Raw genomic sequence first — 114,723 nt, 5'->3', positions numbered from 1 at the left:
AGGGCAAGTGGCTGGCGAACGTTCCCCAGTCCAGCCGCAAGGACGCCCGTGACGCGGTCGTCGCCGCGCGCAAGGCGTTCGGCGGCTGGTCCGGCGCCACGGCGTACAACCGCGGCCAGATCCTCTACCGCGTCGCCGAGATGCTGGAGGGCCGCAAGGAGCAGTTCGTCCGCGAAGTGGCCGAAGCGGAGGGCCTGTCCAAGGCGAAGGCGGCGGCCGTCGTCGACGCGGCGATCGACCGCTGGGTCTGGTACGCGGGCTGGACCGACAAGATCGCCCAGGTCGTGGGAGGCGGCAACCCGGTGGCGGGCCCGTTCTTCAACCTGTCCTCCCCGGAGCCGACCGGTGTCGTCACCGTGCTCGCGCCGCAGGAGTCGTCGTTCCTCGGCCTGGTGTCGGTGATCGCCCCGGTGATCGCCACCGGCAACACGGTGATCGTGATCGCCAGCGAGAAGTCCCCGCTGCCGGCCCTGTCGCTGGGCGAGGTGCTGGCCACCTCCGACCTGCCGGGCGGCGTGGTCAACGTCCTGTCCGGACGGACCGCGGAGATCGCGGCCCCGCTGGCCGCGCACCAGGACGTCAACGCGATCGACCTCGTCGGCGCGGACGACGTACTGGCGAAGGAGCTGGAGATCGCGGCCGCGGACAACCTGAAGCGCGTTCTTCGTCCACAGCCTGTGGATTACGCGCGCACTCCCGGCACCGAGCGCCTCACCGCCTTCCTGGAGACGAAGACGGTCTGGCACCCGACGGGCTCCCTGGGCGCCTCGGGCTCCTCCTACTGAGCCGTGCCGGCCGCCCCGCCGCGGCGATGACGCCCTGAGATGTCGGGGCCCCGATCCGTGTCCCCGGGGCCCCGCACACGGGAGAGCCGCGCGTCCCCTCCGAACGGGGGGACGCGCGGCTCTCTCATGTCCAGGGGCTCTCAGGAGCGCCCAGGGGCTGTCGTGGGCTGCCGACACTCACGGACCGCGGACAGCGAGCCCGTGCGGGTGTGTCAGTGCAGCAGCCCGGTCACCTGCCCCAGCACCGGAATGCTGCCCACCGACGGGGCCTGCGCCAGCGGTCCCGTCAGGGCCCGCGAGGACAGCGGTTTGAAGTCGGCGAGCTGGGTGCCCACGCCGTTGTCGAGCGGGTCCACGCCGGTACCGGCCAGCGGGTTGGGCTTGAGGCCCTCGACGGGGCCCGTGACATACCCCACGGTGCCGGTCAGTGCCTGCAGGCCCGCCTGCGGGTCGACGTTGCCGAGCGAGGTGGGCCGGGTGCGCACGGCGTCCACGACGGGGGCCGTGTCCGCGACGGCCGGGGAGGCCGCGGCCGCACCGGCAGCGACCACGCCGACCGCCGCGGCGATCCGCGCGGTCGTGCGGGCCAGGGTGTTCTGCTGGGCTGCGTGTCGCGCCATCAGGTTTTCCTCTTTGACTAGCGGGGAGCGGAGAGCAACGGACGTGACACGCAGAGTAGTTGACCGGGGTCGCGTTCAGGGCGGTCCGGGCGGCGGATTCGCCCCTGCGGGTCAACAGGCATATCACCGCCAGTCGGCCCGAACGCCGGAGCCGGGGATAATGTCCGGGAGCCGCGCCGACGCGCGGCGCCGCCGGACCCGTCAGAGAAGGTACAGACCATTGGGTTCCCATCCCCCGATACCCACCCGCGTGGTGCTGCTCTGCGGCCCCTCCGGCTCCGGTAAGTCCCTTCTCGCGGCCGACTCCGGGCTCCCCGTGCTCCGTCTCGACGACTTCTACAAGGAGGGCACGGACCCGACGCTGCCCCAGGTCGAGGGCAGCGAGGACATCGACTGGGACCACCCGCTGTCCTGGGACGCGGACACCGCCGTCGCCGCGATCGAGGAACTGTGCCGTACGGGACGTACGACCATCCCCGTCTACGACATCTCGCTGAGCGCCCGCACCGGGACCGAGGCCCTGCGCATCGAGCGGACACCGGTGTTCATCGCGGAGGGGATCTTCGCCGCCGAGATCGTCGAGCGCTGCCGCGAACTCGGGTTGCTCGCCGACGCGCTCTGCCTGTCGCGCGGCGCCGTCACCACGTTCCGGCGGCGCTTCGTGCGTGATCTGAAGGAGGGCCGCAAGTCGGTGCCCTTCCTGCTGCGCCGCGGCTGGCGGCTGATGCGCGCCGAGCGCTCCATCGTGGCCCGCCAGGCGGCTCTGGGCGCTCACCCCTGCGACCGGGACGAGGCGCTCGGCCGGCTGACGGCCGCGGCGGCCGGACGCCACGCGTCCACCCGCGCGACCGTCGCGTAGCCGAAAGCCCGCGGCAAGGAGCCGCCGCCCCGGCGGGCGAACCCGCGGGTACGGCCACCGGTGGACCCGACTCCGGTCGGGGCCGGCCCGTCGGACCCCGGGCAACGAAAAGAGGTCCAGGCGAACCCCCGTCCGCCTGGACCTTCTCCCGTATCCCCCGTGCTTTCCCCCGTGGTCCCCCGTGACACGGTTGTCTCCCCGTGACCCGTTTCCCCGTGACCCCGTTGCCTGTTGGCTCCCCCCGGAACCAGCAGTCCCCCGTCGCCGGCTCCCCCCGGAACCGGCTCCCCCGTGTTACTTGTTACCGCTCCCCCCACACCTTCAGGCGACAAGCTCCCCGAAGGACTCCTCCTCGTCACGGCCGAAGCTGAGGACCTCGTCCTCGCGCATCCGGCGGAGCGAGCGCCAGATGCTGGACTTCACCGTGCCGACACTGATGCCGAGGATCTCCGCGATCTCCGGGTCGGTGCGGCCCTCGTAGTAACGGAGGACCAGCATCGTGCGCTGGAGTTCGGGCAGCCGGGCCAGCGCCTGCCACAGGACCGCGCGCAGTTCGGTGCCGCGCATCGCGTCCGTGTCACCGGGCGTCTCCGGCAGTTCCTCGGTCGGGTACTCGTTCAGCTTGCGGCGGCGCCACGCGCTGATGTGCAGATTGGTCATGGTGCGGCGGAGATAACCCCCGACCGCGGCCTTGTCACTGATCCGGTCCCACGCCCGGTACGTCGAGAACAGCGCGCTCTGCAGCAGGTCCTCGGCCTCGAAGCGGTCACCGGTCAGGTGATAGGCGGTTGCGTACAGGGAGGCGCGACGCTCCTGGACGTAGGCGGTGAAGGCCGCTTCCGCATCCACCGTCCCCGCCCCGGAGTGACGCTCCCCCGTGACCTCCCCGTACGCGGCTCCCCCGTGAGCCTTCCCCCCGGTCGTACCCACGGCGGCCGGCGCCGTGGCGCTCTCCCCCGTGAAAGCGTCAACCACCGTCATGTACGCGGTGTGCTGACGCCCGGCGCCGCGAGCGCACCCCCGCCCGCTCACAGCACCGGACTTCTCCGTTGCCCGGGTGACATCGTGGAGCCGCGTGACTACTGCGCCAGTGCTGGTGCTGTGCAGCGTGTTCATCTCGCGCCCCCCGTCGTGAAGTCCCGGTTGTTCGGTTCGTTCCGTCGTGCGTCCTGCCTTGTGTCCAAAAGCTTGCCCGGGCCACTTCATGGCCGTGTCCGCCGACTGTCACAGACCTGTCACAGGGCCCGTTCCCAGGCGCGCCACAGCGCGATCACAGAGGAGAGCGGTACGACTACGCAGATGACCACTTGAGACCTCCCGGCCGTCCGCGAGGACACTCGATGCGCGCGGGAGACGAGTGGGAGCGCTCCAACGGTCGATACCCGGCCATGACATGGGCCAGAATGACGTCTGTGCCTTCCCTGTTGCTGATCGAGGACGACGACGCCATCCGTACGGCCCTGGAGCTCTCTTTGACGCGCCAGGGACACCGCGTGGCCACCGCTGCCACCGGCGAGGACGGTCTGAAGCTGTTGCGCGAGCAGCGGCCGGACCTGATCGTGCTGGATGTGATGCTGCCCGGCATCGACGGATTCGAGGTGTGCCGGCGCATCCGGCGCACCGACCAGCTGCCGATCATTCTGCTGACCGCGCGCAGCGACGACATCGACGTCGTGGTCGGACTGGAGTCCGGCGCCGACGACTATGTCGTCAAGCCGGTGCAGGGCCGGGTGCTCGACGCCCGGATCCGTGCCGTGCTGCGCCGCGGCGAGCGGGAGGCGAACGACTCCGCGTCGTTCGGCTCGCTGGTCATCGACCGTGCCGCGATGACGGTGACCAAGAACGGCGAGGATCTGCAACTGACGCCCACCGAGCTGCGGTTGCTCCTGGAGCTGAGCCGCCGGCCCGGACAGGCCCTGTCCCGCCAGCAGTTGCTGCGTCTGGTGTGGGAGCACGACTACCTGGGCGACTCACGTCTGGTCGACGCCTGTGTGCAGCGGCTGCGCGCCAAGGTGGAGGACGTGCCGTCCTCGCCCACCCTGATCCGTACCGTGCGCGGCGTCGGCTATCGGCTGGACAACCCTCAGTGACCAAACCGCAGGACAAGCTCCGCGGCTGGGCCGCGGCGCGCAAGGCGTTGCTGTCCGGTCTGCGCTTCACCAGCCTGCGGCTGCGCCTGGTCGTGGTGTTCGGGCTCGTCGCGCTCACCGCAGCCGTCTCGGCGTCGGGCATCGCGTACTGGCTCAACCGCGAGGCGGTGCTGACGCGTACGCAGGACGCGGTGCTGCGTGACTTCCAGCAGGAGATGCGCAACCACGCGAGCATGCTGCCGGTTCACCCGGCGCAGGACGAACTCCGGCGCACGGCACGGCAGATGGCGGACAGCAGCCAGCGTTTCAGCGTGCTGCTGGTCGCCGAGGACGTGAACGGCAAAACCATCGCCGGCAACTCCGAGCTGGACACCTTCACGCTGGAGGACGTGCCCAAGTCCCTCCAGAAGGCGGTGAACAAGCAGCAGCCGCTCTCCTCGAACAACACGTCCGCGTACCACTTGTACTGGCAGCGGATCACCGACCACGACAAGCCGTACCTGGTGGGCGGCGCGCGGGTGATCGACGGCTCCACGACCGGCTACATGCTCAAGTCGCTTGAGCCGGAGGCCAAGGACCTCAACTCGCTGGCCTGGTCGCTGGGGATCGCGACGGGGCTCGCGCTGATCGGTTCGGCGCTGCTCGCCCAGGCCGCCGCGACGACGGTCCTCAAGCCGGTCCACCGGCTGGGCATCGCGGCCCGCCGGCTCGGCGAGGGCAAGCTGGACACCCGGCTGCGGGTCTCCGGCACGGACGAACTCGCCGATCTGTCACGGACGTTCAACCGGACGGCGGAGGCCCTGGAGAAACGGGTCGCGGACATGAGCGCGCGGGACGAGGCCTCCCGTCGCTTCGTCGCCGACATGTCCCACGAACTCCGTACGCCGCTGACCGCGATCACCGCCGTCACCGAGATCCTCGAGGAGGAGCTGGACGCGGAGACCGGCAGCGTCGACCCGATGATCGAGCCGGCCGTACGGCTGGTCGTCAGTGAGACCCGGCGCCTGGGCGACCTCGTCGAGAACCTGATGGAGGTGACCCGCTTCGACGCGGGCACCGCCCGGCTCATCCTCGACGACGTGGACATCGCCGACCAGATCACCGCGTGCATCGACGCGCGCGCCTGGCTGGACGCCGTCGACCTGGACGCCGAGCGCGGCATCATGGTCCGCCTCGACCCGCGCCGCCTCGACGTGATCCTCGCGAACCTGATCGGCAACGCGCTCAAGCACGGCGGTTCGCCGGTCCGGGTGTCGGTGCGGGTGGAGGGTGAGGAACTGGTCATCGAGGTGCAGGACCACGGCCCCGGCATCCCCGAGGACGTCCTGCCGCATGTCTTCGACCGCTTCTACAAGGCCAGCGCGTCCCGCCCGCGCTCCGAGGGCAGCGGCCTCGGCCTCTCCATCGCCCTGGAGAACGCGCACATCCACGGCGGCGAGATCACAGCGGCGAATGCGGCCAAGGGCGGGGCTGTCTTCACCCTGCGCCTGCCCCAGGAGGACGCGTCGGAACTGCTCGCCGACGACCCGCAGGGCCGTAACGGTTCCGCGCACGGGAACGGCACGGAAGGCACCGCCGGATGACAACCGCACGCTCCACCGGCCCGCGGGCCTCCGGCTCCCCGGAGACCACCGGCCCGCAGGCCACCCGCTCCCCGGAGACCACCGGCCCGCGCGCCGCCCACTCCCCGGAGAGCACCCGCCCGCGCGCCGCCCACTCCCCGGAGACCACCGGCCCGCGCGCCGCCCACTCCTCGCGGACCGCCCGTCCGCAGGCTGCCCACTCCCCGGAGACCACCGACTCACCGGCGGCCCACTCCCCGCGGTCCAGCCACCCGCAGCCTGCCGGCTTCCCGGACGCCGCCCGCCCGGGGGCGACGGGCTCCCCGCGGACCGGCCGCCCGTCCCGGCGGGCGCGGCTGGGCGGGGTGCGGCCCTGGCTGGCCGTCCCGTTGCTCGCCGTGTTGCTCACGGGGTGCGGTATCCGCTCCACGCAGGTGCCCACCGACTTCGGTCCGGCGCCCTCCCGGGTGCCCTGCGCCCTCTCCGGCCCCGACATCTCGACCCAGTCCTCGCGCGGAGTGCCGGTCCAGGTCTTCCTGCTGTGCTCGGCGCAGCTGGTGACCGTCGACCGGTCGGTGCGCATCCCGGACGGTACGGCGGAGTCGGCACGGCGGGTCCTGGTCGCCCAGGCGCTGCTCGACGAACTCGCACAGACACCGTCGACGCCCGAGGAGCAGGCCGGGTACACGACGGACGTACGCGGTGGCATGACGGTCGGCGGACCCCGCGGCCGGGACCCCGAGGACACCCTCCGGTTGAGCACCCCGCCGGAGAACCTCACCTCGATGGCCCTCGCCCAGATCGTCTGCACCTTCTCCGACTCGGCCGCGGCACGGGACGACGGCACCGTCGTCCTGGGCGGTCCCGTCCCCGCCCCGCTGCGCAGTTACGCGTGCACCCCCGAGGTGCGCGCCGCCCCCGCCGACGAGTCCCCGGCGTCGACGGCGGTCGAGGGCTCGTGATGTGACGTGACGGGGCGAAAACCCCCGCCACGGAACCGATCGTGCCGGACCCCGCGTCTTGGGGGGCGTGCAGCGTCATGGTTCAGACGGCGGCAGCGCCGTCACCCGCGTCCGTGTGGCAGGAGGTGTCCTCCTCGTCGCACACCTGGCGCTCGTCGCCTGGATCACGCTGCGACCGCTGGACGTCCCCTGGGTGAGCGCCGCCAACCTGAGGCCCTTCGCGGGCATCAGAGCCGACCTCGCGCTGGACCCCGAGACGGCGATCCGCCGCATCGCCGCGGGCCTCGGCCTGCTCGCCCCGCTGGGTGTCCTGCTCCCGATGGCGGCAGGCCGGCTCGCCGTCTCCCCCCTCGGCTCCCTCCTGCGGACGATCACGGCCGGCGCTCTGCTCTCGCTGGGCATAGAGCTGCTGCAGACCGGCGTCCCGGGCCAGGTCGTGGACATCGACTCGATCACGCTGAACACCCTCGGCGTGGCCCTCGCGCACCTCGCGATCGTGCCCGCCGCCCGGGTCCGTCTCCGTCGCCGGGCCGAGACACGGCGCCGCGCGGCCGTCCTTCGGGAGGACCCCGCTCAGGGTCGGACCCCGACGATTCCCAGGGTCGGGATCGCTCCGTAGAGCGACGCTTCGTCCGCTTCGTCCTCGTAACGTTGAAGACATCGGTGAAGGCACCGATGAGAACGACGAAGCCGGTCCCACCGGCACTCGACGACGGTTCGCGAAGGAGCCACCATGACCGCCCTTGCCCGCCCCACGAACGGCCGCATGATCGGCGGAGTCTGTGCTGCGCTGGCACGGCGCTTCGGCACCTCCGCGACCACGATGCGCGTCATCTTCGTCCTGTCCTGCCTGCTCCCCGGCCCGCAGTTCGTGCTCTACATAGCGCTGTGGATCCTCTTCCCCTCCGAGGGCAAGGCCTCCCGCACCGCCTGGTGACCCGGGCGGACGGCGACTGTGGACACACGGCGAACGCCGGTGGGGCGCACCCTGGTCGGGTGCGCCCCACCGGCGTTCGTACGGCCCAGAAGGCCCCGCGCTCGGACAGGCAGGGGGCCTCGGTCCGACGGAGAGCCTCAGCCCAGCGGAATCCCGTTCACGGGCAGGCCGTGCGTGGGCAGCCCCTGCAGCGGCAGCCCCCCGAGCAGTCCGGCCACGGGCGCGGCGGGCCCTTCGGCGAGCAGACGCGCGGCGGCGGGCTGCGCGGCGTCCACGCCCGTGCCGAGCGCGCTCTGGCCCTGGGCGAGGGCCTCCCCGGCACCGGGCAGCGCCTTGGTGACGTTCTCGGCGGGCAGCGTCCTGGTGGCGGTGTCCAGGGCCGAGGAGGCGTCGGGCACGGCCGGGGCCGCACTCGCGGCGCCCGCGCCGACAGCGGCGAAAGCGGCACCGAGAGCGGCGACACCGAGGGTCTTGGCAGCAGACTGCTTCATGGTGAATGCGTCCTTGGATGGGTGAGGCGGGGATGTGAGCGGTCCAAGACCGTAAACACGCAAACCCGCCCTCCGCAAACATCGAAAAGCGGCCGAGTCATGGAGAACAAGTGAAGACCCGGCCGCTTTCCACTCGCTCCGATCAGGCCTGATCTCCCACAGAACCGCTGGTCGAGACGGTCTGCTGGAACAGCCATTCGGACTTCAGTTCTGCATATCCGGGCTTGATCACGTCATTGATCATGGCCAGTCGTTCATCGAAAGGAATGAATGCTGACTTCATAGCATTGACCGAGAACCATTGCAGATCATCGAGCGAATAACCGAACGCTTCGACAAGGTGCTCGAATTCCTGACTCATGCTCGTTCCCGACATGAGCCGATTATCCGTGTTCACGGTCGCACGGAAATGCAGCCGCCGCAGCAACCCGATGGGGTGAGCCGCGTACGAGTCGGCGGCGCCGGTCTGGAGATTGGAACTGGGGCACAGCTCCAGCGGGATGCGCTTGTCGCGGACGTACGACGCGAGCCGCCCGAGCTCCACCGAACCGTCCTCGCGCACCTGGATGTCGTCGATGATGCGTACGCCGTGCCCGAGCCGGTCGGCGCCGCACCACTGGAGGGCCTGCCAGATGGACGGCAGGCCGAACGCCTCACCCGCGTGGATCGTGAAGTGGTTGTTCTCGCGCTTGAGGTACTCGAAGGCGTCGAGGTGCCGGGTGGGCGGGAACCCGGCCTCGGCGCCCGCGATGTCGAAGCCGACGACGCCCAGGTCGCGGTAGCGGTTCGCGAGTTCCGCGATCTCCAGGGCGCGGGCCGCGTGCCGCATCGCGGTCAGCAGGGCGCCGACCCGGATGCGGTGACCGTTCTCCCGGGCCAGCCGTTCCCCTTCCCGGAAGCCCTCGTTGACCGCCTCGACGACCTCTTCGAGGCTGAGCCCGCCTTCCAGGTGCTGCTCGGGCGCGTACCGCACCTCGGCGTAGACCACCCCGTCCTCGGCGAGGTCCTCGGCGCACTCGGCGGCAACCCGCACCAGCGCCTCGCGGGTCTGCATGACGGCGCAGGTGTGGGCGAAGGTCTCCAGGTACCGCTCCAGCGAACCGGAGTCGGCGGCCTCACGGAACCAGAGCCCGAGCTTGCCGGGATCGGTCTCGGGGAGGTTGGAGTAGCCCGTGTCGCGGGCGAGTTCGACGATCGTGCCGGGGCGCAGTCCCCCGTCGAGATGATCGTGCAGCAGGACCTTGGGCGCCCGGCGGATCTGTTCCGAGCTCGGGGTGTTCCGGATCTGGCTCGTCATTTTCGCACTCTAGCCCCTACGCGCGTAGATCTCCTGTTGTACGAATCCGTCGATACGTAACGGTGACCGTGCGGACGGGTGGCGTACACCCTTGCTTCTGACACTGTTCTGTCATGGCACAGCAAGCGACGCCGGTTCGCAGGGCCCGGCTGGGGAGGGCGCTCGGCCCGGAACCGACGGCAGTCAGCGGAGTTGTTCTGCTGCTGCCGGGCGGCGAGGAGAGCTCGGCCCGCAGACCCTCCCCCATGATGGCGACCGCCTCCGTACGCGCGTTGGGGCGCCGCCTGACCCGCGCCGGACGCGCGGAAGGCCTGGTCACGCACGTGGTGCACTACCGGGTCCGCGGCTGGAACGGCAGCGAGGCGCATCTGGCGGCCGACGCGTCCTGGGCCGCGGACGAGGTGGTCCGCCGCTACGGCGACGTCCCCGTGTGTCTGGTCGGTATGGACATGGGCGGCCGGGCGGCGCTGCGCGCGGGCGGGCACTCGGCCGTCAACTCCGTGCTGGCGCTGGCACCGTGGCTGCCCGAGGACGATGTCGCCGCGCCACCCGAACCGGTGAAACAGCTGGCCGGCCGGCGCGTGCTGATCGTGCACGGGACCAACGACGAGCGCACCGACCCGGAGTTGTCGTTCCGGCTCGCGGCACGCGCGAAGAAGGCCAACCGCGACATCTGCCGCTTCGAGGTCCACTCGGACGGGCACGCGCTGCACCAGCACCGGCACGAAGTCCTCGCCCTCGCGGAAGACTTCGTGCTGGGCACGCTGTTCGGGCACGCCTTCTCCCGCCCGGTCGAGGACGCCTTCGCCGCGCCGCCGCCGCTGGGCCTGCGGATGCCGCTGGCGGCGGGCTTCGGGCAGTCGCTGCGCCGGTAGCGGGCGGCGCGCTGCGCTGCGGACGGGGGTCGACGGGCGGCGAGCAGCGAACAGCGGGCGACGGACGGCGGGCTGCGGTCAGTCGGGCAGTAGATGGCCGCGCCGGGACAGCAGGAACTTCTTGAAGGCTGCCACCGGTGGCGTGTCCGGGTGGCCGTCCAGCCAGGCGACGCCGATCTCGCGCACGGCGCGCGGGGCGGTGACCGTGAGTTCGACAACTCCCGGACGGGCGACGGCCGGTGGCGGCAGCAGGGCGACCCCGAGTCCGGCGGCGACGAGGCCCCGGAGCGTCTCCGCCTCCTCGCCCTCGAAGGCGATGCGCGGTCGGAACCCCGCCTCCTGGCAGAGGTCGTCGGTGATACGGCGCATCCCGTAGCCGGGTTCCAGGGTCACGAAGGTCTCGTCGGCCGCCTCGGCGAGGCGGATGCGCTTGCGGGCGGCGAGCGGGTGGTCGGCGGGCACGACCAGGCGGAGTTTCTGCTCGTCGAGCCGGCGTCCCACCAGATCGGGCGCGTCGGGCACCGGCGAGGTGAGGCACAGGTCCAGCTCGCCCGAGCGCAGCCGCTCCAGCATCGCCTCCCCGTAGTTCTGCACGAGGCTGAAGCGGACCCGTGGATGGTCGGCGCGGAAGGCGCGGATGAGTCCCGGCACCGTCTCCGAGCCCATGGTGTGCAGAAACCCGAAGGCGACCTTGCCGGTGGCCGGGTCGGCGTCCGCGCGCACCTCGTCGGCGGCGCGCTCGATCTCGGCGAGGGCGCGCTCCACGGAGGACAGGAAGGTACGGCCCGCGGGAGTCAGCGACAGCGTGCGGCCGCGTCGCGCGAACAGGTCGACGCCCAGGTCCTGTTCGAGCCGGACCAGGGACCGGGAGAGCGTCGACTGCGGGATCTGCATCTCCTGCGCGGCACGGGTGACGTGCTCGGTGCGGGCCACACCGGCGAAGTGCGCGAGGCGCGGGGCGAGCAACCTCGACATGTGCGTGCTGTCTTCTGTGTCACTGAACGGTGACAGGTGAGCTTCTGACCTCTGCTGATGCACCATGGGAACGATTATGGCGATTCCATGCATTGGACGGATGAACGACGGGTCTTTAGGTTCGAAGCATGCCTTCCGCCAGTACCGGGGCGTCCACCACCGTGGGCGCCGCCTCCTCCGCCCATGTCACCGACTCCCTCCCTGTCACCGACTCCGTCCCTGCCACCGACTCCCGTATGGCCCCCGGCGGGCCCGGCTACCGCCGGATGAGCTTCGCTCTCTTCCTCGCGGGCGTCGCGACCTTCGCGCTCCTCTACTCCACCCAGGCCCTGCTCCCGCTGGTCTCCGCGGACTTCGGGGTGAGCGCGAGCGCGGCGAGCTGGACGGTGTCGGCCGCGACGGGCGGTCTTGCGCTCTTCGTCCTCCCGATGAGCGCCCTGTCGGAGCGTTTCGGACGGCGTACGGTCATGACGGCGTCCCTGGCGGTGGCGGTCAGCGTCGGTCTCCTGGTCCCCTTCGCGCCGTCGATCGGCGCGCTGGTGGCGCTGCGGGCGGTGCAGGGCGCGGCGCTGGCGGGTCTCCCGGCGTCGGCGACGGCGTATCTGGCCGAGGAGGTCCGTCCCAAGGCGCTGATCACCGCGATCGGTCTGTTCGTCGCGGGCAACAGCGTGGGCGGGATGAGCGGGCGGGTCATCACGGGCTGGGTCGCGCAGGAGTGGGGCTGGCGGGTGGCCGTCGGCGCTGTCGGGCTGATCGCCGTGGGCTGCGCGGTGGCCTTCCGGCTGCTGCTTCCGGCGCCGCGGCACTTCGCGCGGGGTTCGCTGCGGCCGCGGGTACTGGCCCGCACGGTGCGCGACCATCTCGCGAACCCGCTGCTGTGCCGGCTGTACGCCATCGGCGCGCTGTTCATGATGGTGTTCGGCGGGGTCTACACGGTCATCGGCTACCGCCTCAGCGAGGCGCCCTTCTCCCTCCCCCAGGGCATCGTCGGCTCGATCTTCCTGGTCTACCTGGTCGGTACGGTGTCGGCGTCGACGGCGGGCCGTCTGGTCGGCCGCGCCGGACGCCGCGGCTCCCTCTATCTGGCGGGCGGCACCACGACCGCCGGTCTGCTCCTGTCCCTCGGGGACTCCGTCGCGCTGGTCCTGCTCGGCCTCGTCCTGATCACCGCGGGCTTCTTCGCGGGCCACGCGGTGGCGTCGTCGTCGGTGAGCCACACCGCGCGGGAGGGGCGGGCGCAGGCGTCGGCCCTCTACCAGTCCGCGTACTACATCGGTTCGAGCGCCGGCAGCACGCTCGGCGCGGTCGCCTTCCACGCGGGGGGCTGGGCGGGCACGGTGACCATGGGGCTGCTCGCGGTGCTGGGCGTCGTCTCGATCACCCTGTTCGGCTCCCACGCGGCCCGCACCGCCTCCCGCCGCGCGCCTGCCCTGGCCCACTGAGCCCGGAACCCTCTCCGACACACCCCCTGTGACCTGCTCTTTTCCCCGCTCCGCACGCCATTGTCAGTGGGCTGCGGTAGCTTCCGAAGTGCTGGCGCAACGACGCGCGGAACGGAACAGCCACAGGGGTGGGTTGGCTATGAGCGACGGTACGGCGACGACGGCAGACCTGGACGTCCGGCTGGAGAAGCACCGGGTCGAGCTGACCGGGTACTGCTACCGGATGCTCGGCTCGTCCTTCGAGGCCGAGGACGCGGTGCAGGACACGATGGTCCGCGCCTGGCGCAGCTTCGACAAGTTCGAGGGCCGCTCCTCGATGCGGTCCTGGCTGTACCGGATCGCGACGAACGTGTGCCTGGACATGCTCAACGCGGGAAACCGGAGGGCTCGTCCGATGGATCTCACGGCTCCCTCACCGCTCGCCCAGGCGGCGCTCACCCCCCGCCCGGACAACACCTGGCTGGAGCCGATGCCCGACGGCCGCGTGCTGCCGACGGCCGGTGATCCGGCGGAGGCGGCGGTCGCCAAGGAGTCGGTGCGCCTCGCCTTCATGGCGGCGCTGCAGCAGCTGCCGCCCAAGCAGCGCGCGGTCCTCATCCTGCGCGAGGTCCTCGCGTGGAAGGCGAGCGAGGTCGCCGAGCTGCTCGGCACCACGGTCGCGTCGGTCAACAGCGCGCTCCAGCGGGCCCGCGCCACCCTCGCGGAGAGCGACACGGCGGGCGCCGACGCCGCCACCTCCGACCCACTGGACGAGGAGCAGCAGAAGCTTCTGGAGCGCTATGTGGCGGCGTTCGAGGGGTACGACATGACGGCTCTGACGGCGCTCCTGCACGAGGACGCGATCATGACGATGCCGCCGTTCGACCTGTGGCTGCGCGGCACGGACGACATCACCGGTTTCATGACGACGCTGGGCGCCGCCTGCGCCGGCTCACGTCTGATTCCGGTCGAGGTCAACGGCCTGCCGGGCTTCGCCCAGTACAAGCCGGACGAGGAAGCGGGCGGCTACACCCCCTGGGCGGTGCAGGCGCTGGAGATCTCAAAGGGCCGCCTCACCGGGTTCCACTTCTTCCTGGACACGGCCCGCTGGTTCCCGCTCTTCGGGCTCCCCCTCCACCTCGACGCATCCGGCGCGGCCGAAGGGCAGGAAGCCGTCGGAGCGCAGGGAGGCGGAGGAGCCGGAGCTGTCGGTGCTGTCGGTGCTGTCGGTGCTGTCGGCGGTCTCGAAGCGGAGACCGACCAGGTCGAGTAGCGCGCGCAGGGCCGGGTCCGGGCCGTGCAGGCGTATGCGCCCGCCGGCCCGTCGGGCGGCCAGCTCCATCCTCGCCAGCGCGTCGACGGCGGCGAGGCCGGGCGGCCCGAGGCCCGCGACATCGCAGACCACGATCCCGCCGCCGCTCGCCCCGAGGAGTGCGCGGACGTCGTCACAGAGCCGGGGCACGTCGTCCCGGGTGACGAGTCCTGGCAGCACGAGTACGGCGGGTGTCGCGGAATCCACAGTCAGTAGACCGTGCGGGGCCCCGGAACTCATCGCGGGCGGCGCGGAAGATCACATTGACCCGCGCCCGCTCCTCCCCGTTGGGTTGGATGCATGCCCCATGAACCGGTTCCGCCCGCGATACCCGACGGCCTCCTCCCCGCCGAGGAGGCTCCGTGCAAGGGGTGTTGACGGGCTTCGCGGTCATCGCCGTCGTCATCGGCGTCGGGTATGTCATCGGACGGCGCGGCCATCTCGGGGACAACGGGCGGGAGGTGCTGACGAAGCTCGCCTTCCATGTGGCGTCGCCCGCGCTGCTGTTCACGACGCTCGCGCAGGCCGACCTGTCGGTCATCTTCTCCAGCCGGCTGCTGGTCACGGCGATGAGCACGGCCGCGGCGGCCGGGGTGTTCGTCACGGTGGGGGTCGTACGCCGCTGGGGACTCGGCCGGACGACGATCGGCGCGCTCTGCTCCAGTTACGTCAACTCCGGCAACCTCGGGATCCCGATCGCCGTGTACGTGCTGGGCGATGCCTCGCTGGTGGCGCCCGTGCTGCTGTTCCAGCAGATCATGGTCACGCCGATCGCCCTGACCGTCCTCGACCTGTCCGGGACGGGCGAGAAGGGTCCGCTGTGGCAGCGGCTGATCACACCGCTGCGCAATCCCATCGCGGTCGGTTCGCTGAGCGGCGTCGCGTTGTCGGCGGCCGGTCTGACCGTGCCCGGCCCGGTCCTCGATCCGCTCCGGCTCATCGGCGGCATGTCGGTGCCCGCGGTGCTGCTGGCGTTCGGGATCTCGCTGTGCGGCAGCAGCCTGCCGGGCCGCGGCTCGGACCGGGGTCCGGTGCTGCTGTCGGTCGTGCTGAAGGCGGTGGGCCAGCCGCTGGCCGCCTGGGCACTGGCCGTCGGCGTGTTCGGGCTGCGCGGCGCCCCGCTGCTCGACGTGGTGGTCACCTCGGCCCTGCCCGCCGCGCAGAACCTGTTCACGTACGCCTCGCGCTACCGGGTCGGCGAGACCCTGGCGCGCGAGTCGATCCTGCTCTCCACGATCCTGGCCGTTCCGGTGCTCGTGGTGATCGCGGCCGTGCTCGGGTGAGACACGAGGGGGACCGGCGCGCGTGCGCCGGTCCCCCCTCGTGGAGCGGAGTGGACGCGCCGATCAGGCGATCCGGTCCAGCACGATCGGCGTGGCCTTGAAGTCCGTGCCCGCGGGCGCGATGTCGTACGAGCCCTCGACCCCTTCGAGCGCGTACGCGAAGCGCTCCGGGGTGTCCGTGTGCAGGGTGAACAGGGGCTGGCCCGCCGTCACCGTGTCGCCCGGCTTGGCGTGCAGCTCGACACCCGCGCCGGCCTGCACCGGGTCCTCCTTGCGGGCGCGTCCGGCGCCCAGGCGCCAGGCGGCGATGCCGATGTCGTACGCGTCGAGACGGGTCAGCACACCGGAGGCCGGGGCGCTGACGACGTGCCGCTCGCGTGCCGTGGGCAGCTCGGCGTCCGGGTCGCCGCCCTGCGCGGCGATCATGCGGCGCCACACGTCCATGGCGGAGCCGTCGGCGAGCGCCTTCGCCGGGTCGGCGTCCTTCACTCCGGCCGCGTCGAGCATCTCGCGTGCCAGGGCGATGGTGAGCTCGACGACGTCGGCGGGGCCGCCGCCCGCGAGGACCTCGACGGACTCGCGGACCTCCAGCGCGTTGCCCGCGGTCAGGCCGAGCGGCGTCGACATGTCGGTGAGGAGCGCGACCGTCTTCACACCGTGGTCCGTGCCCAGGCCCACCATCGTGGAGGCCAGTTCGCGGGCGTCCTCGATGGTCTTCATGAAGGCGCCGGAGCCGACCTTCACGTCCAGGACCAGCGAGCCGGTGCCCTCGGCGATCTTCTTGGACATGATGGAGGAGGCGATGAGCGGGATGGCCTCGACCGTGCCGGTGACGTCGCGGAGCGCGTAGAGCTTCTTGTCTGCGGGGGCGAGGCCGTCGCCGGCCGCGCAGATGACCGCGCCCGTGGTGTCGAGGACGTGCAGCATCTCCTCGTTGGACAGCAGCGCACGCCAGCCCGGGATCGACTCCAGCTTGTCCAGGGTGCCGCCGGTGTGGCCGAGGCCGCGCCCGGACAGCTGCGGCACCGCGGCGCCGCAGGCGGCGACCAGCGGGGCCAGCGGGAGGGTGATCTTGTCGCCGACGCCGCCCGTGGAGTGCTTGTCGGCGGTCGGGCGGGACAGGGACGAGAAGTCCATGCGCTCGCCCGAGGCGATCATCGCGGCCGTCCAGCGGGCGATCTCACGGCGGTTCATGCCGTTGAGCAGGATCGCCATGTTGAGGGCGGCCATCTGGTAGTCGGCGACCTCGCCGCGGGTGTACGCGTCGATGACCCAGTCGATCTGCGGATCGCTGAGTTCGGCGCGGTCCCGCTTGGTGCGGATGACGGAGACGGCGTCCATGGCCATGGCGTTCCTTCCGAAAGAGAAGCGGCCCCTCCCAGGGATCGGTCGATCAGGAGGGGCCGCGGGGCATTACTTGGTGAGATGGCCCGGCCCGAAGGCCTGCGGCAGCATCTCGGAGAGGGGCACGAGCCCGTCCGGCGTCTCCAGGACCAGTTCGTCCCCGCCGAACTCGAACAGCAGCTGACGGCAGCGTCCGCACGGGACGAGGATCTCGCCCTGCCCGTCGACACACGTGAAGTGCGTCAGCCGGCCGCCGCCGGTGGTGTGCAGCTCGGAGACCAGACCGCACTCGGCGCACAGGGAGAGCCCGTAGGAGGCGTTCTCGACGTTGCAGCCGGAGATGATCCGGCCGTCGTCGACGCGGGCGGCGGCGCCGACCGGGTAGCCCGAGTAGGGGGCGTACGCGCGGGACATCGCCGTACGGGCCACCTTCCGCAGCTCCTCCCAGTCGACGCCCGCGGACTCCGCGCCGGAGATCACTTGCCCTGCCCCTTCCGGTACGGCAGACCGTCCGCCTTCGGCATGCGCAGGCGCTGCGCCGACAGCGAGAGGACGAGCAGGGTGATGACGTACGGCGTGGCGGAGACGATCTGGTTGGGCACCTCGTTGGTCATGGAGTACCAGAGGAACACGAGGACGCCGATGACCAGGGTGATGACGGCGGACACGTACTTCTTCTTGACCGCGAGCCAGATCGCGCCGATACCGAGCAGGATGGCGCCGAGCAGCAGCAGGGCGTGGACGTTCTCCGAGCCGCCGCGCAGGTTGAGGCTGTCGGTGTAGCCGAAGAGAACCGCGCCCAGGGCGAGCCCGCCGGGCATCCAGTTGCCGAAGATCATCGCGGCGAGACCGATGTAGCCGCGGCCGGCGGTCTGCCCCTCCAGGTAGAAGGGGTTGGCGACGATGGAGAGGAAGACACCGCCGAGGCCGGCCAGACCACCGGAGATGATCACGGCGATGTACTTGTACTTGTAGACGTTTACGCCGAGCGACTCGGCCGCGATCGGGTTCTCACCGCAGGACCGCAGGCGCAGACCGAACGGGGTGCGCCACAGGATCCACCAGGTGGCGGGGATCAGTGCGACGGCGATCAGGGTCAGCCAGGAGACGTCGGTGACCAGGCCGCCGAGCAGACCCGCGATGTCCGAGACGAAGAACCAGCCCTTGGAGTTCAGGGTGCTGAGCCAGTCGGAGAGCCCTGGCACGGTGAACTGGCCGAGCGATTCGACCGGCGGGGACTGCTTGGCCGAGCCGCCCGGGACGCCCTCGAAGGCGAGCGGGGAGAGATAGCGGGTGGCACCGAGCGCCAGGATGTTGATGGCCACACCGGAGACGATGTGGTTGACGTTGAAGGTGACCGTCATGATCGCGTGCAGCAGACCGCCGACGGCGCCGCCGATCACGCCGATCAGGATGCCGGTCCACGGGCCCCACTGGTAACCGGCCCAGGCGCCGAACCAGGTGCCGAGGATCATCATGCCTTCGAGGCCGATGTTGACGACGCCCGAGCGCTCGGCCCACAGACCGCCGAGACCGGCCAGGCCGATCGGGACGGCCAGCTCCAGTGCGGTGGACATCTGGCTGACGTTGGTGATGCCGTCGGCGCCGGTGATGATGCGGACGATCGAGGTCAGCGCCAGGCCGCCCGCGATCACCAGCAGGAGCACGGGAAGCGACATCCGGCGGCTGCCGGGAGCCGCGGGCTGCAGCGTGGGCTGGTTGACGTCGGTTGCGGTGGTCACTGGCCAGCCACCTCCTTCTGGGTGTTGTTGGAAGCGCCGAGGACCTTGCCCGCGGCGAGTTCCTCGCCGACACGGCGCTGCTGGCGGCGCAGACCCCACTCGCGCACGGCCTCGTACGAGACCACGACCGCGATCACGATCAGGCCCTGCATGATGACCGCGATCTCCTTGTCGTACCCGTGGAAGTCGAGCTCGGGCGAGGCCTTGTCCAGCCAGGCCCACAGCAGGGCCGCGAAGGCGATGCCCACGGGGCTGTTGCGGCCCAGCAGCGCGATACCGATACCGAGGAAGCCGATGCCGGTCGGGAAGTTCAGGCTGTAGGTGTGGGTGTCGCCGAGCAGGATCGGCAGGCCCGCGAGACCGGCGATGCCGCCGGAGAGCAGCATCGCGGTGAGCACCATGCGCTTGGAGTTCACACCGCTGGCCGCGGCGGCGGACTCGGAGGCGCCGGAGGCGCGCAGGTCGAAGCCGAAGCGGGTGCGGTTGAGGACGATCCAGTAGGCGATGCCGAGGACCACCGCGAGGACGACCAGACCGTAGATCTCGCCCGAATCGCCCATGTCGAAGCCGGGAACCCAGCCCGACTTGTGCATCTCGCCGGTGGTGTTGTTGTTGCCGAGCTTGACGCCGAAGACGTCGGGCAGCCACAGGTAGGAGATGACGGAGACGGCGATCGCGTTCAGCATGATCGTCGCGACGACCTCGCTGACCCCGCGGGTGACCTTGAGGACACCGGCGATACCGGCCCAGAGGGCGCCGGTGCAGATGGCGGTCACCATGAGCAGCGGGACCTGGAGCGCGGCCGGCAGCGCGACGTGCGCGCCGACGATCGCGGCCATCATGGCGGCGAGCTGGTACTGGCCGTCCACACCGATGTTGAACAGGTTCATCCGGAAGCCGATGGCCACCGCCAGCGCCGCGATGTAGTACAGCGAGGCCTGGTTGATGATCAGGACCTGGATGTCGGAGTACGTCGCCTGCTGGAACATCAGCGTGTACGGCTCGAACGGGTTCTGGCCCGAGGCGAGCAGCACGACCGAGGTCAGTGCCACGGCGACGACGAGCGCGATGACCGGTCCGGCCACCCCGAGGAGCAGGCGCTCCTTGTCGAACTTCTTCATCAGCGGGCCTCGTCTTCCGGGGAGTCTGCCGGGGTCTCGGCGGGCTCTTCGAGCTCGGCCTGTTCGGCGAGCTCCTCGTTCTCCAGGTGTCCGGAGGCGGCGCCGGTCATGGCCGAGCCGAGTTCCTCCGGAGTGATGGTGGCCGGGTCCGCGTCCGCGACCAGCTTGCCGTTGTAGATCACCCGGAGCGTGTCGGACAGGCCGATCAGCTCGTCCAGGTCCGCGGAGATCAGCAGGACGGCGAGTCCTTCGCGGCGCGCCGCGCGGATCTGGTCCCAGATCTGCGCCTGCGCGCCGACGTCCACACCACGGGTGGGGTGGGCGGCGATCAGGAACCTCGGCTTGTGGCTCATCTCGCGGCCGACGATCAGCTTCTGCTGGTTGCCGCCGGACAGGGAGGCCGCGGTGACGTCGATGCCGGGGGTGCGCACGTCGTACTCCTCGACGATGCGGCGGGTGTCCTGCTGGGCGCCCTTGATGTCGATCCAGATGCCCTTGGCGTTGGGCTTCTCGGTGACATGGCCGAGGATGCGGTTCTCCCAGAGGGGGGCTTCCAGGAGGAGGCCGTGGCGGTGCCGGTCCTCGGGGATGTAGCCGATGCCGCCCTCGCGGCGCTTGCGCGTGGACAGGCCGGTGATGTCGTCGCCGTCGAAGCGGATGACACCGGAGTCGGCGCCCTTGAGGCCGATCAGCGCGTCGATGAGTTCCGTCTGGCCGTTGCCCTCGACACCGGCGATACCCATCACCTCACCGGCGTGGATGGTGAAGGAGACATGGTCGAGCACGAGCCGCACGGTGCCGCGCTCCACCTCGTCCATGAGCAGGCTCGCCGAGCTCTTGCCCATCGAGACCGAGCCCTTGGCGAAGACCGTCAGGTCCTCGACCTCGATCACGGCCCGGTCGGTGACCGTCGACTCGGACGTCTCCGGCGTCGGCAGCTCGCTGCCGACCATCAGCTCGGCGAGCTGACGCGGGGTCGTCTCGGACGGAACGGCGGTACCGACCGTCGTGCCGCGCCGGATGACCGTGATGTCGTCGGCGACCGAGAGGACCTCGCCCAGCTTGTGCGAGATGAAGATGACCGACAGGCCCTCGGCCTTGAGTTCGCGCAGGTTGTCGAAGAGCGCGTCGACCTCCTGCGGCACGAGGACGGCGGTGGGCTCGTCCAGGATCAGGATCTGGGCGCCGCGGTAGAGGACCTTGAGGATCTCCACGCGCTGCCGGTCGGCGACGCCGAGCTCCTCGACCAGGACGTCGGGGCGGACCCCGAGGCCGTAGCGCTCGGAGAGCTCCACGATCTTGCGGCGGGCCTTGCCTCCGATGCCGTACAGCTTCTCGCTGCCCAGGACGACGTTCTCCAGGACGGTGAGGTTGTCGGCCAGCATGAAGTGCTGGTGGACCATGCCGATGCCGCGGGCGATGGCGTCACCGGGGGACGAGAAGGTGACCTGCCGACCGTCGACGGCGATGGTGCCCTCGTCCGGCTTCTGCATGCCGTAGAGGATCTTCATCAGCGTCGACTTGCCGGCGCCGTTCTCGCCGACGAGGGCGTGCACGGTGCCCTTGCGGACGCTGAGGTGGATGTCGTGGTTGGCCACGACGCCAGGGAATCGCTTCGTGATCCCGGCGAGTTCGACAGCGGTCGCCTGACCGTTGACCGCGCCGGCCGGAGGGCTGCTGGACGCGTTGATGGCGCACTCTCCTGAGGGAAAGGGGGTCGTCTACGCGCGTAGCGCCCCTACGGCAACGAAAGGGGCCACGCGCCGCGAGAACGGGATACGGGGAGCCAGACTCCTCGTATCCCGTTGAGCGGACGTAACCCCGCGGTTACCAAGCGACTCCGGGGCAGAACGAGCACCTTCCCGTGCCGGACGGCACAGGGACGTACCCGAACTTCCCCGGGATCGCATTGGCTGCTCCTGAGGTACTGCTCGTCAGCTGGTCTTGACCTTGATCGCACCGCTGATGATCTTCTCCTGGGCGGCCTTGACGGCGTCCTGGATCGCGGTGTTGCTCTTGAACTCCGGGTTGGAGTCGGCCAGGCCGACCTCACCGGACTTCAGATCGCCCCGAACGATACCGCTCTCGGGCTTGCCGTCCTCGACCGACTTCGCCAGGTTGTAGACCGCCTTGGCGACATCCTTGGTGGCGGAGGTCAGGATCGAGGTCTTGTACTTGGCCAGCGCTTCCTGCTGGTACTGGTCGGAGTCGACACCGATGGCCAGGACCTTCTCGGCGGCGGCGGCCTCGATGACACCCTGACCGGACAGACCGGCCGCGGCGTAGACGACGTCGGCCTTCTTCTCGATCTGGCCCTCGGCGGCCGTCTTGCCCTTGTCGGGGCTGGAGAAGCCACCCTCCTGGGCGGTCTGGGTCAGGTACTGCGAGAGGACCTTGACGCCGGGCTTGGTGTCCTTGACACCCTGCTCGAAGCCCGCCTCGAACTTGTGGATCAGCGGAACGTCCACGCCGCCCACGAAGCCGACGACATCGGTCTTGGTGGCCTTGGCGGCCGTGACGCCGGCGAGGTAGGAGGCCTCCTGCTCGGAGAAGACCAGGTCCGCGACGTTCTTCGCCTCGACGGTGGAGTCGTCGACGATGCCGAAGGTCGTGTTCGGGAACTTCGCCGCGGCGGCCTTGACGGCCGGGCCGTAGGCGTAACCGATGCCGATGACCGGGTTGAAGCCCTGCTTGGCCAGCGAGACCAGGCGCTGCTCCTTGTCCGCGTCCGTCTCACCATCGGTGGGCTCGACGTCGGCGGTGTCGTACTTGAACTCGCCCTTGGCCTTCTTCAGACCCTCGAACGCCGCGTCGTTGAACGACTGGTCGCCCTTGCCGCCGACGTCGTACGCGATGGCGAGGCCCTTGTGACCCTTGGCGTCCGTCGAGGACGAGCCGGAGGTCGAGGTGCCGCCACAGGCGGACAGAGCGAGGGCGAGAGAGGCGGTCGCAGTGCCTGCGAGCGCGATGCGGGTAACCCGGCGCATTTGTTGTGCTCCTGTCTTACAGCGCCTGACGGTTCAGCTTCGGCGCTGGCTTCGCCGCAGATTAACGCGCGTAGACCAACTAGAAAACCCCTTCTGTCCACCTTGTTATCCGGCTGTGCCCGAGGCCACGTTTCGGCGGGCCCGGGAGGTGCCGATCGCAAAGGAACCGGGGCGGTCGGCGACCCCGGAAACGGACAGCGGAACGGGCGGGCACCCCAGGTGCCCGCCCGTTCCGCTGTACTTCGATCTTTTTCGTCCGATCGCCCGGTCGACGGGGGTGGCGGCGGATCGGCCCGGCGCCCGTCACCCGCCGTTCGCGGCGACTACGGCGACTACTCGGTCTTGACCTTGATGCTGCCGTCGACGATGGCCGCCTTGGCCTTGGCCACGGCGTCGGTCAGACCGGCGATCTCGCCCATCTTCGGGTTGCTGTCGGCGAGGCCGACACCGTTCACCTTGAGGTCGAAGGTCTGCGTGCCGGTCAGCGGCTTGCCGTCGTGGACCGACTTGGACAGCGTGTAGACCGCGCCGCCGACGTCCTTGAGCGCGGAGGTCAGGATCTTGTCCTTGTACGCCGCCAGCGCTTCCTGCTTGTACTGGTCGGAGTCGACACCGATCGCCCACACGCCCGCCTTGGAGGCGGCCTCGATGACACCCTGGCCGGAGAGACCGGCGGCGGCGTACAGGACGTCGGCGCCCTTCTCGATCTGGCCCTCGGCGGCGGCCTTGCCCTTGTCGGGGCTGGAGAAGCCACCCTCCGCGGCGGTCTGCGTCAGGTACTGCGAGAGGACCTTCACGCCGGGCTTGGTGTCCTTGACGCCCTGCGTGTAGCCGGCCTCGAACTTGTGGATCAGCGGAACGTCCACACCGCCGATGAAGCCGACCGTGTTGCTCTTGGTGGCCTTGGCGGCGGCGACGCCGGCGAGGTAGGAGGACTCCTGCTCGGCGAAGACCAGGGAGGCCACGTTCTTGCCGGGCACGACCGAGTCCACGATGCCGAAGCTGGTCTTCGGGAACTTCGCGGCGGCCTTCTCCAGCGCGGGACCGTAGGCGAAGCCGATGCCGATGACCGGGTTGTAGCCCTGCTTGGCCAGCGACTCCAGGCGCTGCTGCTTGTCAGCGTCCGTCTCGTTGTCGGTGGGCTCGATGTCGGCCGTCTTGTAGCCGAACTCCTTCTGCGCCTTCTCCAGGCCGGAGAACGCGGCGTCGTTGAAGGACTGGTCGCCCTTGCCGCCGACGTCGTAGGCGATGGCGAGGCCCTTGGCACCGCTGCTCTCGCTGCTGTTGCTGCTGCTGTTGCTGTCGCTGCTGGTGCCGCCGCACGCCGTGGCGGCGAGTGCGAGTGACGCGACCCCCACCGCGACGCGGGTCAGGCTGGCTATCCGACGCATCTGAAGCTCCCCATTCTCCAAAGCCCCGCAGTGGGTGCTGAGTTCGGCGCACATTAACGCGCGTAGACCGTCCAGGGAACGGGATTCCGCCTGGCCGTTATCCATTCGTGCCGATGGCCGGTTACGTCCTTGTGAACCACGGGACCGAAAGGTGCTTTTGGGGATGCAGCACCCACCACGACCATCACGCAGCGTGTCCGGAAGGTGGAGCCCGCGTGACGGAGCGGGTGGTTCCTGCTCCACGGAGTGACTGTTGACGAATGACTGCGCACCACGCTACTGCGCGGGGTCGGGGGGCGCGACCTGAGTCACCGGCCGCGCCGCTCGCCGTCAGACGCGCTCGTCCAGGAGGGCCGCCGCGGTGAACATCTCGACGCCGACCGTGATCGCGTACTCGTCCGCGTCGAAGTCGCCCCGGTGCAGGTCACGGATGGTGCGGTCACCCGGCGGGCGCACGCCCAGGCGGGCCATCGCGCCGGGCACGTGCTCCAGGTACCAGGAGAAGTCCTCGCCGCCGAGGCTCTGCTCCGTGTCCTCGATGGAGTGCGCCCCGCGCCGGGCGGTCATCGCGTCGCGGAGGAGTTCGGTGACGGCCGCGTCGTTGACGACCGGCGGGACACCCCGGATGTAGTTGATCTCGGACTTGGCGCGGTAGAGGTTCGCGATCTCGTCGATGGCCGCGTGGACGAGGTCGGGCGCGGCCCGCCAGGCGTCGAGGTCCAGGCAGCGGATGGTCCCGGACAACTCGGCGTGCTGCGGGATCACGTTGCAGGCGTGCCCCGACTCGATGCGTCCCCAGGTCACCGCGAGCCCGCTGCGGGCGTCCACGCGCCGGGCGACGAGCGCCGGCACGTCGGTCACCACCCGCGCGGCGGCGGTGACGAGGTCGGTGGTGAGGTGGGGGCGCGCGGTGTGTCCGCCCGCGCCGTCCAGCGACACCTCCAGCCGGTCGCACGCCGAGGTGATGGCGCCGTGCCGCAGTCCGATGCGCCCCGCGTCGACCCTCGGGTCGCAGTGCACGCCGACGATCCGCCCGACACCCTCCAGCACGCCCGACTCGATCGCGTCCGGGGCGCCGCCGGGCAGCACCTCCTCCGCGGGCTGGAAGATCAGCCGCACACGCCGGGGCAGCAGCCCCTGGGCGTGCAGGTCCGCGAGCACGAGACCGGCGCCGAGCACGACCGCCGTGTGGACGTCGTGTCCGCAGGCGTGGGCGCGGTCGGGCACGGTCGAGCGGTACGCGCAGTCACTCTTCGTGTCCGGGATGGGCAGCGCGTCGATGTCGGCGCGCAGCGCCAGCATCGGGCGTACGTCGTCCGCGTCTCCGATATCACAGATGAGGCCGGTCCCGATGGCGAGCACCCGCGGCTTCAGGCCCGCACGCTCCAGGCGCGCCTTGATCGCCGCGGTGGTGCGGAACTCCTGGTTGCCGAGCTCCGGGTGCATGTGCAAGTCGCGGCGGAACGCCACGAGTTCGGCGCGCAGCGCCTCGGGCAGCGCGCCGGGGAGCAGCGGCTCCCCGGGGAGATCGGCCTCGGACTCTCGGGACATCAGTTGGTTCACCCTTTGAAGGGTAGGACGATCGGGCGGCCAACTGACCCACGATCAACAAAAGTTCAGCCCGTTAGGGGAAGAAAATCTGACCGCACGGCGCATGGCTGGCTACGAGGATGGGTAAACTCGCCCGGCTCTTCGGGCGTTTGGATCTTGAACAGGCCCTGGGTGACCGGCTGTGATCCGACTCGGCCGGGGATCGCCCGCCGATGTGCACCAGGGAACGCCCGGCATGCCCGAGCCCATTCCCCCGTGTGGTCTCCACAGTCTCACAACACCGCAACCGAATTCCGGAACCGTCACCGCCGCGCGACGACGGTGTCACGTTCCGTGATCTGCGCGGTGCGCGCGGGGCGGCCGGGGTGCGCGCGGGGCGGCCGGGGTGCGCGCGGGGCGCGGAGGGGTGGGACGCGGCGGGGCACGGAGGGGTAGGGCGCGGGCAGGGGGCAGGGCGCGGGCGGTCGGGGCACGGGCAGGGGGGCGGGCAGGCGGGCAAGGGGGCGGGGGGCGGGGCGGCGGCTCAGCCGAAGCGGCCCGCCACGTAGTCCGCCGTGCGCTGGTCCTCGGGGGTGCCGAAGATGTGGCCGGTGGGGCCGTGCTCGACGATGCCGCCCGGAGTGCCCTGCTCGGCGAGGAAGAAGGCGCACTGCTGGGAGACGCGCGCCGCCTGCTGCATGTTGTGGGTGACGATGACGACGGTCACCTCGCCGGCGAGTTCGTGGATGGTCTCCTCGACGCGGCGGGTGGAGGTCGGGTCGAGCGCCGAGCACGGCTCGTCCATCAGCAGCACCCGGGGCCGTACGGCGAGAGCGCGGGCGATGCACAGACGCTGCTGCTGGCCGCCGGAGAGCGCGCCGCCGGGCTGCCGCAGCCGGTCCCGGACCTCCTTCCACAGGCCGGCTCGGGTCAGGCTCTCCTCGACCAGTTCGTCCTTCTCCCGGCGGCCCACGCGCGTGCCGGTCAGGCGCAGGCCCGCGACCACGTTGTCGTAGATCGACATGGCCGGGAACGGGTTCGGCTTCTGGAAGACCATGCCGATCCGGCGCCGTGCCTCGGTCAGCCGCCGCTCGGGGGCGTAGATGTCCTCGCCCTCCAGGAGCACCTCGCCGGCCATCGCGGCGGAGGGGATCAGCTCGTGCATCCGGTTGAGCGTGCGCAGGAAGGTCGACTTGCCGCAGCCGGAGGGGCCGATCAGGGCGGTGACCTGTCCGGCGGGCATGGTGAGGGAGACGCGCTCCAGCACCAGGTGGCTGCCGAACCAGGCCGACACGCCGCGCGCCTCAAGGGTCGCGGGGGCGGTCTTGGGCCCGGCGAGGAGCAGGCCCGACGGGACGGGCGGCAGCACGGCGGTGTCGGCCTCGGGAGTCCCGGGGTCGGCGACGGCGGTGGCGGTCGGCGCACGGCCGGTCCCGGCGGTGGCGGCCGACACGCTGTCGGTCGGGGCGGTCTCGGTCGCGGCGCTGTCACGCGCGGCGGTCGCATCGGTCACGTCGGGCACCTCATGGCGGGATCGGATCGGGCTCGGCTGGGTCACACGGGTGGGGCCGGTCGGTGGTGTCACATCAGGTTCGGCAGCAGTTCGGTGGTGCGGGTCGCGACCTGGAGGCCGAGGACGGCGACGACCGGCGCGAACACGATCCAGGTCTGGTGACGGCCCCAGCGGTGCCAGGCCCACACCGCGGCCACCGCCACGGCCACCAGCGCCTGGAGCCACAGGACGAGCGGCCACGGCACTCCGCCGGGGACGGCCAGCGGCTGCTCGGACTCGGGAAGCGTGCCGGAGCGGATGACCGCGGCCGGGGTCTGCGCGGCCGCCGAGACCAGTTCGGCGTCGACGCGCAGCACTCCGCCGGGCATGAAGTCCGGCCCGGTGGCCGTGAGGAGGACCATGCGGCCCTTGCCCGCGGTGAGGGTGGCGGGGGCCGGGTCACCGGCCCTCCGGATGCCGAAGACCTGGTACTTCGCCCTGCCCTGGCCGGTGGTCACGCTGAAGGTGTCACCGGCGGCGAGTTCGTCGAGGCGCTCGAAGGGTCCGCCGTACGCGGCGGCGCGGCCCATCAGCACGCTGGTGCCGGCCTGCCCCGGCAGCGGGGTGTCGCGGCGGTGGCCGGGGCCGTCGGTGAGGACGGTGGAGTCGGTGCCCTCCAGGACGACCTGGTGGACGTGGAGGGCGGGGATGTCGATGAGCGCGACCGGGGTGCCGGGGGCGAGCAGGTCGCCCTGCTGGTCGGTCTGGGCCACCGGGGCTGTGCCCAGGGCCAGTTGGGCGCGCAGGGAGTCGAACGCGGCGTGCTGCGCCGCCCGTTCCTGGAGGCCGCTGACGAACAGCAGTTGCGCGGTGAGGCCGAGCAGCAGGGCCGCCAGGGTGAGCAGGCCACCGCGGGCGAGGTGCCGGACGGCGGTGACGCTCCGAACGCCCAGCCGCGGTGCGGGCGTTGCGAGCGTGGTCTGTACGGCGACCGTCACGGCGGCACGTCTCCTTCACTCAACTCATGGAACGGGTGGGACGGATGAACGGGAAAACAAAAGGACGCAAGGACAAAAGGACGAAAGAGGTTCCGGCCCCCGCCGGGAGGGCCCTGCTGGGCGCCCCCCGGCGGAGGTGTGGTTCAACCGGCCACGGATCAGGTGGACTTGATGGTGATGTTGGCGCCGTTCTTCGAGTTCACCGTGGTGGAACCCACGTACCAGGCGTGCATGGTGTGCGAGCCGCGGGACAGCTTGGGCAGGGTGACGGTCACCTTGCCGCCGCTCAGGGTGCCGGTGGCGATGACGCGCGAGCCCTCGTAGATGCGGACCTGGCCGGTCGGCGTGGTGCCGGTCGCGGCGACCTTGACGGTGACCTTGGCCTGGGACAGGTGGCTGATCGAAGTCGGCGCGGTGGTGCTGACGGTCGGGGTCGCCTTCGAGACGGTCAGCGACAGGGTCCCGTTGGACGTCAGGAGCTTGCTGTTGCCCGCGTACGACACCGTGAGGCTGTGCTTGGCGACCTTCAGGTGGCTGGACAGGCTGACGGAGACCTTGCCCGTGCTGTCCAGGGTGCCGGTGCCGAGGGTGGTGGTGCCTTCCTTCACGGTGACCGTGCCGGTCGGGACGACGCCGTGCGTGTCGGCGACGGTGACGGCGACCTTCGGGGTCTTGCCGTACGCGGTCGTCGCGGTGGTCGCCTTCGTGGTGGTCGTGTACTTGATGTCGCCGGTCCAGGAGGCGACGGCACCGCTGCCGTTGAGGTTGGCGGCGGAGACCGTGGCCGTGTAGTGGCCGAGGGCCAGACCGCTGAAGGTGTACGTGAGCGTGGCGGCCGGGACGTCCTTGACGGCCACGACGGCGCCGTCCGAACCGGTCAGGGTCACGCGGTAGTCGGTGACCGGGAGGCCGGTGGCGGACGGGGCGGTCCAGTTCAGCCGGACGCTCCCGTCGCCGCGGGTGCCGCTCAGGACCGGCGCGGCCGGCGTGGAGGCGTCGACGCCGGACTCCTCCAGGCCGCCGAGCTTGGCGTGCTTGGCCGGGTTGACCGAGCCGTTGTAGGACTCGTTCACGAAGCCGAACTTGGCGATGACGCCCTCGGCGCCCTCGGAGGCGAGGGCCGCCTCGTGGGTGCCGCTGGTGACGAAGACGTCGTAGACGTCCTTGTCGAAGAAGATGCTGGTCGGGTCGATCGCCCGGGTCGGAACGACGTTGTAGACGTCGCGGCCGAAGGTGGCGTTCTCGTAGTAGGCGCCGACCGGGGCGAGCTTGCCGTTCACGGTGGCGACCGGGGTGGTGGCGCCGGTGTCGCCGGGCAGCTGTACGGCGGCCAGGTGGGCGCCGGCGGCGGCCGCGTCGGTGCTGAAGTCCGGCGAGATGCCGTTGTTCTGGGCGATCCAGCTGCCCACGGAGAACGGGACGAGCGCACCGTCCGCGTCGAGGGCGCCATCGGCCTGGTTCTCCTGGACGGTCCCGACGTTCGGGGAGAGCGTGGCGTCGGTGAGGCCGATCGCGCCGAGGAAGAACTTGCGGGTGCCGGAGCCGCTCTGCGGGATCTTCGGGTGCACGGTCTGGCCGTTCACCACGGTCAGCGAGCCCGAGTAGATGTCGTGCAGCTGGTCGACGGTCAGCGTGTTCAGGGCCGAGCCGCGGACCGCCACGCCGACCGCGTCACGCGCGAACGGAATGTAGGTGAAGGCGGTTCCGGAGGTGCTCGGGCCGCTGGAGGAGCGGGCGAAGTCGACCTGGCCCTTGATGGAGACGCCCGAGCTGTCGGGGAACTTGTCGCCGGTCAGCGCCATGCTGAGGGCGAGGCGGCCCTTGCCGGAGCCGTTGGGGCGCAGGAAGGACGGGCCGCCCGTGCGGGTCTGGATGTTCGAGGTGGTGGAGCCTGTGCCGGGCTCGATCGCGTCGTAGGAGGCGACGCCCGCACCGGACACCGCCTTCACGGCGGTGCCGGCGTAGTCCTTGCCGTTGACCGTGTCACCGGCGAGGGCGTTGAGCACGTCCTGGGTGGTGTCCGAGCCCACGCCGACGAGCTTGCGGAACGTTCCGGCCGGGGTGGGGTCGGCGGACGCCGGGCTCGCCAGAGCCAGCGTGCCGGACACCACGGCGGCGGCGACCATGGCCGCCGAAAGGCGCATCGAGCGCATTGAGAGTCTCCAGAGGGTGTGCGACGTGACGTCGGGTGGATCTGGCAGGGTGGTACGGGCCGTCCGCCCCGACTGTCTTTCGGGGCGGGCGGCCGTCTGTGGGGAGCGCGGGCCCGGCGGGCCCCCGCTCCGAGGATTCAGCCCCGGCCGGAAGGCAGCCGCCTGCGCAGCCACTCCGGCAGGGTGAGCGCGGGGACGGTCACCGCGCGGCCGCCGGGGAGCGGGATGCGCAGCGGGAGCCGGAGCCTGCCGCCGCCGGCGAACGGCGCCCCGATGCCGGCGAAGGCGCCGAGCGCGGCACCGACCGGGACGGCGTACCGCAGGGAGTTGGCCGGGTCGTCGGGTGTGGTGCCGAGCGCGGTGGTCTGGACGGCCTTGCCGCCGTCGTAGGACGGTGCGCCGCTCGGCGTCGCGCTCGCGCCGGGGCTCGACGTGGCGCCGCCGTCGCCGCTGCCGCCGGTGCTGTCGCCGCCGGTGGAGCCGCCGGAGACGGTGCCGCCCGATCCGCCGCCCGAGCCGAGGGAGTCGCTGCCGCCGGTGGAGCCGCCGCTCGATCCGCCGCTCGATCCGCCGTCGGACCCCGTGCCGCCGGAGGGCGTCGCGGTGGGCCCGGTGTAGTGGACGAGGGCGTCGGCGGCGTCGGTCGCCTTGGTGCGCAGGGCTGTCGAGAGCGGGGCGTAGCCGGCCGGGAGCAGGCCCGGGTCGGCGCCGTTGGTCTGTCCGTCACCGGCGGCGTAGCGCAGCAGGGCCGCGTAGTCCTTGCGGGCGGCCTTGTCGACCCCGGCCGGGCGGACGGCCGCGTAGACGAGCTGGGCGAGCGGGTAGGCGCCCTCGGCGTCGGCCGTGGCCGGGGTGATCTCGGGGGCTCCGGTGCCGGTGGCGCCGGTGGCCGCCGCGGTCAGGGAAGCCGTGGCGGGGCCCACGAACTTCCCGGCGGTGTTGCGCAGCCGGGCGGTCTGGAGGCCGTAGCGCGCGGCGGAGGCCGCGTCGGTGACGGTGATCACGAAGCGGGAGCCGACCGTCTGGGGTCCCGGGCTCTTGAACGCGGGCGGGTTGGCGAGCGCGTCCCAGCTGGACTTCCAGAGGGTGTCGGCGCGCCGGGTGTGCAGGGCGCCGGAGTGCATGTCCTCGACGTAGGGGTGGAAGTCGGTCATGCACTGCTTGACGGTGGCGTCGGTGCCCGGCGGGATCGTGCACCAGGGGTCGCTCTTGGGGTAGTCGTCGGTGTTCGCGGGATCGAAGGCGATGCCGGTCGGGTTCAGGTCCGTGCTGGTGCTGTAGTACGGGTTGACCCGCGTGCCCCAGTCGTCGGCGGCACCGGCGAGGAAGCCGCGGGCGTCCTTGTCGGAGAGGATCCACTGCCACAGCGCGCGGGCGGAGTCGCTGTGCCCGAGCGAGGTGATCAGGTCGGTGTCGGTGGACGGCGTCTCGGAGACCGACAGGTCCGCGAACTCGGGGTTGAGGGCGATGAATTCGGGGTCGCTGGCCAGGCCGGCGGGGTTGGTCTTCGCCCAGCCGTAGCCGGTGGCCGCCCCGTCGCCGAGCACCGCTCCCCAGGGCGAGTTGCGGTACGACTCGGTGAGGAGCTTGGCGACCAGGCGCGGGGTGAGGTCGACGGACTCGACCTTGGTGCCCGCGAGTTTGCGGACGGAGTCGGGTGCGCCCGCCTTGGGCCTGCGTTCGACGGTGAAGCCGACGACGGTTCCGGACAGCGCGACGGGCGCGTACACGGTCGGGTCGGAGGGTGCTGTGGTGCCCGGGTCGGCTCCGAGGGCGCGGGTGGTGAAGGCGAGTCCGGAGGAGCCGTCGTTCGTGAGGCGGGCGCGGGTGTCCGGCTCGCCCAGCTCGGTGTAGCCGTACACCGTGCCGGTCGGGCACAGGGCCGCCTGCCAGCTCGTCATCGCGTCGGCGGCGAGCTCGCTGCCGGTGGTGGCGCGTTCCTTCGCGCCGAGCGCGCAGTTGGTGCCGACCGGGTTGAAGCCGATCGGGATCGCGACGCGGTTGGCCCAGTTGGTGGAGGAGACCGGGGATCCGGCGTTGACCTGGCTGTGGTCGGCGTACGGGTTGCCGTCCAGGTCGAGGTGGCCCTGCGGGACGATCACCAGCCAGCAGGAGCGGGGCGCGGTGCCGCCGTTCCGTGTGACCGGGGTGCCGCAGCCCAGATGCGGGGCCTCGTTGGCGGTCTGGACCTCGAAGTACTCCTTGCCGCTGCCGTCGGCGCCGGTGCGGGCGAAGTCGACCTCGTTGGTGGTGTTGCGGCTGAAGAACGCGTTGCTCTGGGTGCCGGTGGTGATCACCGTGCCGTCGACGGACTTGAAGGGCACCTCGCCCGGCGCGTTGGGGTTGGCCGCTCCGTACCGGTTGTCCTGGCCGTAGTTGGTGGGGTCGGCGCTGTAGAAGACCTTGCGGGTGTCGTCGTAGTCGTTGCCCGGCCAGCTGCCCCGGTCGGTGGTCGGGGAGGCGCCGTACTGGCACTGGGTGCGCGCCGGGCCCGGGTTGGCCGGCACCGTGCCGTCGTCGTCGCCCCAGCACTGCATGATCTGCACGAAGTCGGTGTTGAACGACGTGCCGGCGAAGGTGGTGGGGGTGCCGCCGGACCAGGAGACCGTGACCGCCTGGCTGGTCAGGTGGGTGGTCTGGTCGACGGTGAACCTCATGTCCTTGAACTCGCCGCGGCCGGAGACCGTGACGGCGGAGGAGGTGGCGTCCGCGCTGCCCGCCGCGGTCGCGGGGGCGGCGGCCTGTGCCACGCCGAGGCCGGCGAGGGCGCCCACGGCGGCCCCCGCGACGACGCGCAGGAGCAGCCGTCGTACGCGGAGCAGCGCTCTCCCGCGCCTTCCCGGGCTCGTGCTCACGGGTCGTGCGCCGCGGGGTCCTGTGATGCGGGAGTTCATCGCGTACGCCCCTCTCCGGCGTCCTTGCCGCTTCCGCTCGCACCGGTGCCGCGTCCGGCGATCACCCGGGACACCACGGAGGGCAGCAGGACGAGTCCGAGCACCAGGAACGCGGCGATCAGCATCAGCGTCTGGGTGCTGCTCCAGCCCTGGCTGCCGGCCACGGACACCGGCTGGGCGAGCGCGATGGTGTCGTTGACCGCGCCACCGCTGCCGCTGCCGCCCGCGCTGCCCCCCGAGGAGCCTGCTCCGGAGCCGCCGCCGGTTCCGGGCGACAGTGTCTGTCCGGTGTCCGGGTCGACGACCGGTTCGGCGCCCCCGGTGCCGCCGCCCGCTGTCCCGCCACCGCTTCCCGAACTCCCGCCGGTGGTCCCGCCGTCGGTGGAGCCGCCCGAGGTGGAACCGCCACCGCTCGTCCCGCCCGTGGAGCCCGAACCGCCGGAGCTGCCGCCCGCCTTGGCGCCGCCGCTGCCGGTGGTGCAGGGCGGGGCGCCCTTCTTGTCGCAGGCCGCCGGGTAGGGAGCGGTGTCGGCGAGCTTGTTGTGTCCGTCGCTGGAGAACGTCGGGTTGTTGCAGCCCTTGATGTTGATGCTCTGGGCCTGCACGCCCGGGATGCGGCGGATCTGTTCGAAGCCCGCCTTCACCAGGTTGATCGGCAGGGGCGAGTAGCCTAGCGAGGGCGCCTGTTGCTGGCCCTGGCACATGAAGTAGTACGAGAACGCGCCGAGCGTCTTGCCCTTGGCCTTGGTGAAGGTGCCCTGCACCTTCAGGGGCAGGATCATGTACGAGTAGCTGGAGAGCGGGTAGTTGCGCCGGTCGGAGTCGTTGTAGACGCCTTCGAGCTTCTGGGTGAGGTAGTCCGCGGAGCTCCTGTCCGTGTTGATCTTCGCCTTGAGCAGCGAGACCGCGACGTTCTGCGGGGTCGGCTCGGTGTAGTAGCCCGCGTGGTTGAGGACCTTGGCGACCGGATAGTGCGCCTTCAGGGCGTACGAGTAGTTGACGTACCCGATCGCGCCCTCGCCGTAGTTCTGGGCGACGTAGCCCGCCACTCCCAGGTCACCGGCCTGGGCGATCATTCCGGAGACGGTCGGGTAGTACGAGGTCTGTCCGCAGGCTCCGGAGCGGCCGACCCGGCGGCAGTAGGCCTGCCACAGCGACTTGTGCTGGTTGGCCATCCACATCGTGAACTGGGCGGTGGAGCCCGAGCCGTCGGAGCGTACGACGGGGACGATGGTGCGGTGCGGGAGCTGGATCCCCGGGTTGTCGGCCTTGATCACCGGGTCGTCCCAGGTCTTGACGGCTCCCGTGAAGATCTTGGTGACCACGTCGCCGGACAGGCGCAGGTTGGTGACCCGCTTGCCGTTGACGGTCAGGTGGTACATGAAGACGGTGCCGCCGGCCACGATGGGCATGTAGGCGTACGAACCCGACCCGGGCCGTTCGGCGGCCGAGCCGTCGGTCGGGTGGGTCTGGAACGGGATGTCCGAGACGGCGAAGTCGACGGTGCCGCTGAGGAACTGGCGGCGGCCGTCCGAGGAACCGGTGCCGGCGTAGCTGATCCGCATGCCGTACTGGTTGACGGCGCGGCGCCACTCGTCGACGGCGTTCTCGGCCCAGGTGGAGCCGGCGCCGGAGATCGGTGTGTAGCTTTCGGCGGCGGCGGGGGCCGCCAGGGGACCGGCCAGCAGCCCGGCGATCACGCCGAGCAGCGCGCCGAGCGTCCCGAGTGCCCGCAGGCGCCCGAGGGCGGTGTGGAGGTGGCTGCGCATCAGTCGGTCTCTCCGGTGGCGGGGGCGGACAAGGCGGTTCCCGTGCGGTGTGACCCCGCCGGGTTCTCGAACAGGGACAGTCCGGGCGCGTGCAGGTCCTCGAAGCGCCGTACGTCCTGGCGCGAGGCGCGGGCTGTACGGCGGGCCTGACGCTTGGTCTGGTGGCCGGGGCCGCGCCCGCCGATCACCCGGGCGATCACGAACAGCACCAGGACCAGGGCCATCAGGACGGCCGCGGCGCCGAAGCCGCGGGCGATCATCGTGGGCTCGGGCGACTTGACGAAGTTGAAGACCGCCAGCGGCAGCGAGATCATCGGTCCGCTGGTGGGGTCCGCGTTGAGCGCGGCCGTGAAGCCGGCGGTGAGCAGGACGGGCGAGGTCTCGCCGATCCCTCGGGCGGTGCCGAGGATGACGGCGGTGGCGAGGCCGGAGCGGGCGGTGGGCAGCACGACGTGCCACACCGTGCGCCAGCGCGGCGCGCCGAGCGCCTCCGCCGCCTCGGTGAGGTTGCCCGGCACCAGGCGCAGCACCACGTCCGAGGCCCGGATCACGATCGGCAGCATCATCACGCTGATCGCGAAGCCGGCGGCGAGGCCCGACTTCTGCAGGCCGAGGCCGAGGATCCAGGTGGCGTACACCATCAGACCGGCGACGATCGAGGGCAGCGCGGTCATCGCCTCGACGATCGTCCGGACGAAGCGGGAGAACCGGCCCGGGATCTGGTTCAGATAGACGGCGCAGGCGAGGCCCAGCGGCACGGTGATCGCGAGCGCGATGGCGATCATGGTGAGGGTGCCGAGCATCGCGTGGGCGATGCCGCCGTGGGTGAGCGGGTCGAGCGGGCCCGAAGCCTGCATGTCCTCGGTGAAGAAGTTGCGGTGCGGCAGCGCCTCCCGGCCGCGCCAGGCGGTGAAGCCGACGACCAGGAAGAGGCCGGAGAACAGCAGCGTGGCCGTCGTCCACAGCACGACGGTCATCACCCGGTCGCGTACGGCCTGGCCGTCCTCGTCGAGCCCGGTCAGTACCGCATAGATCGCCAGGAAGACGAGGTAGGCGGTGACCGTGAAGCCCAACCCGCCGGAGAACGGAGCGAGTTGACCGAACAGCAGGACCGTGACGCAGAAGCCGGAGGCGGCGGCACCGCACAGGGACAACACCCCGGAGCGGCTGACACCGCCGATGCGGCGCGGCCGGAGCGGCTCCGGAGCGGGCTCCACCGTGACGTCCGCGGGCGCGGGCACGGCGTCCCGGACGTCGGACAGGGACGTTTCTTCGATGACGGTCATCTCATGCCTCGCTCTGCGCGCCGGAGCGGCTGCGGGCCACAACGGAGGAGGCGGTGAAGTTGACCGCCAGGGTGAGCAGGAACAGCGCCAGGCCCGCCGCCATCAGCGCCGACATACCGAAGGTGGAGGCGTCGCCGTAGTGCAGGGCGATCAGCGAGGACACCGAGTTCGAGCCGGTCTGCAGGATGTGCGGCTGGATGACGAAGACCGGCGAGATGATCATGTAGACGGCGATGGTCTCGCCGAGCGCCCGGCCGAGCCCGAGCATGGTGCCGCCGATCATGCCGCCCTTGCCGTACGGCAGGACGACGCTGCGGATCATGCCCCAGCGGGTCGCGCCGAGCGCGTAGGCGCCCTCGCGTTCGCCGGCCGGGGCCTGGGAGAAGACCTCGCGCATCACCGAGCACTGGATCGGCGCGACCATCAGGGCGACGACGATCCCGGCGATGAAGGTGGAGGCGGTGAAGACGCTCTCGGAGGCGAGCGGGTCGCCCGGCTGGGCGCCGTCCACCGTGAACAGGGGGATCCAGCCCAGCCATTCGGACAGCCACCGCGACAGGCCGATCACGTGTTCCTGGAGGAAGAACAGCCCCCACAGTCCGTAGACCACCGAGGGGACGGCCGCCATCAGGTCGACCATGCTCACCAGGGTGCGGCGCAGTTTGGGCGGGGCGACGTCGGAGATGAACAGCGCGGTCCCGACGGCCAGCGGCACGGAGATCGCCACCGCGACGAACGCGATCAGGACGGTGCCGGTGAGGACGGCGGCGATGCCGAACTGGTGGACGTCCGGCTGCCATTGGGCAGTGGTGAGGAAGGCGAAGCCCCGGGTGCGCAGCGCCTGGGCGGCCCGCAGGAGGAGGAAGAGCCCGACGCCCGCCATGACGGCGAGGACGGCGAGGCCGGTGGCCGTGAGCTGGTACCGGAATATGCGGTCACCCACGCCGCGGGCCGCGTTGAGCCGCCGGGGAACGAGCTCCAGAAGACCGGGCCCTCCGGAGACGGCGACACCGGCCCCTGGTCCGTCGAACTCCGGTCTGCCGGACACCGATCTCTCGGACTCCGGTCTCTCGGACTCCGATCGGTCCGACCCGGGCCCCTCGGACCCCGGTCTTTCGGACTCCGGTCTACCGGACTCCTCTTGCGCGGACGCCACGTGCGGTCCCCCATTCCGGAACGGAATCCCCGCGCGGCCGCCGATCGGCACCGCGCGGTGCGATTCAATGGCCGGTTCGTGTCGGTCCAACGCGTGAATTATGGAGAACTGGCGAACAGCGCATGTCTGTTCGGTGCGGTCATCGTGGAGGATGCGCTTAAGCGGCACGGGCGATGCGCGTAGACCGGGCCACCGACGAACGTGGAGAGCCCGGCGCGGCGCGCCGGGCTCTCCACGATGACGAGATGTGGCTGGTTCTAGACGGTGGAGACCGCCGAGAGACGGTGGACGTCCCGTGCCGTCCCCGTGACCCCGGACAGGAAGCCCTGGGCCCGAGGCGAGGCGTTCTCCGTCAGCCAGCTCGGGTCGATGTCGCAGACCGCGACGCGTACATCGGTGCCGACCAGGGCCAGCGGCAGCGTGTGCACGACCGTCGACGGGAAGCTGAGGATCGTCCGGCCTATGGGGCCACGCCGGGCGATCAGTTCGAGGGGCAGGTCGGGACGGACGATTTCCAGACCCGTCTCGACGGCCAGCCGGTGCAGCTTGTCGCTGCTCTCGCGGCGGTGCGCGAAGTAACGGGTCGCGCCATGCGCCTTGGCGAGCGCGCGGACCGCCTCCAGATAGCGGTCCGGGTCGACCACGCCGGTCTCGACGAGCGAGGTGCCGACCAGGTCCGCTCCCTTGGTGATGCGCGGCGGGCCGAACCGGGCCCGGGTCCAGGAGAAGTCGTTGGGGGTGATGCGGACACCGTCGGGTGCCGATTCGATCGGCATCGAGGAGAAGACCTCGACCGTACGGCGGTCGCTGGGCGTCAGCCGGCGGCGGGCCGCGGCGGACACGGGAGCGAAGAGCACGTCCCGCGGGCCGGGGCGGCCACCGCGCCGGTGCCAGCGCACCAGGCGTTCACCGCGGGCGAGCTGGGCGACGAACTCCATCGTCGCGGTGCCGTCGTCGACCACGACCAGGTCCTGTGCCTTGGTGATGGTCAGCAACAGCTGCACATAGCGGGAGAACGGGTCCCCCATCACGATCCGCCGGGCCCGGCGCAGCAGCGGAGCCAGTCCCCCGATGGTGTGGAAGGGGGCCGTGGTGCCGCCGCGCGCCTCCTCCCAGCGGACCGCGTGACCCTCGTCGCGGGCCAGCTCCGCCATCCGGCGCAGCTGACCGCGGGTCATCGGGTCATTGGGAGACAGGACGACGAGGGTGAGCCCCGCGCCGGGCGCCGCGGCACTGTGGGCGTGTGCGTGCGCCCACTCCAGCACGTTCAGAAGCTGTACCGGACTCTCGACGAAGGCGAGAGTGTGGGAGCCGGCGGAACCGGCGCGGGGGCTCATCGACGTACGACCGTCCCGTCGTAAGGATTTCAGGGCGTTCAGACCGAGACGGGCTCGCCCGCGGCCGCGGCGATCTCGGCCTCGGCGACGACGCCCGTGACGCGGCGCAGCTTCTTCATCGGGCCGAGCTCCGAGTCGTAGACCTTCTTGACGCCGTCACCGAGGGAGGCCTCGATGGTGCGGATGTCACGGACGAGGCGGGTGAGGCCCTGCGGCTCGACGGAGGCGGCCTGGTCGGAGCCCCACATCGCGCGGTCCAGGGTGATGTGACGCTCGACGAAGGTGGCGCCCAGGGCGACCGCGGCGAGCGTGGTCTGCAGGCCCGTCTCGTGGCCGGAGTAGCCGATCGGAACGTTCGGGTACTCGGCCTGGAGGGTGTTGATGACGCGGAGGTTGAGCTCCTCCGCCTGCGCCGGGTAGGTCGACGTGGCGTGGCACATCAGGATGTTGTCGCTGCCGAGGACCTCGACCGCGTGGCGGATCTGCTTCGGCGTCGACATGCCGGTGGAGAGGATGACAGTGCGGCCCGTGGCGCGCAGCGAGCGGAGCAGCTCGTCGTCGGTCAGCGACGCGGACGCGACCTTGTGGGCCGGGACGTCGAACTTCTCCAGGAAGGCGACGGCCTCGGTGTCCCACGGGGAGGCGAACCAGTCGATGTTCTTGCTCTTGGCGTACTCGTCGATCTGGCGGTACTCGTCCTCACCGAACTCCACACGGTGGCGGTAGTCGATGTAGGTCATGCGGCCCCAGGGGGTGTCGCGCTCGATGTCCCACTGGTCGCGCGGGGTGCAGATCTCCGGGGTGCGCTTCTGGAACTTGACCGCGTCGCAGCCGGCCTCGGCGGCGGCGTCGATCAGCTTGAAGGCGTTCTCGAGCTCACCGTTGTGGTTGATGCCGATCTCGCCGACGACGTAGACGGGGTGGCCCGGGCCGGCGGTCTTCGAACCGAAGGTGCGCAGACGGGAGTTGCTCATGGTGAAACGTTCCTTACTTGTCGAGGGAGTCGAGAGAAGGGCCGAGGATCCAGCTGGCGATCTCTCGGATCGCGCCGTCGCCACCGGGGACGGTGGTGACCGCGCGTGCGGCGCCGCGCACGACGTCGTGGGCGCTCGCGACCGCCACCGGCCAGCCCACGAGGGCGAAGCACGGGAGGTCGTTGACGTCGTTGCCGACGTAGAGCACGCGCTCAGGCGCGATGCCCTGCTCCTCGCACCACTGCTTCAGTGCGAGGTCTTTCCGGTCGATGCCGTGCAGGACCGGAATCTTGAGCTTCCGGGCCCGGGCGGCGACGACCGGGTTCTGTTCCGTGGACAGGATCAGCATCGTGAGCCCGCTCTTGCGGAGGGCCGCGATGCCGAGTCCGTCCCCGCGGTGCACGGAGACGAACTCCCGTCCGTCGGAGTCGATCAGCACCCTGTCGTCGGTCTGGGTGCCGTCGAAGTCGAGGACGACCGCGTCGATGTCGTCGGCGGTCGGGAGCGAACCGGGGCGGTTCGCGTCGAAGAGGGGGGCCAGCGCGCGGGCGCGGGCGAGGTCGTGCGGATCGTCGATCTCCAGCACCCGGGCCGGGTCGGTGCGCACGAGTTCGGTGCGGCCGAAGAAGCGGTGCTTGGCCACGCGGAAGCCGGCCGCCGCCATGGCGTAGACCGCGCCGGTCTCCAGGAGGTCCTGGGGGCGGTCCTGGCGGCGCGGGCGGAAGGACTTGTCGTGGTTGACGCCGTAGCCGCCGCTGGTGGCGGTGTCCGCGACCAGGGTGCCGACGCCGCCGTCGACGGCCGCGCGCTCGGTCTCGACGGCCACCGGGACGGCGGGCTCGTCGTCCCCGTCACGCCACACGAAGCCGTGGAAGGGGGCCACGGTCAGCGCCGTGTCCGCGCCGTTCGCGACGATCGCGTTCACGACGCCGTCCACGTCCTCGCGGATGATGAAGGGGCTGGTGCACTGGACGAGCAGCACCACGTCGACCGGGGAGCCGTGCAGCGCCTCGTGGGTGTCCATGGCGTGCAGGACGGCGGCCTCGGAGGTGGCGGTGTCCCCGGCGATGGCGGCGGGGCGCAGGACGACCTCGGCGCCGGCCTGGCGGGCGGCCGCCGCGATGGCCTGGTCGTCGGTGGAGACGACGACGTCCGTCACGAGGCGGGCGGCGCGGCACTCGCGCACCGCACGGGCCACCAGCGGAACGCCGCCGACCGGGAGGAGGTTCTTCGCGGGCACGCCCTTGGAGCCGCCACGCGCGGGGATCACCGCGAGTACGCGGCGCACCGGCGCGGCTTGGCCCGCTTCCGAGTTGGTCATGCGCTGTTCTCCTTGACGAGGGAGGCGAGAGAGGCGTGGGGGGCGAGGGATCGCCGGATGCCCGATGTCGGGGCGCTCACAGGTCGCCCATCCGCCGGATCACCGGCGCCACGCGCTGGACGCCGTGGCGGTAGGCGCCGCGGGCGGCCCTGCGCACGATCTGCCGTACGGGGCTGGGCTGTCTGTCCGCCGCGGGCGCGCCGGGCAGCGGGCTGCCGTCCGGGCCGAGGTGGTGGCGGGCGAGGATGCCGGGCAGATAGCCGGGCGCGGTGACGGGTGTGTAGTAGGGAGCGAGGGGCGGCAGCTTGTCCGCCGCCAGCAGCTCGGTGATGCGCGACCGCGCCACGTCGAAGGCCGTCTCGTACGAGCCTCCCTCGGCGGCGACCCCCTGCCGGGCCACCCACGCCGCGTCGGGCACCGGCTGGTACCCCTCGTCGAGCTGGTCCCAGGAGGCGAGGCAGCCGGAACCCACGAAGTGGTGGTTGCCGAGCGCCTCGCGCACCCCGAGGTCGCTGAGGACGACGGTGGGGATACGGCGGTGCAGGGACTCCAGTGCGGCGGTGGAGCTGATGGTGACGAGCAGGTCGGTGCGGTCGAGGACTTCACCCATGTGCCCGTACACCAGCCGGAAGTTGGCCGGCGGGTCCGCCTTCTGCACCAGCTTCTGGTACGGCAGCTCCTCGATGTGCGTGGTGTGTTCGCCCGGCCTGGAGCGCAGCTTGAGCAGGACCTCGCGGTCCGGATGCAGCCGTGCGTGCCGGATCAGCCGGTCCAGCAGGTACGTACGGTCCTTGCGGTTCTCCGGTACCGAGGGCTGGGCGGCGAAGACGACCGTGTACGGGTCGTTCTCCGTGTACGCCGCCCCGCCGAGGAAGGGCAGCGCGACCTCGGTGACCGACCCGGCGTCGGCGCCGACCCCCTCGTACACGGCCCGGAAACGGTCCGCGTCCTGGCGGGAGTTGGCGAGGACGAGATCCGCGCCGTTCCGCAGGAGCAGCCCGTCGGCGAGCTTCTCGTAGACGACACCCACATAACCGGTGACGACCAGGGGCCGCTTCGTCCGCCCGTCCCAGGCGCGGGCCAGGCCGTGCAGCACCGCCTGGACGGCACCGCCGACCAGGGCGAGGACGACCACGTCGTAGGCGCAGTCCTCCTTGCCCAGCTCGCGAAGGAACTCGACGGCGGTGACCTCGCGGAGAGAGTCCGCGCGGACGCCGACTTCTTCGAGCTGGCGGGCGGTCGGGGTGGCACGGCCGCGCAGGAGGAACCCGTCGAGGCAGATGTCCGATTCAGCCGGAGAGATACGGTTCGCGGTGAGCGAACCCCATTTCCACCTGGTGTCGGAATCCGCGAGGACGGCCACCCGCAGGGACTTCGTGGTACTTGCTGGCACGTCCTAGACGCTAGGAACCCTTTTCGAGGAGCGGCCCAACCCGAATACAACAAACGGTTAACAGCACATCGACGATTGGCGAATCAGCCCAGGATCGCCTGAGAAAACGGCTTGGTTCACTGTTCCGCCACGCGTCGTTCACCTGGCATCTCACCAACGGTAAAGACGAATGCCGGGCCGCCCCCTAACGTCACAGGGGTGGTCAAGCTCTCCGTCATCGTGCCGTTCTACAACGTGCAGCAATATGCGCCCGACACCCTGAAGAGCCTGCGTGCGAACGCACGGCAGGACTTCGAATTCATTCTCGTCGACGACTGCTCGCGCGACGAGACACCGGACATCCTCGCGCGCGCGGAGCGCGAGCTCCCGGGTGCGGTGTATGTCAGACACGAGAAGAACGGAGGTCTGGCCACCGCACGCAACACCGGGATCGACAAAGCGCGTGGCGAGTACCTCACGTTTCTCGACGGGGACGACTGGCTCGCCCCCGGATACTACGAACAACTCCTCTCCTCCATCGAGGACCTGGGCTGCGACTTCGTCCGTACGGACCATGTCCAGTGCACCGCCAGGGCCCGCTCCGTCCACCGTGTTCCGCACGGCCGGCGCGGGGTCGTCCTCAACCCCCGCGACGCCATTCTGCCCTCCGACCGGTCCACCTCCGTCGACTACGCCTACGCCTGGGCGGGCATCTACCACCGCCGGCTGGTCGACCGCGGCCTGCTCCACTTCACCGACGGGCTGCGCACGGCCGAGGACCGGCCGTGGATCTGGAAGCTCCACCGGGAGGCGGAATCCTTCGCCACGGTGGGGCTGCTCGGCGTGTTCTACCGGCGGGGCGTCGCCTCCTCCCTCACCCAGATCGGGGACGTACGCCAACTCGATTTCATTCGCGCGTTCGACCAGGTCGTTGCGGAAACCGCAGAGGACCGGGACGCGGATAAACTCCTGCCCAAAGCCGTGCGCACATATTGCGCGATTATTTCCCATCACCTGGGATCCATCGAAAGGTTCGAGCCAGCGGTGGCACGGAAACTGAAGTCCATGAGTGCCGTCGCACTGCGCCGCATGCCGCAAGACGTGCTCGACGAGGCCCTCGACTCGATGGACGTCCAGCGCGCCACCCGGCTGCGCCGACTCCGCCGACGGCCCGCGCCCGCCGCGGGGGTGGCAGCGTGACCACCCAGATCTTCATGGCGTCCACGCTGTACGGGACGGCCACGCTCGCCGCGGCCCTCGACACCGACAGCTTCGGACCCGCCGACCGGCGCATCCTGCTCGTCTCCAACAACGCGTCCACGCCCGAGACGACACCCGGCGTGGACGAGATGCCGGGCTTCGAGCAGCTGCGCGGCCGCTTCGACGACGTCATCTCGTGGAACGAGACCATCTCTCCCTTCCACCCGGGCGGCTGGGCCCCCCGGCCGGACGACGTCCCCCTGTGGGAGCGGCATCTGCGGCTCGCCTGGAACCTCGGCGACGACGACATCGAACTGGCCGTCGAGTCGATCCAGGTCAACCCGGCACTCGGCGTCTCGCAGATCTTCATGGGCGCGCCCGTCACCGTGTACGCCGACGGCCTGATGAGCTACGGCCCCACCCGCAACAAGATCGACCCGCTGGTCGGCACGCGGGTGACCCGGCTGCTCCATCTGGACCTGGTCCCCGGCCTCAAGCCGCTGCTGCTCACCGAGTTCGACGTCGAGCCGGAGATCGTGCCCACGGACGCGTTCGTGAAGGTCCTCGCCGAACTCGTCGACACCGGTGACGAGCTGCCCTCGATCGACGAGCCGGCGCTGCTGCTCGGCCAGTACCTCTCCGCCCTGGAGATCCTCACCGCCGAGGAGGAGGAGAACCTCCACGTAGAGATGCTGAAGGGCGCCCTCGCGCTCGGCCACACCCGCGTGGTGTTCAAGCCGCACCCCTCGGCCCCGGCGCGCTGGTCGCGGCTGCTGGAGAAGGAGGCCGAGAAACTGGGCGCGGACCTCACCGTGCTTGACACCCCGGTCCTGGCCGAGGTGCTCTACCAGCGGATGCGCCCCGCGCTGGTCGTCGGCTGCTTCTCCACGGCGCTGCTCACGGCGTCCGCGCTGTACGGTCTGCCGGTCGCCCGCGTCGGAACCGGGTCGCTGCTGGACCGGCTGACCCCGTACGAGAACAGCAACCGTGTCCCGGTGACCATCGTCGACGCGCTGCTGCCCGAGCTGTCGGACCACGCGGCGGTCGCCGAACAGCGCCCCGGCATGGACGTGGCCGAGCTGACGAAGCTCCTGCGCGCCGTGGGCTTCGCGATGCAGCCGAAGATCTACCCGGACCTGCGTCCGGCGGCCGAGGGCTACCTGACGAGCCATCTGACCCAGCACACCTGGCGCTACTTCAAGCGCAAGCGTCTGACCTCGCTGGCCCTGCCCGGAGCGGTCCCGGCACAGCTCGCCTTCATCCCGCGCAACGCGACCGTACGGCGGGTCGCCCGGAGGGCGCGCTCGCTGAAGCGGGCCGTGGGGCGCTGAGGCGGGCCCACTCACCGCGGGCAGCGGCCTGTGAGCCGCCGAGGCGCGCACAACAGCCCGGGGCGCGGCAGCGGGGCCGACCGCGGACGCGGGGCGGTCCAACACTGAAGCACCAGGGAGCGGGGCCGGGTCGACTCGACCGGGCCCCGCTCCCTTGGGCTGCCCGGATTCGCCGGCTGACCCGCACCCTCGGCCCGCCGCGCTCGCCCGCGTTGGCCGTCCTCTTTCGAGGCGCCCGGGTTCCTCGGGACGCCCTGGTCCACCGGGCTGCCCTGGTCCACCGGGCTGCCCTGGTCCGCCGGGTCCGCCCGGTCCGCCGGGTCGGCCCGGGTCCGCCGGGTCGGCCCGGTCCGCTGGGCTGCCCGGGTCCGCCGGGTCGGCCCGCGCTTCGTGTGCGCCCGTGCCTCGGGTCGGAGTGCTCCTTGCGTTGGCCGCCGCTTCCCTGCGGTGCCCGGTCTGTTGCGAGCGCGCCTCGGAGGCGCGCTCGCGTGCACCCGGCGCATGCGCCGTCGGCGGAGCTCCCCGCACGCGCCCTCCGTGCGCACCCTTCACACCCATCGCGCGCCCTGCGCGCGCTCTTGAGCGCCCCTGCGCTCCACTTCGCCCCGCGACACCTGTTGGGCCACACTTCCAGGGCAAAGGTCGTTTTGTGACGATTCGGAAGAGTTCTCAACGTGAGGGCATCACATAGATGAACTCCCGTGGGCGAGACAGCGAACCGGCCACGCCAGGGCGCAAGCATCCCCGACTATCGGACTAACGTGCTGTGGGCCAGCCGAGTCCCATTGAGGGGAACCCTGTGATCGACACGCCCGAGGAGGCCCGCGGGACGTCAACCGGCACCGTGGTCCGTACCGTCCTGCCTCCTGCCGAGACACCTCCCGCGCCCAAGCCCGCGGCGCGCCGGGAGAACCGGCTGCGTGCCCTGGACGGACTGCGACTCGTCGCGGCCCTGATGGTGGCGGGGTACCACTACGGCGGCCGGGACGGCGAGGTGGTGCAGGCCTGGGGCAGTTCGCCGAAGCATCAGTTTCCCACCCTGCACGAGCTCTTCGCCTACGGCTGCCTGGGCGTGCAGGTCTTCTTCGTGATCAGCGGCTTCGTCATCTGCATGAGCGGCTGGGGCCGGCCGCTGCGCTCGTTCTTCGCCTCCCGCGCCTCCCGGCTGCTGCCCGCGTACTGGGCCGCGATCATCATCGTGACGGCCGTGTTCGCCCTGCCCGCCGTCGCCTACAAGGCGGTCTCGCCGAGCGACGCGCTGGTCAACCTCACGATGCTCCAGCAGCCACTGGGCGTCGACCGGGTGCTGGGCGTGTGCTGGACCCTGTGGGCGGAGATCCGCTTCTACGCCCTCTTCGCGCTGTGCATCGTGCTGCCGGGGGCGAACCGGCAGCGCGTGATCCTGTTCAGCGCGGGCTGGACACTGGCGGCGGCCATCGCACAGGGCGTGAACGAGCCACTCCTCAACATGGTCCTGATGCCGGAGTACGCCCCGTACTTCATCGGCGGCGTCGGCCTCTACCTCGTCCACCGCGACCGGCGCGACGCGTACGCCTGGGGCATCGTGGGCGTGAGCTGGCTGATCGGCCAGCACTACGCGGTCCAGCGCCTGTGGCACGCCCCGAACCCGGAGTTCTTCTCCAACCGCTCGGCCATCGGCATCATGCTCGTCGTCACCTTCGGCTACGTCGCCGTCGCGGCGATCGCGCTGGGCTGGCTGAACTGGGCGAACTGGCGCTGGCTGACGGTCGCGGGAGCGCTGACGTACCCCTTCTACCTGGTCCACGAGCACCTGGGCTGGGTCGCCATCAAGGCCTACCACCAGAGCCTGCACCTCCCGTCGTACGTCACGTTGCTGGCCACGGTCGCCACCATGCTGCTGCTCGCCTGGCTGCTCAACAAATACGTGGAGAGCTGGCTCACCCCGAAGCTCCGCACGGCGCTGTCCAAGCCGCGCTCGTAGCCGGCCTTCCGGTGACCGCCGACGCGCCCGTGACAGCCGAACGTCCGGTGACCGCCCCTGGCTGAAAGTCGCCCGCGCTCCGAACGCAGCCGCCCCCGGTCACCAATGACCGGGGGCGGCCGTCCTCGCGCATCGGGTGAGCGCGCGCTACGGCCGGGTACGGAGTGCCCGGCCGCAGCACAGACACCAAAAAGAGACTTTCTCATCCCGGAACAACTGGCTCTCGACCGATAACCGCCCCGGCACGCTACGAGTCGGCACGTCATTCCGCCATGCAATAGTCCGAGATAGCCACTTCAGTCCTTAATGCGGGCATCACGTGAGACGGAAGAATGACGAACAGTTGAATTCTTGCGCCACTCTCCCTACGTGGAGTGCTTGAGTCCGTTCCTGTGGACAGCCGAAATCCGCCCTTGTGAGATTCACTTCTGCTTCCGTAGCGTGCGAGCCGGAACAACTCCAGCAAAGCCAAACAGAACGGAGGAGAAGTGATGAAGTCTCGTTTCCGCCTGTCGGCCACTGTCGCCGCGTTGTCACTGGCAGCCGTCGGCGCGGTGGGGCTGTCCACAACGTCGGCGGCCGCTGCGTCCACCACGTGTCTGGGCTACACAGGGAATCTCAACCAGTACGGCGCACAGCTGGTCGGTTGGCAATTCGGGCCGTCCGAGTGCTTCGGCGTGGCACCTTCAGGAAGCATCTGGCACACATGGTCGGGTGCGGGCGGCTGGAAGGAGATGCCCGGAAATGGCAGAGCGTTAGCCTTCACCGCCTTCTTCGAGACCTCCGCCGGCAAGTCTGTGAAGGTCGTGACGGAGTCCGGAAACTACTACTGCAATTACGACGACTACGCGACCAATACATGGGGCGGCTGGTACGGGACGTCCACCGATCACTGCTGATCCATGTCCAGGCGTTTCCGGGTGGTCGGCAGACCACCCGGAAACGGGGCCGCTCGAATTCAATTGCTCCGCACATTACAGCCGACTTCGGTCCCGGCCGAATCCCCGATTCCGCGGCCGAATCCTCGCAGAGCGCTACCCAAGTCGCCGCTCAGCCGATCCCGTAGCGCGCCTCGATGCCCGCGAAGACCAGGCTCAGGCCTTCCTCGAAGTGCCGTTCGTAGTTGTCGAAGATCTCCGCGCCCGCCGCTGCCGACAGAGGGAAGTCGGCCATGCGGCGGGCGCGTTCCGTGAGGTCGTAGCCCTCGCGGCGCTCGCCCGGCAGGGGTTGGACGCCCTGCTCCTCGGTGACGAAGCCGATCGTGTAGAGGTAGACGGTGGACGTCGCGCGGACCGCCTGGGTGAGGGTGAATCCCGCCTCGGTGAAGAGCCGCAGCGTCCGCTCCATCTCCACGGCGTGCAGGTTCCCCGTGAAGCGTGAACCGCTGAAGACCTTCGCGCCGTCGCGGTAGCTCAGCAGGGCGGCGCGCAGTCCGCGGCCGGCGGCGAGCAGCCGCTCCCGCCAGCCGTCGCCCGGGGCCGCCGCGGAGTCCTCGACCATCCGGCGGTACATCTCCGTGGCCATCTCGTCGAGCAGTTCCTGCTTGTTCTTGAAGTGCCAGTAGAGCGCGGGCGCCTGGACGTTCAGCTCCTTGGCGATGGCCCGGAGGGTGAGGCCGTCGAGGCCCGTCTCGTTGAGCAGCCGCAGGGCGGTCTCGACGACCTGCTTCTTGTCCAGCTTGGGGGACCTCGGGGGTCTCTGGGTAACCACGCTTGACAGTTTAACGCCGTTAAGGGCATGCTCGCGGCATGGAACTTAACAGCGTTAAGGAGATGGCCGTGGACGTGGTGGACGTGGACGTGCTCGTGGTGGGCGCCGGCCCGACCGGTCTCGCCCTCGGCGCCGATCTCGCCCGGCGCGGGGTGGACGCTCTCGTCGTCGAGCGGGCCGACGGGCTGTTCCCCGGCTCCCGCGGCAAGGGGATCCAGCCGCGCACGATGGAGGTCTTCGACGACCTCGGCGTCCTCGACGCGATCCGCGCGGCGGGCGGCGACTACCCGGTGGGGATGATCTGGCAGGACGGCGAGCGCGTGGGCGAGCACCAGATGTTCGACCCGGCCGAACCGAGCGACGACTCGCCGTACAACGCGCCGTGGATGGTGCCCCAGTGGCGTACGCAGGAGATCCTCTGCGCGCGGCTGGAGGAGCTCGGGGGCCGGGTCGCCTTCGGCCGTGAGGTCGTCGCGGTCGCCCAGGACGAGAACGGCGTGACCGTGGGGTTCGACTCCGGCGCGCCGGTCCGCGCGCGGTACGTCGTCGCCGCCGACGGTGGCCGCTCAGCCGTACGGCGCGCGCTCGGGATCGCCATGGCCGGAGAGACCGTCGACCCGGACCCGATGCTCGTCGCGGACGTACGGATCACCGGGCTCGACCGCGACAACTGGCATGTCTTCCCGCCGCGTGAGGACACCGGCGGCTTCCTGGCGATCTGCCCGCTCGCCGGTACGGAGGACTTCCAGGTCGTGGCCCAGTTCCCGGAGGGCACGGACGTCGACCTGTCCCTCGACGGCATCCGCAAGACCGTCGCCGCGCGCTCCCACCTCTCGCCCGAGGCCGTGACCGAGGTGCGCTGGGCCTCGGACTTCCGGCCGCGCACGGCGCTGGCGGAGCGCTTCCGCGCCGGCCGGGTCTTCCTCGCCGGGGACGCGGCCCACATCCACTCCCCGGCCGGCGGCCAGGGGCTCAACACCAGCGTCCAGGACGCCTACAACCTGGGCTGGAAGCTCGGCGCGGTCCTGCGCGGCGAGGCTCCCGAGTCCGTCCTCGACACCTACGAGGAGGAGCGGCTCCCCGTCGCCGCCGACATGCTCGGCCTGTCCACCCGGGTCCACCGCGGCGAGGTCCGCCGCGGCGGCGCGACCCGCCAGCTCGGGCTCGGCTACCGCGACTCCTCGCTCGCGGTGGAGACCCGTACGGGCCTGCCGGACGAAGCCCTTCAGGCGGGAGACCGCGCCCCCGACGGAACCGTGGACGGCGTGCGCCTCTTCGACGTGTTCCGGGGACCGCACTGGACCCTGCTCGCGGTCGGCGCGGACGCGGAAACACCGGTGCTCCCCGGCGTCCGCACCGCGCGGATCGGGTCGTACGAGAGGTACGGGACCGGGGTCTTCCTCGTCCGCCCCGACGGTTACGTGGGATGGGCGGGCACCGGCACGCAGGATCTGCCGGAGTACGCGACCCGGGCGGGGCTGACCGTCGGCCAGGACCCGGCCGGAGCGTCCTAGGCGCTGGCGAGCGTGAGCTTGACCGCGAAGCCGAGGAAGAGGGCACCGGCGGCGGTCGTGGCGCCCGCGGAGAGGCGCTTGCGCCGGCGGAAGGCCGCCGCCAGCCGCGTACCGCTGAAGATCAGCGCGGTCAGGTAGAGGAAGCTCGCGAGCTGGGCGAAGGCTCCGAGCACGACGAAGGAGAGGGCCGGGTAGGCATACCCGGGGTCGACGAACTGGACGAAGAAGGCGACGAAGAACAGGATCGCCTTCGGGTTGAACAGGCTGATCACCAGCGCCCGCCGGAAGGGCCGCTCCCCGGCCACCGCCTCGGTCTCCTCGCTCCGCACGACCGGCTCCCGCCGGGCCCGCCACATCGCCCACGCGGCCCGCAGCATCCCGAGCGCCAGCCACGTCAGATATCCGGCACCGGCGTACTTCACGATCCCGAAGAGCACGGCGTTCGCCTGCAGCAGCGACGCGACTCCGGCCGCCGACAGCGTCATCAGCACGGTGTCCCCGCACCACACGCCGGCGGCTGCGGTATATCCCGTACGAACACCCCTGCGGGCGGCGACGGACAGCACGTACAGCGAGTTCGGCCCCGGCAGCAGGACGATCAGGACAAGACCCGCGAGATAGGTGGGGAGATCGATGACACCAAGCATGAGAGCGAGTGTCGCACGAGGGTCCGACACCGTGTACGCGTGTCTCGCCGGTCAGTCACCGTCGAGGAGCGTGTCCACGGAGAGCTCCAGGGCAACACCGCCGGACGCGGGGACCGGAAGCCGAGGTCGTCGGACCAGTTCGACGAGGTCACCTCGGCGACCAGGCGGAAGACGTTCGGGGCGTAGCAGTTCTTCTGGACGAGGGCGTCCCGGAAGTCCTCGTCGACGATGGAGAAGTAGCCCTGGTCAGAAGGTGTCCGACGGCACATATGTCCCCCAGATCTCGCGGAGGGCATTGCAGACCTCGCCGACTGTCGCGCGGGCGCGCAGGGCGTCCTTCATGGGGTGGAGGACGTTGTCCGTGCCGTCGGCCGCCTTCTTCAGGGCGGCGAGGGCGGTGTCGACGGCCGCCTGGTCGCGCTCGGCGCGGAGCCGGGCGAGGCGTTCGGCCTGCTGGGCCTCGATGGCCGGGTCGACGCGGAGCGGCTCGTAGGGTTCCTCCGCGTCGAGCTGGAAGCGGTTGACGCCGACGACCACGCGCTCGCCGGAGTCGGTCTCCTGGGCGACGCGGTAAGCGGAGCGCTCGATCTCGCCCTTCTGGAAGCCGTGCTCGATGGCGTCGACCGCGCCGCCGAGGTCCTCGACCCGCGTCATGAGGTCGACGGCCGCCGCCTCGACGTCGTCGGTCATCCTCTCGATGACGTACGAGCCCGCGAACGGGTCGACCGTCGCCGTCACGTCCGTCTCGTAGGCCAGCACCTGCTGGGTGCGCAGCGCCAGCCGCGCGGACTTGTCGGTGGGCAGCGCGATGGCCTCGTCGAAGGAGTTGGTGTGCAGCGACTGCGTGCCGCCGAGGACCGCTGCCAGGCCCTGCACCGCGACACGGACCAGGTTCACCTCCGGCTGTTGCGCCGTCAGCTGGACACCCGCCGTCTGCGTGTGGAACCGCAGCATCAGCGACTTGGGGTTCTTCGCGCCGAACTCGTCCCTCATGACACGGGCCCAGATACGCCTGGCCGCACGGAACTTGGCGACCTCCTCCAGGATCGTCGTACGGGCGACGAAGAAGAAGGAGAGGCGGGGCGCGAAGTCGTCGACGTCCATTCCGGCGGCGACGGCCGTACGGACGTACTCGATGCCGTCGGCGAGCGTGAACGCGATCTCCTGTGCGGGAGAGGCTCCCGCCTCGGCCATGTGGTAGCCCGAGATCGAGATCGTGTTCCACTTCGGGATCTCGGTCCTGCAGTACTTGAAGATGTCCGCGATCAGCCGCAGGGACGGCTTGGGCGGGAAGATGTACGTCCCGCGCGCGATGTACTCCTTGAGGACGTCGTTCTGGATGGTGCCCGTCAACCGGTCCGCGGGTACGCCCTGTTCCTCGCCGACCAGTTGGTACATCAGCAGCAGCAGCGCTGCGGGCGCGTTGATCGTCATCGACGTGGAGACCTTGTCCAGCGGGATCCCGCCGAACAGGACGCGCATGTCGTCGACCGAGTCGATCGCCACACCGACCTTGCCGACCTCGCCGTGCGCGAGGGGGGCGTCCGAGTCGTGGCCCATCTGGGTGGGCAGGTCGAAGGCGACCGACAGGCCCATCGTGCCGTTCGCGATCAGCTGCTGGTAGCGGGCGTTGGACTCGACGGCCGTACCGAACCCGGCGTACTGCCGCATGGTCCACGGGCGGCCCGTGTACATCGACGGGTACACGCCACGGGTGAAGGGGTAGGCGCCCGGCTCGCCCAGCTTCTCGGCCGGGTCCCAGCCGTCCAGGGTCTCCGGGCCGTAGACCGGTTCGATGGGCAGACCGGACTCGGATTCGCGCGCCATTGCAGTGCCTCCCGTGAAGCTGCCCGATGACAGGAACCGACCTTGCCGACGGACTGTAGTGGCCCGCGTGCACCCGGTGGAGGGACCCGCGCCGGGACCTCGCCCACAGACCCGTTGGCGAGCCGGTTTCATGGTTCCCTTCCACCATGCCGCCTAGTTCGCAACCGGTCACCCGCGGGGAGCATCTCAGGTGACACGACGGTGGGACGGGGGCCTGATGTGCACGACAGGACGGGTGGAACAGGGGTCCGGATGCGTATGACTGGCATGAAGAGATCGCTGGCCGCGCTCGCGGCACTCGCCGCGGTGAGCGGCTGCACGGCGCAGGCCGGGGACGCGCGGGGAAAGACACCGCCGGTACGGATCGAGGGTTCGGCGGCCCCGGCCCCCTCCGCGACGGGGAAGGACGACAAACCGGCCGCCCCGAAGGGGAAGGACGGCAAGCCCGCCGCCACCCCGACAGGGAAGGACGACAAGCGGGCCCCCGTCCCCGCCAAGGTCCTCTGGTCGCGCGGCGACCGGGGCGACGCCGTCCGCGCGGCGCAGGCCCGCCTGCACCAGGTCGCCTGGCTGATCACCCCGCCGACAGGGACGTACGACGCCCGGACGGTCGAGGCCGTGAAGGGGTTCCAGGGCAAGCGGGGACTGCCGCGCACCGGTGAACTGGACACCGTCACCTGGCAGCGGCTGCGCAAGATGACGCACGAGCCGGCGGACTGGGAGCTGTACCCCTACGGCGGGCAGCCGGCCGCCAAGCCCGACCCGCGCTGTATGACGGGCCGTGTGCTGTGCGTCAGCAAGACGACGCGCACACTGCGTTGGATGATCGACGGACAGACCGTGTCGCAGATGGACGTGCGATTCGGCTCGCAGTACACACCGACCCGCGAAGGTGTGTTCAGCGTCTACTTCAAGTCGCGCCACCATGTGTCCACGATCTACGACACATCCATGCCGTACGCGATGTTCTTCAGCGGCGGCCAAGCGGTCCACTATTCCTCGGACTTCGCGGCCCGCGGCTACTACGGCGCCTCGCACGGCTGCGTCAACGTGCGGGACGAGGGGAAGGTCGCGGCGCTGTTCGCGCAGGTCCGGACGGGCGACAAGGTCGTCGTCTACTGGTGACGGACCCCTGCTGAGGGGGCGGGCGAGGAAGAGTGGGGCGCGGGCGGGACCGGGGGAACGTGTCCCACCCGCGCCGGTTGCACAGAGCCATGGGTACGGGGGGAACCCGGGCTCCGTGCGACGGCCGATGACCAGTCGGCTCACCCCTTACTGCGTCACCCCGGCCGAAAACGTCACACCCGGCCCGAAGAAAGGTGAGGGGAAATACGAAACCGCAGGTCAGCGGGGTGTCGCAGGGTTCCGCGGATGAGGAGTCACGGCGCTGGACCACCGGAGGGGCAAGGCCGCGCGGGGCACGGAGGCCCGCCGTGCGCGACGGCGACCGTCATGGGAGAGCGCCGGTCGCAGCGCTGACGGCTCGACAGCAGGCCGGTCGAGGAGCGAGGAGCCGAGAGGACAACGGCACACCGGTCCCCTGCCGGAGAGCTGACGGCACGCCAGTCGAGGGGGCGACCGCACGGCAAACGCACTGGCCGACCGGGCCGAAGGGCCGACGGGCCGATCAGCGCCTGGAGGAACGGCCGTTCAGGAAAGGGCCATGCCCAGCGGGCTCGGCGTCCAGCTCGGCGTCGCCGTCCGGCCCGGCATCGGGGACCTCTTCGCGAGGGGCGGTGTCAGCCCGGGGCGCAGGGCGGACGGGATGGTGATGCCACCGTTGCCCCGGGGATCGTTGCCGCGCGGCCCTATGTGGTGGCCGTCGCCGTCACCGCCGCCCTGGTCCGACTGATCGCCCTGGTCGGAGCCTTGCCCCGACCCCTGCTCGCCGCCGTCGCCTTCTCCGTCGTTCCTGCCGTCGCCGGAACCGCCATCGAGATGGCGACCGAGGACGCCCGAGCAGTAGAGCCTCACCCGGTTGCCGCCACCCGCCACATGCTCCAGGGCGCGCCTGCGGTCCGCGTCGAGGTCCTTGCCGTCGAGCACGTCACGGCAGTACGAACGCGTACGCGCCCACCACTCGCGGGTGCGGTCGGCGCTCCTGGTGGAGTCCGGACCGGGCAGGCCGCTCGCGTCGTCGGCGCCGGGTTCGGCGGCCGAGGAGGAGCCGTCGGACGGGTCGTCCGACGGTCCGTCAGGCACCGGCATCACTGAGCCGATGCCGCCGGAGACCCCTGGCGAGGGCGAGGGCGGGACAAGCGGACGGTCCGGGGGCCGTACCGCCGTGGCCGAGGCGGCCGGGCCCGGGTGTTCACGGGTGAACGGAGTCGGCAGCACTCCGGTTCCGGCCGCGACGGCGACCCCGCCGACCATCCCGACGGCCAGCACCGCCGCGAGCCCGAATCGCGTGGGACGTCCCCAACGCGTCCGGCGTCCGTGCGCGGCGGGGCGCCCGAGACGTACGAGACCGGCGTCCGCGGCATGCGCGCCGGAGCGCGCGCGACCACGGTGGCCGAGCTGCGCCGCAGCACCGTCCCCGCCCGCGCGCGCCTTGCGGAAAGCGGCCAACGCCGCTGCCTCGCCCGGGAGTTCGTCGCTGCTCAGCATGGGTTCGGCGGCCAGTGCGCCAAGGGCCTCGGCGAGTCGGTCCACCTGGTCGCGGGTACCGGCGTCGACGGCCTCCAGCGGCTCTCCCCGCAGCAGACGCTCCACGGCGTCGCGGTCCAGCCATCTGTACTGCTCGTCGGCCATCACATGTCCTTCTGCGTCCGCGAACGCGTATGCGTCACACCGGCGGACGTCACCGCGCGGGTGCGCGAACCTCGTTGCGGGGGAACGGCGTCGAGCGCGCCGACGGATTCCGGATCGGTGCCGAGCAGCTCCGCGAGCCGTTTCAGACCGCGGTGCGCCGCCGTGCGGACGGCTCCGGGGCGCTTGCCGAGAGTCTCGGCGGCCGTCTTGGCGTCGAGACCGACCACGACGCGCAGCACGACGGCCTCCGCCTGATCCTGCGGGAGCTGGGAGATGAGCGAGAGGGTGCTGTTGGTGGCCAGCGCCTCGATCGCCTCGATCGCGGTGTCGGACTCGGCGGCCTTGCCGGTCAGCTCGGTCTCGTCGCCGCCTATCGCGGGGCGGCGCCCGCGCATGCGTATGTGGTCCAGGGCGCGGTTGCGCGCGATCCTCGCCGCCCAGCCGCGGAACCGGTCCGCGTCCCCGCTGAACCGCTCCAGGTCACGGGCGATCTGGAGCCAGGCCTCGGACGTGACGTCCTCCGCGTCCGGCTCACCGACCAGCGTCCGTACGTATCCGAGCAGGCGTGGGTGCACCGCTCGGTACACAGTCCGGAACGCGGTCTCGTCCCCGTCCTGTGCAGCAAGTACCGCGGCGGTCAGCTCCGCGTCGTCCCCCAGCACCCCCGCGCCCCTCTTTGCGCCTCAACCGGCGCCGCTCGCGCGGACCGGGTTCTCGCCGTAGTGGTTTCTCGATGGACGTTGTGGCCTCAGGTCCACGTGGTTCTGGTCACACATCCCACGTGGTCGCGGTCCCGGGTTCCACGCACGCGTGGTCTCCGGTTCCTCGTGGTTGCCGTCGTCCGTTCTCCGCACCCGGCGCGAAAGGCACGTTACGGCCTGAAACAGCTCCCCGTCCATGTTCGTACAACGCGCAACTACACGGTGACGGTGCGAGGTGTGACACAAAACGCAGTCGCGGCGCTGTAGAGAGTACGGGTCGCCGCGCGGCCCGTGCCGCGCGACGGTCGGGGCCTCTCCTGTGGGGGGTGGCGGCCCCGACCGTTGCCATCGGCAGGGATGTACGCCGTCGTCATCGGCGAGAACGCGCGCCGACGCCTCGGTCGAGGATCCGCACCGCGCGCCCCCTGAATCCCCCGGCCCGCCTACTTCTTGGCCTTGGACTTCGTCGGCTCCGGCGTGGCGGCCGAGGCCCCCGGAGCCGGCGTTCCGGCCGTGTTCCCGGAGTTTCCGGTGCTCCCGGAATTCCCGGTGCTCCCCGGGGTCCCGGTGTTCCCGCTCGTCTTCGCGTCCTTGGCCCCGTTGTCCTTGGCCAGTCGCTCGGCGCAGTACGCCTCGACCTTGTCCTCGCCGCCCGCGGCCGTGATGAGCCGCTGCCACGCCGTCGCGTTCAGGGCGTTGCCCCGGCCCGTGACCGACGCGTACGCACGGCAGTGGGCCTCGGTGTCCTGGGCCCTGGCCGGACGGCCCGCGGGGTCGGCCGCCGCGGAGTCGCCGGGAGCCCCGGAGCCGGCGGACGGCGGGGCCTCGGAAGGGAACCGGTCCGGGACACTGGTGGACGGCCGGGCTCCGGCCTTGTCCCCGTCGCCGCCGTCGTCGTGCGAGGACGGTCCGACGGCCGCGACGGCGACGCCGCCCAGCGTCAGGCCGGCCAGCAGCACGGCGAACGTGGCCTTCACGGAACGGCTCGGCCGCCGCTGCTCGCTCGGCCGCCAGTCGTCCCGCCGCCGGGTGCGCGCGGTGTGCGCGCCGCCGTCCCGCGCGACCCGGAAGGCGGTCACGGCATGCGCCTCCGCCTCGGTGTCGTCCGCCCCACCGCGCATCGCCGCGGCGAGCAGCGTCTCCAGGGGTGTCTCGTCACTCCCGGGGGTCGCCGGATGCGCGACCCGACGGTCGGGGGTACCGCCGTCACCTTCCCGTTCACCCATGTCCGGTTCCATCTCCGCCTGCCGCTCCGCCCGACAACTCCTCGCCGTGCAAAGACTGTCCGTCGTACAACGTCCGTCCGCCGCAAGACGATGCCGTTCCGAGCGACAACGACGTGCCGGAGGTGCCGGACGTGTCACTCATCCCGACTCCCCCAGCGTCCGAGGCTCCTCATCTGTCACACCCGTCACGCCGAGTTGGCGCGCGAGCCGCTTCAGACCCCGGTGGGCGGAGGTGCGCACCGCGCCGGGGCGTTTGCCGAGCACGCGCGCCGCGGCCGGTCCGTCGAGGCCGACGACCACCCGCAGGAGCACGGCCTCGGCCTGGTCCCGCGGCAGTCCCGCGACCAGTTCCAGGGCGTACTCGGTGGACAGGGTCTCCAGTGCCTCGTCGTGCGTGCTGTGCCTGCCGGGCAGCTCCAGTACGTCCTGTTCGATGGTCGTTCCCCGGGGCCGCACCCGCAGCCGCCGCAGATGGTCCAGCGCCCGGTGCCGGGCGATGGTCGCGGTCCAGCCGCGGAACCCGGCGCCGTCCCCCCGGAACCGTCCCAGATCCCGGGCGATCTCCAGCCAGGCGTCGGACGCCACGTCCTCCGCGTCGTCGCCGACGATGCCGCGCAGATATCCGAGCAGTCCCGGCTGCACGATCCGGTACGCGACCGCGAAGGCGGCCTCGTCGCCCTCCTGCGCCCGCGCCACGGCCACGCCCAGTTCCGCGTCGTGCGGCCGCACGCGGCGGGGTTCCCCTCCCTGGCCCAACACTGTCCTCGTTCGTACCGAGTTCGCCCGAATGTGCTCTGCCGACGCGGACGGCCGCGCCGACACCCCCATGGTCATCAGCGTCGGGCCTCACGGAAATGTCACAGTGCGTCAGTGGACCCGTCCGGCCCGGACGGACCACGGACCACAGCCCACCGCGGGACGGCCGCCCGCCCTCCCGGCAACCCGCCCCGGTTTCACCCGGCCGCCGACGGGCCGGGCCCGGCGGCTCCGCCGACCGGGCCCCACTCCTGTCAGCGCGTGGCCTCCCGGCACAGCAGTCGCAGTGAGCCGTCGCCCGCGTAGCTGCGGCGGGCCTCTTCGATCGGGTCCCAGAGCCGTCCGTCGGGCGTACGCAGCCAGTGTTCACCGCTGGTCTCCCACCACTCTGCGCCGGTCTGACGGGCGACGACCTCACCGGCGTACGCCCCGAAACCGCGCAGCACGCTCTCGACGGCGGCGTACGGAGCGCCGTCGCGGCGGATCTCGTCGATCATGCGGTCGACACGCCACAGACTCTGCGCCGAGTAGTCGAGGCGCAGCCGGGCGCCCTCGCGCATGGTCGCGACCGCGTCGGCAGCCCAGCGAACGGGCTTCGTCGCAGCTGAGGGCCTGGATGCTTGAGTTGCGTTCACACTCGGTAGAGCGCGAAGGCGGCCGGATTCGTCACCCGTTCGGGCGAGGGTCCGCGACACCGGCCCAGGAACGCCATCTCCGCCCCAGGACCATCACAGGAACCGCGCAGGCGCACAGGTTTGGGCGCGCCGGAGCCGGTCTGCCTCCGGCGCGCCCGTGTTCCGGGCTTACGCCCGCCCGCGCGCCCTGCGTGACACCACCGCCCGCAGCACGCGTCGCCCCTCCGTCGACGCGTCCAGGGCGAGCCGCAGTCCGCCCGTGCCGTGTTCGGCGAGCAGTTCCAGGATGGCGACCTGGCGGCGCAGTTCGGCGGCGACGAGCGGGGACATTCCCTCCGTACGCCCCTCGCGGCGGGCCGTGACGCAGGCTTCGGCGTCGTCGGCGTGGTCGAGGAACCGGTGCACCTGCAGCGCCGCCACCGAGCAGGCGTCCGACCAGGCACGCAGCTCTTCGTCGGTGGGTTCCGTGGGGACGGCGTCGAGCATGCGGCGGGCGAGTACGGCGGCCTGGTCCTCGTCGGTCACGGCCGGCTCGGGGTCCTCCGCGTCCAGCTTGGCGCGCGCCTGCTCCAGGCGCGTGCCCCACTCGGCCCAGGTGTCCGCCTCCGCGAGGCTCGCCCACAGGGGCCGCAGGACATCGTCGTCACCGCCCAGCAGCGGTACGCACCGATCCAAACAAGCCAGACCGCTCGCCGCCAGACCTCGCTCGTCGGCCTGAGCGATCAGTTCCACCAGACTCATCACGACTCCCTCGAAAATGCCTCGACAGGGCGCCCTTGCCTTACGGAGCCCGCACTTCCCCTTACTGCGTGCAACGGTCCAGGAGTGTCACAGTGGCACCACACCGAGCCGGTCGAGGAACTGAAAGAACAGCTTTTCGGCCAACGGCCCGGCCTCTGCACCCAGCACCTCGATGAGCGGCCCGGCGGTCACGACGTGCCCCGCCTCGGCGGCCCAGGCGACCGCGCGCTCGGCCGCGTCGGCCGGCTCCAGGAAGTAGTCGTCGACGCCGAGTCCGCCCTCGCCGCCCTCGCCGCCTTCGAGGTAACGGGCCATCGCGTCCCGCCCCAGGCAGGTGGTCCACGCGCCGCCCGACGGAGCGGCCGCCTCGACGGCCACGCAGGCGCTGTCCATCACGTAGCCGAAGAGGGCGGGCGCGCCGGTCTCCCGGGCGAGCGCGTTCATGTTCCCGATCTCGCCGTCGCCGCTCGGGTACTCCCACACCTGCCAGCCGCCAGGTGCCGCGGTCCGGGGCACCAGGCCCGGTGCCCCGGCCAGCGCGACCGTCTTCGCGAGCGGCGCCTCGCTTCTGCCCACGACGTAGTAGCCCCAGTAGCCCATACCGGTTCCCCCCGGGTGTCTCGGTTCGGCGGCTGGGGCCGAATACACCACAGGGGTGCGGGGGTTGGCCAGCGAAACGGACGAATCGGTGCGCGTCAGGCGCCGAACGCGACCGGGCCCTCGTGTGCTTTCCGGTCCTGCATGCGGGTCAGCCTCAGCACCACAAGGATCGCGAGGACCGCGGCCACGATGTCGAAAAGGTCGGCGAAAATGACCTCGCCGACGGCGTCCTGGATCTCCTGGGCGGTCTCGGCCTTGCGGTACGCGGTGAAACCGGCCCGGTTGGCGATCAGGCCGAGGATCCAGAAAGTCCACCAGGTGTTGACGAGTCCGTTCCCGCTCCGGGCACCCGCGGGGACGCTCGCGTCCCAGATGTCCACCATGACCCGGCGCGGGATCCACAGGTTCGCCACCGGGACGAACCAGCCCCAGCCCGCCCAGGAGCGGGACTTGGTGTGCCCGAACGGGTTGAAGACCTCGGCGTTGACGCGGACCCGCAGGAACCAGATCAGGTAGACGACGACGGCCGCCACGAGCGTCGTCGTCTGCGCGTACCCGGCGGCGGCGTAGAGCGAGTCCGCGTGATCGGCCCGCCGCTGAACGGCGTCACCGACCTCGCCGTCCGCGAGGGCGCCCGACACGGCGAACATCGTGCTGTCCGCCCAGAGCGCGAAGACGTCGGCGGCGATCACCAGGCCGAGCAGCGCGGCGGTGGCCTTCCCGAGGGCGACCGGCGAGCGCAGCCAGGCGGCGCCTTGCGGCGACGGGAGCGGCGGCAGGGGCGGGAGCGGCGCCCTCGGGTGCGGCGGGACGGACCCCTGCGGCACGGGCTGCGGCGGCACGGGCTGCGGTGGTGGCATGGTCATGAGAACCCCCAGGTGCACGGCACTTCGTGGTGCCGGCACGACAAGCCGGGCGCGCCCCTCCCCAGGGTCACGCCCGGCATACGAATAGATAAGCGGAAGATACGGTTCGGCACTTCGCCGCGTCCAGCCCGTTCCGACGGCGCCGGTCCCGGCCCGGCCCTCACGGTTCCGGCGGCTCTGGTCCCGGCTCGGCCCGGCCGGTTCCGGCAGGGCTGGTCCCCGGTCAGCCCAACCTCAGCCCAGACGGTTCGCGAGCGACTTGAACTCCGGCCAGGTCAGTGCCGGCCTGCGCGGATCCCACAGCTTCTGGGTCAGGGCGCGCAGCGGCATGCGGATGCCGGCCGCGACCTGGTCCTGGGTCTGCGAGCCGGCGAGATCGCACCAGACGGCGAAGGACCCGCCGAGGATCTGGGGGTCGTACTTCGCGGGGACCGGCGTCGTACCGCGCAGGACGAGCGGGGTCCACTGCTCGTAGATGCGCTGCCCGGTCGGGTAGACGAAGGTCTGCGGCTCGCCGAGGACGTAGTAGAGGAACTCGTCGTTGTAGTTGATGAGTTTGCGGCCCGTGCTCAGATACGCGACCGGCAGCCGGGCCCCGATCTCCTTGCCGGTCCAGTACGCCACCTGGAGACCGCTGTCCGCCTGGACGGTGCCCCCGCTGAAGATGCCGTCGTTCCAGGCCCGCGCCGTCCGGTCGTGCCCGTGGATCACCTTGGCGCGGTCGTTCAGCCAGCCGGTCGCGAGGTCGGCGACGCTCGCGCCCGCTCCGTACCTGTTCCTGGCCGCGGTGGCGAGCTGCGGGAAGGACGCCGCCGGGTTGGCCACCGTCAGCGCCTGGTACTCGTCGCCGCCGAGGTGCCAGTAGGCGCCGGGGAAGAGGCCCGCGTACTCGTTGAGCAGGTCGTCGACGAGGTCCGCCGCCGCGGGCTTGGAGATGTCCACGGCGCCGCGCGTGGGAACCCCCGACACATTGCGCAGCTGGAGGTCGGGGTGCGCCGCGATGACCGCGCCGAGGTGTCCCGGCGAGTCGATCTCGGGCACGACGGTGATGTGCCTGCTCGCCGCGAGGGCGAGGATCCGGCGCACCTCGGCCTTCGTCAGGTGCTGCTTCGACACGATCTCGGGGTGCCGGTCGGACTGGATGCGGAAACCCTGGTCGTCGGAGAAGTGCAGGCCGAGCTGGTTGTACTTCAGGTCCCCGAGCTCGCGCACCCGGTCCTCGATCCAGGCCGCGGTGAAGTGCTTGCGCGCGATGTCGAGCATGAACCCGCGGAACGGCTTGGCGGGCCGGTCGCGTACGACACCCTCCGGCGCCGTGCCACCGCCGTGCACCTCCTGTTTGAGGGTGCGCGTGCCGTAGAAGACACCGGTCTCGGCGGGCCCGGTGATGACGGCCCGGCGGTTCTTGACGGTGAGGGTGTACGACTCCGGGCCCGCGCTCCCCTTGTCGAGACCCAGCTCGACATCGCCGGCCTTGGCGCCGGTCCGGCCCGCGTACGTCAGTCTGAGCTCACCGGCGAGCAGCCTGCCCTCGTCGGCGAGGCCGTTGTCACGCACGACCACCCGGGCACCGGCGGCCGGGCGCCAGCCGGGGCCGCGGGCCGCGGTGTGCTCCCGTACGGCGGGGATGGTCGAAGGGGCCTTGGAGAGGGGATAGCTCCGGGTCGGCGAGGGACTGGCCGCGGGCGACACGCCGGCGGGCACGGCCTTCGACCCGTCGGCGGACGGCACGCGCGCCCCGGCCGGCTGCCCACCGCCGCCGGGCCAGACCGCCACGGCCACCGCGACGACACCGGCGACCGCCAGACCACCGGCGGCGGCGAGCCCGGCCTGTCCGGTCCGCCATGTCCGTCGCCGCGGCGCCCGCCGCCTGCCACCACTCACTCCGCCACCCTCATTTCGCCATGATCGTTTCGCCGTGTTCAGTCCGCCGCCGAGGGCCGTTCCTCCGTCAAGGTGTACTCCTCCATCGGGGTGTCCACCTCTCCACTCCACCGCGAACTCTGCCCCGACCGCCACCGCAGTCGTCCACCGCACGCTCCGAAACTCTCCCGTGCGGGTGAAATCCGGGTATCCGTCGGACAGCTCTCGACACTCCTCGATAGCGTGAGCGGCACACCTTTCACTTCTCCCCCTGCCGAAACACACGTATCGCAGGCACGTCACGCTCACGAGACGTGGCGCGTCTCCATCCCACCGCCGAGGACCCACGCTGACGTCGCACCGTCTCCCACCCCTCCCCGGCCAGGTCGCCCTGCCCGAACAGAAGAGCGCGGAGCCGTCCCCGGCCCGCCTCGACGGGTTCAACTCCGCACCGGTCGATGTGGTCACCCGCGCCCTGCTCACCTGCTGCCGCAGCCTGCGCTGGGCCCACCGTCTGGCCGACCACCGCCCCTACCCGGACCTCGGCGCCCTGCTGGCCGCAGCCGACGAGGCGGCGTACGACCTGACCCCCGCCGACCTGGCCGAAGCCCTGGCCGGCGAATCGCTCACGCCGCTCCCGGACGGCGCGTACTCCGCCGCCCACACCGCACTGGGCGCCGCGCACGCCGCGTACGAGAGTCGATTCGGACATGTGTTTGTCATCTGTCTGGACGGATTCGTCCCCGGTGAGGCCCTCGACCAGGTGCTCGCCGGCATCCGCTCCCGCCTGACGAACGACCCCGAGGAAGAACGGGTGACCACCGCCGACGAGCTGCGCAGACTGGCCCGGGGCCGGCTGGCCCGACTCGTGCGCCAGTTCGCCGACGAACCACGACCCGCCGACATCAGGCGCCCGCAATAGCCCGAACGTGCCTGATTGATTGCCAGTTTGATCACATTGATAGGGCCGCTGTAAGCGTTCCGACAACACGTCGCTACGATGGCCGGGGCCGGTGGACCGTACCCGGCCGGGCCCGACCGACAGAGAAGCCGGCGCGGCCCCAATCCCCGCTCCCGGAGGGTTCTTCCGTGCCGGCTGGAACGCTGTACCGCGGCCGGGAAGGAATGTGGTCCTGGGTGGCTCATCGAGTCACCGGCGTCCTCATCTTCTTCTTCCTGTTCGTACACGTCCTGGACACTGCTCTCGTCCGTGTCTCCCCCGAGCAATACGACAACGTCGTGGCCACGTACAAGTCGCCGATCGTCGCGCTGCTGGAATACGGCCTCGTCGCCGCCATCCTCTTCCACGCGCTCAACGGCCTGCGTGTCATCGCCGTCGATTTCTGGTCCAAGGGCCCGCGCTACCAGAAGCAGATGCTCTGGTCCGTCGTCGGTATCTGGGTCGTGCTGATGTTCGGGGCTCTGTACCCCGTCCTCGGTCACGCATTCCGCGAAGTGTTCGGGAGCTGACACAGATGTCCACTACTGACACCGCCGCTTCCGGCATCGGCCCCATCGAGGGCGCCGGAGAGTTCTCGGCGTACAGCGTCGACAACCCGGCCCCGTTCATCGAGGCCCCCCGCAAGCGCACCAAGAAGACCCCGAAGTCCACCCGCGGCAACTTCGAGATGTACGGCTGGCTCTTCATGCGCCTGTCCGGCATCGTCCTGGTCGTCCTGGTCATCGGCCACCTGCTCATCCAGCTCGTCCTGGACGGCGGCGTCTCCAAGATCGGCTTCGCCTTCGTGGCCGGCCGGTGGGCGAACCCCTGGTGGCAGGTCTGGGACCTCGCCATGCTGTGGCTCGCCATGCTGCACGGCGCCAACGGCCTGCGTACGGTCATCAACGACTACGCGGAACGCGCGGGCACGCGCCTGTGGCTGAAGGGCCTGCTGTACACCGCCACGGTGTTCACGATTCTGCTGGGCACGCTGGTGATCTTCACCTTCGACCCGAACATCCGCTAGGCACGGGGCTGAGGCAACCACTCATGAAGATCCACAAGTACGACACCGTCATCGTCGGCGCCGGCGGCGCCGGCATGCGCGCCGCCATCGAGTCGACGAAGCGCAGCCGCACCGCCGTGCTGACGAAGCTCTACCCCACCCGCTCCCACACGGGCGCCGCGCAGGGCGGCATGGCCGCCGCGCTCGCCAACGTGGAAGAGGACAACTGGGAGTGGCACACCTTCGACACCGTCAAGGGCGGTGACTACCTGGTCGACCAGGACGCCGCCGAGATCCTGGCGAAGGAGGCCATCGACGCGGTCCTCGACCTCGAGAAGATGGGCCTGCCGTTCAACCGGACGCCCGACGGGACGATCGACCAGCGCCGCTTCGGCGGTCACTCCCGCAACCACGGCGAGGCCCCGGTCCGCCGGTCCTGCTACGCCGCGGACCGCACCGGTCACATGATCCTCCAGACGCTGTACCAGAACTGCGTCAAGGAGGGCGTGGAGTTCTTCAACGAGTTCTACGTCCTCGACCAGCTGATCACCGAGGTCGACGGGGTCAAGCACTCGGTGGGCGTCGTCGCCTACGAGCTCGCCACCGGCGAGATCCACGTCTTCCAGGCGAAGGCCGTGATCTACGCGTCCGGCGGCACCGGCAAGTTCTTCAAGGTGACCTCCAACGCGCACACCCTCACGGGTGACGGCCAGGCGGCGGTCTACCGTCGCGGGCTGCCGCTGGAGGACATGGAGTTCTTCCAGTTCCACCCGACCGGCATCTGGCGCATGGGCATCCTGCTGACGGAGGGCGCCCGCGGTGAGGGCGGCATCCTCCGCAACAAGGACGGCGAGCGCTTCATGGAGAAGTACGCGCCGGTCATGAAGGACCTCGCGTCCCGTGACGTCGTGTCCCGCTCCATCTACACGGAGATCCGTGAGGGCCGCGGCTGCGGTCCCGAGGGCGACCACGTCTACCTCGACCTCACGCACCTCCCGCCGGAGCAGCTGGACGCCAAGCTGCCCGACATCACGGAGTTCGCGCGCACCTACCTCGGCATCGAGCCCTACACGGACCCGATCCCGATCCAGCCCACCGCGCACTACGCCATGGGCGGCATCCCCACGAACGTCCAGGGTGAGGTCCTCTCGGACAACACCACGGTGGTTCCGGGCCTGTACGCCGCCGGTGAGGTCGCCTGTGTGTCGGTGCACGGCGCCAACCGTCTCGGCACGAACTCGCTGCTGGACATCAACGTCTTCGGGCGCCGGGCCGGCATCGCGGCCGCGGAGTACTCGGCGAAGGTCGACGCCCACATCGAGCTGCCGGAGGAGCCGGCGTCGCTGGTCGTCTCGCAGGTCGAGCGCCTGCGCAACTCCACGGGTACCGAGCGGGTCGCCGACATCCGCCGGGAGCTGCAGGAGTGCATGGACGCCAACGTGATGGTGTTCCGTACCGAGCAGACGATCAAGACGGCGGTCGAGAAGATCGCGGAGCTGCGCGAGCGCTACCTGAACGTCTCGATCCAGGACAAGGGCCGGCGGTTCAACACGGACCTCCTCGAAGCCATCGAGCTGGGCAACCTGCTCGACCTGGCCGAGGTCATGGCCGTCTCCGCGCTCGCCCGCAAGGAGTCCCGCGGCGGTCACTACCGCGAGGACTACCCGAACCGCGACGACGTCAACTTCATGCGCCACACCATGGCGTACCGCGAGGTCGGCGACGACGGCACCGAGTCCATCCGTCTCGACTACAAGCCGGTCGTCCAGACCCGCTACCAGCCGATGGAGCGTAAGTACTGATGGCTACTCCCACCCTGGACAAGGCGGACGCGGCCGGCGCACCCGAGCCCGGTTTCGCCGACTCCCCGTACATCACCGCCACGTTCCGCATCCGCCGGTTCAACCCGGAGATCTCGGCCGAGGCGGTCTGGGAAGACTTCCAGCTGGAGATCGACCCCAAGGAGCGTGTCCTCGACGCACTGCACAAGATCAAGTGGGACCAGGACGGCACGCTCACGTTCCGCCGCTCCTGCGCGCACGGCATCTGCGGCTCGGACGCCATGCGGATCAACGGCAAGAACCGCCTCGCCTGCAAGACGCTGATCAAGGACCTCAACCCTGAGAAGCCGATCACGGTCGAGGCGATCAAGGGTCTGACGGTCCTGAAGGACCTCGTGGTCGACATGGACCCGTTCTTCCAGGCGTACCGCGACGTGATGCCCTTCCTCATCACGAAGGAGACCAACGAGCCGACGCGCGAGCGTCTGCAGTCGGCCGAGGACCGCGAGCGGTTCGACGACACGACGAAGTGCATCCTGTGCGCGGCGTGCACGTCGTCCTGCCCGGTGTTCTGGAACGACGGCCAGTACTTCGGCCCGGCCGCCATCGTGAACGCCCACCGCTTCATCTTCGACTCGCGCGACGAGGCCGGGGAGCAGCGCCTGGAGATCCTGAACGACAAGGACGGCGTGTGGCGCTGCCGCACGACGTTCAACTGCACGGACGCCTGCCCCCGAGGCATCGAGGTCACGAAGGCGATCCAGGAAGTGAAGAGGGCGCTGATTACGCGTCGCTTCTGATCTTCTTCAGTCTGGTATCAGGGCCCTGTTTCCGCCCCTGCGGAAACAGGGCCCTCAGGCGTTTTTGGCCAGATTGCGCTCCTGTCCAGGGGCTGTTCCGACGGTCACACTGCGGCAAGGGCGACACCGGCACCGCAGCTGGAGGGGGCAGCGTGACGGACAGACCCGACGACCAGGCCAAGCCGCAGACTTTCGGATACGAAGCCGCGATGAAGGAAGCCTTCTTCATCGCGGCGCCCCTGTTCACCGCCGCGTCGCTCTCCTTGGCCGGTGTCGTCGCGGGCGCCGACGATCAATTCCTCCTGCCGGGGCTGACCCTGCTCATGCTCGTCGCCAGCTCCTTGATCCTGATCGCCGCCATCCAGCTCAACTACCACGCGCGTCAGTACTTCTTCACCCACAAGGATGTCGTGGACCGTCTGGCGCACTTGGATGCCTGGCGGGACGACGACGAGACAGAGCGAAACAACGAATTCGAGCGCATCCGTGAAGCGGCTCACAAGCGATACATGACCTTCGCCAAGCCGTCCGTCTACTGCTTCAACCTCGGGGTTCTCCTGCTCGGCCTGGGCATCGGCTGCGCGCTGGCGCCGCCTCCCTGCGGTCAGCAGACCGTCTGGCGGTGGATCGCCTGTTCCATGGTGCTCGCCGCGACGGCGGTGGAAGGCGTGTGGATCTGGAAACTGCTCTTCGGGGACAAAGACCGATAGGAGACCTGATGCTGTACGACACCGTGCTGCCCGGTGTGGAAACGCCGTACGAGAGTTGTCGCGCATGCGGGGCCCAGTTCATGTGCTCCTCAGGAGCGGACAGGAAGGCCCTTCAGGACGCGCTCAACGGCTCGGAGCAGGAATTGCGGTCATACCTGAAGGCGCATCACGCACAGATCCGGCATCTCAAGGAAAAATGCAAGCTGAAGGACGTACGACCCGCCTTCATCGTCAACGCCTTGGACCCACAGGAGGCCCTCCGCTGGGAGGCGCAGGCCCGCGCGACGCTCAAGGAGCCTCCCCTCCCCGACAACCCCACCGACCAGCCGGACTAGCATGTCGCCGCGGTTGCCTCTGAGGCCCGCACGATCCGGAGGCAGTTGGCGGCGATGGCGCACGGCGAGGACAGTGCCCCTAACTCGCGCGCCCGCGTGTGGATCGGCCTCCTGGCGGTGGTCGTCGGCTCTTGCCTCGCCGGAGACGCCGTGCACCGGGCGCGTGCCGCGCTGGAGTTCGGCGCCCGGTGGTGGCCGTGGGCCCTGCTGAGCCTTGCCGTGGTCAACCTGCTGCGGGCCGCGCTGCCGACGGGCTCGCTCATCGGCCCGGTGCTCCTCGCGGCCGTCGCGTCGGCGGGACTGGTGCGGTCCGGCGACGTCGGTTCACACGCGCTCGCGGACCTGGCTCTGCCCGGAGTCCTCGCGCTCGGCGGAGCCGCCCTCGTGCTCGCCGCCTCCCGAGCCGGGCGGAGATCGAGTTGGAGCCGGGTCCTGGCGACCGGCCAGGTCGTGGCGCCCGAGGGCACCCGCGGGACCGTCACTGTCCGGGCCGTACTCGGTGAACTCCGGGCCGACTTGACCCGGGCGACGGCCGACAGCGGGACCACGGTGCATGTCACCGCGATCGTCGGGCATGTTGTCGTGGCAGTTCCGCGGGACAGGCGAGTGAGGGTGCATACGTCCGGGGCGGTGTTGACGCGGATAGCGGAGACAGGGGCGCAACAGGTGGAACCGTCCGACCCGTCAACCGGGTTCACGGTCCATGTGCTCGGGATATGCGGAGCGGTCGGCATCGTCAGGGTGTGAGCGGTCGGCGCCGTGGTCGTAGGGGACGCCGGGACGACCGCGTCCGGCGAGCAGAGCCGAGACGCCGGTGAAGATCTCCTGTTCGGTCGCTTCGTCGGCCGGCAGGGGATAGTGCAGGGCGTCCAGCAGTTCGAACCGATGCAGGTCGTACACAGGCCTGCGCGGCGATCACCGCCCCCTTGTAGGCGACCAGCGCGAGGAGCAGGGCCCCACCGCACAGCCACCACAGGCCCGCCTCGTCGTACAGGGCCGTCGCGGAGACCGCGGTCACCATCAGGAAACTCCAGGAGAGGTTGACGGCCGTGTCCAGGGCCTCCCTCGTCGAGCGGAGAACCTCGGCCATACGGTCCGAGACCTGCATGTAGATGCGCGGCCAGGACGCGAGCGTGGAAAGGCCGTAGCGCTCACCCGCACGGAGTTCGCCGGCGCGCAGCGCGTTGCCGAGAGCGGTCGGCAACAGGGCGTCGCCGGACGGGTGCGCGCTGAGCCTGCGTGCCGCATCGGCTCGCACACGACGGGCGTTCTCGTCGAGCGCCGCCCCTTGCACGCGCTCGCGCAACACCTCCCAGCGGCGCCGCTGTACCTCGACCAGTACCCCGGCCAGCCCGGCCGTCACCGGCCAGCGATCCCAGTACCCTTCCAGCACCCGTACCGCCCGCACCTGGAACGGCTGCAGGAGCACGGCCAGAAGTGACGTACACACGGTGAGGACCAGCAGCGTTCCGGCCAGGGCGCCGGGGTCCTCCGGCACCACCCGGCCCCAGTCGCTGCGCCCCGTGAAACTTCCGGCGCCCACAAGCCCCCAGAGACAGGTGACGAACACCCCGCACGGCAGAAGCCCCACCATCAGCAGCCGCCGCACGACGCCGCCTCCCCCTACGGACCGCACCCCACAGGCTCACACGCCCCGCCTGCCCCTGACCCCTCATCAGTATGCTGGTCGGGCAACCATCGGAACAGAGTCGATGGATCATCTGACGGCTGCGGCGCCTGGCCGTACCCCGCTAGAGCCGGCTCGCTCTGCGCCTCCGGGTCTATCCGGCGGGGTGCGCGTAGCCGTTCAGCACCCGCTCGGTGTCCTCGGGCTGCACGAGCCCCTGGAACACATCCGGCATCCGCGCGTTGTAGTCGGCGACCTCCTGGAAGACCGCCGCCGGATCAGCTCGCGCACCGCGAGCCGCTCCTCGGCGATCTCGATCTCCCAGCCGGCGCCCCGGTCCCCACTGGTCGTCTCGTCGACGAACGTCACCATTCCCATGCCGACGACGGTACGAGCCACCACTGGCAATCGGTCACCGCGCCAGGACGCTGGAAAGGGAGGCGCTTCGCCTCAACGGGTGATCACTTGTTCGGGCTGCGGTCAGCCCGCCCCCGTCCTCCCGTAGCCCGCTCCTAATCTGATGGCATGTCAGACGACGTGTCATACGAGCTGCTCGGGCTCGACAACGTACTGCTGCCCGTCGGGAATCTCGGCGAGGCCGTGAGTTTCTACGAGCGCGCCGGGTTCCCGTCGGCGTTCCGGCTCGACGAGGCCGGTATCGCGCTGCTGAAGGTGGGCAAGGAGACACCGGGCATCCTGCTGCGGCTCGACGAGGAGCTGAGTCACCGGCCGCCGCCGTGGGCGTCGCCGCGGCTGTGGCTGGAGGTGCCGGACGCCCGCGCCGCGGCCGGGGCGCTGGCCGCCGCGGGCATCGCACCCCTCGACGAGCCCTTCTCCGGCGCCACCGGCTGGACCGTCGAGATCGCAGATCCGTGGGGCAACGTCATCGGCCTGACGGACTACACCAAGCGCCCCGAACTGGCCCGCAGGGCACAGCGATAGCCCCGGCGGACGCGCGCGCGGGATCCGACTTGAACATGTTCAAAAGCAGGTCTACATTCATCCCTGACAGCGTTTTGAACGCGTTCAAGAAGGGGTGGGGACATGGACCTCACGGTCGTCGCATACGTCATCTATCTGCTGGTCAGCATCGCGCTGACGGTGTGGGTGGCACGCACGCTGAGCCACAACGGGCGGATCTTCCTGTCGGACGTACTGCACGGGAACGAGAAGCTCGCCGACGCCGTCAACCATCTGCTGGTGGTGGGCTTCTACCTCGTCAACCTGGGCTTCGTCGCGCTCTATCTGCAGCAGAGCGACGAGATCTCCAACGCCCGCGAGATCTTCGAAGCCCTGTCGACCAAGCTGGGTGTCGTCCTGCTGGTGCTCGGGGTCATGCACCTGGGGAACGTGTACGTGCTCAACAAGATCCGGCGGCGGGGTGTCATGGAGCGGGAGCAGGTGCCGCCGGTGCAGCCGACGGACTGGGCCGCCCCCGCGGCCGGGGTGTGAGAACGGTGGCCGGCACCTCAGCCACCCGGGTCCGGGACGCCGCGCGCGTCCCGGTCCTCGGGCTCACCGTCCTGCACGACCCGCGCTGTTCACTGTGCGCCTTCCTGAAGCACTGGCTCGCCAAGCAGGCGCAACTGGTCCCGCTCCGGTTCGTACCGGTGGGCTCCGAAGAGGCACGGCGGCGCTTCCCGCGGCTCGATCACCGCGCCACCCTGAGCGAGATCACCGTGGTGGGGGACGGCGGGCAGGTGTACCAGGGAGCCGCCGCCTGGGTCGTCACCCTGTGGGCGCTGCGCGAGTACCGGGCGCTGGCCCATCGGCTGAGCACCCCCGCGGGTGCCAGGCTGGCCAGGGGCGCGACCCTCGCCGCCGCCAAGTGGCGCGAGGCCCAGGCGTCCGAGCGGTGGGGCGGTGGCGCGTACCACTGGGGCGACGGGTGGAGCTACGACCCGAGGGCGGGATGGACGTACGAACGCCCGGCCTGCGACAGCGGCGCATGCTCCACAGCCCCCACTCGTTAGGCTCGTCCCGTGCCAGCACCGACAGACAGCCCCGGCCCCAACGGGTCCTCCGAGCCCTCGAAGTCCTCGAAGTCCTCCGAGCCCGCCGAGCCCGCCAAGTCCCCTGTGTCCGTGGACAAGGAGGCGGCGAAGAGCCCGGCCAAGAGCGAGCAGACCCGTGCCCTGATCCTGGAGACGGCGATGCGGCTCTTCCAGGAGCGGGGGTACGACAAGACGACGATGCGGGCCATCGCCCAGGAGGCCGGGGTCTCCGTCGGGAACGCGTACTACTACTTCGCCGGCAAGGAGCACCTGATCCAGGGCTTCTACGACCGGATCGCCGGCGAACACCAGGAAGCGGTCCGGGAGGTGCTGGACCGCGAGAGCGACTTGGAGGCCCGGCTGGGCGGCGTACTGAAGGCATGGCTGGACATCGCCACGCCGTACCACGAGTTCGCGGTGCAGTTCTTCAAGAACGCCGCCGACCCGGACAGTCCGCTCAGCCCCTTCTCCCCCGAGTCGGAGCACGCACGCGTGGAGGCCATCAAAGTCCACAAGGAGGTGCTGGCCGGGGCGAAGACCAAGGTGCCGGAGGAACTGCGCGAGGTGCTGCCCGAGCTGATGTGGCTCTCCCAGATGGGGCTCGTCCTGTACTGGGTCTTCGACCGTACGGAGGGTCGCGAGCGCAGCTACCGGCTCGCCGAGCGCGGCGCACGCCTCACCGCGCGCGGCGTCTCGCTGTCCCGTTTCCGCCTTCTGCGGCCCCTCGTCCACGAGGTGCACGAGCTGTTCACGGACTTCCTGCCGGGGATGACGAAGGCACTGCCCGACCCGGCCAGGAAGAAGAAGGAAGAGTAAGGGGCGCCCGCCTGGCGGACACCCCTCACGTCGGACATCGTCACGTCGGACGGTTCTCGCGTCCTGCGGCCTCAGTTGACCGCGTCGACGTCCACCTCTCCCTCCGCCAGCTCCACGTCGTACACCAGCGGTTCGTCCCTGACGACCACGTGCCGTGCCCGCGCCCCGTACGAACGGGCCGTCGTCGACAGCAGATACGTCCCCGGAGCCGGGACCGAGACGATGTACGAACCGTCGGCCAGCGAGGTCACCCGGTCCAGTTGGCGGCCGCCCTTGGACAGCAGGGTGAGGACGGCGCCGTCGACGGGCGCGCCCTCCGCGTCGCGGACGAAGCCGTGGACGACCGACGCGCCGCCCGCGACGGGAGCGGCGTCCTCGGACGGCGCCTCGGCCGGTTCCACCGCGAGGTGCGGCAGCCGCTTGTCCAGGCCCGCGGGCAGCCACCAGTTGGAGTTGCCGAGCAGATGCATCGCGGCGGGGACCAGGGCCGTACGGAGGATGAAGGCGTCCAGGGCGACCGCGGCCGCGAGGCCGACGCCCGCCATCGCCGCTCCCGCGTCACCGCTCAGGACGAAGGCGAGGAACACACAGACCATGATCAGCGCGGCGGAGTTGATGACCCGGCCGGTCTCGGCCAGACCGACCCGCACCGCGCGCGCGTTGTCCTTGGTGTGCACCCATTCCTCGTGCATGCGGCTCACCAGGAACACCTGGTAGTCCATGGAGAGGCCGAAGAGGAGCGAGAGCATGATGACGGGCAGGAAGGCGTTGATCGGGCCCTCCTTGCCGAGGCCCAGCAGCTCCAGGCCCCAGCCCCACTGGAAGATCGCGACGAGGACGCCGAAGGACGCGGCGGCGGCGATCAGGTTCATCAGCGCGGCCGTCAGCGGGACCACCAGGGAGCGGAAGGCGACCAGCAGGAGCAGGAAGCCGAGGCCGATGATCGTGGCGACGAAGTAGGGGAGCCGGTCGCCGGTGATCGTGGCGAAGTCCTTCGACACGGCGGTGACGCCACCGACGTGGGCCCGCGCCCCGGCGTCCGGGATCACCCGGTCCCGCAGGGTGTCGATGAGGTCGTCGGTCTTCACCGACTGCGGTGAGGTCGTCGGCACCACCTGGATCACCGTCACGCCGTTGGCGGGCGGCAGCGCGGCGACCGCGGCCACCCCGGGCGTGCCGCTGATGCTCTTCGCCAGGGCGTCGGTGTCACCGCCGGTCACGACCACCTGCAAGGGTCCGTTGAAGCCGGGTCCGAAGCCCTCGGCGAGGAGGTCGTAGGCCTGCCTGGTCGTCGTCGTGCTGTCGTCGTTGCCCTGGTCGGTGGCGCCGAGGTGCAGCGACAGGACGGGGAGGGCGAGGACCGCCATCACGGCCAGCGCGAGGACCGCGATCGTACGAGGGCGACGCTGCACGCTCATGGACCAGCGGGCCGCGGCCCCGCTCGCCCGCTCCGGCTCGGGGCCCTGAGCCGCCAGTTTGCGCCGCTGGCGGCGGCTGAGCACCCGGGTGCCGAGCAGGCCGAGCAGCGCCGGCAGCAGGGTCGTGGCGGCGAGCACGCTGAACACGACGGTCAGGGAGGTGCCGATGACCACGCCGTCCAGGAAGCGGAGGTTCGTCACGAGCATGCCGGCGAGCGCGATGCACACCGTGCCGCCCGCGAACAGCACCGCCCGGCCCGAGGTGTTGAGGGCGACGACCGCCGACTCCTCCGGCGCCAGGCCGCGCAGGATGCCGCGCCGGTGACGGGTGACGATGAACAGTGCGTAGTCGATGCCGACGCCGAGGCCGATCAGGGTGGCCAGCAGCGGGGCCAGGTCCGGGATGTCCGTGGTGTGGCTGAGCAACTGCGTGGAGAACAGCCCCGTACCCACCCCGAAGATCGCGATGCCGATCGGCAGCAGCATGGCGAAGAGCGAACCGAAGGCCAGGAACAGGACGACGGCCGCGGCCAGGATGCCGACCATCTCGGCGAGACCGGTGGGCGGTTCCTGTACGCGCTGGATCGCCTGACCGCCCAACTCGACTTCCAGTCCGCCGCGTTCGGCGTTCTGCGCGGTGTCGACGACGTCCTGCACCAGTTCCTTGGGGACGGCGTTCGCCTGCTCGCCGAAGGTGATCTGGGCGTACGCGATCTTGCCGTTCCGGCTGATCTGCGCGGCGCCCCGCTCCCCCTCGTAGGGCCCCGCGACCTGGCCCACGCCCTTCATGCCGGCGATCTCGTCCAGCACGGGCTGGATCCGGGAGCGCACGGACGCGTCCCTCACCGTGCCCTCGTCGACCTTCCAGACCACCGTGTCGGTGTCCCCCGCGCTGTTCGGGAAGGCCTTCTCCATCTGGTCGTACGCGCGCTTGGAGTCCGTGTTCGGGAGGGAGAAGACGTTCGCGTAGTCCGTGCCCGCGCTGGTCGCCGCGAAGCCCAGACCGAACAGTGCGCCCACCCACAGCAACAGGACCACCAGCCGGTGCCGATAGCACCACCGTGCCAATACCGCCACGTTCAACGCTCCTTAGTCGGTCGGTCGGTCCCCCAGGTCCTGGCAACAGGATTGGTGGCGACCCGCGCACGTGGACACGACCCGCCCATGACTCTCAAGGAACTCCAAAGCGCGAACCGCTCCCGCTGTCGGTGGGCCCGCCGATACTGGGGTCATGACCGCTCACGAGGGAGCCACCGTCCTCGTCGTCGAGGACGAGCCGAGCATCGCGGACGTCCTCACCATCGCGCTGCGCTACCACCGCTTCGAGGTGATGGCCGCGGGCACCGTCCGCGACGCGCTCGCGCTCGCCGAGCGCACCCGCCCCGACGCGGCGCTGCTCGACGTGATGCTCCCGGACGGCGACGGCCGGGCGCTCGGCCGTGAACTGCGGGTACGGCAGCCGGACCTGGCCGTCGTCTTCCTCACCGCGCGGGACGCGCCCGCCGAGATCGTCGGCGCGCTCGGCTTCGGCGACGACTACATCACCAAGCCGTTCAACATCGACGAGGTCGTCGCCCGGATCACGGCCGTCCTGCGCCGTACGCGGCCCGACGACGTCCTGCCGCAGCGCCCGCCCCTGCGCTACGGCGATCTGGAGCTGGACGAGACGACGTACAGCGTCCACCGCGCGGGCACCACGGTCGAGCTCACCCCCACCGAGTACGCCCTGCTGCGCTTCCTCGTCCGCAACGGCGGGCGGATCGTGCCCAAGGAGCAACTCCTGCGCCATGTCTGGCAGTACGAGCACTCGGCCGAGTCGACCGTCGTGGAGACGTACATCAGTTATCTGCGGCGCAAGCTCGAACCGCTGGGTCCGCCGGTGATCCAGACCCGCCGGGGCGTCGGATACGGACTCGCGTGAACCTGCCCACCCGGCCCGGCTGCCGCCCCCCGCGCCGCAAGCACGGCGTCCACTCCCTGCGCGGCAAACTGACGATCGCGAACGTGGGGCTGCTGGCCCTGGGCATCGTGATGGCGACCGCCGTGAGCCTGATGGGCATGCGGCACTATCTGCTCGACCAGGTGGACACACAGCTCGCCAAGACACGGGAGTCGCTGGGCGTTTCGCAGCTCACCATGAGCCAGATCGACTCGCTGAGCGCCCTCGCGTTCGTCCGCGACCGGATCGGGCCCGCGGTGGACGAGTCACCGAAGCCGGACTCGCTCTTCGCGGCCGTCGACCGACGGGGCGAGGCCATCGAGGTGGCCGGCTTCGAACCCACCGAGACACAGCGCGCGTTCGCCGCCGCCGTGGACGACCCGGGCGCGCTCGCCCGCGACAGCGACCCGCGCGACATCACCGTGCACGGCGCCGACTACCGGGCGACCGGGGCACGGCTCGCCGACGGCACGTACGTCCTGTTCGCCGCCTCGACCGACGGACTGCACAAAGGCATCGCGAAGGCGCTCAAGCTCGATCTGACCGTCGGCACCCTGCTGTTGGCGCTGCTCGCGTGCCTGACGATGTTCAGTGTGCGCCGCCGGATGCTGCCGCTGGAGGCCATGGTCGAGACCTCGTCGGCGATCGCCGAGGGGGATCTGACCCGGCGGGTGCCCTCCAGTCATCATCCGACGCAAGAGGTCGAACAGCTGCGGCTCGCGCTCAACTCCATGCTCCAGCAGGTCGAATCGGCCTACCGGACGCGTGAGCACAGCGCCGCGCAGCTCCGCCGGTTCGTCGGGGACGCCTCGCACGAACTGCGCACACCGCTGGCCGCGATACGCGGCTACCTCCAGCTGTACGAGAAGGGGATGCTGACCGATCCCGTCGAGCGCAAGCGGGCGTGGGACCGCATGAACGCGGAGACCGACCGTATGGGCCGGCTCGTCGACGAGCTGCTCACCCTGGCCCGCCTCGACCAACGCCCCGAACTGCGCTTCAGGAACGTCGACCTGAGCCGGCTCGTACGGGACGCGGCCGAGGATCTGCGCGCCCAGCAGCCCGGCCGCCCGGTGACCGTGGGCGCCGAAGGCACGCTGCTCGTGCAGGCCGACGAGTCGGGGCTGCGGCAGGTGCTGGGCAATCTCGTGGGCAACGTACGCACCCACACACCCGACGACGTGCCGGTGCGGCTCGATCTGGAGCGCGCGGACGGTGCCGTACGACTGTGTGTCGCGGACAAGGGTCCAGGGCTCCAGGAAGAGGACGCGACCCGCATCTTCGACCGTTTCTTCCGGGCCGGCGGCGGCGCGGGCAGCGGGCTCGGCCTGGCGATCGTGCAGGGCGTGGTGAGGGCCCACGGGGGCACGGTCGCGGTACGGACGGCGCCCGGCGAGGGGCTGGCGGTGACGGTGACCCTGCCGGTGCGGTAAGGATGCCGACAATGGGGAGGCTGCCGACGCCGGTGGGGTGATGGCGCGGTTGGCGGACCCGTGACGCTCCCGGGGCTGCCGTGCCGGCTGGGACAGCCTCGCTCGCACCGCTGTGACCTGCGGGAAAGGACTTGGGGAGAAGCTGACCGAGGCGGTTGAACACGGGCCGCCGCGGTCCCGTACACCACGATGAGGGCGAATCGGTCTCATCCGGTCGGTCCGCCATGCCACCACCGCGCTTCGCACGGAAGGACCGCCGGGTTGTCGTTCACATCGAGCTCTCGACAGCTGCCGAACACGGACGCTGCGCCTCCGCGCGACGAGCCGACGCCGGAGCCGCTCGCGGACGCGGCCACGGATACCGATACAGATACGAACACGGACACCGGTGCCGAAGCCGATACCGGTACCGGTACCGATGAGGACGCCGCCGCCTCGGGCGAGGGGGAGGCGGCGGCCGAGGCCGCCTCAGAAGTAGCCCCGGACGGGGCCGTCGGGGGCGGGGCCGGTGACGGGGAGGAGCCGCCGGGGGAGGTGCCCGTTCGTGGCCGGTGGCGCGGGTGGCGGGACCGGCGTCCCGTCGCCGCCCGCGCCCTCGCGTCGACCGTGACCGTCCTCGCCGCCGCACTCGTCCTGTTCGCTCTGCTCATGCCGAGCCAGGCGGACCGGTTCCGGCCGGCCGAGTTCCTGCGTCTCCCGGTGGAGGCGATCTTCGGCGCCGCCCTGCTGATCGTCCTGCCCCGCAGGCCGCGGATCGCCGTGTCGGCGTTCGCCGGGCTCGGCCTGGGCGTCCTGACCGTCCTGAACCTCCTCGACATCGGCTTCAACGAATACCTCGGGCGAGGCTTCAACGTCGTCCTCGACTGGTCGCTCCTCAGCGACGCGCAGGCATACCTCCAGGACACGTTCGGCAAGGGCGGCGCGCTCGGCATCGCGACCCTGACCGTGACGCTCGCGATCGCCCTGCTGGCGCTCATGACGCTGTCGGTCGTGCGGCTGGGCAACCTGGTGGCCCGGAACGCCGAGACGGCGACGCGCACGACGCTCGTGCTGGCCATCGCGTGGGTCACCTGCGCGGCGCTGGGCGTGCAGTTCACCGGGGTGCCCATCGCCTCCGAGCATGCCGCGCTGGTCGTCCAGGACCGGGCGGAGCGGATACGGAAGACGCTGCGGGACGAGGCGGAGTTCGAGAAGATCGCGAAGAAGGACACCTTCGCGAACACGCCGCCCAGCCAACTGCTCACCGATCTGCGCGGCAAGGACATGCTGATCACGTTCATCGAGAGCTACGGCCGCAGCGCCATCGAGGACCCGGTCATGGCACCGGGCGTCGACGCGACGCTGACCTCGGAGAACGAGAAGCTGACCCGGGCCGGTTTCGCGGCGAAGAGCGGCTGGCTCACCTCGGCGACGTACGGCGGCAGCAGCTGGCTCGGCCACTCGACGTTCCTGTCGGGCCTGTGGATCAACAACCAGCAGCGCTATCGCACCGTGACCGCGGGCCATCACCTGACCCTGCCCGGCGCCTTCGAGAAGACGGGCGACTGGGACACCGTCGGCGTCATGCCTGGCGTCCAGAAGGCCTGGCCCGAGCAGAAGTTCTACGGCATCGACAAGCTCTACGACTCCCACGATCTCGGGTACGAGGGACCGAAGTTCAGCTGGTCGACCATGCCCGACCAGTACGCCCTGGCCGCGTTCGAGCGCCTGGAGCACGGCAAGAAGCGCGACAAGCCGCTGATGTCGACGATCATCCTCACCTCCAGCCACCAGCCCTGGGCGCCGATCCCCAAGACGATCCCCGAGGACCAGATCGGCGACGGATCGGTCTACGACGCCATCCAGAAGGCCGGCAAGAAGCCCGGGGACATCATCACCGACTCGCAGAAGTCGAAGGAGGAGTACGGCAAGTCGATCCAGTACTCGGTGACGAGCCTCATCGACTACCTGGTGAAGTACGGCAGCAAGGACACCGTGCTGATCTTCCTCGGCGACCACCAGCCGATGGCCCGGGTCAGTGGCAACCACGCCAGCCGCGACGTGCCCGTCTCGATCGTCGCCAAGGACCCGAAGGTGCTCGACAAGATCGCCGACTGGGGCTGGACGGACGGCCTCCAGCCCGAGCACAACGCGCCGGTGTGGAAGATGAGCGCGTTCCGGGACCGCTTCCTGACGGCGTACGGATCCACCCCGCACCCGTAGCGGGGTCGGCGGATCGTCCGTGGGCGGTGGTCACGGCGAGGGCCGTCATCGCCGCCCACGACCCCGAAGTCGCTGGAAGGCGGCGTCGGCCCCGTGGATCACGTCGGTCGTCACAGCCAGCTCAGGCGCCAGAGGCGGAAGACACCGGTCCCGTCGGAGAGGTACTGGCCGCCGCCGATGTCCTGACTGCTGATGACGTAGTCCTTGCGCTGCCACAGGGGAATCAGCGGAACATCCCGGGCGACGGCTTCCTGGAGCCGCCGGAACGAGTCCGTCGTACGGCTGCGGTCCTCGTCCCGCTGAGTCTCCTGGATCAGACGGTCGACGTTCTTGTCGCTGTAGCCGTTCTTCATGGTGTTGCCGGTGCCGACGAGCGGCGCGCCGAAGGTGTCCGCGTCGGGATAGTCGGCGACCCAGCCGACCGCCCAGGCGTCCAGCCCGCCCTCCGCGTACCGCTTCTGGAACTCGGTCCACTCGAATCCCTCGGTCGTCACCTTGAACAGCCCGTCCGCCTCCAGCTGCCGCTTGAGCTCGGCGGCCTCCTCACCCGCGGCGCCCCGCCCTTCGGCGTACCCGTAGGTGAAGCGCACCGGCAGCGAGACCCCGGCCTCCCTCAAAAGGGACCGCGCCCGCTTGGCGTCCGGTTTCGGATAATCGTCGAAGAACGACGTCGAGTGCCCCGTGATCCCCGCCGGAATCAGCCCGTACAGCGCGTCGGTGGTCCCTTTGTACGTCCGGCCGACCAGTTGCTCGCGGTCGATCAGCGAGGCGATGGCCTGCCGCACCCGCCGGTCGTGGAGCGGTGAGCGCGCGCGCACGTCGAGGACGAGGTTGCGGGTCTCGGCGCTGTCGACCTCCGTGACACGCTGGCCCGGATCGCTCGGCGAGAGCGCGGCGAGCACGGCGGGCGGCAGCTGGCGGGCCGCGACGTCGAACTGCTTCGCCCTGCGGGCCACCTCCAGCGCCTGCGAGTTGACGTAGTAGCGCAGGACGACGGGGCGGCCGAGCTCGCTGACGGCGCCTTCGTAGCGGGGGTTCGGCGCGAGGACGGCCCGCGTGTTCTTCGTATACGCCTTCAGGACGTACGGCCCGGTGCCGTCGGCGCCGGGGTCGGTGCGCAGGCTGCGCTTGGGGTAGCGGGTGCGGTCGACGATCGACCCGGCGCCGGTCGCCAGCTTGAACGGGAAGGTCGCGTCGGGCGAGGACAGATGGAAGGTGACGGTCCGCCCGCTCGCGTCCACGCCGCCCAGGGTGGCGAGGAGGGAGGCGGGCCCCACCTCGTCGTTGATGCGCTTGACCCGGTCGAAGGAGAACTTCACGTCCTCGGCGGTCACCCTGCGCCCGCTCGCGAACGTCAGGTCGTCGCGGAGTGTGCAGCGATAGGTACGCAGCCCCGTGTCCGTGAACGCGCAGTTCTCGGCGGCGTCCGGAACAGGCTTGGCGCCGCCGGGCTCGAAGGTGAGCAGCGACTGGAAGACATTGCTGAACAGGGCCCAGGAACCGGCGTCGTAGGCACCGGCCGGGTCGAGCGACGTGACGGCGTCCGTCGTGCCCACCGTGATCGTGCGGTCGCTGTCCTCCTCCGTCGGCATCAGCTGCCAGCCGGCCACACCCACGCCCGCCAGGACGAGCAGCGTCGCGAGAATCCGTAAGCGAACCGATCGCATCGGTGCCCTCCCCAGGCCCACCGCCGGGCACCGCCCGAGTGACGCGGATCACCTAACCACAGGTGTTTCAGCCGGGGAAGGGAATCCGGAAGAGTGTGCCGGACCCGGGCGAACGATCATTTCCAGCACGTTTCACAGCGGACTCTCAGGCTTCTCGGGAGGCCAGCTCCACGACCGTGATGTCCGAGGGCGCACCGACTCGGGTCGGCGGCCCCCAGGCCCCCGCGCCGCGGGAGACGTACAACTGCGTGTCGCCGTAGCGCTCCAGGCCCGCGACCGTCGGATTGGCGGCGGCCGCGATCAGGTTCCCCGGCCACAGCTGCCCGCCATGGGTGTGGCCGGACAACTGGAGGTCGACTCCGTGGCGTACCGCATCATGAATCTGCACCGGCTGATGGGCGAGCAGCACACAGGCCCGGGTCCTGTCCCGGTCCCCGAGCGCCTTGCCGAAGTCGGGCCCCTGCCCCTCGCTCTCCCCCTGTACGTCGTTCACGCCGGCGAGGTCGAATCCGGGCAGCTCGGTCCGCGCGTTCTCCAGGGGGTGGATCCCCAGCTCCCGCACCTCCCGGACCCACTGCTCGGCTCCGGAGAAGTACTCGTGGTTCCCGGTGACGAAATAGGCCCCGTGCCGGGCCCGCAGCCCAGCGAGCGGTGCGGCCGCCGGCCCGAGATCCTTCACGCTGCCGTCGACCAGGTCACCGACAACGGCGATCAGATCCGGCTGGGTGGAGTTGATCGTGTCGACGACCTTCTGGGCGAAGCCCCGCCCGAGCACCGGGCTGAGGTGAATGTCGCTCACGACGGCGATCCGGAAGCCGTGGGCGGACCGGGGCAGTTTGGCGAGCGGCACGGTGACCCGCTTCACCGCGGGCCCGCGCAGTACGCCGTACGTCCCGTATCCCACGGTCGCCACGGCGGCGGCCGCGGCGGCGCCACCCACGACACGCGAGACGAAGAGGCGCCGCGACGGGGAACGAACGGCCCCCGCCGGTCCGGCCGCGTCGGTCGGCCCCGCTGAGCCGGTCGGCCCCGCCGATTCCGCCGACCCCGCCGATTCGGCCGAACCCGCGGGTCCGGTGGGTTCCGACCGTTCCGCCGGAGCCGCCGAAGGCGATGTGCCGGCAGGTCCGCTCGTCGCGGTCCGCGTGTCGGCGGCACTGTCTCCTGTACTCGCCGGTGACGCGCCGGACCGGGACCGTACGCTCTCGCGCGGCGTCGCCACGACCGCGGCCGGGGACGCGGTCCCGTCGGTCTCCTGCCGTCCGCCCGCCCGGCGCTCCACGGCCCACCGCAGGACCGGCCGTACGAACTCGCCCACCAGCAGCGCCAGCGCGAGGTACAGGGCCAGCGCCATCCACAGGAACCCTGGCCAGGCCAGTGTCCGCTGGAGCCAGAAGGGAGCACCCGCACGCTCGCTCGCGACCGCGCCGAACATCAGCAGCGGCCCGGCGACGAAGACGGCCGCGCCCACCCGGCGCACCGCTCCGGGGCCGGCCGTGGTGTCCCGGACCAGCCGTCGCCAGGCATACCAGTGGAACCCGCCGAGCACGGCCAGTACGGCCACACCCACCAGCACGAACACGATGACCATGACGCCGTATCCCCCGTTATGACGTCTGGCGCAAAGCGCGTACGCCGCGCAACCCGATGACCCCGACGACCGTCCCCAACACAAAGGAAACGACGGCGAGTGTCAGATGCACCCAGAAGTACGCCGTCGGATCACCCGCGTCGTCGAACGCGAGCCCGCTGCCGTCTTTGTACAGGTTCTTTACGAAAGTGACCCAAATGACCCAACTCCACACCCCGAAGGCGAGCAGGAACCAGGACACGGGGCGGCTGAGCTTCATACGTTCAGTATCGCCGTCGCCGACCGTGACCCGGCGCCGGGGTGGAGAGGGCGAGGAGACTTCCCCGAGAGGTGTTGGGACTTCCCGTCGTGACCCCTGTACTTTCTCGACCGTGCCTGCCTCGAAAAAGACCGTCGAGCGATCCTTGTTGGTCGCTTCTGCCACCTTGTTGACTCTTTCGCTCGCGGCGCCCGCGTTCGCCGACGCCGTCGCCGACCCGAGCCCGACGAAGAGCCCCACGACCTCGCCGTCGGCCACTCCCCCCGCGGACATGTCGACCGTCGGCGGTGAGCAGCTCGGCCGGCCCGGGAACCAGGTGAACCTCGGCAGTGACGTCCCCGTCCTGCCCAAGGACATCACCGCCCGCTCCTGGATCGTCGCCGACGCGGAGTCCGGCGACGTCCTGGCCGCGCACAACGCGCACTGGCGGCTGCCCCCGGCGAGCACCCTGAAGATGCTGTTCGCGGACACGGTGCTGCCCAAGTTCCCGAAGACCACCCCGCACAAGGTGGCCTCCTCCGACCTGGCGGGCATCGGCTCGGGCTCCAGCATGGTGGGCATAAAGGAGAACGAGACGTACACCGTCCACGACCTGTGGCTCGGTGTCTTCCTGCGCTCCGGCAACGACGCCGTGCATGTGCTGTCCGCGATGAACGGCGGCGTCGACGATACGGTCAAGGACATGCAGGCGCATGCCGAGGACCTCCAGGCCCTCGACACGAACGTGGTGAGCCCGGACGGCTACGACGCCGGGCGCCAGGTGTCGTCGGCGTACGACCTGACGCTGTTCGCCCGTTCGGGGCTCCAGAAGAAGGACTTCCGGGAGTACTGCTCCACGGTGCGGGCGAAATTCCCCGGCGCGACGACCAAGGGGAAGAAGGGCAGGACCACCCGCGAGTCCTTCGAGATCCAGAACACCAACCGGCTGCTGACCGGTGACAGCGACGTCACCACGTACCAGGGCATCGCCGGTGTGAAGAACGGCAACACCACCAACGCGGGCGCCACCTTCACGGGTGTCGCCGAACGCGACGGCAAGGTACTGCTCGTCACGGTCATGAACCCGGAGAAGAGCGAGCACAACGAGGTCTACAAGGAGGCCGCGCATCTCCTCGACTGGGGGTTCCAGGCCGCGGGCAAGGTCCAGCCGGTGGGTGAACTGGTCCCGCCCAAGGGCGTCGACACCACCGCGCAGCCGGGCGCGAAGGCATCGGACGGGGCGAGTTCCGACACCGCCTCCACGAAGCCGGTGGCAACCGCCACGGCCACGGCCAAGGGGGGTACCAGCGGTATCGGTGTCGCGCTCGGCATCGCGGGCGGCCTCGTCGTTCTGCTCGCGGGGGGCGTCTTCCTGATCAACCGCCGCTGGCCGCTGCCGGACCTGATGCGCCGCCGCCGCTGACCACCCGGGGCTCCGGAGCCTTCGCGTTCTTCGGAGCCCCCGAGGTGTTCCGGCCCTCCGAGCCGGACGGTTCACGCGGGCCGGCCGACCCGTCCGCACCCGCACGTTCGTCCGGGTCCGCCGGGTCCCGCTCGGCCTCCGTCCGCTGCTCCGCCGCCGTCTGCTCCGCGGTCTGCTCCGACTCCTTGCTCCGCGTCGCCGTCCAGGCGGCGCAGTACAGGAGCAGTTTCGAAGTGAAGTTGATCCACAGGAGCAGCGCGATCGGCACCCCGAAGGCGCCGTACATGCTCTTCGACGCCACACCCCGCATATAGCCGCTGAGCAGCAGCTTGAGCAGCTCGAACCCGGCGGCGCCGATCAGCGCCGCGACGATCAGCCGACGGCGCGGCGGATCGACGCCGGGCAGCAGCGTGAGGACGTACAGCAGGACCAGGAAGTCGGCGAGCACGGCCACCGTGAAGGCGGCGGCCTGCAACAGGACACTCCCCCAGCCGTTCTCGTCGAGGCCGACCTGCCGCGCCGACCAGCCCACCGCCGTGGACGCGAGCGTGGAGACGGCGATGGTGAGGAGCACGGCGCCGCCGAGCCCGATGAGTACGCCGCCGTCCTTGAGTTTGCGCAGGAGGGGGTTCTCCTCGCTGTCGGGCAGTTCCCAGACCGCGCGCAGACACTCCCGCATCGAGCCGACCCACCCGATGCCGGTGACCAGCAGCAGGGCGCCCGCGATGAGTCCGATCGTGCCGGCGTTCTGGACGAGACCGTTGATGTCCAGCTGGTCGGAGATGCCCGGCACCTGCTCGGCGAGCTTGTCCTGGAGGTCCTTCTGCTGCTGCGTGCTCAGCGTGGCGGCACCGATCGCCGCGGCCACGGTCAGCAGCGGGAACAGCGCCACGAAGCTGATGAAGGTCATCGCCGCGGCCAGCCGCGTCCACTTCACCCGGTCCAGCCGCTCGTACGACCGCCACGCGTGCGTGGCCATCAGGCGCACGACCAGGGGCCCCACGCCGGGAATCTTTTTCAGCCAGTCCATGATCCGACTCTGCCCTCGCCTCGGAAAACCAATGACCGGGTACCCCAAAAACGCAGGACAGTGGCCAGTGCCATGCCGATTCCCGCGCCCGAGACGGTGTCCGCCCGCTGTGAGGTGTACCCGAGCCCGTGGTGACTGACGGCGATGCAGAGGAGCTGCACGAGAGCGCCCGCGACGTTCACCGCGAAGAAGATCACGTACGGGCGCGGGCCGCGGGCGGCCGCGTGCCGGTAGGTGCCGAGCGCGTTCCCCGCGTACGCCACCGAGCAACCGGCCAGGAAGGACAGCGCCTTGGCGGTCAGCGGGTCCAGACCCAGCGGCCCGCGCAGCCAGACGAAGAGGCCGAGATCGGCGGCGTAGGCGAGGAATCCGACGGCGGCGAACCCGAGGAGCTCACGCAGGAACGACTTCCGGAGACCGGTCGCCCCGGGGACCGCCACCGTCTCCCGTGCGGCGGGTCCCTGGTCGACCGGCTCCGTGACGGCCGCCCCGCGGACCGTCGGGGGCCCGGAGCCGGGCCGGTCCTCGGTGACGCTCACCAGTTCGCCACCGCGAGCCCGTACATCGCCAGCCACACCAGGCCGATGAGGGCGAGCGCGCGGTCGCGCAGGACCACGTCCTCCGGCTCGCCCGCCGTTCCCCGGTCGGCGAAGACGGCGTAGCGCAGGACGGCCAGGATGAAGGCGACCATCGACAGCTGGCGCCACGGCAGCACGCCCGTGCTGGGGACTCCGCCCTCCTCCAGGGCCCACAGGCAGTAGCCGAGGACGGAGACCCCGGCGGCCAGTTGCCAGACGAAGCGCAGGTAGCCGGTCGTGTACTCGGTGAGCAACGCGCGCGTGGCGCCCGCTGTCCCGGCCATCTGCACGGCTTCGGAGTAACGCTTCGCCGACACCATGAACAGCGCCCCGAAGCCGGTGGTGATCAGGAACCAGCGAGAGAGCGGGATACCGAGGGCCAGGCCGCCGATCATCGCCCGCATCAGGAACCCGGTCGTGACGACGACGAGGTCCACGACGAGCACGTGCTTCAGGCTGACGCAGTACGCCAGCTGCATGCCGATGTACGCGGTCAGCAGGGCGCAGACGGACGGTGAGCAGAGCCAGGCGGCGACGGCGGGCCCGAGGACCGCGAGGGTGCCCCCGACGGCGTACGCGACCGGGACGGGGACCAGGCCCGCGGCGACCGGGCGGTGGCGCTTCACCGGGTGGGCGCGGTCGGCGACGGCGTCCCGGGCGTCGTTGATCAGGTACACGGCGGCGGCGCAGGCCGTGAACAGGGCGAAGACAAGGACGAGTTGGACGAGCGCGTGCCGTGAGAAGAGCTGGCCCGCGGCGGCCGGGGCGGCCACGACGAGCACGTTCTTCACCCACTGACGGGGACGCGCGGTCCTGACGAGGCCCCGGACGAGTCCGGTCAGGCTCCTCGGCGGCGGGGCGGCGGCGGGGGTGCGCTCCAGGAGTGCCGTGCGCTCAGCCATGGCCGGCCCCGATCCACCGCGCGCCCAGTCCGGCCGCCGCGGCGCCCAGGGCCGCGCCGGCGGCTACATCCGTGGGGTAGTGGACGCCGACGACGAGACGCGAGACGCACATCGCGGCGGCGAGCGGCGGGACGGCGTACGCGCCGAGCGTGCCGTAGGCGACCGCCGCGGCAGCCGCCGACGCGGCGTGGGAGCTGGGGAAGGAGTGCCGTCCCGCCGTGCGCACCCGGGGCTCCACGTGCGTGGGGCGCGGGCGGCGCACGATGCGTTTCACCCCCATGCTCGCGAGGTGCGCGGTGGCGGTGAGCGCCGTCGCACGCAACCACGCGCCGCGCCGCTCGCGGTCGGCCGCCGCCCCCGCGAGCCCCGCGGCGAGCCACAGCGCGCCGTGCTCCCCGGTCCAGGACAGGGCGCGCGCGACGGCCGCGACGCGTGGGTCCGTGCCGTACGCGTGGAGTGCGGACAGCAGCCGACGGTCCACGCCATCAAGTCGGCGGTCCATGGCGTCACGCCGTCGGTCCATGTCGTCGTGATCGTCGCGGCTGTCCAGCCGTTGATCCATGTCACCACGGTGGCCATGGTCGTCAAGCCGCCGATCCATGTCGTCACGGTCGTCAAGGTCGTCCATGTGGTCCCACTCTTCTAGGGAGGGGTCACATAATTACGGCAATCTTGGACGACATCCCATTAATCACCCATTTCGGTGAGGAGCCGTGAGGGCCGGGTAGATTGCCCCGTTGTGCACCCTTACCGGGGCTACGGTCACGGTCATGCCTGCCGACACCGTCTCCGTCACGGGTTGGGGCCGCACCGCCCCGACCACCGCCCGTCTGGTCCGCCCGCGCACCTACGAGGAGGCGGCGGCCGCCGTCCGGGAGTGCGGGGCACGGGGAGGGATCGCCCGGGGGCTCGGGCGGGCGTACGGCGACGCCGCGCAGAACGCGGGCGGGGCGGTGCTCGACATGACGGGCCTGGACCGGATCCACGCCATCGACGTGGACGGCGGCACGGTCCTGTGCGACGCGGGAGTGTCCCTGCACCGGCTCATGGAAGTCCTGCTCCCCCTCGGCTGGTTCGTGCCGGTGACGCCGGGGACCCGCTATGTGACCGTGGGCGGCGCGATCGGCGCGGACATCCACGGCAAGAACCACCATGTGTCGGGCTCGTTCGCCCGTCACGTCCTCTCCTTCGAGCTGCTGACCGCGGACGGCGAGATCCGGACGGTCGGGCGCGGCACCCCCCTCTTCGACGCCACGGCGGGCGGCATGGGCCTGACCGGTGTGATCCTCACGGCGACCGTCCGCCTCCAGCCGGTGGAGACCGCCCTGATGTCCGTCGACACCGAACGCGCCGTGGACCTGGACGACCTGATGGCCCGTCTCACCGCCACCGACCACCGGTACCGCTACTCGGTCGCCTGGATCGATCTCCTCGCGCGCGGGGCGCGGATGGGGCGCTCGGTCCTGACCCGCGGCGATCACGCGCCGCTGGACTCGCTGCCCCCACGCGCGCGCAGACACCCGCTGGCGTTCCGCACGTCGCACCTGCCGGCCGCCCCCGCCTTCGTACCGGAAGGGCTCCTCGGACGGACGACGGTGGGCCTCTTCAACGAGCTCTGGTACCGGAAGGCGCCCCGCGCGCGGACCGGCGAACTCCAGCGGATCCCGGCCTTCTTCCATCCCCTCGACGGGGTGCCGCACTGGAACCGCGTCTACGGGCGCGGCGGCTTCGTCCAGTACCAGTTCGTCGTCGGACACGGCCGGGAGGAGGCCCTGCGCACGATCGTGCGGCGCATCTCCGAGCACCGCTGCCCGTCCTTCCTCGCCGTCCTGAAGCGCTTCGGACCGGGCGATCCGGGCTGGCTGTCCTTCCCCATGCCCGGCTGGACCCTCGCCCTGGACATCCCGGCGAACCTGCCGGGCCTCGGCGCCTTCCTCGACGAGCTGGACGAGGAGGTGACGGGCGCCGAGGGGCGCGTGTACCTGGCCAAGGACGCGCGGCTGCGACCCGAGCTGCTGGCCGCGATGTATCCGCGGCTCGGCGTGTTCCGGTCCCTGCGGCAGGAGTTGGACCCCCGGGGGGTCTTCACCTCGGACCTGTCCCGCCGCCTGGGCCTGTAGACCGACGTTCCCGGCCGCCCGTCTTCGTTCCCTCGCCTCAAGGAGCTTGAGCTTTCATGAAGGACGCCTTCGGTATCCCCCAGTCCCTGCTGATCCTCGGCGGCACGTCCGAGATCGCGCTGGCCACCGCGCGCCGGCTGATCACCCGGCGCACCCGCACGGTCTGGCTCGCCGGACGGCCCTCGCCCGCCCTGGAGGAGGCCGCCGGGCAACTGCGCCGACTGGGCGCGGACGCCCGGACCATGGCCTTCGACGCCCTCGATCCCGAGTCCCACGAGGCCGTGCTCGGCAAGGTCTTCGCCGAGGGCGACATCGACATGGTGCTGATGGCCTTCGGGATGCTCGGCGACCAGGCCGTGGACGAGAAGGAGCCGCTCGCGGCCGTGCGGGTCGCGCAGACCAACTACACGGGCGCGGTGTCCTCCGGCCTGGTGTGCGCGCGGGCGCTGCAGTCGCAGGGGCACGGCTCCCTGGTGGTGCTGTCCTCGGTCGCGGGCGAACGCGCCCGCCGCTCGAACTTCATCTACGGCTCCAGCAAGGCGGGCCTGGACGCCTTCGCGCAGGGCCTGGGCGACGCCCTGTTCGGCACGGGCGTGCACGTGATGGTCGTACGCCCCGGGTTCGTCCGTACGCGGATGACGGCCGGTCTGGAGGAGGTACCGCTGGCGACCACGCCGGAGGCGGTGGCCGGGGCGATCGAGCTGGGGCTGAGGCGCCGTTCCGAGACGGTTTGGGTGCCGGGGGCGCTCCGGGTGGTCATGTCGGCGTTGCGGCACGCGCCACGAGCGGTGTTCCGGCGGCTGCCGATCTGAGATGCCGCGGCCGCGCGGTGACCACGGAGGCCGGGGCCCGGGCGCAGCCCGGCGGCGGGGCCCGGGGTTCGGGCCGGCCGTCCTAGAGCGCCGGCAGTGTGGTGTCCCGCTCGGGCGCGCCCGCCTGCGGGGGCACCACGGCGCCGCCGAAATCGAACTCGCGGAGCTTGCGCCACACGCCGTCGGCACCCTGCTCGTAGAGGGCGAATCCGGTGCAGGGCCACTGGGCCTCGTATCCGGAGAGCGCCGCGAAGGCGCGGTCCATCGCCTCGTCGTCGATGCCGTGCGCCACGGTGACGTGCGGGTGGTACGGGAACTGCAGCTCGCGGGCGACGGGTCCTGAGGCGTCCCGGACCTGCTTCTGCAGCCAGGTGCAGGCCTCCGCGCCGTCGGCGACCCGGACGTACACGACCGGCGACAGGGGGCGGAAGGTGCCCGTGCCGGACAGCCGCATCGGGAACGGGCGTCCCGCGGCCGCGACCTCGACGAGATGCGCCTCGATCGCGGGCAGCGCCGAGTCGTCGACCTCGGTCGGCGGCAGCAGGGTGACGTGCGTGGGGATGCCGGAAGCCGCGGGGTCGCCGAAGCCCGCGCGCCGCTCCTGGAGCAGGCTGCCGTGAGGCTCCGGGACCGCGATCGACACACCGATCGTTACGGTCCCCACGTCGTCTCCTGTCGTTGTTCGATGGTCAGCGGCTGTGCGGTGGTGCTGCGCGGGCAGGGGTGGTTCTGCTCCCTGCCCGGCTATCGACTGTACGGCGGTATCGCCCGCAATCGGCGGCCGGACGAGTGTCGCGCTCGTCTCGTACTGACTGCCGAAGGGGCTGTGGTAGAGAGCCGTGCCGCCGCCCTACGACAGCGGCACGGCCGCGCGTACGGTGGCGGCATCGGCCGTCAGTGCTTGGCGGGCAGGAATCCGACCTTGTCGTACGCCTGGGAGAGCGTCTCCGCGGCGACGGCACGGGCCTTCTCGGCGCCCTTGGCCAGGATCGAGTCGAGTGTCTCCGGGTCGTCCAGATACTCCTGGGTGCGCTCCCGGAACGGGGTCACGAAGTCGGTCATGACCTCGGCGAGGTCCGTTTTCAGCGCACCGTAGCCCTTGCCGGTGTACTTCTGCTCCAGTTCCCCGATTCCGGTCCCGGTGAGGGTCGAGTAGATGGTCAGCAGATTGCTGATACCCGGTTTCGACTCCGTGTCATACCTGATGACGGTGTCCGTGTCGGTGACCGCGCTCTTGACCTTCTTGGCGGTCGCCTTCGGATCGTCGAGCAGATTGATGAGGCCCTTCGGCGTCGACGCCGACTTGCTCATCTTGATCGACGGGTCCTGGAGATCGAAGATCTTCGCCGTCTCCTTGAGGATGTACGGCTTGGGGATCGTGAACGTCTCGCCGAAGCGGCCGTTGAAGCGCTCCGCGAGGTCGCGCGTGAGCTCGATGTGCTGGCGCTGGTCCTCACCGACCGGGACCTCGTTGGCCTGGTACAGCAGGATGTCCGCAACCTGGAGGATCGGGTACGTGAAGAGGCCGACGCTCGCGCGGTCGGCGCCCTGCTTGGCGGACTTGTCCTTGAACTGGGTCATGCGGGAGGCCTCGCCGAAGCCGGTGAGGCAGTTCATGATCCAGGCGAGCTGCGCGTGCTCGGGGACATGGCTCTGGACGAACAGCGTGCACCGCTCCGGGTCGAGACCCGCGGCGAGCAGCTGCGCGGCGGCGAGCCGGGTGTTGGCACGCAGGTCCGCGGGGTCCTGCGGAATCGTGATCGCGTGCAGGTCGACGACCATGTAGAACGCGTCGTGTGACTCCTGGAGGGCCACCCACTGACGGACGGCGCCGAGGTAGTTGCCGAGGTGGAACGAGCCTGCCGTGGGCTGGATTCCGGAGAGCACGCGAGGACTGTCAGAGGCCATGTTCACCATTCTCTCAGGTACCGGGGCCCGCTCCGGAACTGGCCGGAAACAGGTGGGGCGCGGGTGGGAACCGATCGGCCTCGGGCGGTGTACCAAGAGTGTGAGGACGCGGGAGGGGGGCCGCATCGTCGTCGACGAGGCCGTGGTGATCGCACGGGTACGCGCCGGGGAGCCGGAGGCGTACGCGGAGCTGGTCCGTGCCCACACGGGCATCGCGATCAGGGCGGCCAGGGCGCTCGGAGCGGGTGCGGACGCGGAGGACGTGGTGCAGCAGGCCTTCGTCAAGGCGTACTGCTCGCTGGGGCGCTTTCGGGACGGCACGGCGTTCAAGCCGTGGCTGCTGTCGATCGTGGCCAATGAGACGAGGAACACAGTGCGGACGGCGGTGCGTCAGCGGACGCTGGCAGGCCGGGAGGCGGCGATGGCGGAGGCGGAGCCGCTGATACCGGAGTCGGCGGACCCGGCGGTCGCGGCGCTGGCGTCGGAGCGCCGCGACGCGCTGCTGGCCGCTCTGGATCAGCTGAGCGAGGACCACCGCCTCGTCGTCGCCTACCGCTATCTCCTGGAGATGGACGAACCGGAGACGGCCCAGGCCCTGGGCTGGCCGCGCGGCACGGTGAAGTCCCGGCTCAACCGCGCGCTGCGCAAGCTGGGCCGCCTGCTGCCCGCCCTGGAACCTCGCGAGCCTCGGGAAGGGGGTGACGAGCATGAGTGAGCCCTACGAGGCCGGGGCCGGGGCCGGGGGCGCCGGCGGTACGGAGTCCGGCCGCGACCGGGGCCGGCCCGCCCGTGCGGACGCCTCACACCTGCCGGACGAGCTGCGGGCGCTCGGACGGTCGCTGGACGACCCGGGGACCGACGGCGACGAGTCGATGGTCGAGCGGGTGCTGACGGAGTTGCTCGCGATGGAGGTACCCGCCGCGCCCTCCGGGCGGCGGCAGGGGATTCCGGTCCCGCCGCCCGGGACCCCGGGGCCCCGCGAGCGGCTGCGCGCGCTGCGCCGCTGGGCACGGGCCCGCCGACGCGCGCTCACGGCGGGTCTGTGCGGAGTGCTGACGGTCCTCGTGCTCACGCCCCCGGTGCGCGCGGCGGTCGTCGACTGGTTCGGCTTCGGCGGCGTCGAGGTGCGGTACGACCCGTCGGCGGTGCCCTCGGCAGGGGCCCGGGTGCCGGGCTGCCCCGGTCGCTCCCTGACACTGGCGCAGGCCGGGCGGCGGGCCGGGTTCGAGCCCCTCGTACCCGGGGCTCTCGGTGTGCCGGACGCGGTGACCGTGACGCCCGAGCCGCGGGGGCGGCTGCTGATGAGCCTGTGCTGGCGCGAGCACGGGCGCACGATCCGGATCGACGCGTACCCGGCGCGGCTGGACATCGGCTTCACGAAGACGGTGCGGGAGCAGCCGGAGTGGCTGCGACTGGGCGGCGACGAGGAGGAGTTCGGCGATCCGGCGCTGTGGTTCCCCGAGCCACATCTTCTGAGCTTCTGGCTCGTGGACGCGGACGGCCACCGCTTCACCCGCGCCGAGCGGACCGCCGGGCCCACACTGCTGTGGACACACGACGGCGAGGTGACGCTCCGGCTGGAGGGGGTGTCCTCGAAGACCAGGGCACTGGAGATCGCCAAGTCGCTGAAGTAGCCGGACCCGCCGGCGCTGAGCGTGGCTCGGAATCCGTGGGCGTCGGGAGGGAACCCCGGCCGGTCGAGCGGTGTACCAGAAGTGACACCGGCCGTCGGGCGGTGGGTGATACCCGCAGCTGCGACCGGGCCTGTCGGCCCGGATACGGCGCCCTCACCAGGGGGAGCCTCGACAGGGGTTGTGGGACGGGTGACGTGCTGGTCGGGTGAGGGGGACTTATGAGGTGCCGGATCGGACGGATCGGGACCGGGGTGCGCGTCCTGTTTCTCGTGTCCATGGTGTTGGCGGCGCTCGGCGCACCGCGGGCGCCCGCCTCGGCGGGCACCTGGGGGGACGGGAGGGGCGACACCCCGGACATGGCCCTGGTCATCGCGGGTGACACGGGTCGGACGACCACGCTGCACGCCGAGGAGCGGGACTTCGGACGGCTGTGGCGGCTGCTTTCGCCCCGGTACACGGGGACGGAAAGAGTGCCCGAAGCGTGGACGCACGGCCGGTTCCCCGAGGTGCGGGCCACGGTGATCTGGGGGCTGACCGGTGTCGGGGGCTGGCCGCAGACCGGTCGGGCGCCCGGCGGCGACGTCGCCATCGAGCGCCAGGACCAGGTGTTCCTCGCGCCGGACGGTACGCCGTGGGTGCGTTCGGATCCGTCGCCCGACGTGGTGGACGACGACATCCGCTGGCATCGGGCGCCGCGCTCGGTGTTCGGGCAGTTGGCCGAGGAGGGGAAGCTGTTCGGCTCCGCGCCGGTGGCGGTGCCGGCCGAGGCGGAGCCGGACGCGGTGGAGCGGGTCACGTGGGTGCTGCCCGGACTCGCGGCGGGTCTGGCTCTCGGCGTCGGCGTTCCCTGGTTCAGACGCCGCGCGGCGGCCCGGCGTGAGGATGCCGGGTCGCCGCGGGAGCCGCGACAGGAGCTGATCGACCTGTAGGGACCGGACGGCCCGAGTGCCTCGGGTCGGTCCGGGCCCGGTGCGGCGCGTCAGCCGAGGTCGATCTCCGGGTAGAGCGGGAAGCCGGTGAGCAGGTCGGTGGCGCGGTGGGCGATCTCGTCGGAGATCTTCGCGTCCAGCACGTGCTGAGCCTTGGACGGGGCGCCCTTGGCGGTGGTGCCGGCCTCGGCGGCGGTGAGGACGCGGTCGATCAGACCGGCGATCTCGTCCATCTCGGTCACGCCGAGCCCACGGGTGGTCAGCGCGGGCGTGCCGATGCGGATACCGGAGGTGTACCACGCGCCGTTGGGGTCGGCGGGGATCGCGTTGCGGTTGGTGACGATGCCCGAGTCGAGCAGGGCGGACTCGGCCTGACGGCCGGTCAGGCCGTAGGAGGAGGCGACGTCGATGAGGTTGAGGTGGTTGTCGGTACCGCCGGTGACCAGGGTGGCGCCACGACGCATCAGACCCTCGGCGAGGGCGCGGGAGTTGTCGACGACGGCCTGGGCGTAGTCGCGGAACTCGGGTCGGCGGGCCTCGGCGAGCGCGACGGCCTTGGCGGCCATGACGTGGGGAAGGGGGCCGCCGAGAACCATCGGGCAGCCACGGTCGACCTGCTCGGCGAGGGTCTCGTCGCACAGGACCATGCCGCCGCGCGGGCCGCGGAGCGACTTGTGGGTGGTGGTGGTGACGATCTGGGCGTGCGGGACCGGGTCGAAGTCACCGGTGAGGACCTTGCCCGCGACCAGGCCGGCGAAGTGGGCCATGTCGACCATGAGTGTGGCGCCGACCTCGTCGGCGATCTCCCGCATGATGCGGAAGTTCACCAGGCGGGGGTAGGCGGAGTAGCCGGCGACGAGGATCAGCGGCTTGAACTCACGGGCGGAGGTGCGCAGGGCCTCGTAGTCGATGAGGCCGGTGGCGGGGTCGGTGCCGTAGGAGCGCTGGTCGAACATCTTTCCTGAGATGTTCGGGCGGAAGCCGTGGGTGAGGTGGCCGCCGGCGTCCAGGGACATGCCGAGCATGCGCTGGTTGCCGAAGGCCTGGCGCAGTTCGGCCCAGTCGGCCTCGGAGAGGTCGTTGACATTGCGGACGCCGGCCTTGGCGAGGGCCGGGGCCTCGACGCGGGCCGCGAGGACGGCCCAGAAGGCGACGAGGTTGGCGTCGATGCCGGAGTGCGGCTGCGCGTAGGCGTGCTCGGCGCCGAACAGTTCGCGGGCGTGCTCGGCGGCGAGGGCCTCGACGGTGTCGACGTTGCGGCAGCCGGCGTAGAAGCGGCGGCCGACGGTGCCCTCGGCGTACTTGTCGCTGAACCAGTTGCCCATGGCCAGGAGGGTGGCCGGGGAGGCGTAGTTCTCGGAGGCGATCAGTTTGAGCATGTCGCGCTGGTCGGCGACTTCCTGGCCGATGGCGTCGGCGACGCGGGGCTCCACGGCCCGGATCACGTCGAGGGCGCTGCGGAAGGCGGTGGACTCGGTGGAAAGGGGCTCTGGCATGACGGCCTCCGGACGTGGCGTTCAGCGTTCACGGGTCGGCCCAGGCGCACGGCACTCGGTTGCCACGACTCCGGGCCCGGACACTCCGGGCCCCTCAGGACGGCCTGCTTCTCCGTTCGGAGGTCCGGGGTTGTCCCCGGAAAGGTCGCAGCGCGGGTGCCGCTCCCCGATGGTCGGTCCCATCCCAGCGCGCCAGTCACGGCCCCGTCCGTCAGCCTACCGGGCGCGCCGGATCACCGGGGTCCCCGGTCCACCATGCGAGCGACGATAGGAAATAGGCCACAAGCCCACCCAGCGCGGGCATCACGTGCCCGGGCCCGGGAAGAACGCGCCGTGCGGCGTGCTGGGGAAGACCGCGCCACTCCCCCCGTGCCGCTCGTCAGAGAACGGAGATCCCGTGACCGCTATGGATGCCAGGGAGACGACGGAGGCGTTCATCGCCTCGGCCGATGCGCACAGCGCGCACAACTACCACCCGCTGCCGGTCGTCGTGTCCACGGCGGACGGAGCCTGGATGACGGATGTCGAGGGGCGCCGCTTCCTCGACATGCTGGCCGGATACTCGGCCCTGAACTTCGGCCACGGCAACCGGCGGCTGATCGAGGCGGCGAAAGCGCAGCTGGACCGGGTGACGTTGACGTCGCGGGCGTTCCACCACGACCGGTTCGCGGACTTCTGCCGGGAGCTTGCGTCGCTGTGCGGCATGGAGATGGTGCTGCCGATGAACACCGGGGTGGAGGCGGTGGAGACCGCGGTGAAGACGGCCCGGAAGTGGGGGTACAAGGTCAAGGGCGTCCCCGCGGAGATGGCGAAGATCGTGGTCGCGGGCAACAACTTCCACGGGCGGACGACGACGGTCATCAGCTTCTCGACGGACCCGGAGGCCCGGGCCGACTTCGGCCCGTACACACCGGGGTTCGAGATCGTGCCGTACGGGGACGTGACCGCGCTGCGGGGGGCGGTCACAGAGAACACCGTGGCCGTCCTGCTCGAACCGATCCAGGGCGAGGCGGGGGTGCTGGTGCCGCCGGCGGGCTATCTGCCGGCCGTGCGGGAGCTCACGCGGGACCGTGACGTGCTGTTCGTCGCGGACGAGATCCAGTCGGGGCTGGGCCGGACCGGCCGGACGTTCGCGTGCGAGCACGAGGGCGTGGTGCCGGACATGTACGTCCTCGGGAAGGCGCTGGGCGGCGGGGTGGTGCCGGTGTCGGCGGTGGTGTCGAGCGCGGAGGTGCTGGGGGTGTTCCGGCCCGGGGAGCACGGGTCCACGTTCGGGGGGAATCCGCTGGCCTGTGCGGTGGCGCTGGAGGTGATCGCGATGCTCAGGTCGGGCGAGTACCAGCGGCGGGCGACCGAGCTCGGTGAGCATCTGCACCATGAGCTGGGCCTGTTGAAGGACTCGGGTCATGTCACCGCGGTGCGCGGGCGCGGGCTGTGGGCGGGCGTCGACATCGCCCCGGCGTACGGCACGGGCCGGGAGATCTCCGAGAAGCTGATGGACCGGGGCGTCCTCGTCAAGGACACCCACGGCGTCACCGTCCGGATCGCCCCGCCCCTCGTCATCGAGAAGGAGGACCTGGACTGGGGGCTGACCCAGCTGCGGACCGTGCTGGGGGCGTAGGGGTGGGGCCCGTCCCGAGCCCACCTGGAACCGAACGGGCCCGGAGGGCTCCGGACTGCTCGGCCCGGAGGGCTCCGGACTGCTCGGCCCGGAGGGCTCCGGACTGCCCGGGCCGACGGCTCCGGACTGCCCGGGCCGACGGCTCCGGACTGCCCGGGCCGACGGCTCCGGACTGCCCGGGCCGACGGCTGCGGACTGCCCGGGTCGGCGGGCGACTCCGGATCGGCCCGGGCCCGCCCTGACCCGCCTGGACCCGCCCGGGTCCGGTGGCTAGAGGATCACGTGGGGCAGGAAGCGGGCGTACTCGTCCGTGATCGGGCCGGAGGACTCTCGGATGCCGAGGCCCGCCGACTCGTTCTCGACGACCCAGGCGCCGAGGACGACACGGTTGCCGTCGAAGGACGGGAGCGGTGCCAGCTCCTGGTAGCAGCAGGCCTCCTCGCGGACGACGGGGGCGGCGCCGGGTTCGTGGATCGTCACACCGGCGCCCTCGCGGCCGAGGAGGGGCTTGGCGACGTACCCGTTCGTACGGGCCAGCTCGCGCGGGCCGTCGAGGTAGGCGGGGAGCAGGTTCGGGTGGTCCGGGTAGAGCTCCCAGAGGATGGCGAGGAGGGCCTTGTTGGAGAGGAGCATCTTCCAGGCGGGCTCGATCCACAGGGTCGTGCCGGTGCCGCCGCCGTTGTCGAGGGTGTCCAGGACGTGGCCGGCGAACTGGTCGGAGGTGAGCCACTCCCATGGGTAGAGCTTGAAGCAGCTGCGGATGAAGCCGAGTCGGTTGTCGACGAAACGGCCGGACAGGGGATCCCAGCCGATCTCCTCCATGGAGATCCAGTCGGTGTCGAGGCCGGCCTGTTCCGCGGTCTCCTTCAGGTAGGCGACCGTCATCAGGTCCTCGCCGAGCTCGTCGTCGGCGGAGTGCGCGAAGTAGAGGGGACTGCCCGGCGGAAGGAGGGCGCCCTGCTTCTTCCAGGCGGCGACGAGACGTTCGTGCAGGGAGTTCCACTGGTCGGCGCCGGGGAAGCGGTCCTCCATCCAGAACCACTGGGGGCTCGCGGCCTCGACCAGCGAGGTCGGCGTGTCGGCGTTGTACTCAAGGAGCTTCGCCGGGCCCGCGCCGTCGTAGCGGAGGTCGAAACGGCCGTAGACGGACGGGAGTTCGGCACGGCGGTGCCAGGCCTCGGCGACGGCCGCCACGACCCGTGGATCGTCGATTCCGAGGTCGGCGAAGCGTCCCCGCTCGACGATGTGGCCCGCCGCCGCCAGGCACATGGCGTGCAGTTCCTCGACGACCTCCTCCAGCGCCTCCACCTCGGGCAGGGAGAAGGCGTAGTAGGCGCTCTCGTCCCAGTAAGGGCGCAGGGAGTCGTCGGGGTAGCGGGTGAGCGGGTAGATGAGTCCCTGCTGCTCGACGGTCTGCTGCCAGCCGGGGCGCGGGGCGATGGTGCGGCGTTCCATGGGTGCGTGGGTTCTCTGTTCGGCGGGAGGAGCGGGCGCGCTTCGTGCGCGCGGATCAGCCGCCGGAGCTGCCCTTGCCGCTGCCGAAGCCGCCGCGGTGGACGCCGCCGCCCGAACCGCCGGAGCCCTTGCCGGGCTTGGTGAAGGAGCCGCTGTCGATCCAGCTGCTCTTCTTCTTGCCGCCGTAGTACCAGGCGCCGTTGGACGAGGTCTTGGTGGACTTGCAGTTCTGGTCGGCGACGACCTTGTAGCCCTTGCCCATGGTGTAGCTGTCGCGGTCGACGCAGCGCTTGTCGGGCTCCGAGGAGCAGGCGGTGAGCGCCGCCGCGAGGAGTCCCATACCGCCGAGGACGACCGTGCCCGAGCGCAGTTGGCGTCGTACGTCTGCCATGTCCGTTCCCCCGTTTGTTCTGCTCAGATCATGTCTTCGGTGAGGGGAACACCTTAGAGATCACGAACGGCGCGCCTTCGGTGGCCCCCCGCGAAGCGCCGTCCCCTACAGTCGCTTCGTGCTCTTTGGAATGGTGTGCGCCCTTGGTGCCTCGGTCTGTTTCGGTACGGCGACGGTTCTGCAGGCGATGGCCGCGCGGGCGGCGGGCGAGGGCGGGACGGGCGGCGGGGCCGGCGGCGCGGCGGCGCTGTTGCTGCGGGCGCTGCGGCAGTGGCGCTATCTGGCGGGCCTCGGCCTCGACGGGGTCGGGTTCCTGCTGCAGATCGCCGCGCTGCGGTCGCTTCCGATCTACGCCGTCGGCGCGGCCCTCGCCGCGAGCCTCGCCGTTACCGCGGTGGTGGCCTCGTGGCTGCTCCATGTGCGGCTGAGCGGGGTCGAGTGGGGTGCGGTGGCCGTGGTGTGCGCGGGGCTCGGGATGCTGGGGCTGGCGTCCGGGGCGGAGGGGGACCGGACGGGTTCCCTGGCGTTGAAGTACGCGATGCTGGGGACGTCCCTGGCCGTCCTGGTGCTGGGGCTCGTCGGCGGGCGGCTGCCCGACCGGGGCAGGGCGCTCGCGCTGGGACTCGGGGCGGGGTTCGGGTTCGGTGTGGTCGAGGTGGCGGTGCGGCTGATCGAGGATCTCGATCCGGGGACGCTGCTGAGCAATCCGGCGACGTACGCGCTGCTGGTCGGTGGTGGGGCGGCGTTCCTGCTGCTCACCACGGCCCTGCAACGGGGTTCGGTGACCACGGCCACGGCCGGGCTGGTCATCGGGGAGACCATCGGGCCCGCGCTGGTGGGAGTGGTGTGGCTGGGCGACCGTACGCGCGAGGGGCTGACCTGGCTGGCGGTGCTCGGTTTCGCGGTGGCGGTGGCGGGAGCCCTGGCGCTGGCGCGGTTCGGCGAGGCGCCGGGCACGGAGACGGGAGCGGGGGCAGAGACGGGGACGGGGACGGGAGCGGAGTCCGCGGCGGAGGGGTCACGGAAGGCGTGAGCGTTCCGCGAGGACAAGGGCAAGGACGAGGGCAAGGACGAGGACGAGGACGAGGGCGGGTCCGGGCCTCCCGAGAGTGAACCGCACGGGCGCACCTCCGGATCATGGACCCCGCTTCAGGGAAGCGCCCGGCACAGCGCGTCCAGCGCGCCCGACCACGCGTGATCCGGCGGTGTGCCGTAGCCGACGACCAGGGCGTCCTGGGGCGGGGTGAGAGCGCCGGGGTGGCGATGGCGCGACAGGCCGTGGACGGCGAGGCCCTGCCAGGCGGCGGCCTGGACGACCGACTGCTCGGTGCCCGGCGGGAGTCGGAGCACGGCGTGCAGCCCCGCGGCGATACCGGTGGCGTGCACGGCCGGGGCGCGGGTGGCGAGCGCGGCGACCAGGGCGTCCCGGCGGCGCCGGTAGCGCAACCGGGCGGCGCGGACGTGGCGGTCGTAGGCGCCGGAGGTGATGAACTCCGCCAGGGTCAGCTGGTCCAGCGCGCCGGTGGACCAGCCGCCCTCGCCCTTCAGCGAGACGACCTCGTCCGCGAGGGACGGCGGCAGGACCAGCCAGCCCAGGCGCAGGCCGGGTGCCAGGGACTTGCTCGCGGTGCCCAGATGGACCACGTGGTCGGGGTCCAGTCCCTGCAGGGCGCCGACGGGCTGCCGGTCGTAGCGGAACTCGCCGTCGTAGTCGTCCTCCAGGACGAGCCCGCCGGTGCGGCGGGCCCAGCCGACGACGGCGGCCCGGCGGTCCGGGTGCAGCGGCACGCCCATCGGGAACTGGTGGGCGGGGGTGAGCAGGACGGCTCGTGCACCCGTCATGTCGCGTGTGTCGGTGCCGAGTTCGTCGAAGGGCAGCGGGGTCGTGCGCAGGCCCGACCGGTGCAGGAGATTCCAGTGCACGTCCAGGCCGTACGACTCCACGGCGAGCGAGCGCAGACCTCGCCGGCGCAGGACCGCGCCGAGCAGTGTCAGGCCGTCCGAGAAGCCTGAGCAGATCACGATGCGCTCCGGGTCGGCGCGGACGCCCCGGGCGCGGGAGAGATAGCCCGCGAGGGCGGTGCGCAGTTCGGGGCGGCCGCGTGGGTCGCCGTAGCCGAGGGCGTCGTGCGGTGCGACGGTCAGGGCGCGGCGGGCGGCCTTGAGCCAGGCGGCGCGCGGGAAGGACGCGAGGTCGGGGGTGCCGGGGACGAGGTCGTAGGTGGGACGGCCCGGTTGACGGCGGCGCGGCGCGGCCTCCGGGGCCGGTCGTACGACGGTCCGCTCGGCCACCCGCGTGCCCGAGCCCTGGCGTGCGGTGAGCCAGCCCTCGGCGACGAGGTCGGCGTAGGCGTCGGCGACCGTGTTGCGGGCGATACCCAGGTCGGTGGCGAGCGATCGGGAGGAGGGGAGACGGGTTCCGGGGGCCAGCCGGCCGCTGCGGACCGCCTCGCGAAGTGCGTCCGTCAGTCCTTTGCGGACGCCGGATCCGGTCGGCTCGACATGCAGGTCGACCCCCAAAGTGGCCCATGTTTTCACCATGGAAATGGACCATACTCCTGGGCTACTCCCCTCGTAGGGTCGAACGCATGACAACGCAGGACATGACCACGCGGAACACGACGACGCAGAACACGATGACGCAGAACACGACGACGAACGGCACGACCACCGCTGACGGGACCGCGCCCTACGCGCCCGAGCACGCCCCCCGGCTGCACTGGGCCGAGCTCGCCCCCGACGTCTACAAGGCGATGGTCAGGCTCGACGCGGCGGCCCGGCGCGGGGTGGACCCCGTGCTCCTGGAGCTGGTGAAGATCCGCGCCTCGCAGCTCAACCACTGCGCGTTCTGCCTCGACATGCACACCAAGGACGCGCTCGCGGCAGGTGAGAGCGTGGAGCGGATCGTGCAGCTCGGCGCGTGGGAGGAGTCGCGGCACTTCTACACGGAGAAGGAGCTCGCGGCGATCGAGCTGACCGAGGCCGTCACCGTGCTCACTGGGGGCACCTCCCGGACGGAGTCTGGGGGAAGGTTCGTGCCGGACGAGGTGTACGAGCGCGCGGCCCGGCACTTCGAGGAGGCCGATCTGGCCCAGCTGATCGCCGCGATCACGGTGATCAACGCCTGGAACCGGTTCGGCGTGACCTGTCGCATGGTGCCGGGCCACTACCAGGCGGGCCAGCACAAGTGACGGCCCGGCGCGTCCCGGAGGGGAGTACGCGGTGGTGAACAAGGCCGAGAGGTTCCGGGCGCTGCACCACGGGCGGGTGCCGGGCGATCCGCTGGTGCTGCCCGGGCCCTGGGACGCCGCGAGCGCGCGGGTCTTCGTGGACGCGGGGTTCCCCGCGCTCGCCACGCCGAGTGCCGGGGTCGCCGCCTCGCTCGGATACGCGGACGGGGAGACGCCGGCCGACGAGATGTTCGCCGCCGTCGCGCGGATCGTGCGGGCCGTCGACGTGCCGGTGTCGGCGGATGTCGAGGACGGCTACGGGCTCGCGCCCAAGGAGCTGGTGGAGCGGTTGCTGGCGGCGGGCGCCGTCGGCTGCAATCTTGAGGACTCCGAGGGCGGTGTCCTCAAGGACGCGGCCCGGCACGCCGACTGGCTGGCCGAGGTGCGGAGCGCGGCGGCGGACCTGCTCTTCGTGAACGCCCGAGTCGATGTCTTCGCACACGGGGACGGAGATCCCGAGCGGGCCATCGAACGGGCCGCGCTGTACGTCGCCGCTGGGGCGGACTGCGTGTATCCGATCGGGGCACCGGCCGACGTGCTTCCGCTGCTGCGGTCCGGCATCGAGGGGCCGGTGAACCTGTTCGCCCGGCTCGGCGGCGTGTCGGCCGGCGAACTGGGTGAGCTCGGGGCCACCCGGGTCACGTTCGGACCCGGGCTGCAGCGCCGGGCGACGGAGGCGCTGGGGGACATCGCGGCGGAACTGAGGTAGGTCGGCCGACGCCTTGCTCGGCGTCCGGCCGGTGTCCGGCGGGCCGCTCGCCGCCGTCCGGACGGAGGGCGGCTCCTCCGTCCGGATGCCGGAGGCGCCCTGCGCGGACCGCCGCCCGCATGTCGCTCTCCGTGGGGCGGGGCCGCTTCCGGCACCCGCCCCGCCGCCGCGCCCGTCGGCTACGACGGCAGCCACGCCCGCCAGGTCGACGGATGGCGCTCCACCCACTTCTTCGCCGCCTCCTGAGCCGTGAGCTTGTCGTTGGCGATCATCAAGGAGACCTCGTTCTGGTCCTCGGTGGTCCACTTGAAGTTCTTCAGGAGGGCGGCGGCCTTGCCGCCGGTCTTCGCGAAGTCGGCGTTGAGGTACTTCTGCAGCGGGGTGTGCGGGTAGGCGCAGGCGACCTTCGCCGCGTCGGCGTCACAGCCCTCCTTGTAGGCGGGCAGCTTCACCTCGGTCATGGGGACCTTCTCGAAGAGCCACTGCGGGGAGTACCAGTAGGTGAGGAAGGGCTTCTCCTCCTTCGCGAACTGCTTCATCTGGGTGATCTGCGCGGCCTCCGAACCGGCGAACACCACCTGGTAGTTCAGGTGCAGGTTGTCCACCAGCGCCTTGTCGTTGGTGACGTACGAGGGGGACCCGTCGAGGAGTTGGCCCTTGCCCCCGCTCTCGGGCGTACGCATCCGGTCGGCGTACTTGTCGAGGTTCTTCCAGTCGGTGACGTCGGGGTGCTGCTTCGCGAAGTACGTCGGGACGTACCAGCCGATGTGCCCGGTCACGCCCAGGTCTCCGCCGGGCGCGATCGTCTTCTTGTCCTCGACGTACCGCTTCTCCTGGTCGGGGTGGCCCCAGTCCTCCAGGATCGCGTCGACGCGGCCCTGGCTGAGCGCGTCCCAGGCCGGCACCTCGTCGACCTGGACGGTGTCGACGCGGTAGCCCATCTCGTGTTCGAGGACGTACTGCGCGACGGCCACGTTGGCCTGGGCGCCGACCCACGACTGCACGGACAGGGTCACCGTCCTGGCGCCCTGGGCGTTCGCGAAGGGCGAGGCCTGCTGGGTCATGTCGGCGGCGCCGCAGCCGGTGAGCAGCAGCAGGGCCGATACACCGGCCACCGCCGTGTATGTCGTACGAAGTCGCATGTCAGGCTCCCTTCCTCGCGCGGCGTTCGGTCGGCTGGGTCACCCGGTCGAGCATCAGGCCGAGGCAGACGATCGCGGCGCCCGCGACCAGTCCGGTGGCCAGGTCACCCTGGGCGAGGCCGAACACGACGTCGTAACCGAGCGCGCCGCCGCCGACCAGGCCGCCGATGATGACGACGGCGAGGACCAGGACGACACCCTGGTTGACGGCGAGTTGCAGCGCCGGGCGGGCCAGCGGGAGCTGGACCTGGCGCAGTTGCTGTGCGGGGGTCGCGCCGAGGGAGCGGGCGGCTTCCAGTGCGGCGGGGTCGACGCCGCGCAGTCCCTGGGTGGTGATGCGGACGACGGCGGGCAGCGCGTAGACGACCGCGGCGGCGACGGCGGGCGCGCGGCCGACGCCGAACAGCGCGACCACGGGGATGAGGTACACGAACTGCGGCATGGTCTGGAAGACGTCGAGGACCGGCCTGAGCAGGCGCTCGAACCGCTCGCTGCGCGCGGCCGCGATACCGGTGGCGAAGCCGAGCACAAGGGTCACGGCGACCGCCGCGAGGACCTGCGAGAGGGTGTCGAGGGACGGCTTCCACACGCCCAGCACGCCGATCGCGGCCATGGCGAGGACTGCGGTGAGCGCGGTGCGCCAGGTGCCGATCAGCCAGGCCAGGGCGGCGACGATCAGCAGGACCGACCACCAGGGCAGCCACTGCAGGCCGTCCCGGACGGGGTCGAGGACCCAGGTGGTGAAGTGGCCCGCCCAGTCGGCGGTGCCGCCGATGTAGGGGACACCCGAGTACAGGTGATCGGTCATCCAGTCGACGGCGCTGTTCACCGGCTCGGCGATGTTCACCACCCACGCGTCGGGCCAGTCCAGCCGGCCGACGAGACGTCCGGCGACCGCGACGGCCACGGCGGCGACCGCCGCGTACAGCCAGGGAGTGCTCGTACGGGCCTCTCCGAGACGCTCGCCGGCCGCGCCCGTGACCCGGTCGAGGACGACGGCGATGAGCACGATCGGAATGCCCGCGGCGAGCGCGGCGCCCACGTCGACGGAGGCGAGGGCCTGGTAGACGCGGTCACCGAGACCACCGGCGCCGATCACGGAGGCGATGACGGCCATGGACAGCGCCATCATGATCGTCTGGTTGAGCCCGAGGAGGAGTTCCTTGCGGGCCAGCGGGAGGCGGGCGGAGAGCAGGCGCTGGCGGGCCGTGGCGCCGAGCGAGGCGACGGCCTCCATGACTCCCTCGTCCGCGTCGCGCAGGCCGAGCGCGGTGAGGCGGGCCATGGGCGGGGCGGCGTAGACGACGGTGGCGAGCACGGCCGCGGGGACGCCGATGCCGAAGACCAGCACGACCGGCAGCAGATAGGCGAACGCCGGGAGCACCTGCATGGTGTCGAGGACGGGGCGCAGTGCCCGGTGGGTGCGGTCGGAGAGCCCGGCGGCGAGGCCGAGCAGCGCGCCCAGCAGGACGGAGGCGATCACGGCGACCACCATGACCGCCAGCGTCTGCATGGTGGGCACCCACATGCCGAGCAGTCCGCAGGCGAGGAACGCGACGGCGGTTCCGAGTGCCAGGCGTACGCCTGCCGCGCGCCAGGCCACGACGGCGGCCACCGCGGTCACTCCGGCCCAGCCGGCCGCGAGGAGCAGCAGATAGACGCCGCGTACGGAGAGGACGACGGCGTTGCTGACGTAGCCGAAGAAGTACAGGAACAGCGGGTGGCTGTCGCGGTTGTCGATGATCCAGTCGCTGGCCTTGCCGAGCGGTTCGGTCAGGTCGACGGTCAGCGCGTGCGGCCAGCTGCCACTGGCCCAGCGGGCGTCGGCGAGGGGCACGAGCACCGCCGCGACGACGGCGAGCAGCAGGAGCTTGCCGACGGCGGGGTGCCTGAGGCGACCGGGAAGGTCCGTACGGGGAACGGATGCGGTGACTGCGGCCATCACACCGCCTCCTTGCGCGGGCCCGAACCTGCGTCTGGGCCCGAACCGGCGTGCGGATCCGACCCGGTGCGCGGGTCCGCGCCGGCTCTCAGGTCCGTCCCGGCGACGACTTCGAGCAGCCGCTCGTGGTCGACGACACCGAGGCAGCGGCCGTCCTGGACGACGCAGGCGGCCCGGCCGGTGCGGGCGACGGTCTTGATGGCGTCCACGACCACGGTGTCGGGAACGAGCGCGCCGGGGTGGTCCCGTCCGCCGCAGTCCCCGGCCCGCATGGCCGTGCGGACCGTCATGACCTGCTCGCGGGGCACGTCGCGGACGAACTCGCGGACGTAGGCGTCGGCCGGGGAGCCGACTATCTCCTCGGGGGTGCCGAGCTGGACGATCCGGCCGTCGCGCATGAGGGCGATGCGGTCGCCGAGGCGCAGGGCCTCGGTCAGGTCGTGGGTGATGAAGACCATCGTGCGGCCCTCCTCGCGGTGCAGCCGGACGACCTCTTCCTGCATGTCACGCCGGATCATCGGGTCGAGCGCGCTGAACGGCTCGTCGAAGAGCAGGACTTCGGGGTCGACGGCGAGCGCGCGGGCCAGCCCGACGCGCTGCTGCTGCCCGCCGGACAGCTGTCCGGGCCTGCGCTGCTCCAGGCCCTCCAGGCCGACCTTGGCGACGACCTCGGCGGCCTTCGCCCGGCGTTCCTCACGCCCGACGCCCTGGATCTCCAGGCCGTAGGCGACGTTGTCGAGCACCGAGCGGTGCGGCAGCAGGCCGAAGTGCTGGAAGACCATGGCGGCGCGGTGGCGGCGCAGTTCGCGCAGCCGGGCCTTGTCCATCGCGAGGACGTCCTCGCCGTCGATCGCGAGGCCGCCCGAGGTGGGCTCGATCAGCCGGGTGAGGCAGCGCACCAGCGTGGACTTGCCGGAGCCGGACAGGCCCATGACGACGAAGACCTCGCCCTTACGCACGTCGAAGCTGACGTCGCGGACGGCGGCGGTGCAGCCGGTGGCGGCGCGGAGTCCGGCGGCGTCGAGGCCGGCGAGTTCGGGGTCTCCGGGGACGCGGTCGGCCTTCGGCCCGAAGACCTTCCAGAGGTTGCGCACGGAGAAGACGGGGCCGGCTCCCGTACCGACGGGGTCGATTCCCGTACCACCGGCGGTGGTTGCCGTGCCGTCGGTCGTACCGGCCGTGGTGTTCTGGGAGGTTGCCGCGCCGTCGTCCGAACCGGCCGTGGTGTTGCCGTTGGTCGTCGTACTCATCACGCACCGCCCCCGATCAGGGCGGCGGCTTTCTCGCCGACCATGAGCACCCCGATCATGGGGTTCACGGCGGGCATGGTCGGGAAGACGGAGGCGTCGGCGATCCGGATGCCGTCGAGGCCGCGGACGCGCAGTTCGGGGTCCACCACCGCGAGTTCGTCCGAGAGCTCGCCCATCCGGCAGGTGCCCGCCGGGTGGTACACGGTGTGCGCGACCTGCCGTGCGTACGCGCCGAGTTCCTCGTCGTCCGTGATGCCGGGGCCGGGGCACACCTCGCGCTTGAGCCAGCCGGCGAGCGGCTCGGCCTTGGCTATCTCACGGGCGATCTTGATGCCGTCGACGAGGGTACGACCGTCGTAGTCGTCCTCGTCCGTGAAGTACCGGAAATCCAGGGCGGGTTTGACGACGGGGTCGGCGCTGGTCAGGTAGAGGCGGCCGCGGCTGCGGGGCTTGGGGATGTTGGGGGTCATCGAGACGCCGTGCGCTGGGCGTTCGTAGCCGAGGCGCTCGGGGTTGTCCGTGAAGGGGATCTGGTAGAAGTGGAACATCAGGTCGGGGCCCTGGTGTTCGGGATCGCGGCGTACGAACAGGCCCGCGTCGGAGTCCATCGCGGAGTTCTCCGGGATCGGCCCGTTCGTCTCCCAGACGATCACCGACTCGGGGTGGTCGAGCAGGTTCTCGCCGACGCCCGGCAGATCGTGCACGACGGGGATGTCCAGCTCCTCCAGGTCACCGGCGGGTCCGATGCCGGAGTGCAGCAGCAGACGCGGCGAGTCGACGGCGCCGGCGCACAGCAGCACCTCGTTCCTCGCCCTGACGAGGACCTCTTCGCCGTCCTTCGCCCGGACGCGGACGCCCGTGACCCGGGTGCCGTCCAGTTCCAGCTTGTACGCCCAGGTCTCCAGCAGGAGCGTCAGGTTGGGGCGCTCGTCCATCACCGGGTGCAGGTACGCCACCGAGGCGCTCGACCGCTTGTTGCTCTCCGGGTGGTACGCGAGGTCGAAGAAGCCGACGCCCTCGGTGAACGGTTGCCGGTTGAAGCCCTCGACGCGCGGTACGTCGAGCGCGGACTGCGCGGCGTCCACGAAGTCCCGCGCGATCGCGTTCCGGTCCTTCTCGTCGACCGGGACGATGTTGTTGAGGAGCCGCGTGTAGTACGCCTCCATCGGCACCGCGCCCCAGCCCTTGGCGCCGGCCGCCTCCCACTCGTCCCAGTCCGACGGCAGCGGTTTGAACGCGATCAGCGTGTTGTGCGACGAACAGCCGCCGAGCACCCGGGCCCGGCTGTGCCGGATGTGCGAGTTGCCGCGCGGCTGCTCGGTGGTCGGGTAGTCGTAGTCGAGCTCCCCGCCGAGCAGGCCCATCCAGCGGCGCAGGGTGAGGACGTCGTCGCGGCCGACGTCGCTGGGGCCGCCCTCGATGACGGCGACGGTGACGTCCGGGTTCTCGGTGAGGCGGGATGCGATCACGGAGCCCGCCGTGCCGCCGCCGATGACGACGTAGTCGTACGTGTTCTCGTGCTGGGACATGAAGGGTGCTCCAAGGTGCCTTGTGCGGTGGGGGGTTGGGAAGAGGGACGGGTACTGGGGGCCTGCGGACTGCGGACTACGACAGGTCCGGCCCTTCGGGGCGAAGCCCACGCCTTCGGAGTCGGCCTGCGGACCGGCTCCGGCTCCGGCTCCGTCTCCGTCTCCGGATCGGGATGGGGAGGGATCGGGATCTGCCGACGAACGGGTGCCGGGGTCGGCCGTGGAACGGTCGCCGAGGTCAGCCGGCGAACCAACGGACGGGCGCCGGGGCGAGGTTCTGGTAGATGTGCTTGGTCTCGCGGTACTCGGCGAGCCCGGCCGGGCCGAGTTCGCGTCCGACGCCGCTCCTGCCGAAGCCGCCCCACTCCGCCTGCGGGAGGTAGGGGTGGAAGTCGTTGATCCAGACGGTGCCGTGGCGCAGCCGGCCGGCGACACGACGGGCGCGGCCGGCGTCGGCGGTCCAGACGGCGCCCGCGAGACCGTACTCGGTGTCGTTGGCGAGGGCGACGGCCTCGTCCTCGGTGGCGAACGTCTCCACGGTCAGGACGGGCCCGAAGACCTCCTCGCGGACGACGCGCATCCCGCGGTGGCACTGGTCGAGGACGGTCGGCTCGTAGAAGTACCCGTTGGCGGGCCGGACTTCGGACGGCTCGGGCCGCTTGCCGCCGGCGCGCAGCACCGCGCCCTCGGCCAGCGCGGAGGCGACGTACGCCTCGGTCTTCTCGCGCTGCTGCTCGGAGACGAGCGGTCCGCACTCGACGCCGTCCTCGGTGCCGCGGCCGAGCCGGATCGCGCTTGCCCTGCGGGCGAGTTCGGCGACGAAGCGCTCGCGCACGGACTCCTCGACGATGAGCCGTGAACCGGCCGAGCACACCTGACCGCTGTGGATGAAGGCGGCGTTGAGGGCCTGGTCGACGGCGGTGTCGAAACCCTCCTCGGTGGCGCAGGCGTCGGCGAACACGACGTTGGGGTTCTTGCCGCCGAGTTCGAGCGCGACCTTCTTGACCGTCACCGCTGCGGCGCGTGCCACCTTCGTACCGCTGGCGAGGCCGCCCGTGAAGGAGACGAGGTCGACGTCGGGGTGTTCGGCGAGGCGGGCGCCCACGGTGTGTCCGGGGCCCGTGACGAGGCCCGCGACACCGGCGGGCAGCCCCGCCTCGGCCAGCAGGCCGAGCAGCGCGACGGTGGTCAGCGGGGTGATCTCGCTCGGCTTGACCACGAAGGTGTTGCCGGCGGCCAGGGCGGGCGCGATCTTCCAACTGGCCTGCAGGAGCGGATAGTTCCAGGGCGTGATCAGCGCGCACACACCGACGGGCTCGTGCACGACGACACTGTGGATGTCGGACGACCCGGCGTCCACCACGCGTCCGCCGCCCTCCCCCACCACGAGGTCGGCGAAGTAACGGAAGGCGTCGGCGACGCAGTCGATGTCGACGCGCCCCTCCTCCAGGGTCTTGCCCGCGTCACGGCTTTCGAGCAGCCCGAGCTCCTCGCGGTCCCGGACGAGAAGGTCGGCGACGCGGCGCAGCAGGGCGGCGCGCTCGGCGACGGGTGTGCGCGGCCAAGGGCCCTCGTCGAAGGCGCCGCGGGCGATCGCGACCGCGAGATCCGTGTCCTTGCCGTCACCCTCCGCGACCACGGCGAACGGCTTGGCATCGGCGGGGTCGAGGATCTCGCGCGTGGCCCCGGAGAGCGCGGCGCGCCACTCGCCGCCCACGTGGATGGTCTGTTCTGCCTGCTGTCCAGCCATGATCGGTGTTGCCTTCCGTTCCTGTTCGATGCCCCCGCGTCACACGCGTGTCACTCCTGGGAGCCGTGAGCACCTGCCCCCCGACCCCGGATGCATGCACAATCCGTCACCGAAAGTGCGCCGGGTCACGGAAAAATCCCCCGAAACACGACCAGACCGATCGATGGATACCGATGGACAGCTCTGTTTCCTTTGACTAAAGTCAAAGAAATATGGAGCCAGTGTCAGCGGACCAGGTGACGATGCTGCGGCGGTTCAACCGCTACTTCACGCGGCGCATCGGAGTTCTCGACGACCACTACCTCGGCCAGGACCGCCCCCTCGGCGAGGCCCGGCTGCTGTTCGAGATCGGCGACACGGGAGCGTCCCTGCGGGAACTCCGGGCCCGGCTCGGCCTGGACGCCGGGTACTTGAGCCGGATGGTGCGGGCCCTGGAGGCACAGGATCTTGTCCGGGTGAGGGTCCATTCCGGCGACAGCAGACTGCGGGTCGCCGAGCTCACGGCCGCCGGACAGGCCGAGGTGAAGGAGCAGAACCGGCTGGCCGACGGACTGGCCGAGGGTCTTCTCAGCGGCCTCGCCGCTCCCCGGCGCGCGGAACTGACCGCTGCTCTCGACACGGCCCACCGGCTGCTCCGGCTCGCCGCGATCACCGTCGAGACCGTCGACGGCGCCTCCCCCGACGCCCGCGCCTGCCTCGCCGCGTACGCGGCGGACATCGACGAGCGGTTCCCCGAGGGCTTCGACCCCGGATCCCTCGTCCGGCCCCACGAGGTGTCGGGCGAGGCGGGCGCCTTCCTCGTCGCCTACGAGGAGAGCCGCCCCGTGGGCTGCGGCGCGCTGCGCCGGCTCGCGCCCCACGTGGGCGAGATCCGCCATGTGTGGGTGCACCCCGGCGCCCGTCGGCTCGGCCTCGGACGCCGCATCCTCGACGGCCTCGAACAGCGGGCCACCGAGCGCGACTTCACGGTCGTACGGCTCGACACGCACGCCGTGCTCACCGAGGCCCAGGCCATGTACCGGGCGTGCGGATACGCGGAGATCCCGCGGTACGACGACAACGTGTACGCGGCGCACTGGTTCGAGAAGCGGCTGCCCGGCGCCGGGGCGAAGAAGCCGCCCGGACGCTAGGTGCCGCTCGTGCAGGCGAACCCGGTCGGACAGAAGGAGTTGACGGCCGTCGTGAGCTGCTCGGTCATGTCCGCGCCCGCCGGACCGCTCGCGATGATGGCGTACGGCGTGCCGTCGGCGGCCTGGAAGCGGTGGTCGAGGGTCTGGGTGGGTCCGTACTGCTTGCTGTCGTAGCGGTAGCTGAACTCCGTCCAGTCCGCGCCTGTCCGCCGGTCGAGGTACTGGTAGCCCTTGAACCCCTCCGCGATGTCCTGGGCCTGGGCCGAGGACTCCGTCACGGAGATCTCCTTGACCTCGAACACCATGAGCCGGCGGTTGCCACCGGGGGCCGTGTAGGTGACGACGGGCGCCAGCTTGCCCTGCGTCTCGTCGCGCGCCCAGCCGTCCGGCACGTCCACGGTGTAGCCGAGCGGATCGACCGCCCGGCTGTACCCGGGGGCCGGCTCCGGCTCCGGGGCGGTCGTCCCGGATGGATCGGCGTAGACGCCCTCGCTGCCGGCGGTGTTCAGGGCGTCCGGGGTGTCCGAGGTCGCGCCGGGCCGCGTCGCCGTGACGGTCACCGCGGGACCGGCCGGGCTCGCACCCGTGTGCCGCGGCTGGTCGTCCCTGGTCAGCGCCCACAGCCCGCCGCCCACGCCACCCGCCAGAACGGCCACGGCCACGATCACCAGAAGCAGTCGCCGCGAGTCACCGGACCCGCGCCCCTGACCGCCCCCGGTCGGCGCGCCACCCCCGGGCCACGACGGGGACTGCGCGTTCGGGTGCGTGTTCGGGTGCGACCAGGACTGGGGCGGCTGCGGCTGCTGCTGGGGCCATTGATGGTGCTGCGGTTGCTGCGGCTGCTGTGTCGGTGGCGGGAGTGGCTGCGGTGGTGCGGAGGCAGCGGGCGGACAGGGATCGGGCCGCGGCGGACCCGCCTGGGTGGCCGCCGCCCACCACTGCTGCTCCCCGTCCGGCGGCACCCCGCCGGCGTCGGCACCGTCCTGAACTCCACCGCCGTCGGTCCGGCCCGTACCGTCGTCGACCCATTGCCGACGGTCCGCGTCCCATCGCTGCGCCATTCCGTCACCCCCGCTCCCCGTCGTCGGCCGCGCCCGGCGGCCCGATCTCCGGCGCTGTCATCTCCGGACCTCTGCCGCGCCCCTGTTCCCCCGGCGGACCGTACGTGACGACGATAGTGAGGATTCCGCCTGCCGCACCCCTCTTTATGGCGACAAAGCACATACGTTCGCTACGTACTTTCCGTACGCATCACAGGCTCCCGCCTGGCGAACGCGACGATGCCCGGGTGGTGATCACCACCCGGGCATCGTGCGTACTACGGCGGACCCGAGCCGGACCGATCAGCTCGGCTCAGCCCGGTTCGCGTCGGATCAGATCAGGCCGAGGCCGCGGACCGCCTCGCGCTCCTCCTCGAGCTCCTTCACGGAGGCGTCGATGCGGGAGCGGGAGAACTCGTTGATGTCCAGGCCCTGGACGATCTCGTACCGGCCGTCCTTCGTGGTGACGGGGAAGGAGGAGATGAGGCCCTCCGGCACACCGTACGAACCGTCCGACGGGATACCCATGGAGGTCCAGTCGCCGTCGGCCGTGCCGTTGACCCAGGTGTACACGTGGTCGATGGCGGCGTTGGCGGCCGAGGCGGCCGAGGACGCGCCACGGGCCTCGATGATCGCGGCACCACGCTTGGCGACGGTCGGGATGAACTCCTCGGCGAGCCACTTCTCGTCGTTGACGACCTCGGCGGCGTTCTTGCCGCCGACGGAGGCGTGGAAGATGTCGGGGTACTGGGTGGCGGAGTGGTTGCCCCAGATGGTCAGACGCTTGATGTCGGCGACCGTGGTGCCCGTCTTCTTCGCGAGCTGGGTCAGCGCGCGGTTGTGGTCCAGGCGGGTCATCGCGGTGAAGCGCTCGGCGGGTACGTCCGGAGCGGCGGCCTGGGCGATCAGCGCGTTGGTGTTCGCCGGGTTGCCGACGACCAGGATCTTGACGTCGTCCGCGGCGTTGTCGTTGATGGCCTTGCCCTGCGGCTTGAAGATGCCGCCGTTGGCCTGGAGCAGGTCGCCGCGCTCCATGCCCTTCGTGCGGGGGCGGGCGCCGACGAGCAGACCGACGTTGGTGCCGTCGAAGGCGACGTTCGGGTCGTCCGTGATGTCGATGCCCTGAAGCAGCGGGAAGGCGCAGTCGTCGAGCTCCATGGCGGTGCCCTCGGCGGCCTTCAGCGCCGGCGTGATCTCCAGGAGGCGCAGCTTGACCGGCACGTCCGCGCCGAGCAACTGGCCGGAGGCGATGCGGAAGAGCAGGGCGTAACCGATCTGGCCGGCCGCGCCGGTGACGGTGACGTTCACGGGAGTGCGGGTCATGGCGTTCTCCGTATGACAGCAGGCGGTGGGGCGTCCCTGCCCCGGGTGCAGGATCATCCCCTGCAACCACCGCAATGATCGATCAAAGACTCCGATGATCGATCTCTCGGCGTCAAGAGAGATCCGCCGTCAGGCTATCGCGCATCCGGGACCACGGACGTCCGGGTCCGTGTGGCCCACCCCACAGATCCCCCGCAAATCCCTTTAAGAAGGCG

101 protein-coding genes and 2 pseudogenes (1 of these 103 cut by a window edge) are annotated in these 114,723 nt (G+C 71.0%); 43 read left to right on the top strand and 60 right to left on the bottom strand.

The window, feature by feature from the left end; genetic code table 11:
• Nucleotides 1-785, top strand: partial view of an aldehyde dehydrogenase family protein gene (locus ABZX90_RS22030; protein ID WP_351134332.1) — the 3' portion only. It extends 121 nt beyond the left edge of the window; 785 of the gene's 906 nt are visible here — the last part of the coding sequence; its start codon lies off the left edge, out of view; its stop codon occupies nt 783-785.
• A gap of 212 nt (nt 786-997) precedes the next feature.
• Here the strand turns inward: ABZX90_RS22030 and ABZX90_RS22025 are convergent, their stop codons facing one another.
• Nucleotides 998-1,405 carry a hypothetical protein gene (locus tag ABZX90_RS22025; RefSeq protein ID WP_351134661.1) on the bottom strand — a complete coding sequence of 136 codons (408 nt, stop codon included), beginning with the start codon at nt 1,403-1,405 and terminating at the stop codon, nt 998-1,000.
• Nucleotides 1,406-1,625: 220 nt separating this feature from the next.
• On the opposite strand from ABZX90_RS22025, the gene ABZX90_RS22020 reads away from it, so the two are divergent.
• On the top strand, nt 1,626-2,264 hold the full coding sequence (locus ABZX90_RS22020) for a uridine kinase (RefSeq protein ID WP_351134659.1): 639 nt from the start codon (nt 1,626-1,628) through the stop codon (nt 2,262-2,264).
• Between the two features lie 321 nt (nt 2,265-2,585).
• Here the strand turns inward: ABZX90_RS22020 and ABZX90_RS22015 are convergent, their stop codons facing one another.
• Nucleotides 2,586-3,380 carry a SigE family RNA polymerase sigma factor gene (locus ABZX90_RS22015; protein WP_351134657.1) on the bottom strand — a complete coding sequence of 265 codons (795 nt, stop codon included), beginning with the start codon at nt 3,378-3,380 and terminating at the stop codon, nt 2,586-2,588.
• Nucleotides 3,381-3,676: 296 nt separating this feature from the next.
• On the opposite strand from ABZX90_RS22015, the gene afsQ1 reads away from it, so the two are divergent.
• The 5 genes from afsQ1 to ABZX90_RS21990 all read left to right on the top strand — a co-directional run bounded on the left by afsQ1 (nt 3,677) and on the right by ABZX90_RS21990 (nt 7,815).
• Nucleotides 3,677-4,354 carry a two-component system response regulator AfsQ1 gene (gene afsQ1 / locus ABZX90_RS22010; RefSeq protein WP_037625670.1) on the top strand — a complete coding sequence of 226 codons (678 nt, stop codon included), beginning with the start codon at nt 3,677-3,679 and terminating at the stop codon, nt 4,352-4,354.
• The gene (locus ABZX90_RS22005; protein WP_351134654.1) at nt 4,351-5,937 is read left to right on the top strand and encodes a HAMP domain-containing sensor histidine kinase; all 1,587 of its coding nucleotides are present in this window, start codon (nt 4,351-4,353) and stop codon (nt 5,935-5,937) included. Before afsQ1 ends, ABZX90_RS22005 begins: the two co-directional genes overlap by 4 nt.
• Before the next feature lie 344 nt (nt 5,938-6,281).
• A complete protein-coding gene (locus tag ABZX90_RS22000; RefSeq protein WP_355207229.1) occupies nt 6,282-6,878 on the top strand; it encodes a hypothetical protein in 597 nt (198 codons plus the stop codon).
• A gap of 67 nt (nt 6,879-6,945) precedes the next feature.
• A complete protein-coding gene (locus tag ABZX90_RS21995; RefSeq protein ID WP_355207157.1) occupies nt 6,946-7,497 on the top strand; it encodes a VanZ family protein in 552 nt (183 codons plus the stop codon).
• Nucleotides 7,498-7,611: 114 nt separating this feature from the next.
• Nucleotides 7,612-7,815 (top strand): PspC domain-containing protein, encoded by a 204-nt coding sequence (locus ABZX90_RS21990; protein ID WP_266762038.1) that lies wholly within the window; start codon nt 7,612-7,614, stop codon nt 7,813-7,815.
• Nucleotides 7,816-7,952: 137 nt separating this feature from the next.
• On the opposite strand, the gene ABZX90_RS21985 is transcribed toward ABZX90_RS21990, so the two are convergent.
• Complete coding sequence (locus ABZX90_RS21985; protein ID WP_351134650.1) at nt 7,953-8,306, bottom strand: ATP-binding protein; 354 nt, start codon at nt 8,304-8,306, stop codon at nt 7,953-7,955.
• Between the two features lie 142 nt (nt 8,307-8,448).
• Nucleotides 8,449-9,603: an adenosine deaminase gene (locus ABZX90_RS21980; protein ID WP_351134648.1), complete on the bottom strand. Its 1,155-nt coding sequence runs from the start codon at nt 9,601-9,603 to the stop codon at nt 8,449-8,451.
• A gap of 113 nt (nt 9,604-9,716) precedes the next feature.
• Between ABZX90_RS21980 and ABZX90_RS21975 the strand changes: the two genes are divergently transcribed.
• Complete coding sequence (locus tag ABZX90_RS21975) at nt 9,717-10,478, top strand: alpha/beta hydrolase (protein ID WP_351134646.1); 762 nt, start codon at nt 9,717-9,719, stop codon at nt 10,476-10,478.
• Nucleotides 10,479-10,556: 78 nt separating this feature from the next.
• Here ABZX90_RS21975 and ABZX90_RS21970 read toward each other — a convergent pair whose 3' ends face one another.
• Nucleotides 10,557-11,519: a LysR substrate-binding domain-containing protein gene (locus ABZX90_RS21970; protein ID WP_351134644.1), complete on the bottom strand. Its 963-nt coding sequence runs from the start codon at nt 11,517-11,519 to the stop codon at nt 10,557-10,559.
• A 62-nt stretch (nt 11,520-11,581) separates the two neighbouring features.
• On the opposite strand from ABZX90_RS21970, the gene ABZX90_RS21965 reads away from it, so the two are divergent.
• Both ABZX90_RS21965 and ABZX90_RS21960 read left to right on the top strand, forming a co-directional pair.
• The gene (locus ABZX90_RS21965; RefSeq protein WP_355207152.1) at nt 11,582-12,895 is read left to right on the top strand and encodes an MFS transporter; all 1,314 of its coding nucleotides are present in this window, start codon (nt 11,582-11,584) and stop codon (nt 12,893-12,895) included.
• Nucleotides 12,896-13,034: 139 nt separating this feature from the next.
• Complete coding sequence (locus ABZX90_RS21960; protein ID WP_351134640.1) at nt 13,035-14,147, top strand: sigma-70 family RNA polymerase sigma factor; 1,113 nt, start codon at nt 13,035-13,037, stop codon at nt 14,145-14,147.
• On the opposite strand, the pseudogene ABZX90_RS21955 reads toward ABZX90_RS21960, so the two are convergent.
• A pseudogene (locus ABZX90_RS21955) lies at nt 14,118-14,426 on the bottom strand (STAS domain-containing protein); the annotation flags it as partial. The gene ABZX90_RS21960 and the pseudogene ABZX90_RS21955 sit on opposite strands and share 30 nt — an antisense overlap.
• A gap of 122 nt (nt 14,427-14,548) precedes the next feature.
• Here ABZX90_RS21955 and ABZX90_RS21950 point away from each other — a divergent pair.
• On the top strand, nt 14,549-15,469 hold the full coding sequence (locus ABZX90_RS21950) for an AEC family transporter (protein WP_355207148.1): 921 nt from the start codon (nt 14,549-14,551) through the stop codon (nt 15,467-15,469).
• A gap of 63 nt (nt 15,470-15,532) precedes the next feature.
• On the opposite strand, the gene ABZX90_RS21945 is transcribed toward ABZX90_RS21950, so the two are convergent.
• The 19 genes from ABZX90_RS21945 to ABZX90_RS21855 all read right to left on the bottom strand — a co-directional run bounded on the left by ABZX90_RS21945 (nt 15,533) and on the right by ABZX90_RS21855 (nt 42,357).
• Entirely contained in the window at nt 15,533-16,816 is a 1,284-nt protein-coding gene (locus ABZX90_RS21945) for a thymidine phosphorylase (RefSeq protein WP_351134636.1), read from the bottom strand.
• A gap of 66 nt (nt 16,817-16,882) precedes the next feature.
• Entirely contained in the window at nt 16,883-17,293 is a 411-nt protein-coding gene (locus ABZX90_RS21940; protein WP_351134634.1) for a cytidine deaminase, read from the bottom strand.
• The gene (locus ABZX90_RS21935; protein ID WP_351134665.1) at nt 17,290-18,492 is read right to left on the bottom strand and encodes an ABC transporter permease; all 1,203 of its coding nucleotides are present in this window, start codon (nt 18,490-18,492) and stop codon (nt 17,290-17,292) included. Before ABZX90_RS21935 ends, ABZX90_RS21940 begins: the two co-directional genes overlap by 4 nt.
• 59 nt (nt 18,493-18,551) lie before the next feature.
• Nucleotides 18,552-19,676 (bottom strand): ABC transporter permease, encoded by a 1,125-nt coding sequence (locus tag ABZX90_RS21930; RefSeq protein ID WP_355207145.1) that lies wholly within the window; start codon nt 19,674-19,676, stop codon nt 18,552-18,554.
• Nucleotides 19,676-21,367 (bottom strand): ABC transporter ATP-binding protein, encoded by a 1,692-nt coding sequence (locus ABZX90_RS21925; RefSeq protein WP_351134663.1) that lies wholly within the window; start codon nt 21,365-21,367, stop codon nt 19,676-19,678. Before ABZX90_RS21925 ends, ABZX90_RS21930 begins: the two co-directional genes overlap by 1 nt.
• Before the next feature lie 243 nt (nt 21,368-21,610).
• Nucleotides 21,611-22,663 carry a BMP family ABC transporter substrate-binding protein gene (locus ABZX90_RS21920; RefSeq protein WP_351134630.1) on the bottom strand — a complete coding sequence of 351 codons (1,053 nt, stop codon included), beginning with the start codon at nt 22,661-22,663 and terminating at the stop codon, nt 21,611-21,613.
• 332 nt (nt 22,664-22,995) lie between these two features.
• A complete protein-coding gene (locus ABZX90_RS21915) occupies nt 22,996-24,054 on the bottom strand; it encodes a BMP family ABC transporter substrate-binding protein (protein WP_355207142.1) in 1,059 nt (352 codons plus the stop codon).
• A 330-nt stretch (nt 24,055-24,384) separates the two neighbouring features.
• Entirely contained in the window at nt 24,385-25,605 is a 1,221-nt protein-coding gene (locus tag ABZX90_RS21910; protein WP_351128322.1) for an amidohydrolase, read from the bottom strand.
• Nucleotides 25,606-26,128: 523 nt separating this feature from the next.
• A complete protein-coding gene (locus ABZX90_RS21905) occupies nt 26,129-26,878 on the bottom strand; it encodes a phosphate ABC transporter ATP-binding protein (RefSeq protein ID WP_351128324.1) in 750 nt (249 codons plus the stop codon).
• Between the two features lie 287 nt (nt 26,879-27,165).
• Nucleotides 27,166-28,074, bottom strand: coding sequence for a sortase (locus ABZX90_RS21900; protein ID WP_351128161.1), 909 nt, complete (start codon nt 28,072-28,074; stop codon nt 27,166-27,168).
• Nucleotides 28,075-28,232: 158 nt separating this feature from the next.
• A complete protein-coding gene (locus ABZX90_RS21895; RefSeq protein WP_355207139.1) occupies nt 28,233-30,227 on the bottom strand; it encodes an Ig-like domain repeat protein in 1,995 nt (664 codons plus the stop codon).
• 137 nt (nt 30,228-30,364) lie between these two features.
• Entirely contained in the window at nt 30,365-33,082 is a 2,718-nt protein-coding gene (locus ABZX90_RS21890; protein ID WP_355207136.1) for a hypothetical protein, read from the bottom strand.
• Nucleotides 33,083-33,117: 35 nt separating this feature from the next.
• Nucleotides 33,118-34,890 (bottom strand): substrate-binding domain-containing protein, encoded by a 1,773-nt coding sequence (locus ABZX90_RS21885; RefSeq protein WP_355207133.1) that lies wholly within the window; start codon nt 34,888-34,890, stop codon nt 33,118-33,120.
• Nucleotides 34,890-36,176, bottom strand: a complete 1,287-nt coding sequence (gene pstA, locus ABZX90_RS21880) for a phosphate ABC transporter permease PstA (protein ID WP_355207131.1) — start codon at nt 36,174-36,176, stop codon at nt 34,890-34,892. Before pstA ends, ABZX90_RS21885 begins: the two co-directional genes overlap by 1 nt.
• A 1-nt stretch (nt 36,177) precedes the next feature.
• Entirely contained in the window at nt 36,178-37,224 is a 1,047-nt protein-coding gene (pstC, locus tag ABZX90_RS21875; protein ID WP_351128171.1) for a phosphate ABC transporter permease subunit PstC, read from the bottom strand.
• A gap of 365 nt (nt 37,225-37,589) precedes the next feature.
• Nucleotides 37,590-38,669 carry a hypothetical protein gene (locus tag ABZX90_RS21870; RefSeq protein WP_355207128.1) on the bottom strand — a complete coding sequence of 360 codons (1,080 nt, stop codon included), beginning with the start codon at nt 38,667-38,669 and terminating at the stop codon, nt 37,590-37,592.
• A 38-nt stretch (nt 38,670-38,707) separates the two neighbouring features.
• Nucleotides 38,708-39,643 (bottom strand): N-acetylneuraminate synthase family protein, encoded by a 936-nt coding sequence (locus tag ABZX90_RS21865; protein ID WP_351128175.1) that lies wholly within the window; start codon nt 39,641-39,643, stop codon nt 38,708-38,710.
• Between the two features lie 13 nt (nt 39,644-39,656).
• On the bottom strand, nt 39,657-40,964 hold the full coding sequence (locus ABZX90_RS21860; protein WP_351128177.1) for an N-acylneuraminate cytidylyltransferase: 1,308 nt from the start codon (nt 40,962-40,964) through the stop codon (nt 39,657-39,659).
• 76 nt (nt 40,965-41,040) lie between these two features.
• On the bottom strand, nt 41,041-42,357 hold the full coding sequence (locus tag ABZX90_RS21855) for a DUF6716 putative glycosyltransferase (RefSeq protein WP_355207125.1): 1,317 nt from the start codon (nt 42,355-42,357) through the stop codon (nt 41,041-41,043).
• 198 nt (nt 42,358-42,555) lie between these two features.
• Here ABZX90_RS21855 and ABZX90_RS21850 point away from each other — a divergent pair, with 198 nt between their 5' ends.
• The 4 genes from ABZX90_RS21850 (at nt 42,556) to ABZX90_RS21835 (ending at nt 47,729) form a co-directional block, all read left to right on the top strand.
• Nucleotides 42,556-43,536: a glycosyltransferase family 2 protein gene (locus ABZX90_RS21850; RefSeq protein WP_351128181.1), complete on the top strand. Its 981-nt coding sequence runs from the start codon at nt 42,556-42,558 to the stop codon at nt 43,534-43,536.
• Nucleotides 43,533-44,867 carry an alpha-2,8-polysialyltransferase family protein gene (locus ABZX90_RS21845; RefSeq protein WP_355207122.1) on the top strand — a complete coding sequence of 445 codons (1,335 nt, stop codon included), beginning with the start codon at nt 43,533-43,535 and terminating at the stop codon, nt 44,865-44,867. Before ABZX90_RS21850 ends, ABZX90_RS21845 begins: the two co-directional genes overlap by 4 nt.
• A gap of 859 nt (nt 44,868-45,726) precedes the next feature.
• Nucleotides 45,727-46,830, top strand: a complete 1,104-nt coding sequence (locus ABZX90_RS21840; RefSeq protein WP_355207224.1) for an acyltransferase — start codon at nt 45,727-45,729, stop codon at nt 46,828-46,830.
• Nucleotides 46,831-47,321: 491 nt separating this feature from the next.
• On the top strand, nt 47,322-47,729 hold the full coding sequence (locus ABZX90_RS21835; protein ID WP_351128184.1) for a hypothetical protein: 408 nt from the start codon (nt 47,322-47,324) through the stop codon (nt 47,727-47,729).
• Between the two features lie 151 nt (nt 47,730-47,880).
• Here ABZX90_RS21835 and ABZX90_RS21830 read toward each other — a convergent pair whose 3' ends face one another.
• A complete protein-coding gene (locus tag ABZX90_RS21830) occupies nt 47,881-48,540 on the bottom strand; it encodes a TetR/AcrR family transcriptional regulator C-terminal domain-containing protein (RefSeq protein ID WP_351128186.1) in 660 nt (219 codons plus the stop codon).
• A 38-nt stretch (nt 48,541-48,578) separates the two neighbouring features.
• Here ABZX90_RS21830 and ABZX90_RS21825 point away from each other — a divergent pair, with 38 nt between their 5' ends.
• Complete coding sequence (locus tag ABZX90_RS21825) at nt 48,579-50,054, top strand: FAD-dependent oxidoreductase (RefSeq protein ID WP_355207118.1); 1,476 nt, start codon at nt 48,579-48,581, stop codon at nt 50,052-50,054.
• Here ABZX90_RS21825 and leuE read toward each other — a convergent pair.
• The 3 genes and pseudogenes from leuE to ABZX90_RS21810 all read right to left on the bottom strand — a co-directional run bounded on the left by leuE (nt 50,051) and on the right by ABZX90_RS21810 (nt 52,528).
• Nucleotides 50,051-50,701 (bottom strand): leucine efflux protein LeuE, encoded by a 651-nt coding sequence (gene leuE / locus ABZX90_RS21820; RefSeq protein ID WP_355207115.1) that lies wholly within the window; start codon nt 50,699-50,701, stop codon nt 50,051-50,053. The two genes, ABZX90_RS21825 and leuE, sit on opposite strands and share 4 nt — an antisense overlap.
• A gap of 51 nt (nt 50,702-50,752) precedes the next feature.
• Nucleotides 50,753-50,934, bottom strand: a pseudogene (locus tag ABZX90_RS21815) (Uma2 family endonuclease); the annotation flags it as partial.
• Nucleotides 50,935-50,947: 13 nt separating this feature from the next.
• Nucleotides 50,948-52,528, bottom strand: a complete 1,581-nt coding sequence (locus ABZX90_RS21810) for a methylmalonyl-CoA mutase family protein (protein WP_355207113.1) — start codon at nt 52,526-52,528, stop codon at nt 50,948-50,950.
• A gap of 252 nt (nt 52,529-52,780) precedes the next feature.
• Between ABZX90_RS21810 and ABZX90_RS21805 the strand changes: the two genes are divergently transcribed.
• Entirely contained in the window at nt 52,781-53,653 is an 873-nt protein-coding gene (locus ABZX90_RS21805; RefSeq protein WP_355207111.1) for a L,D-transpeptidase family protein, read from the top strand.
• A 525-nt stretch (nt 53,654-54,178) separates the two neighbouring features.
• On the opposite strand, the gene ABZX90_RS21800 is transcribed toward ABZX90_RS21805, so the two are convergent.
• The 9 genes from ABZX90_RS21800 to ABZX90_RS21760 form a co-directional block, all read right to left on the bottom strand.
• Nucleotides 54,179-55,279 (bottom strand): hypothetical protein, encoded by a 1,101-nt coding sequence (locus ABZX90_RS21800; protein WP_355207109.1) that lies wholly within the window; start codon nt 55,277-55,279, stop codon nt 54,179-54,181.
• The gene (locus tag ABZX90_RS21795) at nt 55,279-55,941 is read right to left on the bottom strand and encodes an RNA polymerase sigma factor (RefSeq protein ID WP_351128198.1); all 663 of its coding nucleotides are present in this window, start codon (nt 55,939-55,941) and stop codon (nt 55,279-55,281) included. The genes ABZX90_RS21800 and ABZX90_RS21795 overlap by 1 nt, the downstream gene beginning before the upstream one ends.
• A 482-nt stretch (nt 55,942-56,423) precedes the next feature.
• Nucleotides 56,424-57,206, bottom strand: coding sequence for a hypothetical protein (locus tag ABZX90_RS21790; RefSeq protein ID WP_355207106.1), 783 nt, complete (start codon nt 57,204-57,206; stop codon nt 56,424-56,426).
• Between the two features lie 138 nt (nt 57,207-57,344).
• Nucleotides 57,345-57,962: an RNA polymerase sigma factor gene (locus ABZX90_RS21785; RefSeq protein WP_351128202.1), complete on the bottom strand. Its 618-nt coding sequence runs from the start codon at nt 57,960-57,962 to the stop codon at nt 57,345-57,347.
• A gap of 254 nt (nt 57,963-58,216) precedes the next feature.
• On the bottom strand, nt 58,217-58,597 hold the full coding sequence (locus ABZX90_RS21780; RefSeq protein ID WP_351128204.1) for a hypothetical protein: 381 nt from the start codon (nt 58,595-58,597) through the stop codon (nt 58,217-58,219).
• Nucleotides 58,598-58,765: 168 nt separating this feature from the next.
• The gene (locus tag ABZX90_RS21775; protein ID WP_351128206.1) at nt 58,766-59,338 is read right to left on the bottom strand and encodes a hypothetical protein; all 573 of its coding nucleotides are present in this window, start codon (nt 59,336-59,338) and stop codon (nt 58,766-58,768) included.
• A gap of 87 nt (nt 59,339-59,425) precedes the next feature.
• On the bottom strand, nt 59,426-59,938 hold the full coding sequence (locus tag ABZX90_RS21770) for a hypothetical protein (protein ID WP_355207102.1): 513 nt from the start codon (nt 59,936-59,938) through the stop codon (nt 59,426-59,428).
• 95 nt (nt 59,939-60,033) lie between these two features.
• Nucleotides 60,034-60,804 (bottom strand): DUF4328 domain-containing protein, encoded by a 771-nt coding sequence (locus tag ABZX90_RS21765; protein WP_351128210.1) that lies wholly within the window; start codon nt 60,802-60,804, stop codon nt 60,034-60,036.
• A 234-nt stretch (nt 60,805-61,038) separates the two neighbouring features.
• A complete protein-coding gene (locus ABZX90_RS21760; RefSeq protein WP_355207221.1) occupies nt 61,039-62,610 on the bottom strand; it encodes a glycoside hydrolase family 20 protein in 1,572 nt (523 codons plus the stop codon).
• A gap of 406 nt (nt 62,611-63,016) precedes the next feature.
• Between ABZX90_RS21760 and ABZX90_RS21755 the strand changes: the two genes are divergently transcribed.
• From ABZX90_RS21755 to ABZX90_RS21720, 8 genes are all read left to right on the top strand, one after another.
• The gene (locus tag ABZX90_RS21755; protein ID WP_351128330.1) at nt 63,017-63,589 is read left to right on the top strand and encodes a 2-oxo-4-hydroxy-4-carboxy-5-ureidoimidazoline decarboxylase; all 573 of its coding nucleotides are present in this window, start codon (nt 63,017-63,019) and stop codon (nt 63,587-63,589) included.
• A 167-nt stretch (nt 63,590-63,756) separates the two neighbouring features.
• Nucleotides 63,757-64,137 carry a succinate dehydrogenase, cytochrome b556 subunit gene (sdhC, locus tag ABZX90_RS21750; RefSeq protein WP_261705972.1) on the top strand — a complete coding sequence of 127 codons (381 nt, stop codon included), beginning with the start codon at nt 63,757-63,759 and terminating at the stop codon, nt 64,135-64,137.
• Nucleotides 64,138-64,142: 5 nt separating this feature from the next.
• Nucleotides 64,143-64,634, top strand: coding sequence for a succinate dehydrogenase hydrophobic membrane anchor subunit (locus tag ABZX90_RS21745; RefSeq protein WP_355207098.1), 492 nt, complete (start codon nt 64,143-64,145; stop codon nt 64,632-64,634).
• Between the two features lie 23 nt (nt 64,635-64,657).
• Entirely contained in the window at nt 64,658-66,415 is a 1,758-nt protein-coding gene (sdhA, locus tag ABZX90_RS21740; protein ID WP_351128213.1) for a succinate dehydrogenase flavoprotein subunit, read from the top strand.
• Entirely contained in the window at nt 66,415-67,194 is a 780-nt protein-coding gene (locus ABZX90_RS21735) for a succinate dehydrogenase iron-sulfur subunit (RefSeq protein ID WP_351128215.1), read from the top strand. Before sdhA ends, ABZX90_RS21735 begins: the two co-directional genes overlap by 1 nt.
• 152 nt (nt 67,195-67,346) lie before the next feature.
• Nucleotides 67,347-67,904, top strand: a complete 558-nt coding sequence (locus ABZX90_RS21730) for a hypothetical protein (RefSeq protein ID WP_355207094.1) — start codon at nt 67,347-67,349, stop codon at nt 67,902-67,904.
• A gap of 8 nt (nt 67,905-67,912) precedes the next feature.
• Complete coding sequence (locus ABZX90_RS21725) at nt 67,913-68,239, top strand: hypothetical protein (RefSeq protein WP_355207091.1); 327 nt, start codon at nt 67,913-67,915, stop codon at nt 68,237-68,239.
• A gap of 54 nt (nt 68,240-68,293) precedes the next feature.
• The gene (locus ABZX90_RS21720; RefSeq protein ID WP_351128221.1) at nt 68,294-68,986 is read left to right on the top strand and encodes a hypothetical protein; all 693 of its coding nucleotides are present in this window, start codon (nt 68,294-68,296) and stop codon (nt 68,984-68,986) included.
• On the opposite strand, the gene ABZX90_RS21715 is transcribed toward ABZX90_RS21720, so the two are convergent.
• A complete protein-coding gene (locus ABZX90_RS21715; protein WP_355207088.1) occupies nt 68,976-69,848 on the bottom strand; it encodes a hypothetical protein in 873 nt (290 codons plus the stop codon). The genes ABZX90_RS21720 and ABZX90_RS21715 overlap by 11 nt on opposite strands.
• 543 nt (nt 69,849-70,391) lie before the next feature.
• On the opposite strand from ABZX90_RS21715, the gene ABZX90_RS21710 reads away from it, so the two are divergent.
• From ABZX90_RS21710 to ABZX90_RS21695, 4 genes are all read left to right on the top strand, one after another.
• Complete coding sequence (locus ABZX90_RS21710; protein WP_351128225.1) at nt 70,392-70,808, top strand: VOC family protein; 417 nt, start codon at nt 70,392-70,394, stop codon at nt 70,806-70,808.
• A 102-nt stretch (nt 70,809-70,910) separates the two neighbouring features.
• Complete coding sequence (locus ABZX90_RS21705; protein WP_351128227.1) at nt 70,911-71,318, top strand: hypothetical protein; 408 nt, start codon at nt 70,911-70,913, stop codon at nt 71,316-71,318.
• 5 nt (nt 71,319-71,323) lie between these two features.
• Nucleotides 71,324-71,839, top strand: coding sequence for a DCC1-like thiol-disulfide oxidoreductase family protein (locus ABZX90_RS21700; protein WP_355207085.1), 516 nt, complete (start codon nt 71,324-71,326; stop codon nt 71,837-71,839).
• Nucleotides 71,840-71,944: 105 nt separating this feature from the next.
• On the top strand, nt 71,945-72,676 hold the full coding sequence (locus tag ABZX90_RS21695; RefSeq protein ID WP_351128332.1) for a TetR family transcriptional regulator: 732 nt from the start codon (nt 71,945-71,947) through the stop codon (nt 72,674-72,676).
• 71 nt (nt 72,677-72,747) lie between these two features.
• Here the strand turns inward: ABZX90_RS21695 and ABZX90_RS21690 are convergent, their stop codons facing one another.
• Entirely contained in the window at nt 72,748-75,162 is a 2,415-nt protein-coding gene (locus tag ABZX90_RS21690) for an MMPL family transporter (protein WP_355207218.1), read from the bottom strand.
• 163 nt (nt 75,163-75,325) lie between these two features.
• Here ABZX90_RS21690 and ABZX90_RS21685 point away from each other — a divergent pair, with 163 nt between their 5' ends.
• From ABZX90_RS21685 to ABZX90_RS21675, 3 genes are all read left to right on the top strand, one after another.
• Entirely contained in the window at nt 75,326-76,015 is a 690-nt protein-coding gene (locus ABZX90_RS21685) for a response regulator transcription factor (protein WP_351128230.1), read from the top strand.
• Nucleotides 76,012-77,466 (top strand): HAMP domain-containing sensor histidine kinase, encoded by a 1,455-nt coding sequence (locus ABZX90_RS21680; protein ID WP_355207082.1) that lies wholly within the window; start codon nt 76,012-76,014, stop codon nt 77,464-77,466. Before ABZX90_RS21685 ends, ABZX90_RS21680 begins: the two co-directional genes overlap by 4 nt.
• 189 nt (nt 77,467-77,655) lie before the next feature.
• Complete coding sequence (locus ABZX90_RS21675; protein ID WP_355207080.1) at nt 77,656-79,668, top strand: sulfatase-like hydrolase/transferase; 2,013 nt, start codon at nt 77,656-77,658, stop codon at nt 79,666-79,668.
• A gap of 110 nt (nt 79,669-79,778) precedes the next feature.
• Here ABZX90_RS21675 and ABZX90_RS21670 read toward each other — a convergent pair whose 3' ends face one another.
• The 3 genes from ABZX90_RS21670 to ABZX90_RS21660 form a co-directional block, all read right to left on the bottom strand.
• A complete protein-coding gene (locus ABZX90_RS21670; protein ID WP_351128236.1) occupies nt 79,779-81,335 on the bottom strand; it encodes an ABC transporter substrate-binding protein in 1,557 nt (518 codons plus the stop codon).
• 145 nt (nt 81,336-81,480) lie between these two features.
• Nucleotides 81,481-82,926: a metallophosphoesterase gene (locus ABZX90_RS21665; protein WP_351128238.1), complete on the bottom strand. Its 1,446-nt coding sequence runs from the start codon at nt 82,924-82,926 to the stop codon at nt 81,481-81,483.
• A gap of 16 nt (nt 82,927-82,942) precedes the next feature.
• Nucleotides 82,943-83,185, bottom strand: a complete 243-nt coding sequence (locus tag ABZX90_RS21660) for an SCO4848 family membrane protein (RefSeq protein ID WP_266761959.1) — start codon at nt 83,183-83,185, stop codon at nt 82,943-82,945.
• A 112-nt stretch (nt 83,186-83,297) separates the two neighbouring features.
• On the opposite strand from ABZX90_RS21660, the gene ABZX90_RS21655 reads away from it, so the two are divergent.
• Nucleotides 83,298-84,587, top strand: coding sequence for a D-alanyl-D-alanine carboxypeptidase (locus tag ABZX90_RS21655; RefSeq protein WP_355207075.1), 1,290 nt, complete (start codon nt 83,298-83,300; stop codon nt 84,585-84,587).
• Here ABZX90_RS21655 and ABZX90_RS21650 read toward each other — a convergent pair.
• The 4 genes from ABZX90_RS21650 to ABZX90_RS21635 all read right to left on the bottom strand — a co-directional run bounded on the left by ABZX90_RS21650 (nt 84,541) and on the right by ABZX90_RS21635 (nt 87,599).
• Nucleotides 84,541-85,617 (bottom strand): YihY/virulence factor BrkB family protein, encoded by a 1,077-nt coding sequence (locus ABZX90_RS21650; protein WP_355207072.1) that lies wholly within the window; start codon nt 85,615-85,617, stop codon nt 84,541-84,543. The genes ABZX90_RS21655 and ABZX90_RS21650 overlap by 47 nt on opposite strands.
• Nucleotides 85,605-86,057, bottom strand: a complete 453-nt coding sequence (locus ABZX90_RS21645; RefSeq protein ID WP_351128336.1) for a GtrA family protein — start codon at nt 86,055-86,057, stop codon at nt 85,605-85,607. The genes ABZX90_RS21650 and ABZX90_RS21645 overlap by 13 nt, the downstream gene beginning before the upstream one ends.
• Before the next feature lie 95 nt (nt 86,058-86,152).
• The gene (locus ABZX90_RS21640) at nt 86,153-87,097 is read right to left on the bottom strand and encodes a decaprenyl-phosphate phosphoribosyltransferase (protein ID WP_351128244.1); all 945 of its coding nucleotides are present in this window, start codon (nt 87,095-87,097) and stop codon (nt 86,153-86,155) included.
• Entirely contained in the window at nt 87,090-87,599 is a 510-nt protein-coding gene (locus ABZX90_RS21635; protein WP_351128338.1) for a phosphatase PAP2 family protein, read from the bottom strand. The genes ABZX90_RS21640 and ABZX90_RS21635 overlap by 8 nt, the downstream gene beginning before the upstream one ends.
• A gap of 268 nt (nt 87,600-87,867) precedes the next feature.
• Here ABZX90_RS21635 and ABZX90_RS21630 point away from each other — a divergent pair, with 268 nt between their 5' ends.
• Together ABZX90_RS21630 and ABZX90_RS21625 are read left to right on the top strand one after the other, a co-directional pair.
• On the top strand, nt 87,868-89,217 hold the full coding sequence (locus ABZX90_RS21630) for an FAD-binding oxidoreductase (RefSeq protein ID WP_355207069.1): 1,350 nt from the start codon (nt 87,868-87,870) through the stop codon (nt 89,215-89,217).
• Between the two features lie 56 nt (nt 89,218-89,273).
• The gene (locus tag ABZX90_RS21625; protein ID WP_351128248.1) at nt 89,274-90,029 is read left to right on the top strand and encodes a decaprenylphospho-beta-D-erythro-pentofuranosid-2-ulose 2-reductase; all 756 of its coding nucleotides are present in this window, start codon (nt 89,274-89,276) and stop codon (nt 90,027-90,029) included.
• Nucleotides 90,030-90,111: 82 nt separating this feature from the next.
• Here ABZX90_RS21625 and ABZX90_RS21620 read toward each other — a convergent pair whose 3' ends face one another.
• Together ABZX90_RS21620 and trpS are read right to left on the bottom strand one after the other, a co-directional pair.
• Complete coding sequence (locus tag ABZX90_RS21620) at nt 90,112-90,693, bottom strand: 2'-5' RNA ligase family protein (protein ID WP_351128250.1); 582 nt, start codon at nt 90,691-90,693, stop codon at nt 90,112-90,114.
• A 230-nt stretch (nt 90,694-90,923) separates the two neighbouring features.
• A complete protein-coding gene (trpS, locus tag ABZX90_RS21615; RefSeq protein WP_351128252.1) occupies nt 90,924-91,937 on the bottom strand; it encodes a tryptophan--tRNA ligase in 1,014 nt (337 codons plus the stop codon).
• 145 nt (nt 91,938-92,082) lie between these two features.
• On the opposite strand from trpS, the gene ABZX90_RS21610 reads away from it, so the two are divergent.
• The 3 genes from ABZX90_RS21610 (at nt 92,083) to ABZX90_RS21600 (ending at nt 94,500) form a co-directional block, all read left to right on the top strand.
• Nucleotides 92,083-92,652, top strand: a complete 570-nt coding sequence (locus ABZX90_RS21610) for an RNA polymerase sigma factor (protein ID WP_351128340.1) — start codon at nt 92,083-92,085, stop codon at nt 92,650-92,652.
• Complete coding sequence (locus ABZX90_RS21605; RefSeq protein ID WP_355207064.1) at nt 92,645-93,571, top strand: hypothetical protein; 927 nt, start codon at nt 92,645-92,647, stop codon at nt 93,569-93,571. The genes ABZX90_RS21610 and ABZX90_RS21605 overlap by 8 nt, the downstream gene beginning before the upstream one ends.
• Before the next feature lie 251 nt (nt 93,572-93,822).
• A complete protein-coding gene (locus ABZX90_RS21600; protein ID WP_351128255.1) occupies nt 93,823-94,500 on the top strand; it encodes a hypothetical protein in 678 nt (225 codons plus the stop codon).
• A gap of 50 nt (nt 94,501-94,550) precedes the next feature.
• Here the strand turns inward: ABZX90_RS21600 and ABZX90_RS21595 are convergent, their stop codons facing one another.
• On the bottom strand, nt 94,551-95,996 hold the full coding sequence (locus ABZX90_RS21595) for a glycine hydroxymethyltransferase (RefSeq protein ID WP_351128257.1): 1,446 nt from the start codon (nt 95,994-95,996) through the stop codon (nt 94,551-94,553).
• Between the two features lie 406 nt (nt 95,997-96,402).
• Between ABZX90_RS21595 and rocD the strand changes: the two genes are divergently transcribed.
• Complete coding sequence (gene rocD, locus ABZX90_RS21590; RefSeq protein WP_351128342.1) at nt 96,403-97,617, top strand: ornithine--oxo-acid transaminase; 1,215 nt, start codon at nt 96,403-96,405, stop codon at nt 97,615-97,617.
• A 270-nt stretch (nt 97,618-97,887) separates the two neighbouring features.
• Here the strand turns inward: rocD and ABZX90_RS21585 are convergent, their stop codons facing one another.
• A complete protein-coding gene (locus ABZX90_RS21585; protein ID WP_355207060.1) occupies nt 97,888-99,072 on the bottom strand; it encodes a glutathionylspermidine synthase family protein in 1,185 nt (394 codons plus the stop codon).
• Between the two features lie 55 nt (nt 99,073-99,127).
• A complete protein-coding gene (locus ABZX90_RS21580; protein ID WP_355207057.1) occupies nt 99,128-99,463 on the bottom strand; it encodes a hypothetical protein in 336 nt (111 codons plus the stop codon).
• 130 nt (nt 99,464-99,593) lie between these two features.
• On the opposite strand from ABZX90_RS21580, the gene ABZX90_RS21575 reads away from it, so the two are divergent.
• A complete protein-coding gene (locus tag ABZX90_RS21575) occupies nt 99,594-100,496 on the top strand; it encodes a hypothetical protein (RefSeq protein WP_355207213.1) in 903 nt (300 codons plus the stop codon).
• Between the two features lie 116 nt (nt 100,497-100,612).
• On the opposite strand, the gene ABZX90_RS21570 is transcribed toward ABZX90_RS21575, so the two are convergent.
• Nucleotides 100,613-102,004, bottom strand: a complete 1,392-nt coding sequence (locus ABZX90_RS21570; protein WP_355207054.1) for a PLP-dependent aminotransferase family protein — start codon at nt 102,002-102,004, stop codon at nt 100,613-100,615.
• A gap of 95 nt (nt 102,005-102,099) precedes the next feature.
• Between ABZX90_RS21570 and ABZX90_RS21565 the strand changes: the two genes are divergently transcribed.
• Both ABZX90_RS21565 and ABZX90_RS21560 read left to right on the top strand, forming a co-directional pair.
• Nucleotides 102,100-102,654, top strand: coding sequence for a carboxymuconolactone decarboxylase family protein (locus tag ABZX90_RS21565; protein ID WP_355207210.1), 555 nt, complete (start codon nt 102,100-102,102; stop codon nt 102,652-102,654).
• 34 nt (nt 102,655-102,688) lie between these two features.
• Nucleotides 102,689-103,402 (top strand): isocitrate lyase/phosphoenolpyruvate mutase family protein, encoded by a 714-nt coding sequence (locus ABZX90_RS21560; protein WP_351128265.1) that lies wholly within the window; start codon nt 102,689-102,691, stop codon nt 103,400-103,402.
• Between the two features lie 179 nt (nt 103,403-103,581).
• Here the strand turns inward: ABZX90_RS21560 and ABZX90_RS21555 are convergent, their stop codons facing one another.
• The 5 genes from ABZX90_RS21555 to ABZX90_RS21535 form a co-directional block, all read right to left on the bottom strand.
• Nucleotides 103,582-104,544, bottom strand: coding sequence for an ABC transporter substrate-binding protein (locus ABZX90_RS21555; RefSeq protein WP_355207052.1), 963 nt, complete (start codon nt 104,542-104,544; stop codon nt 103,582-103,584).
• Between the two features lies 1 nt (nt 104,545).
• The gene (locus ABZX90_RS21550) at nt 104,546-106,486 is read right to left on the bottom strand and encodes an ABC transporter permease subunit (protein WP_355207049.1); all 1,941 of its coding nucleotides are present in this window, start codon (nt 106,484-106,486) and stop codon (nt 104,546-104,548) included.
• Nucleotides 106,486-107,619, bottom strand: a complete 1,134-nt coding sequence (locus ABZX90_RS21545) for a glycine betaine/L-proline ABC transporter ATP-binding protein (RefSeq protein WP_355207207.1) — start codon at nt 107,617-107,619, stop codon at nt 106,486-106,488. Before ABZX90_RS21545 ends, ABZX90_RS21550 begins: the two co-directional genes overlap by 1 nt.
• 116 nt (nt 107,620-107,735) lie before the next feature.
• Nucleotides 107,736-109,265, bottom strand: coding sequence for a GMC oxidoreductase (locus ABZX90_RS21540; protein WP_355207046.1), 1,530 nt, complete (start codon nt 109,263-109,265; stop codon nt 107,736-107,738).
• A gap of 238 nt (nt 109,266-109,503) precedes the next feature.
• The gene (locus tag ABZX90_RS21535) at nt 109,504-111,015 is read right to left on the bottom strand and encodes an aldehyde dehydrogenase family protein (RefSeq protein ID WP_355207043.1); all 1,512 of its coding nucleotides are present in this window, start codon (nt 111,013-111,015) and stop codon (nt 109,504-109,506) included.
• Nucleotides 111,016-111,227: 212 nt separating this feature from the next.
• Between ABZX90_RS21535 and ABZX90_RS21530 the strand changes: the two genes are divergently transcribed.
• Nucleotides 111,228-112,145, top strand: coding sequence for a helix-turn-helix domain-containing GNAT family N-acetyltransferase (locus ABZX90_RS21530; RefSeq protein ID WP_355207041.1), 918 nt, complete (start codon nt 111,228-111,230; stop codon nt 112,143-112,145).
• Here ABZX90_RS21530 and ABZX90_RS21525 read toward each other — a convergent pair.
• Complete coding sequence (locus tag ABZX90_RS21525; protein WP_355207038.1) at nt 112,142-113,206, bottom strand: hypothetical protein; 1,065 nt, start codon at nt 113,204-113,206, stop codon at nt 112,142-112,144. The two genes, ABZX90_RS21530 and ABZX90_RS21525, sit on opposite strands and share 4 nt — an antisense overlap.
• A gap of 312 nt (nt 113,207-113,518) precedes the next feature.
• Nucleotides 113,519-114,508 carry a malate dehydrogenase gene (locus ABZX90_RS21520; protein WP_351128279.1) on the bottom strand — a complete coding sequence of 330 codons (990 nt, stop codon included), beginning with the start codon at nt 114,506-114,508 and terminating at the stop codon, nt 113,519-113,521.
• Between the last annotated feature and the right edge of the window lie 215 nt (nt 114,509-114,723).

This window comes from Streptomyces sp. NPDC002935 (assembly GCF_040611295.1).
Lineage (GTDB): Bacteria > Actinomycetota > Actinomycetes > Streptomycetales > Streptomycetaceae > Streptomyces.
This window is presented reverse-complemented; position numbering and strand designations above follow the sequence as displayed.

Excerpts from the sequence above, each read along its gene's own strand:
- ABZX90_RS22025 (WP_351134661.1), bottom strand. The coding sequence starts at position 1,405 with ATGGCGCGACACGCAGCCCAGCAGAACACCCTGGCCCGCACGACCGCG.
- ABZX90_RS22015 (WP_351134657.1), bottom strand. The coding sequence starts at position 3,380 with ATGAACACGCTGCACAGCACCAGCACTGGCGCAGTAGTCACGCGGCTC.
- ABZX90_RS21990 (WP_266762038.1), top strand. The coding sequence starts at position 7,612 with ATGACCGCCCTTGCCCGCCCCACGAACGGCCGCATGATCGGCGGAGTC.
- ABZX90_RS21985 (WP_351134650.1), bottom strand. The coding sequence starts at position 8,306 with ATGAAGCAGTCTGCTGCCAAGACCCTCGGTGTCGCCGCTCTCGGTGCC.
- ABZX90_RS21980 (WP_351134648.1), bottom strand. The coding sequence starts at position 9,603 with ATGACGAGCCAGATCCGGAACACCCCGAGCTCGGAACAGATCCGCCGG.
- ABZX90_RS21975 (WP_351134646.1), top strand. The coding sequence starts at position 9,717 with ATGGCACAGCAAGCGACGCCGGTTCGCAGGGCCCGGCTGGGGAGGGCG.
- ABZX90_RS21970 (WP_351134644.1), bottom strand. The coding sequence starts at position 11,519 with ATGGTGCATCAGCAGAGGTCAGAAGCTCACCTGTCACCGTTCAGTGAC.
- ABZX90_RS21965 (WP_355207152.1), top strand. The coding sequence starts at position 11,582 with ATGCCTTCCGCCAGTACCGGGGCGTCCACCACCGTGGGCGCCGCCTCC.
- ABZX90_RS21960 (WP_351134640.1), top strand. The coding sequence starts at position 13,035 with ATGAGCGACGGTACGGCGACGACGGCAGACCTGGACGTCCGGCTGGAG.
- ABZX90_RS21945 (WP_351134636.1), bottom strand. The coding sequence starts at position 16,816 with ATGGCCATGGACGCCGTCTCCGTCATCCGCACCAAGCGGGACCGCGCC.
- ABZX90_RS21935 (WP_351134665.1), bottom strand. The coding sequence starts at position 18,492 with ATGTCGCTTCCCGTGCTCCTGCTGGTGATCGCGGGCGGCCTGGCGCTG.
- ABZX90_RS21930 (WP_355207145.1), bottom strand. The coding sequence starts at position 19,676 with ATGAAGAAGTTCGACAAGGAGCGCCTGCTCCTCGGGGTGGCCGGACCG.
- ABZX90_RS21920 (WP_351134630.1), bottom strand. The coding sequence starts at position 22,663 with ATGCGCCGGGTTACCCGCATCGCGCTCGCAGGCACTGCGACCGCCTCT.
- ABZX90_RS21915 (WP_355207142.1), bottom strand. The coding sequence starts at position 24,054 with ATGCGTCGGATAGCCAGCCTGACCCGCGTCGCGGTGGGGGTCGCGTCA.
- ABZX90_RS21910 (WP_351128322.1), bottom strand. The coding sequence starts at position 25,605 with ATGTCCCGAGAGTCCGAGGCCGATCTCCCCGGGGAGCCGCTGCTCCCC.
- ABZX90_RS21895 (WP_355207139.1), bottom strand. The coding sequence starts at position 30,227 with ATGCGCTCGATGCGCCTTTCGGCGGCCATGGTCGCCGCCGCCGTGGTG.
- ABZX90_RS21885 (WP_355207133.1), bottom strand. The coding sequence starts at position 34,890 with ATGCGCAGCCACCTCCACACCGCCCTCGGGCGCCTGCGGGCACTCGGG.
- pstA (WP_355207131.1), bottom strand. The coding sequence starts at position 36,176 with ATGACCGTCATCGAAGAAACGTCCCTGTCCGACGTCCGGGACGCCGTG.
- ABZX90_RS21870 (WP_355207128.1), bottom strand. The coding sequence starts at position 38,669 with ATGAGCCCCCGCGCCGGTTCCGCCGGCTCCCACACTCTCGCCTTCGTC.
- ABZX90_RS21865 (WP_351128175.1), bottom strand. The coding sequence starts at position 39,643 with ATGAGCAACTCCCGTCTGCGCACCTTCGGTTCGAAGACCGCCGGCCCG.
- ABZX90_RS21860 (WP_351128177.1), bottom strand. The coding sequence starts at position 40,964 with ATGACCAACTCGGAAGCGGGCCAAGCCGCGCCGGTGCGCCGCGTACTC.
- ABZX90_RS21835 (WP_351128184.1), top strand. The coding sequence starts at position 47,322 with ATGAAGTCTCGTTTCCGCCTGTCGGCCACTGTCGCCGCGTTGTCACTG.
- ABZX90_RS21825 (WP_355207118.1), top strand. The coding sequence starts at position 48,579 with ATGGAACTTAACAGCGTTAAGGAGATGGCCGTGGACGTGGTGGACGTG.
- leuE (WP_355207115.1), bottom strand. The coding sequence starts at position 50,701 with ATGCTTGGTGTCATCGATCTCCCCACCTATCTCGCGGGTCTTGTCCTG.
- ABZX90_RS21810 (WP_355207113.1), bottom strand. The coding sequence starts at position 52,528 with ATGGCGCGCGAATCCGAGTCCGGTCTGCCCATCGAACCGGTCTACGGC.
- ABZX90_RS21805 (WP_355207111.1), top strand. The coding sequence starts at position 52,781 with ATGCGTATGACTGGCATGAAGAGATCGCTGGCCGCGCTCGCGGCACTC.
- ABZX90_RS21800 (WP_355207109.1), bottom strand. The coding sequence starts at position 55,279 with ATGGCCGACGAGCAGTACAGATGGCTGGACCGCGACGCCGTGGAGCGT.
- ABZX90_RS21790 (WP_355207106.1), bottom strand. The coding sequence starts at position 57,206 with ATGGGTGAACGGGAAGGTGACGGCGGTACCCCCGACCGTCGGGTCGCG.
- ABZX90_RS21775 (WP_351128206.1), bottom strand. The coding sequence starts at position 59,338 with ATGAGTCTGGTGGAACTGATCGCTCAGGCCGACGAGCGAGGTCTGGCG.
- ABZX90_RS21770 (WP_355207102.1), bottom strand. The coding sequence starts at position 59,938 with ATGGGCTACTGGGGCTACTACGTCGTGGGCAGAAGCGAGGCGCCGCTC.
- ABZX90_RS21765 (WP_351128210.1), bottom strand. The coding sequence starts at position 60,804 with ATGACCATGCCACCACCGCAGCCCGTGCCGCCGCAGCCCGTGCCGCAG.
- ABZX90_RS21745 (WP_355207098.1), top strand. The coding sequence starts at position 64,143 with ATGTCCACTACTGACACCGCCGCTTCCGGCATCGGCCCCATCGAGGGC.
- sdhA (WP_351128213.1), top strand. The coding sequence starts at position 64,658 with ATGAAGATCCACAAGTACGACACCGTCATCGTCGGCGCCGGCGGCGCC.
- ABZX90_RS21735 (WP_351128215.1), top strand. The coding sequence starts at position 66,415 with ATGGCTACTCCCACCCTGGACAAGGCGGACGCGGCCGGCGCACCCGAG.
- ABZX90_RS21725 (WP_355207091.1), top strand. The coding sequence starts at position 67,913 with ATGCTGTACGACACCGTGCTGCCCGGTGTGGAAACGCCGTACGAGAGT.
- ABZX90_RS21720 (WP_351128221.1), top strand. The coding sequence starts at position 68,294 with ATGGCGCACGGCGAGGACAGTGCCCCTAACTCGCGCGCCCGCGTGTGG.
- ABZX90_RS21710 (WP_351128225.1), top strand. The coding sequence starts at position 70,392 with ATGTCAGACGACGTGTCATACGAGCTGCTCGGGCTCGACAACGTACTG.
- ABZX90_RS21705 (WP_351128227.1), top strand. The coding sequence starts at position 70,911 with ATGGACCTCACGGTCGTCGCATACGTCATCTATCTGCTGGTCAGCATC.
- ABZX90_RS21685 (WP_351128230.1), top strand. The coding sequence starts at position 75,326 with ATGACCGCTCACGAGGGAGCCACCGTCCTCGTCGTCGAGGACGAGCCG.
- ABZX90_RS21675 (WP_355207080.1), top strand. The coding sequence starts at position 77,656 with ATGAGGGCGAATCGGTCTCATCCGGTCGGTCCGCCATGCCACCACCGC.
- ABZX90_RS21670 (WP_351128236.1), bottom strand. The coding sequence starts at position 81,335 with ATGCGATCGGTTCGCTTACGGATTCTCGCGACGCTGCTCGTCCTGGCG.
- ABZX90_RS21665 (WP_351128238.1), bottom strand. The coding sequence starts at position 82,926 with ATGGTCATCGTGTTCGTGCTGGTGGGTGTGGCCGTACTGGCCGTGCTC.
- ABZX90_RS21660 (WP_266761959.1), bottom strand. The coding sequence starts at position 83,185 with ATGAAGCTCAGCCGCCCCGTGTCCTGGTTCCTGCTCGCCTTCGGGGTG.
- ABZX90_RS21650 (WP_355207072.1), bottom strand. The coding sequence starts at position 85,617 with ATGGACTGGCTGAAAAAGATTCCCGGCGTGGGGCCCCTGGTCGTGCGC.
- ABZX90_RS21640 (WP_351128244.1), bottom strand. The coding sequence starts at position 87,097 with ATGGCTGAGCGCACGGCACTCCTGGAGCGCACCCCCGCCGCCGCCCCG.
- ABZX90_RS21635 (WP_351128338.1), bottom strand. The coding sequence starts at position 87,599 with ATGGACCGCCGACTTGATGGCGTGGACCGTCGGCTGCTGTCCGCACTC.
- ABZX90_RS21630 (WP_355207069.1), top strand. The coding sequence starts at position 87,868 with ATGCCTGCCGACACCGTCTCCGTCACGGGTTGGGGCCGCACCGCCCCG.
- ABZX90_RS21625 (WP_351128248.1), top strand. The coding sequence starts at position 89,274 with ATGAAGGACGCCTTCGGTATCCCCCAGTCCCTGCTGATCCTCGGCGGC.
- trpS (WP_351128252.1), bottom strand. The coding sequence starts at position 91,937 with ATGGCCTCTGACAGTCCTCGCGTGCTCTCCGGAATCCAGCCCACGGCA.
- ABZX90_RS21605 (WP_355207064.1), top strand. The coding sequence starts at position 92,645 with ATGAGTGAGCCCTACGAGGCCGGGGCCGGGGCCGGGGGCGCCGGCGGT.
- ABZX90_RS21595 (WP_351128257.1), bottom strand. The coding sequence starts at position 95,996 with ATGCCAGAGCCCCTTTCCACCGAGTCCACCGCCTTCCGCAGCGCCCTC.
- rocD (WP_351128342.1), top strand. The coding sequence starts at position 96,403 with ATGGATGCCAGGGAGACGACGGAGGCGTTCATCGCCTCGGCCGATGCG.
- ABZX90_RS21585 (WP_355207060.1), bottom strand. The coding sequence starts at position 99,072 with ATGGAACGCCGCACCATCGCCCCGCGCCCCGGCTGGCAGCAGACCGTC.
- ABZX90_RS21580 (WP_355207057.1), bottom strand. The coding sequence starts at position 99,463 with ATGGCAGACGTACGACGCCAACTGCGCTCGGGCACGGTCGTCCTCGGC.
- ABZX90_RS21575 (WP_355207213.1), top strand. The coding sequence starts at position 99,594 with ATGGTGTGCGCCCTTGGTGCCTCGGTCTGTTTCGGTACGGCGACGGTT.
- ABZX90_RS21570 (WP_355207054.1), bottom strand. The coding sequence starts at position 102,004 with ATGGTGAAAACATGGGCCACTTTGGGGGTCGACCTGCATGTCGAGCCG.
- ABZX90_RS21565 (WP_355207210.1), top strand. The coding sequence starts at position 102,100 with ATGACGCAGAACACGACGACGAACGGCACGACCACCGCTGACGGGACC.
- ABZX90_RS21555 (WP_355207052.1), bottom strand. The coding sequence starts at position 104,544 with ATGCGACTTCGTACGACATACACGGCGGTGGCCGGTGTATCGGCCCTG.
- ABZX90_RS21550 (WP_355207049.1), bottom strand. The coding sequence starts at position 106,486 with ATGGCCGCAGTCACCGCATCCGTTCCCCGTACGGACCTTCCCGGTCGC.
- ABZX90_RS21540 (WP_355207046.1), bottom strand. The coding sequence starts at position 109,265 with ATGTCCCAGCACGAGAACACGTACGACTACGTCGTCATCGGCGGCGGC.
- ABZX90_RS21535 (WP_355207043.1), bottom strand. The coding sequence starts at position 111,015 with ATGGCTGGACAGCAGGCAGAACAGACCATCCACGTGGGCGGCGAGTGG.
- ABZX90_RS21530 (WP_355207041.1), top strand. The coding sequence starts at position 111,228 with ATGGAGCCAGTGTCAGCGGACCAGGTGACGATGCTGCGGCGGTTCAAC.
- ABZX90_RS21525 (WP_355207038.1), bottom strand. The coding sequence starts at position 113,206 with ATGGCGCAGCGATGGGACGCGGACCGTCGGCAATGGGTCGACGACGGT.
- ABZX90_RS21520 (WP_351128279.1), bottom strand. The coding sequence starts at position 114,508 with ATGACCCGCACTCCCGTGAACGTCACCGTCACCGGCGCGGCCGGCCAG.